Raw genomic sequence first — 112,766 nt, forward strand, 5'->3', positions numbered from 1 at the left:
CGGACACCAGCGTCCCGCCCGCCTCGGTACGCGGCTGGCGCGAGCTGACCAGCGGTCCGTTCACCTTCCGCCCGCTGCCCGGCGGCCACTTCTTCGTCGGCGAACGCGCGCCGGAGATCGCGGGGCTGTTGCGCGCGACCCTCGGCTGAGGCCGGTCCCGCGGATCCGCGCGGCTCCCCGCGCCCCCGGCGGCGGGGGCGGCGGTCGCGCTACGGCGTCGTGTGGCGTGCGAACCGGTCCAGCGCCGCGCGTACGTGGGCGCGGGTCTCCCCGCTGCCGAGGTGGCCCGCGCCCTCCACGATGGTCAACTCGGCGCCGGGCCAGGCGCGGGCGAGGTGCCAGGCCGTGTCCAGGGGGCCACCCATGTCGAGCCGGCCGTGGACGAGGACCCCGGGCAGGTGCGCCAGGCGGCCCGCGTCGCGCAGCAGGGCGCCTTCCTCCAGCCAGGCGCCGTGCGAGAAGTAGTGCGCGCAGATCCGTACCAGCGCCAGCCGGTCCTTCCCCGGACGGTCGCCGAAGGGGCGGGTGGCGTTGCCCGTCTCGGCCGAGAGCACGGCGTCCTCCCAGTCGCACCAGTCGGCCGTGGCCCGCTCCCGTACGGCCCGGTCCGGGTGCTCCGTCAACCGCGCGTAGGCGGCGAGGAGTTCCGGCGTCGGCGGGACATCCGACCCCTCCGGCCCGCCCGGCCCGCCCGCTCCGTCCCGCGGGCCGAGGACGCGGGCGCCCGCGACGAACCGTTCCCACTGTTCGGGATAGAAGTGGCCGGCGCCCCGGTAGAGCCAGTCGATCTCGGAACGGCGGGTGGTGGTGACGGCCGCGATCACCAGCGCGGCGACCCGCTCGGGATGGGTCTCCGCGTACGCCAGGATCAGCGTCGATCCCCACGACCCCCCGTACATCACCCAGCGCTCCACGCCCAGGTGCTCGCGCAGTCTCTCCATGTCGGCGACCAGGTGCCAGGTGGTGTTGTGCCGCATGCCGGTGGCCGGGTCACTGGCGTGCGGGGTGCTGCGGCCACAGCCTCGCTGGTCGAAGAGCACGATGCGGTAGCGCTCCGGGTCGAAGAACTGACGCCGGCTCGGCCCGGAGCCCGAACCGGGACCGCCGTGCACCACGAGCGCGGGCTTTCCGGCCGGATTCCCGCTGGCCTCCCAGTAGATGTGGTTGCCGTCCCCCACATCCAGCATTCCGCTCTCGTACGGCTCGATGGGCGGATACAGCTCACGGGAGACCGGTGGCTCGACTGTCGTCATCGCTCCTGCTTTCGTGCCTCGTCCGGGCGGGAGACCGCCACCGTCCTGGCCGCCCTGGCAGCCCTGGCCCTGTCCTTGTCCTCTTCTCCGCCCGTGTCCCGGGCCCACGCCGTGGTCATGGTCATGGCTCTACGTTAATCGCCAACTCCAGCCTGTGAAGGGGGCATTGAGCTGCCGGAACGCGGCAAGCGCTCTATGCTTGCCGCTCTCCATGCGATGCCCGCCGAGAGCCGCACGCGGTCCGCGCGGTCCGCGTTCACGGGGCGGGCGGTGCCGACGGCCCCGGGCCGACGGGCGGCTCCAGGTGTACGACCGTGCCGGCGGCACGGGCCGCCAGTGCGCGGTGCAGTACGTGTGCCTCGTGCGGAGGGAGGAGCGCGGCGAGGGACGCGAGCGGGACCCGGCGGACCGCTGCCCGTTCGTGCGCTGTCGCTCGCGTCTCGTACACATGGGTGAGCAGGGCCCGCCCGCGCGGGGGCGCCGCCCACTCGACCACGGCCAGCAGCCGCTCCACCACCACGTCCTCGACGCCCGCCACCTGTTCCAGCGCGCGCCCCGCCGCCGACCGCGTCCGCTCCCCGGCGCGCACCGCGCCCTGCGGCAGCCGCCACCCGCTCCCGCCGAGAGCCGCGCCGGGGCGGCAGACCGACTCCCGTTCCGCGTCCATGTCCGCATCCGGGGCCGGATCCCTTCCCGCGTCCGTGCCCGCATCCGGGTCCGGCCGCGAGCCGGTGACCGGCGCGTCCGCGGGCTCGTCCGCGTCCGCTGCCTCGTCCACCAGGCGCGCAGCCGCGTCGCGGGGCGCGGCGCGGTCCGGCACCACCAGTACCCGACCGGTCTCGTCCACCACCAGCGGAATGGCGGTGACCGCCGGTGCGGGGAGGGTGGCCCGGCGGTCGTGAGGGGACTGCGGGGCCGGGCGGCCGTCGTGCAGGTGGGCGGTGTGGGAGCCGCGTTCGGCGGCGAGCGCGGCCGCCGCGCGTCGGCGCAGCCGTTCCGGGAGGCGGGCCAGCGCCTCATCCTCCGGCACGAACTCGGCGGCGCGCAGCTCGTCCTGTTGGAGTGTCAAGTCCGCGGCGCGCACCGGGAGCGGCAGGTGGACGGCGTACACGCAGGCGGTCATCGCCCGCCCGTAGACCGCGGCGGGGACGTTGTCGACGGCCAGCAGCCTGCCGACGCGGACGGCGGCCGGGCGCAGCTCCTCGTGCAGCTCGCGCAGCAGCCCGTCCACGAGCCCTTCGTCGTCCACCATGCCGCCCGGCAGGTCCCAGCCGTCCTTGTAGACGGGATCGACCAGCAGCAGACGTCCCCGCTCATCTCTGATGAGGGCGTCCACGGCGGCAGCGGGGGAGGGGTGCGCGGCGAGGTACCGGGCCAGGTCCTCATCGAGGTCCTGCTGATCGGGTACGGGCGGGTGGGGGCCCGGCCGGACGGACGGCGCGCTCCGGCCCACGGGCGCGGGGCGGATGGACGGTGCCGCCTGGATGGACGGCGTGGGCTGGGCGGACGGCGTGGGCTGGATGGATGGTGCGGACTGGGCGGACGGTGCGGGCTTCAACGGGTCTCCTCGTGCCGGGCCTCGGGAGGCGATGCCGGGGCGGCCCGTCGGCCTCCCGTGAAGTGAAGTCGGCCTCCCGTGAAGTCAACTCGCCGGGCGTGGAATTGGGCACGCCGCTCGTCCCGGGGAGCGGCGGCACCACGCCGCGCCGCGCGCGCCGAGCCGCCCGGGGGACGGATTCCGCATACGGTCGGATGAGTGTGCAGGGTGCGGTCTGAAGCCCGGCGCGGGACCGGAGGACGAGGCGAGACGAGACAAGGGGAACGCGATGGCGAGTGAACAGGTGAGCGACGACAGTGCGGGGACGAGTGCGGGGGCGGCCCGCGCGGGCCATGCGGCCCGTGCCGCGCACGCGGCCCGTACGGCCTGGGGCAAGCGACTGCCCGGCCCGGTGGAAAGCGCCGTCCACCTCGACACCGGGGCCCCGCCCGGCGCACCGGCCCCGCTCGGTTCGGCGGGCACCGGCGGCGCTCCGGCCGGCTCACCGCATCCCGTGGTGCGGATCTTCACCGAAGCGGCGGAAGCGGTGCCGGGCTACCCGCTGGCGCCGCTGATCACCGACGAGTTCTGCGTGCTCATCGGCCCCGGCAACGCCTCCAGCATGATCGCCGTCTACTTCGACGATGTCGCCACGCTGTGGGTCGATCAGTACATGTGGCGGGGGTACCAGTGGTCCGACGAGGACACCGGTGAGCTGGGGTTCCTGGCGGAGGCCGTGTCCGCCGTGCAGCGCGGGGACGGTGCCGTGCACTTCCGGGAGGACGACGGCCGCCTGGTGCACCTTGGCGGCAGGCTGGGCAGCCACATCATCGGCCCCGGCGCGGTCAACCCTCCGCCCCTGACGCTGCCCCTGACGCCCTGGTCCGACCAGCTCGGCCCCGCCACCTGAGCAGCCGGTGGGGCGGCATCCAGGCAGCCGCCCCACGGTCCCCTCCGGCCCCCACTCCGGCCCCGCTCTCCCCGCTGTCCTCGCGAGGCCCGCCGGTCCTGCGAACCCGTGTGGCTCGGGGGACAGTGGGAACGCGGGGGCCGTGGGCATGGTCCGAGGAGCGAGGAGCGGACGTGAGTGCTGAGAGGGACGCGCTGAAGACGTACCGGGGCAAGCGGCGCTTCGACCGGACCGCCGAGCCCCAGGGCGAGGGCAGGCCGCATGCGGACGAGCCGCGCTACGTGGTGCAGATCCACGACGCGACGACCCTGCACTTCGACTTCCGGCTGGAGTGGGACGGAGTGCTCAAGTCCTGGTCGGTGCCCAAGGGTCCGTCGATGGACCCCAAGGACAAGCGGCTGGCGATGCCCACCGAGGACCACCCCCTGGAGTACCGCACGTTCGAAGGCGTCATTCCGCGCGGCGAGTACGGCGCGGGGTCCGTCATCGTCTGGGACCAGGGCACCTATGAGCCGCTGTCCAAGGACTTCGGCAAGGCCCTGCGGAAGGGACACATCTCCTTCCGGCTGCGTGGCGGCAAGCTGCCGGGGGACTGGGCACTGACCCGGTTCCGTAGCGGCGGCGACGGCGAGCGCGAAGCATGGCTGCTGGTCAAGGAGAACGACAGCCACGCCTCTTCGCGCGGCACCCCCGACCCCTGGCGCGTCCGCTCGGCGCTGAGCAACCGCTCCCTCAAACGGGTGGCTGAGCAACCCGAAGCGGAATGGCACCGTTCCTCATGAGCACTGTGAGCACTGTGAGCACCGCGAGAGCCATGAACGCCGTGAGCACCGCGAGAGCCATGAACGCCGTGAGCACCGCGAGAGCCATGAACGCCGTGAGCACCGCGAGAGCCATGAACGCCGTGAGCGGCCTGTCATGAGGGCCCGGTCATGAGTGCCCTGGGCGACCTGCTCGACGGGCTGCCGGCGCACCAGCGTGCCCTGCTCCGCGAGGCGCGGCCCGGCGCCGAACTGGCGGAACCGCCGATGCGCGCCGAGCTGAGCGACCGGCGGGTGTTCGGCCGCAACTGGATCTTCGAGCGCAAGCTGGACGGCGTACGGGCGATCGGCGTGTGCGAGAACGGCCGCCTGCGGCTGCTGTCGCGCACCGGGCGCGGCGTGAATCAGACCTACCCGGAGATCGTCGAGGCGCTCGCCGCGCAGCGCGGCACGGATTTCACCGTCGATGGCGAGATCGTCGCCTTCTCCGGCGGGCGCACCGACTTCTCCCGGCTCCAGCAGCGGATGCAGCTGAGTACCGAGCGTCAGGCGAGAGCCAGTGGCGTGGCCGTCACCTACTACCTCTTCGACCTGCTGCGGCTCGACGGCAAGGACCTCACCCGTCTTCCGCTGCGCACCCGCAAGTCGCTGCTGCGCAAGGCGCTGGACTTCCAGGCTCCGCTGCGCTTCACCCCGCACCGCAACCAGGGCGGGCAGCGGCAGCTGGAGGAGGCGTGCGCACGCGGCTGGGAGGGGCTGATCGCCAAGCGGGCCGACGGGCGCTATGTCACCCGTCGCTCTCCCGACTGGCTCAAGCTCAAGTGCGAGCGCGGCCAGGAGCTGGTCATCGGCGGCTTCACCGACCCGGCGGGCGCCCGCACGGGCTTCGGCGCGCTGCTGCTGGGCCACTACGAGAACGGTGCGCTGCGCTACGCGGGCAAAGTCGGCACCGGCTACGACCACGCCACGTTGCTCGCGCTGCGTGCCGGCCTCGACGAGCTGGAGACCCGGCGCTCACCGTTCGCCGATCCGGTGCGCGAACGCGGCGCACACTGGGTCGAGCCCCGCCTCGTCGCCCAGGTCGGCTTCACCGAGTGGACCCGTGACGGCATGCTGCGCCACCCCCGGTTCCTGGGCCTGCGCGACGACAAGAAGCCGCAGGACGTCGTCCGCGAGGTGCCCAGGGAACAGCGCTGAGCGCCGCCGCTGTAGACGGGCGGCGGTCCCGCACATGCCGTGCCCTGCCAGCCGGGCGCCGGGAGGGTGCCGGGTGCCACCGTCTGCTGTCCTGTGCCGTGCCGTGCTGTGCCGTCCCGTTCCGGACACGGTGTGTGCCAGGCGGGGCCCCGCAGGGAGAAACCTGGTTCCGATTCGCCGCCCGAGGGCACCCCGGGATCTATGGATCACGATGCCGCCCCGGTACTCGAAGCGCTGGCCCGCTACCAGCAGGCGGGCGAGCTGCCCTTCACCCCGCCGGGACACAAGCAGGCTGGCGCGTCGTGCTGGCCACCTCGGCGCACGGAGCCGAGCTGACGGCGATGCGGCAGGCGATCGGCGCGGAGGCCGTCATCGTCGGCGTGGCCAGCGCCGCCGACGTCTCCGAGGGCAAGCCCGCGCCGGGGCCCGTGGACCAGGCCAGAGAGCTGGCCGGAGCGGCGAAGGAGCAGACCGTGTTCGTCGGTGACTCGGTATGGGACATGCGGGCCGCCGCCCGCGCGGGGGTCACCCCCGTGGGGGTCCGCTCCGGCGGGATACCCCCGGAGCGCCTGAGAGAGGCCGGTGCGCAGGAGGTGTACGCCGATCCTGCCGACCTGCTCGCCCGGCTTGATGAGAGTGCTTTCGGGCGGCTGGAGGAGCCGGAGCGGCTGGCGGTGTGAGAGGGGCGGGAGGAGGTTGCCGGGTCCGGGGTGACGCGGTCCCGCGTGGGTACCCGGGGGCCGATGCGATTGGAGGCCCATCATGACGGGACATACCGGCGATCGGCTTGGCGGCGGTGCCGAGGACCAGCGCGACGCCGAGGACCAGCGCGGTGCCGGGGACGCGCGTGCTGCCGGGGACGCCGTGAGCACGGACGACGCGGCCGAGCTCGGCGAGGGCCCTGTCGAGGGTGTCGAGCCGGGTGAACGCGTCGAGCGGGGGCCGTGGACTCCGCCCGTGGAGATGGACCCGCCGCCCCTCGCTCAGGGAGCGGAGAGCGAAGGTCCCGACACCTCGTTCCTCACCTCCGTCGCGGAGGACGCGAGCGCGTGGACGGGGCCCTCCGACCCGGGCGGTGATCCCGAGGACGAGGGCATCCCCGACCTCCAGGACGGCTCTCCGGAGCAGGAGCGCGCCAGCGACCCGCAGCAGCAGCCGGTACCCGGCGACAGTCCTACGGCCCCGACGCTCGCGGCGCCCACGCCCGAGGAGTTGCGCGAAGGGGAGTCCCTGGACGAACGGCTCGCCGAGGAGGAGCCCGAGGAGACGGTGGCCGACGCGGTCTCCGGGCCGCCCGAGGAGGGAGCGGGCCGGTTGCACGAGGACGTGGAGCCCATGCCGCCTCGGCGCCAGGACGTCTACGCGCGGGAGGCCGGGGCGGGAGGCGGACTTTCCGCTGAGGAGGAGGCCATACGCGAGGTCGAGGAGGAGTAGGGGCCCGCCCGCACCCGCCCCTTCGTCCCCCAGCCCGTCACCCCCCGGCCCCCGGTGAAGGGCGGGCCGTTTGGTGTGACGGGCGGGGTGGTACCCACCGACTTCGTGCAGCCGTGCGGGGCGGGTCGTGGAGGGGAGAGCAGCCGGTGGGACGTCGGGCGCTGGCGGCCGCCGGAGAGTTGACCGCGTGGTGGGGCGCGATGGCCGTGCTGTGGCTGATGCTCGTTCAGACGATCGACCCGCTGGAATGTGCCGTCGGTGCGGGTGCCGCCGCGCTGGCCGCCTGGGCGGGGCCGGCGGCGCGCCGGGCGGTGCGCCGGTGAACGGATGGCTGGCCGCCGCTTGCGCGCTGCTCGTGCCGGGGGTAGCGCCCGCGCTGGCGGAGGTGTGCGCCGGACCGCTCGCGCGGCGGGTGCCGGCGCAGAACCTCGCGACGGTGCTGGTCGCGCTCACCTTTTTACTGTTCGCCCAGGGCTGCGCGCGTCCGGCCTACACGGACGTGGCGCTCGCCTTGGCCGTGCTGGGCCCGACCGGGACGCTGGTGTACGAGCGGCTGCTCGGTGAAGAGCTGACGTCGCGTGAGCCGCGCGCCCTGACCGTGCGGGCCGCTGACGGCGGTCAGTCTGGTCTCGGTGCCCGTGGTGGTGCTGCCGCTGTGCGTGGCGGCCCAGCCCGGGAGGACGACGGTGAAGCTGCTGTTCAACGCGGTGATCGGCGTGATGGGCGCGGCGGACCCGCAGGGGCAGACCGAGCGGGAGGCCGGGCGGGAGCGGGAGCGGGCGCGCGGGCGGGACGGCGCACGGAGCGGTCGGCGGACGGGCGCCGGTACGGGCACGGGTACGCGCACGGGCGTGGATACGGGCACGGGCATGGGCCGTGGAGGAGACGGGGATGCCGGAGCCGGGACGGCCGGGGGCGACTCCGAGACCACCGGGGCGGGCGAGGAGCCGGAGACCCGGGGGCGGCTGACCCGGGTGCCCGGCACGATGTTCGCCTCGGCCGCCGCGCTTCTCCTCGGCGGCCTCGCCGCCGGATGTGTGCCCGCACTGTCGACGGTGCTGGGCCGCGCGATGGACGCGTTCACCGACCACACCGGCTACGCCACGGTCGTCCTGCACGGCGCGTCGCCCGCTCGCCTCGCCTCCCCTCCGCCGCACTGGACGGCGACAGGGGTGCTGCTCGGACTGCTCTCCAGCGTGCTGGCCCTCACCGCTGCCGCCGCGGCCCTGCGCGCCACACCGCGCGCGGTCCGCCCCCACTGGTCCCTGCCGCTGCGGCGCCTCCACTCCGGACACGTGGGCGACTATGTGGCCTGCGCCCTCCTCGGCATCACCCTCCTCGGCGCTCTGCTGTGGTGAGGGCAGGCCCGGAGACCCGGCGGACGGTCATGCGCCGGCAGGGGTGTCCTGTGCCGCGGTGCGGTGCGTCATGCCGTCCAGGATGAGGGTGAGGCCCGCCTCGAACGCCGGCTCGTGATCGATCACCGGCACGTCATCCGGTAGCTCCGTGCCGTCGGGCCGGGCGTCCGCCTGCTCCTCCAGGACGCTGCCGACCGTGAAGCGACCGGCGGCCAGCATCGCCATCCGCGCCTCCCGCTCGGGCACGCCGGAAGCGATGAGGAAGCCCAGCTTGTGGCGGACCCGGTCGAGGTCGCCGGTGGGGGTGCTGCCGGCGTGGAGCCGTGCGCCGTCCCGGCGCAGCAGCAGGGTGCGCCGGAAGCTGCGCGTGTTCTCCAGGAACCATTCGCGCCAGTCGTCGCCGGGCGTGGGCAGGGGCGCGGTCGCATGGGGTGCCATCGCCGCCTGCGCCATGGCGGCGAGGAGGTCCTTCTTGGTGCGGAAGTACCAGTAGAGCGACGGCTGTTCGACGCCGAGGCGCTTCGCCAGCCGTCTCGTGCTGACGGTATCGAGTCCGACCTCGTCGAGCAGGTCGAGCGCTTCGGTGACGACGGTCTCGCGGTTCATCTTGGTCACATTGACAAACCTATCGCTGATAGATTCCTCTGGAAAGGAATCATTCACTGATAGATTTTGGGGGAATGGGCATGGCGAAGAGATCGGGAGCACGGTCCCTGCGGGTCCTCGTCGCCGGTGGCGGGGTCGCGGGACAGGCTCTGGCCTTCTGGCTCACGCGGGCAGGCCACCGGGTGACCGTGGTCGAACGCTTTCCGGCGCTGCGGGCCGCCGGGGCCCAGGTCGACCTCCGGGGGCAGGGCATCGAGGCCGTCGGGCGGATGGGGCTCCTCGACGCCGTCCGCGGCAAGCTCGTGGACGAGGCGGGCGTCGCCTTCATCGACGCCCGCGGCAAAGCCCGGGCGACCATCATGGCCAACACGTCCGGACGGGGACGGCAGACCCTCACGTCCGAGTACGAGATCATGCGCGGCGACCTGGTGCGCATCCTGCACGACGCGACGAAGGACGACACCGAGTACGTCTTCGGCAAGAGCGTGGACGGCTTCGAGCAGGACGAGCACAAGGTCGTCGCCCACTTCTCCGACGAGTCCTCGGGAGAATTCGACCTCCTGGCCGGCGCGGACGGGCAGGGCTCACGCATCCGGCGGGCGGTCCTCCCGAAGGGCTTCGACCCGTACTGGCGGACGGGCATCCACATGGCCTACTGGTTCGTCCCGCGCATCGCGTCCGACAGCAACATCCGGGACACCTGCATGGTCCCGGGAGGCCGCCAGATCATGCGCCGCAGCCACAACCCGGCCGAGACCCAGGTGTACTTCGTGATGCGGGAGGAGTCCGAGGAAGCATCGGCGATCCACCGCGCACCCGTCGAGCGCCTGCAGGAGTTCTGGGCCGACAGGTTCCGCGACGCCGGATGGCAGACCGAGCGTTTCATCGCGGGCATGCGGGCGAGCCCGTTCTTCTACTCCCAGGAGATCGTCCAGGTCCGCGCCGGCACCTGGTCCCAGGGCCGGGTGGTCCTGGCAGGTGACGCCGCCCACTGCGCCTCCCCCTACAGCGGCATGGGGATCTCCGGCGGTCTGGTCGGCGCCTACGTCCTGGCCGGTGAGATCAACCGGCACCCGGACGATCTGCCGACCGCGCTGGCGCACTACGACCGAGTGCTGCGGCCCTTCGTCAACGCGATCCAGGGCGGGGTGAATCCGCGCCTTCTGCGCCTGGGCATGCCGATGACCCGGCGCGCGATCGACGCCTTCCAGACCGCCACCGCGCTCGCCTGCTTCCTGCGCGTTCCAGACCTCGCCGCGCGCTTGTCGAAGGAGGACCGCGGCGGCGACTGGCGGCTCCCCGCGCAGCCGGCACCGGTCGGCGCCGGGTGGGCGCCTGGGGGGTGTGGCGGATGTCCGGCATGATGTGGCGCTTTATCGGAAGCGCGCCAGGCCGGGACGTGGCGACGATGAGCGGATGCCAACGAACCCGGCGAGCCCGGACTCGCGCCACCGGTCCCTCACGCTGCTGTCCCTCGCCCCCGGGCCGCTGCTGTACGTGTGCGTCGCGCTCACCTCGGCCGCACTGTATGTGCCCTTCTCCCCCCATGTGACCCTGGGCCAGGACTACTTGCCGCGCCGGGTGGGCACCGCGGGCGGCGTTACGCTGGGCCTGACCGTCAGCATCGGCGGCCTGGCCAGCCCGCTCATCGGCGCCCTCGCCGACGCCACGACCCTCCGGACCGCTCTCGCACCGCTGATCGTCCTGCCCGCCCTCGGCCGGCTGCTGCTGCGCGGGCTGAAGGAGCCCGCGGCGCCGGCGGCGGTCCCCGGCCGGAACCCGGGCAGCGCCTTGCCCTCGCTCGCCGACGGTGCCGTGGACAACGAGAGCTGACCGAAAGCGGAGGGAACGCGATGTCAGTACCCGAACAGCGGGAGCCGCGAGGGCGGATGGACGACCAAGATCCGGGCGGGCAGAAGAAGTTGGAGGGCCAGGCGGGCCCGGAGGGGCCCGTGGAGCCGGCGGGGCGGGGGAAGGGGGCGGACGCGGACGCGCTGTGGCGGCACGCGCGGGCGGTCAGCTCCTGCGTGACGGTGATGACCGCGCTGTACTTTCTCGTCGTCGCCTTCGACAACCTCACCAACCCCGCCAGCAACTGGGAATTCGTCAAGGGTGTGCTCAGCGGCGACGGCATGGCGGAGGGGAACGGCTTCGAATGGCGTGAGATTCACGCCACGTGGTTCGCCGCCGTGGTCTATGCCGTCGTCATAGCCGGTGAGACGGCGGCGGGCGTGCTGCTGCTCCACGGGGGAGCGTGCGGATTGCTGCGAAGGGCCCGGTCCGCCGCGTGGGAGCGGGCTCAGCGCACCGTGCTGGCCGGGGGAGTGGTGGGGCTGCTGATCTTTTTCCTCGGCTTCGTGGTGATCGGTGGCAACTGGTTCGCGATGTATCTCAACGACAAGTGGAACGGCATGGATCCGGCGTTCCAGAACACTGTGGTCGTTCTGTTCACGCTCGTCCTCAGCCTGCTCGTGTCCGCCGGGGGCCGCCTCGCCACCTCCCCTTCGGTGCCTGGTCGGACCCGCTGAAGGGCGCTTGACGCGGCGGAACGCGCCCCGGGCGTACGCGGTGTCCTTCCAGTGCTGGGGGCACGGTTCCCTAACACAGCGCATACCTCTCATGCCGATGCGTGGCCAAAACTCCCCGTCTCTTCCTCCGTTTGAGCTTATATGTATGGAGCGAGGCCAGTCATGCGTAGACATCGGGTATTTGGGGGGACTTGACGTGATCCGTGTGCTGTTGGTGCACGACGTGAGAATCATCAGATGCGCATTGGCGGCGCTGGTCGGAAAGGAGCCGGACATGGTCATCGAGGCCACGCCGTGGCGCGAGGCGGTGCGCATGACGCGTGCGCTGACCGCCGACGTCTGCGTGGCCGACGCCGACGTGGCCGAGAGATCCCCGCTGGGCGAACTGACCGGGCTCTCCGGATCGCCCGGCGGCAAGCGGGGTGCTCACCGGCTGCTGGTGCTGGTCAGCCAGGACTGCCCGGGGGCGCTGCGCCGGGCACTGGATGCCGGAGCGCAGGGGTTCGTGGGCAAGGACGCACTGCCCGAGCAGCTCGTCACCGGCATCCGGCGTGTCGCCAAGGGGGAGCGCTTCGTCGACAACGCACTGGCCGGAACGTTGCTGCAAGCCTCCGAAGTGCCGTTGAGCAGACGGGAGCTGATGGTCCTCTCGGCGGCGGCCGAGGGCGCCTCCGTCCCGGAGATAGCGCGCGGACTAGGGCTCTCGACGGGCACCGTGCGCAACTACATGTCCGCCATCACCCGCAAGACCGGAGCCCGCAACCGCGTGGACGCCATCCGGATCTCGCAGGGCGCCGGCTGGCTGTGACCCGGCCCGCGGCCCGGGGTGCTCCTGGCCTCGGGCCGCGCGCGTGCACCGGAGTGGCCCGCGAGCATCGGAGTGGGCGAGAACCGGAGTGGCCGCGGTACGCGCACCGAGCCGCCATGCGCACCGGTCACCGATACGCGCGCCGGTCACAGCAGGCGCACGCGCACCGGTGCACGCGCTGGTGCCGGCCGGCGGCTACGCGTGCTGGTACGGCGCCCAACTGGCCGTGAGGTCGCGGTAGAGGGGGGAGTGACGCAGGAGCCCGGCGTGGGTCCCGCAGCAGGTGCGGGGCCCGTCCAGCACCAGTACACGGTCGGCCCGCAGCGCCGAGCTGACCCGGTGCGCGATCACCACCAGCGTGCCCTCCCGCCGGGCGAAGGCGCGCTCCGCGAACTCCTCGGCCGCCGGGTCCAGATGGCTGGTCGCCTCATCCAGTACCACCAGCGGCGCCGGGGACAGGTACGCGCGGGCCAGCGCCAGCAGTTGGCGTTCCCCGGCGGAGAGCGCCACCGGATCCACCCTCCCCTCGGGGCCGCCGAGCCGCCGCACCAACTCCGCCGCGCCCACCGCCCCGGCAGCCCGCCACAGGGCGTCGTCGCCGGCAGCCGGGGCGGCGAAGGGCGAGCCGTGCCGCGCGCGATCGCCGCCCGGCAGCAGGCAGCTGAGGTTCTCGCGCACGCTGCCGGTGAACACATACGCTTCCTGCGGGATCAGCACCCGCTCCAGGCCCCCCGCCCCGAGGCCGTCGGCCGCCGGAGGCGGGGTCACGGGCCGGCCCTGGGCCAGGATGCCGCCGCGGGAGGGGCTCAGCAGCCCGGTGGCCAGGAGGGCCAGCGTGGACTTGCCCGCACCGCTCGGCCCCACCACCGCCAGGTGTTCCCCGGCCGGAACCACCAGGTCCAGCGCGCTGAGCACGGGTTCGGCCGCCGGACCGTACGCGAAGCTCAGCGCCCGCAACTCCAGCGCGGGCGCCGCCGTACGGGCCGGAGGGGGTGGGACGGGAGGCGGCGACGGAAGCGGCGGGCCCGCGCGCAGGCGGTCGATCACCACGGCCAGCCGGGCGCCCGCACCGCCCAGCCCGTGCACCAGGCTCTGGAGAGCGGGCAGCAGCGCCTGGGTCAGATAGGTCAGCGCGCCCGCCAGCGCACCGGCCGTCACCCCTCGCGCGAGCAGCCACGGGGTCAGTACCAGCAGGAGCACCACGGGCAGTCGGCCGCCCACCCCCAGGGCCAGCGCGCGGGTCGCGCCCCAGCGGGCGAGCGCGTCGGCGGTCCGCTGCTCGGCGGTGATGCGGGCTTCGGTCTTCTCCCGTACCGCGTCCTCGGCGCCGCACGCGGTCACATCCCGCAGCGCGGCGGCCGTGCGGCCCACCTCGTGGGCCAACTCCTCGTCCGCGACCAGGAAGTCCCGCTGTCTGCGGGCCAGCGGGCGCAGCGTGAGGCCGAAGACGGCCAGCCCGGCCGCCAGCGGGGGCAGGACGATGACCAGCAGCACGGGCGCGAGCGACAACAGCCCGGCCAGCGCTCCCGCCAGGGTGAACACGAACGAGCGCGAGACCATCACCAGCCCAGCGAAGCTGTCCCGGGCGATCTCCACCTGGTGGGTCAGCCGGGAGACGGCCCCTATGTCGCCGGGCCCGCCCGCCCCGCCCGAGGCTCCGGTATCCCCGGTGCCGTCCGTGCCCGGAGTGCCCCCCGTACCCGGTGAGCCGGTACGGGTGACGGCGTCGTACAGCGCCCGGCCGACGACGCGGCGCACCAGCTCGTCGCGGAGCGGCTCGGCCAGGGCGGCCACTTGACGGTAGACCCGGGCCGTGCCCAACGCGCCCACGAGCAGGCCGAGCCCGGCCCCCGCCAGCCACCAGAGCCCGACGCCGGGGCGGCCGTGGAGGAATCCGTCGTCCAGTGCGCGGGCCAGCGCGAACCCCAGGGCGAAGGTGTGCGCCGCCTCCAGTACGGACCAGCCCACGAGCGCGCACAGTACGCGGGGCCGCCGCAGGAGGAAGCGCACGCCCGCCCGCACCGGTCCCTTGCCGCCGCCGTGCCTACCCATCCCGGAACCCTGTCTGCCGGGGGCCCGTCTCCCGGGGCCCCGTCTGCCGGGATTCCGCATTCCCCCGGTGCCCGTGCGCCGCGTCGTGGCCGGCCGTCCCGGACGACTCGTGCCCGGACCCGAACAGGGCCCGGTAGGCGGGCAGTTGCCACAGTTCCGCGTGGGGCGCCAAGGCGCGGACACGGCCCTTCTCCAGCCATGCCGTCAGATCGGCGCGGGCCGCCGAGGAGGCGCGGTGCGCGATCACCAGCCGGGTGCGGGAGCGCGCGGTCCGGCTCCACAGCGCCTGGGACACCTTCAGCTCGGTGACCGTATCCAGGCTGGATGTCGCGTCGTCCAGAATCAGCAGCCGCCCCTCGTGCGCGAACGCCCGTGCCAGGCCCAGGCGCTGTACCTCGCCACCGGACAAGGGTGCCTCGGCGCAGGGCGTGTCGTATCCGTGCGGCAGCGTGCGGATGAACCCGTCGGCGCAGGCCGCGCGCGCCGCCTGGCGCACTCGTGGGCGCGGGTCGCCGGTATCCGGCGGGAGTCCGGCGGCGATGGCGTCGGCGACGGTCGTACCGAAGAGCACCGGCCGCTCGAAGGCGAAGCCGACCGCGCGCCGCAGCTCCGTACGCTCCAGCAGGGCCAGGTCCGTGCCGTCCAGCAGCACGCTGCCCGACTCCGGCTCGGCGAGCCGCCCGGCGAGGGCCGCCAGCAGCGACTTGCCCGCGCCCGAGCGCCCCACCACGGCGACGGTCGCTCCGGCCGGCACGGTCAGGTCCACGCCGCGCAGCACCGGGCGGCCCTCGTACGAGGCACACACGCCGCGCAGCTCCAGCCGCCCCAGAGGACTCGGCTCCCGCTGCCGCACCGGGGGCGGCGCCTCCGGCAGCGCCACATGGCCGTGCGGCATACCGGGCACCGTCAGCACTTCGGCCAGCCTGCGCGCCGCCGTCCTGCCGCGCACCAGGCCGTTGAGCTGCCCCACCAGGGTGCCGACGCCCGCGGCGAGTACGGCATAGCGGGCCGAGGCGACGAGCCCGCCCACGCTCAGCGCGCCCGAGGACAGCAGCACTCCGCCGACCGCGATGACGGCCACCTGGAGCAGCGGTACCAGCACGGCGGCCTGCGCTGTGGCGCGGCCCTGCACCCGCCAGGTCCGGTGGCCCTGCGCGCTCAGCGAGGGCAACGGGCCCAGCACGCGGGCCCGTTCACGCTCCAGGATGCCGCCCGCCGCGAGGGTGCGGGCCCCGCCGAGCGCCTCCACCAGCCGGCCCGCGATACGGGCTTGCGCCTCCTGATAGCGGGTCACACAGTCCGTCGAGGTACGGGAGAAGGCGCGCAGCAGCAGTGCGAGCAGCGGCGTGCCCGCGAGGAAGACGGCCGCCAGCCGCCAGTCGAGCAGGGCGAGCGCGACGACGCCGCCCAGCGGGGTCACCAGGGCGGCGAGCGCGGAGGCCGCCGCCGCCGGGCCGGTACCGGCGTGGGCCGCGTTTCCCGTGCAGCGGGTGACCAGGTCGCCGTGGCTGAAGCGCCCGGCGCGCGCGGGGCCGAGGGCCAGCAGATGGCCGGTCAGGCGGGAGCGCAGCCGGGCTGTGGTACGGGAGTTGAGGGTGCCGGTGAGCACCGTATCGGCGGCGTCCAGCGCCACCAGCGCGCAGGTCAATGCCGCGCACAGGACGAGCCAGCTGCCCGCCGGGTCGTCCGCCAGTAGCAGGTCCAGGGTGCGGCCGAGGGCCGCGGGCAGGGCGAGAGCGGCCCCCGAGGAGGCCGTGGCGCACAGGAAGAGGGCCGTGGTGCGCCGCCATTGGCGCCGGCCCTCGGTGGCCAGCAGCCGGTCGGCCGCCGCGCGCTGGGCCGCCGGGTCGTCCCCGCCGTTCGCCGTCCGGTGGCGTTCTCGCTCTCCTCCAGGGTGGTGCTCCTGGGCGGGGCTCACGCCTCGCCCAGGAGCACCGGGTGCCTGCGTCACTCGGTCACAGACACAGCAGCGTGCTGTGCGCGCTCTGCTTGTCGCAGAGCAGGAGGCTGGCGCTGCTCTCGTCGCCGCCGCCGGTCCGCTCCTCGGGCTCCATCGTCTGCAGGTCGAGAAGTGCCATGGTGTGTCCTTTCGTTGGTGTGTCGGTGGCAATGCGGGTTGTGCTGTTACAGGGACGGTGTGCTTTGGTACGGCCCCCGCCCCGGAGGCCGGTCTGGGTGCCGCCGTGCGGCGGCAGGGAGGGCGAACCCGCCTGCTACGACGGGGTGTTCGCCGACGGTGGTGACGTGCTCGCCAGCGGCGGCGTGCTCGCGCGCGGCGGTGGCGTGCTCGCCTGTGGCGGCGGCAGGAACGGCAGGCTCGGCAGCGGATTCCCGTCGCGGACCGCGGCGGCGGCGCCCGCGGCGAGCAGACAGCCGGCGGTACCGGTGGCGAGGTCCATGGACAGCCGCATCATCTGGTCGCCGGGGAAGGCGAGCGCCCCCCGATAGGTCATGCCGTACCAGCTGAGGCCGTCGAGTTGCGCCGCGCGGTCGGCCTCGGTGACGCCGGGCGTCGTGGTCCTGCTGAGGTGGAGCAGCAACCCGGCGCGGCCCTGGAAGAGGCCGGGCTGGGCGTAGTACCGCATCCGGGCTGCGGGCAGGATGTCGAGCCTGGCCTGGGTGAACGCCGCGTGCTCCGGGCGGTGTACGAGGAAGTCGTCGAGCACCGCCGCGATGCCGACGCTGCCAGCGCCCAGGTAGGGCATGATGCGGTTGCCCTCGTCCACCTGCAACGTCCCCGAGCTGTCGCGGACGCACAGCGCCAGATCGCGGGCCAGCGCGCTTTCGGCCAGGTCGAGCAGTGCGGGATCGCCCCGGCGTTCGTACAGCCGCAGGAAGAACAGCGCCGCGCCGCTCGCCCCGTACAGCAGGCCCGCCCGGCGGGGCGCGGGTGCGGGGCCCGTGCCGAGGGGATCGCCGATCGCGCCGGGCGAGGCGCCTTCGCCGGACGCGGGAGCCAGCCGTCGGGCGAGCAGGTGGGCCGCTTCCCAGGCGTGCGCCCGCAGACCCAACTCCCCTGTGACGTCGGCGAGTTGATCGAGGGCGAGGCCCAGCCCCGCGAGCCCTCCGTACAGCGAGGAGCCCAGGCGCTGCCACTTCTCGTCCAGCACGCGCTCGGTCAGCTCCAGCGCCCGCTTGGTGTGCCCGAAGCGGGCGAGCACACAGGAGATGCCGGGTAACCCGTCATAGAGGCCGAGCGGGGTGCCGCGTGGCGGGGAGTCGGTGTGGCGCAGCAGCCACTCCTCGCCCTCCGGGCAGGTGGCGGCGCCCGTCTCGGCGAGCGCGTGGAGCACTCCGGCGGCGCCGTGCGCGAGACCGAGGCCGCCGCCGTTGGCGAACTGCGCGATGTCGCCCGGAAAGAGCCGGTCGTCCCGGTCGGGCGTCGCCGAGGCGAGGATGGCGGCGGCCATGGACTCCCGCGCCGCGGGCCACTCGGCGGGCGACGCGGGCGGCCGGGACGCGAGCGGGGGCGCGGACACGGACGGGGGAGGGGATACGGGCGGGGACGGGGGTGCGGGCCGGGCCGCTGGGGGCGGCGTGGAGACGGACGTGGACGGGGGAGGGGGGCTCTGCGGCGTGCCCTCGATGGTGGCGACGGCCTCGCGCAGCCACTCCCCGGGCACGTCGGGGAACTGTTCGGCGGCGATCCGCGCCAGGTCCGCGGCCTTGCCCCGGTCCACGGCCAGCAGCGTCGTCATCGGTATCAGGAGCGCGAGCCGCAGACAGGCCAGCGCGTAGCGGTCGATGTCGTAGCGCTCGCGATCGTGTGGGGCGATGAAACCCGGGTGGGCGACGATCTGCCGCGGATTCTCCACGGCGGGCGCCGCCGCCTCGAAGTCGAGGAGGGCGACGGACTGTTCGTCGGGGGCGACCATGATGTTGAACATGTGCAGGTCGTTGAAGACGATGCCCCGTGCGTGCACCGCCTCGACGGCCTCCTCGACCAGCCGGTGTATCCGCAGCGCCCACGCGGCGTGGCGGGCCACGGCCTCCGGGTCCGGGTCGGAGCTGAGCAGCGGGTGGCGCTTGGCGAAGAAGGAGTTGAGCGTCTGGCCGGGCAGTTCGTCCATGACCAGAAAGCGGTGACCGTCCAGCTCGAACCAGTCCCGTACGGCGGGCACCACCCGCAATCCGGCGAGCTGGTCGAGTGCGGCCTTCTCGCGCTCCAGGCGGGTCACCGCGTCGGCGCCGTCGGCGGCGAGCCCGGCGTGCGGGCGGGCTTCCTTGAGGACGACGCGCTGTCCGTCGCGGCGGTCGGTGCCGCCGTAGACGCCGCCGCCGTTGGAGAAGTGCAGGGCCCGCTCGATGCGGTACGGCAGTTCCCCGACGCCGGTGGAGGCGCGTGCCTCGAAGTGGGGGCGGAGGAAGGCGGGCAGTTCCACACCGTCGGGCACCCGGAAGGCGGGGTCCTTACGGTCGGGCACCAGGTGCCCAGAGGCGTCCTCGACAGCCGGCACGAGCTCGCCCTTCTCATCCACACAGAAGCGTGGCGCGAAGCCGCCGTAGCGGACGTAAAGCGGCCCGTCGTGCCAGCGCAGATCGGTGAGGATGTAGGGGCCGTCCTGGCCGCGCAGTATGCCGCCCAACTCGTCGAGAATGGTTTCGAGCTGCGCGTCGTCCGACGGGTAAATGGTGGCGAATTTCCCGCTGGTGCCGCGCCCCGCGTATTTCGCATTGCGCAGGTAGAGGTGAGTGCGGGCGGGAACGAATTTGAAGGGTATTCCGCGCGGTACGCAGTAGTCCCAGACGGCGGTGCCGACGGCGTCCGCGTTGTCCAGGCAGGCCGAGGCGTGGATCTTCCAGCCCTGCACGGGGAATTCGCCCTTCACCGGCCTCAGTTCGAGCCAGTCTCCGGAGCGGGTCCGGCGCCACCCCGCCGGTACCGGACGGTGCGATACGGGAAATCCTGCGGGCTCTCCCGCACGGTCCGTCGAGTCGGACAAGCGGTCGGGTGTGTCATAGAAATATCTGTCCGCAAGGCAGAATATCTCGTACCGCTTGTCCATCTTTCCCCTTTCTCGGGAAGCACGGGACAAGAATGCAACATCCGAAGGGGACAGGGATAGTCGGATCTGTCACGAGCCGACCATGAGAAACGCACAGGTAACCCCGCCGAATTCAGCCCCCGTACAGAACGGACGGCACGGGGGAGCCCGGATCTACCCTGCTCCGAGGCCCAGTTCGCGTGCGCCCAGCGGGGCGAAGTGCCGCTCGACCTCCCGCTCCGTCACCTCGGCGAGGGCGGCCGGGGACCAGCGCGGACTGCGGTCCTTGTCGATGATCTGCGCCCGCACCCCCTCCGTGAAGTCGTGCGAGTGCAAGGTCGCCAGCGAGGTGCGGTACTCCTGGTCCAGCGCCTCTTCCAGCCGGGGCAGCCGCCGGGCCCGGCGCAGCGCGGCCAGCGTGACCTTCAGTGCGGTGGGCGACCTGGACTCGATCAACTCGGCCGCGCTGTCGGCCGCTTCGGCCGCCTCGGCCTCTGCGGCGCTCTTGGCGTACTCGGCCCCCCGACGGCCGTGGTCGCGCAGCCGGTCCAGGATTCCGGCCACATCGCCGCCCGCGTAGCAGGTGTCGATCCACCCGCGCCGCCGCGCCAGTTCGGCCTCGGGCGCCGGTGCGGCGAAGCGGGCGAGCGCCTCGGCCGGGGTGTGGTCCGCGAGCGCCTCCGCGAAGGAGTCCAGCGCGGCGGCGGGCACGTGGTGGTCGGCGAGCCCGCACAGCAGCGCGTCCCCCGCACCCACCGGGGCCGCCGTCAGCGCCAGGTGGGTGCCCAGTTCGCCGGGCGCCCGGGAGAGCAGCCACGTCCCGCCGACATCGGGGACGAAGCCGATGCCGGTCTCCGGCATGGCCACCCGCGCCCGCTCGGTCACCACGCGGACGCTGCCGTGCGCCGAGATCCCCACGCCCCCGCCCATGACCACGCCGTCCATGAGCGCCACATACGGCTTGGGGTAGCGGGCGATACGGGCGTTGAGGCGGTACTCGTCCGCCCAGAACGCCTCCGACTCCCGCCCTCCGCCGCGCCGGACATCCTCGTGGATGCCCCGGATGTCGCCGCCCGCGCACAGCCCGCGCCCGCCGGCGCCGCTGACCACGACCGCCGCCACCCGCTCGTCCCGCTCCCAGTCCTCCAGCGCCTGGGCGATGAGGCGGACCATCGCGTGGTCGAGGGCGTTGAGGGCGCGCGGCCGGTTGAGCCGGATACGGCCCACCCGCCCGTCCCTGCTCACCAGCACGGGGGCCTCACCGGACGCGTCGGCGGGGCCGCCGGGCGACGGTGCGCGCGAGGGAGCGGGCGAAGGGTGGGCGGAGTCGGCGGTGCGGGACATGCGCGATTGTGCTCCTTCCGGACGGTGCGTCCCCGCCACGGAGGTGCGGCAGCGCGGACGATCTTCCCGCCACCGTACTCGCCGCCCACCCGGCCCCGGATGTCCCCGGGCATCCCCGTGCCGCCCTCCGGTCGATCCTCCAGCAGACCTCCGCGCCGCTCTCCGTCCGCCCCCTGGCCCGGCTGTCGCCCGGCGGATAGGACCGTCTGGTACGGGGCAGGACTTGGGCGGCAGCGGCAGCGCGACACCTGCTCGCGCCACGAACGGGGGTTCCCGCTACCGCGGTCGGCGCCTCCGGCGCGGACGGCCGTACCCCACCCACCACGACCCGGCGAAAGAGGTACACCGCACCATGACCTCGCAGACCGAATGGCAGTTCCGGGACGACAGAGGCCACCGCGCGACGGCGGGCCGCCCGCCACGGCGGGTGGTCGCCTATCTCCAGGCGGCAGTCTCCTTATGGGAACACGGCCTGACACCGGTCGGCGTGTTCGGATCCGCGCACGACGGCGAGATCCCGGACCCGGCCAAGGCGGGGACGTTGCCTCTGGAGAGCGTCCCCTACCTGGGCGCGGGCCAGGGGCTGAGCGCCGGGCAGCTGCTGGCCGCCCGGCCCGACCTGCTGGTGGCCGTCACCTATGACGGCAAGGGCCTCTACGGGCTCGACCCGCAGCGGACCGAGGAACTGCAGGAGCGGGTGCCCGTCGTGGCGCTCGGCGTCGGCCCGGGGCACAGTCTCAGTGCCGTACGGGAGCGGTTCGCGCGGCTGGCCGCCGCGCTGGGTGCCGGCGACGGCGCCCCGGGGGCGCCCGAGCTGGACGCGGCCTCCCGGCGGCTGACCGCCGCCGCCTCGGCGGCGCAGGGGATCCGTGTCCTCGCGCTCTCGCCCGCCGGCGCCGACAGCGTGCACCTCGCGCGCCCCGAGGCGTGGGGCGACCTGGCGGCGCTCGCCGAGCACGGTGTGACGATGGTGCGCCCTCCGGCGGGCCTGAGCGCCAACTGGTCCACGACGGACTGGCGGGCGGCAGCCGCGCTGGAGCCGCACCTCGTGCTGAGCGACGCGCGCGGCAACGCCCAGCCCGTCGAGCGGCTGCGGGGCGTCGAGGGCTGGGAGGCGCTGAGCGCACGGGCCACGATCCTGCCGTGGAACCCGGAGCTGCCCTGCGGCCCCCTCGCCCACGCCCGCTTCCTCGACGGTGTCGCGGCGGCACTGGAGCGGGCCGCGAAGCCGTAGGCCCTGTAGCCCCGTTGGCGTTGCCGCTCGCGTCGAAGTCGTCGATGGCGCCCCGGTCGCCGGGGTTTCGCCGGCCCTCGGGTGACGGCGGGACGGGCCTAGCTGGTCAAGTCCCTGTTCACCAGCGGGTCCTCCCATTCGGCGCTGAAGGAGGGGCAGTCGGTGCCGCCGCCGTCCCAGTACATGAGGAGTGTGACTGATTCCGGCGTGCGGTCGAGGGCGAAGTCGGTCGTCACCTTGTACGTGTGCAGCCATCTCAGGGCGCCGCTCCCCACCCGTTCGCCGTCGGCGCGGATCTCCCACCGGATACGCCGGTCGGCGCAGTTGTGCGGTACGGAGAAGGTCAGCTCGCCGCCCAGCTTGCGGCCCTGGAAACCGAAGCGGTCCGGTCCGCCGGGGTGGAAGGTGCTCTCGGCGCGCCTGCGTACGTCCCAGGTGAGGTAGCGGTGTTCGGTGGCTTCCTGGCCGCCGCTCTTCTCCTTGCGGAAGACGGGGACCGATCCACGATCGGGACGGTTCAGAAGCAGGGACTGCGATGCGCTGATCAACAGCGCCAGGCCGGCGATCGCGGCCACCCCCGCGAGGACGAGCGCAACACCCCACCAAGGGGCAGGATCCTGGCCCGGCGGCGCGGACCGGCCGTCAGAAGGCATAGAACACGTCGTAGCTCTTGGACAGGCCGGGCCCTTCCCACACCAGGCCGAATGTGTCGCACCTGTCGGCGCCTCCGGTCGAAGCGACACTCACCGTGGCCGTGTCCACGGGGGACGTGTAGGGGAATTCGGTGGCGATCTTCGTGCCCGCACCCCGCTTTTCGACCGTCGCCCCTCCCTTCTTGAAGCGTTGGCCGTTGACGGCGATCTCCCACTTGACCTCGACGGGCTTCCCCGCGCACTCCTCGCCCACCTCCAGCCGGAGGCTGCCTTGGAAGTGGTCGGTCGCCGCTTCGCCGTCCGTGGTGAACTCGGTCTTGACGCCGCCCGCCACATCCCAGATGTACGTGTTTCCCGCGACGGTGGGCATACGGCCGCTGGAGGGCTTGAGGCCGACGTTGCCGAGGCTGACCAGCCAACCGATGAGCAGGTAGACCAATACCAGTGCGCAGAGCAGGGCGGTGAGACAGCCGCCGGCGGCCGGTGCGCCGGTTGCCGGAGCCTCCGCGCCTGCCCCTTCCGCCGCATCCGCCGAGGAAGGGGCCGCTGCGGAGCCGAGTGCGGTGGACGCGTCGGCTCCCTCGGCGCGATCGCCCCCCTCGGCACGCCCGTTGTCCGCGACGGCGGCCGGTACCTTCGCGCTGACGGTCGCCTCCCCGGTCGCCGACGCCCCTGCCGCCGACTCCCCGGATTCGACGGCGGATTCCGGAGCGAGCAGTCTGCGCACCTGTCGGCGCAGTACGTCCACTTCACGCCGCAGCAGACGGACGTTCTCCCGCTCCACCGCCAGCTCACTCTCGGTGTCCTTGACGTACTGCCGTGCGTGTTCGAGCTGACGCAGCAGCCCGTCGCGTTCATCGAGCAGCGTGGATCCGTCCAGCTCCTGGGCGAGGTCGTCCAGTTCGCTCCTGAGCCTGTCGGCCTCCTCGCGCCAGTACAGCAGCTGCGTGTCGCTGTCCTTGCTCGTGCGCTGCGCGGCGCGCCGGAGGGCGTGCAGACGGGTCAGTTCCTCCGCCGGGAGCGGGCCCCCACGCGAGATTCCGGCGAAGTCCGCGAGCGCGTCGAGCACTTCACCCGGAGCGATGCGCCCGCCCTTGAGGTAGCGCTTGACCTGGGCCGGGGGCAGCTCCAGCGCCCCGGCCAGTGCGGCCGCAGCGGGAAGGGCGTCCCCCTCCGGGCCGTGGCTGTGGCCGCGACCGGCGCCCGGGCCCCGGGCGGGTGCGATGAGGGCGGTGAGGGCCGACGCGTAGGTGGCCGCTTCCGGGCTGACCGCCTGGTCCCACCGGTTGTGCGCGAGAACGATGCGGTGCCCGAAATGGTCCGCGCGCTGCTGGGGTTCGGGACGGCCTTTGGCGATCAGCTCGCGGCGGATGTGCCGGAAGAGGGAGTCTGCGTCGAGCAGGTCGGGGCCGTCCGGAACGCCTTCGCCGAGAGCCTTGATGACCTCACCGGTGAACGCCGTGTACGTCTCGCCCTCGGGGGCCAGCGCACGGGCCGTCGCCGATGCCGCCGTCAGCAGGTACGTGCCTTTGATCCCGGCCAGGTCGGCCAGTTCCTCGTTCGGCGCGCCGAGGTGGTCGGCGAAGGCCCGCCCGGCGTAGCAGCAGTCCAGGACGACCAGGCGCTGGCGGGCGGCGCACACCTCTGTCAGGGCGTGCCGGATGTGGTTGAAGTCCAGCGCGTTGTAGAGGCGTTCGGCGTTGCCGCCGGGCAGGGCCAGGTGCAGGCCGAACTTGAGCGGGGAGAGCCCGTGCCCGGCGAAGTACACCAAGAAGGCGTCCTTCGCCTCGCCGGCGGCCGTGTGCAGGGTGTGCATGACCTCCTGCGCCGAGGTGGCCTGCTCGCCGGACAGCGCGATGCAGTGTTCCTCGGGCAGGTTCCACAGGTCGGTGTCCATGAGCAGTTCCTTGAGCTTGCTCACGTTGTTGTCGACCGCGGGCAGGTCCGGCAGCTTCTCGTAGCCGGCCACCCCGATCAGCACGGCGCGGGACCGGGCGGGGTCGGGGAAGGGCGCACTCATCGGCTGCCGGGCGATCCTTGCTCACCGTCCCGGCCCTCGCCCGCGTCCCGGTCCGCATCCGCGTCGTCCGCGCCGCCCACGCCGTCGAGCGCCGCCACGATGCGGCGGATCTCCTCCTCGGAGCCGTCGCGGACCGTGACGGAGCCCCGGCTGGTCGTCAGCGTCACGGTGGGCGCGGAGGGGCGGGCGTTGCGCCAGGAGGCGTACGCGAGCGCCAGGTTGAGGGCGGCGAACCCGTGCCCGAGGGCCAAGTCGATGATCTCGACCGTGCCCATCGTCTCCGACGTGCCCCGGGAGGCGGTGCGGAGGCTGATGTCCGCGTGCTCCCGGATGTCGGCCGTCTGTCTCAGCCATGAGCAGAAGTCGTGGGTGGGCCCCTCCGTGCCTTCGGCCCCGGACGCGCCGAGCTGGATGTGCACGCTCCCGCTGCCGCGTCGGGCTTCCATGCCGCTGCGTTGACCTTCCATGAAGGGCAACAGTAGCCACAAGTCACCCCGGAATCAGGCGAGTCAGAGGGTCTGGTCACCCGGGATGCCACCCGGTGCCGGGACGGCCTCGATCGCGCAGTAGCCCCCGTCCGGGCCGATCGGGGTGAAGGAGGACACCGCGAAGCCGGCTGTGCGGCACAGCTCGGTGAAGTCCTCCCGGGTGCGTTCCCTGCCGCCGACGTTCACCAGCATGTTCAGATCGCTCAGATACGGCACGCCCGCGCCCTGCGCCTCGGCGGTGGCCGGGAGCACCGGCTCGACGATCAGCAGCCGCCCCTCGTCGGGGATCGCCTCCCGGATGTGGCTCAGGATGCCCGCGCACTGCTCGTCGCTCCAGTCGTGGAGCACGCTCTTGATCAGATAGAGGTCGCCGCCCGGGGGCGCGGCGGTGAAGAAGTCGCCGACGGCGGTGGTGGCCCGGTCGGCCACCCCCTCCCGTTCGAACGTCGTCCTCGCCTGGGCGAGCCCCCCGGCAGTGTCGTACACGACGCCCCGCAGCCCCGGCGTTCCCTTCAGCACCGCGCTCAGCAGGGTGCCGTCGCCGCCTCCGATGTCGATGACCGTGGTGAAGCGCGCGAAGTCGTAGCGCGACGGCAGGGCCGCTGTGATCGCCCGGGTGCCCTGGCTCATGGCGGAGTTGAACCGGGCCGAGAGGTCCGGATGCCGGTCGAGGTAGGAGAAGAAGTCGATGCCGAAGACCGAGTCGAAGGCGGTCTGCCCGGTCCGCACGCTCTCGTCGAGCTGGTCCCAGGCCCGCAGCATCGCGGGGTCGAGGAACATCCGTACGAAGGCGCCGAAGGAGTCCTCGTCCTTCTCGCTCAGCAGCGCCCCCGCCGGGGTGACGGTGAAGCTGCCGGGCCGGGTCTCGGTGAGCAGCCCGAGCCCGGCCAGCGCGCGCAGCAGGCGGTGCGTGGGCTGGGGGAGGGTCCCGCACCGCTCGGCGATCTCCCGGGCCGTGACCTCCCCGTCGGTGCCGATGATGTCAACGACGCCGAACTCGACGGCGGCGCGTACCGTGCGCGCGGCCATGTGCCCGAACACCAGGTGGACGAGCAGTTCCCGTGCCTCCCGCGGATCGCCCGCGGCCTGCTCCGTCTCCCGCGCTGCCATTCCAGCCTCCTCGTACCGGCGTCGTCCCCCGCGGCCACGGAGAAACTCACGGCACCGTAGGCGTGGCCCCTTTAACCAACCCTGCGACCTTCTAATCCCGCCCCGGGGCCCCAGCGCACAGCGGCGCCCCTACCCGTCCGTGCGGCTTCTCCCGGGCGCGCGCGAGGGCTCCCTGCCCTGGCGCGGCGATGCGTCCCGGCGCGCGGCCTCCGCCGCGATCCCGGAAAGTGACCGCACCGCACTGGCCAGGGGGGCGGTGAGCAGGGATAGGGTTGACGGGGGCCGGACGCCGTGGTGGGCCGGTGGCCGCGCCTCACAGGGACCGTCGCCGAGATGGAGTGTCACTGACATGGGAGTGAATCCCACGCCCCCCGGTCGTAGCCCCCATGACGCCGCACGGACGGCGGGCGAGGTCATCGAGCTGCTGGAAGTGCTCTGGGAGCGCGGCAGAGAAGCCGTCGCCCCGGCCCCGGTCTCCCCGTCCCAGCTACGGGTCCTGTACTGCATCGACCGGGACGAGGGCATCAATCTGCGCGCTCTGGGTGAGGCGCTGGGCTCGGCGCCCTCCTCGGTCAGCCGGCTGTGCGACCGGCTGGAGGCCATCGGCCTGGTGGAGCGGGTGCCCAGCCCCACCAGCAGGCGGGAGCTGGAGCTGCACCTCACGGCCCGGGGCCGCGCCTACCTGCGCAGCCTCCGGGAGCAGCGGGAGCAGGCGCTGCTCGCCGTGCTCTCCGCGATGCCGCAGCGGGAACGGGACGCGCTGCTGAAGGGTCTCAGGGGCTTTGTCGAGGCCGCGGATCCGGGCTCTTCTTCTTTTCCCCTCGCGGCGGATGACCCCGCCATCAGACCTGCCTGAGAGCGGGGCAGTCCTGCCTGAGCGCGGGTCGCGGGAGGGCGCCGGATCCCGGCCCGGTCGCCCCCGCCCTGGTCCCGTCAGCGGCCGGAGGGGCCGTCATCGGCCGTCGGCCGGCGGCCGTACCAGTCCAGGCAGACGGCGAGCGCGTCATCCAGCATCGGCGCCGTGTCGCGGTATTCGGCCAGCTCGCGCAGCACCGCGCGCGGCACCTGTGAGGGCGGCAGCAGTTTGGTGGCGCCGAGCGTGCGGGCCAGCGCGCGCTCGCCATAGGGGACCCCCTCGGGCGATGAGGTCTCGTACACGCCGTCGCTGCCGATGAGCAGCCGGTCCCCGGCGCTGACGCGGAAGTGCTCGGCGGTGTAGGGCGTGTCCTCGAACATGCCCAGGGGCAGCTGCGCTTCGAAGGGGAGCCGTTCGACGGTACCGCCCTCGTGCATGCGCCAGGCCCGGGGCGAGCCGGCGTCGATCGCCTCGACCTCGCCGGTCGCCAGCTCGAAGCGCAACAGCAGCACCGACAGGTGGGCCTCGCCCCGGTACTGCGCGTAGATCGCCTGGTCGGCGAGGGTCGCCTGGCCGACCAGGTCGAGTCCGGCCCGCCGCGCGTTGCGCAGCGCGTTGACCGCCAGGTGGGTCAGCAAGGCGGCTTCTATGCCCTCGTTCATCCCGTTGAGGACGGTGAGGGTCAAGGTGTCCTCCGTCACCGACCAGTCGAAACTGTCGCCGAAGATGGCGTAGGCGGGCTCCAGGTGGGCGCCCAGCGCGAATTCGGGGCGCGCGCAGGAGCGCCCGGGGAGCAGCTGCCACTGCATCTCGGCCGCGAGGGTCAGCCGGGTGGTACGGCGGGCCAGCAGGAACAGGTCGGTATCGCGCTCGGCGACCAGGATCTCGTGGCCGAGCGCCTCGCAGACCTGGGCGAGCGAGGCCAGCAGCTCCCGGTCGCAGACGGCCCGGGGGAAGGTGGCGGAGAACACCCCCAGCCGGTCGCCCCGTACGGTCACCGGCAGGTGCGCGGTCACCGTCCCGCGCGGCTCATCGGATACGAGGACCGGCTCTTGCGCGCCGAAGGCCCGCCCCTCGGGGGTGTTGTACGCGGGGACGCGCACGGGGCCCTTGGCGGCGGTCGGGCGCACGCTCTGGAGTGTTGTCAGCCCGTAGTCGATCATGCGCAGTTCGACGTCCGACGCGTCGTACTCCCGCAGCGTCTCCGTGGTGAGGTCCAGCAGCGTATGCGGGGGTGCGGTGCGCAGAGCGCGCTCAAGTGCGATGAGTTTGTCCACGGTCCTCTGGCTCTTCCTGATGCTCCGTACGGACGAGGGGCGCGGTAGCCCCTCGGTGTTCCGCAGCTCACAGGTGTGCGTCAGCGCCGACGGGGCAGGGAGACACATGTCGTCCGACAACAATTGTCTTCCGGAGGATCTCATGGATCCACTTGCGGCGCCGACCCCGGCATGGGGCGGCGCCCTCAACAGGCACGCGCCCGGTCCGCCTAGGACGGAACCGGGGCGCTACCACGTCGGCTTCTGGACCGAACCGGCGAGGATGATCTGACGAGTGACCAGCAAGCCCGAGGTCTACACCCTCTGTGACGGAAAATCGCCCGCCGGGAATACGCGGGCGTGCCCGGACGGGTGCGACGGCGAGCCCGCGCACGCGCTGTGCGAGGAAGTGCTCCGCCTGCGCACGGAAGTCGAACAGCTGCGCAGAGCGATGACGACCCGTCCCGTGATCGACCAGGCCAGGGGCGTGCTGATGGCCGCCTGGCACTGTTCCGCCGACCTCGCCTGGGAGATCCTCGTGGACACCTCCCAGCACACCAACACCAAACTGCACGTCGTGGCCGCGATGGTCGCCGACAGCGCTCATGCCCGGCCTATGCCTCCCTGGCTGCGCTCCGCTGTCCTGGCGGCCCGTAGCAGGATCGCGGGCGCCGCGCCCACAAGTGGCTGAAATCCGACAGGCGGTGCTCAGGGGGCGCGAAGGGGGGCGTGAAATTCCGGCTCACCATGGCGTGCAACTGCACTTTGTACGAGAGTGGTTGACGCATCTGGCCGGCCCACGGGACCGGCACATCAAGCACGCCCTGGAGCGACATGAGCGACGAGACAGTGGTTCCCGAAGGACTGGGCATCCGCCCGCACACCGCCCGCCTCTACGACTACTTCCTCGGCGGCAAGACCAACTACGGCGTGGACCGCAAGCTCGCCGGCGAGTCGCTCCGCGCCTACCCCAACGCGATGGTCGCCGCCCGGCAGAACCGTGCCTTCATGCACCGGGCGGTCCGCCATCTCGCCCGGGAACTGGGGATCCGCCAGTTCCTCGACATCGGCACCGGCATCCCCACCGCGCCCAACCTCCACCAGGTCGCCCAGCAGGAGCACGCGGACGCGCGGATCGTCTACTCCGACAACGACCCCATCGTGCTCGCCCACGCCCGAGCCCTGATGACCGGGACCGTCGAGGGCGCCACGGACTACATCGAGGCCGACGTACGCGACCCGGACCTCATCCTCGAACACGCCGGCAAAACCCTCGACTTCGACCAGCCGATAGCCCTCTCCCTGATCGCGCTGCTCCACTTCCTGCCCGACTCCGACGCTCCCGGCGCCATCGTCACCCGTCTCCTGGAGGAACTGCCCGGCGGCAGCGCTCTCGCCCTCTCGCACGCCACCGCTGACCTGGACCCGGATATGCAACTGCTGGCCGACGCCTACGCGGCGCGCGGCCTTGAGGTCCGGCCCCGCACCCACGAAGAGAGCCTGCGCTTCTTCGACGGGCTCACGATGGTCGAGCCCGGCCTGGTGGCCAGCTGCGACTGGCGGCCCGAGCTGGAAGACGACGGACCCCAGCTGCCCGGCATGGTCGATCGGTCCGAGGTCGGCGTGTGGGCGGGCCTCGCCATCAAGCCGTAGGCCCACGGCGCTTCTGCGGCAGGTTCAGCGCCCCGGGCCGCCGGTGCCCCCGGTCCCGGCGGCCCGGCCGCCGTCCCCGGCCTCGTCCGCCCCGGGCCCGGGGCTCAGCGACCAGGCGCCCGCCAGCAGTTCCCCGACAAGTCCGTCCAGCTCCAGCCGCCGCTCGACGCGGCGCACATCCGGCACCCTCGCCTTCGTGCTGACCTGGCGCGGGGCCAGCAGCGAGCAGCAGTCCTCGTCAGGGAGGACGGAGACCGCGGCAGTGCCCAGCGCGCGAGCCTCATCGATGATCTCCTGTTTCTCCCAGCCCAGCAGCGGACGCAGCAGCGGCAGGGACGCCGCCTCCTCCACGGCGGCCAGATTCGCCACCGTCTGACTGGCCACCTGGCCGAGGCTGTCCCCGGTCACCAGCGCCCCGGCGCCCAGCCGCCCGGCCAGCACACTCGCCGCCCGTACCATCAGCCGCCGCTGCGCCACCACTTGCAGCCGCCCGGCGCCCGCCACCGCGAGCTGCTTTTGCGCCTTGCCCAGGGGGACGACGTGCAGGGTGCCGCCCGGCTGGAAGCGGTTCAGCTCCCTGGCGAGCGCGTACGCCTTGTAGACGGAAGCCGCGTCGGTGTACGGAGCGCCGGTGAAGTGGACGAAGTCGCAAGCCAGCCCCCGGCGCATGGCCCGGTAGGCGGCCACCGGCGAGTCGTAGCCGCCCGACAGCAGCGCCAGCGCCCGCCCGCTGGAGCCCACCGGCAGCCCGCCCTGGCCCGGCAGCCGCGACCACGACAGACAGGTGCCGTTCCGGTCCACCTCGACCGTCAGCTCCACATCCGGCGAGGACAGGTTCACCGGCAGCCCCGTCGCGCGCTGTACGCGGGTGCCGAGGGCCGCGGCGAGGACGGAGGAGGTCAGCGGGAACGACTTGTCCCTGCGCCGGGCCCGTACCGCGAAGCTCACCTCGCCCCGCTCGGCGTGCACCCGGCGCAGGATCCCGAGCGCGACGGTGCCGATGTCCTCCTCCGTACTGCGGGTGCGCAGCGCGGGCTGCACGACGTTGAAGCCGATCACCCGCCGTACGCATGCCACCAGCTCGTCCTGCGGCACCTGACCGCCGACGAGCGTGACGCTGCGGCCCCGCTCGGTCCACGTGGCGCCGGGGAGCGTGCGCAGGGCGTCCCGCAGGTTGCGGTGCAGAAGGTCCTCGAAGCGGGACCGGTTGTGCCCGCGCAGGAAGATCTCTCCGTGTTTGAGCAGGACGCACTCCCGCGCGGCGTCCGGCTGTGGCTGTGGCTGTGGCTGTGGCGGCGGCTGCGGCTGCGGCGGCTGGGTGATGGGGCGGGGCCCTTTGGTGGTCACGTGCGTCTCCTTCTGCCGGCCAGGCTATGCGAACCCCCGACGGGGCAGGATGCGGAGCCCGGACCGGAACAGCCCGGCGCCGGGGCAAGGGAACAAGAGACAAGAGCGGAAGAAGACAAGGGGAGGGGAGGACGTATGGCACAGGTCGTCGAGTTGGCCTACTACCCGGTGAAGGGGTGCGGAGCCGCCGCCGTGCGCGAGGCGGAGATGACCCGCGCGGGCCTCGCACACGACCGGGCCTTCATGGTGATCACACCCGAGGGCGTGGGCCGTACCCAGCGGCGCGACCCGGGGCTGGCCCGCGTACGGCCCGAGGTCGTCCGCCACGGCGCGGACCGGGAAGAGGCGCTGAGGCTGACCGCACCGGGCCACGGCCGGGCCGACATCCCGCTGACCCGCTCGGGGCCGCAGCGGGAGGTGGAAATGCTGGGGAGCCCGTTCTCCGGCATCGACCAGGGGGACGAGGCCGCCGAGTGGTTCTCCGACCTGCTCGCCGCGCCCAGCAGGCTGGTCCGCGTCCCTCCCGGGCACGACCGCGTGACGGACGGCAGGACGCCCGGCACCTCCGGCTACGCGGACAGCTGCGCCGTCCACCTGCTCTCCCTCGCGACCCTGCGGGAGCTGAACGCCCGGCTGGGGGCGGAGGGGGAGGCCCCGCTGCCCATCGACCGCTTCCGTCCGAACATCGTCGTGGACGGCTGGGAGGAGGAGCCACACGCCGAGGACCGGGTGCGCCGGGTGAGTATCGGCGACGCGGAACTGGGATACGCCAAGCTCGCCCTCCGCTGTGTGGTGACCACGGTCGAGCAGCGGGCGGGCACCAGATCCGGCCCCGAGCCGCTGCGGATGCTCGCCCGCTACCGGCGCGCCACCGGCGGCGGAGTCGCCTTCGGCAGCAAGTTCGCCGTACTGCGCGCCGGGACACTCGCGGTCGGCGACAAGACGGAGGTCACCGACTGGGCGGAGTCCGAGCTGTAGCGGCACGGCCGGGGGCCGGTCGGGCCGTCCCGGCGCATTCGTATGAAGAATGCTCCGTTTCCGGTACCGGCGGCGCGTCGCTGGTGATCTCTGTGGTGCGAGGAGTGTAAGAGCCCCGGGCCGACAGGAAGGACGGGCCGCCATGGCGGATCACCACCGCACGCCGACCGGCTCCGGAAGCGCGCCGATCCGGCGCAGACGTGTCCTGGGGTTCGGCGCCGCAGCCGCCGGGGCACTGGTGCCGACCGCGCTCGCCGCCGCCCCGGCTGCCGCCTCGCCCCACGGCCCCCTCGCGCGGGCGGCCACCGGGGCCGGTGCGTCCTCGGTTTCCTCAGTGTCCTCGGGAGCCCCGGCGTCCTCGGGGCTCTCCGGCCCGGAGCAGGGAAGCTGGGCCATGCCCGAGCCGCGCCGCAGCCCGCTGCTGGACCGGCGGCTGCGGCACGGTACGGCCATCCAGTCCTTCGCCTTCGACGAACGGCGGGCACGGATGTACGCGCTCCAGGTGATGGAAGGCGGCATCCAGCTCCCCGGCGAGCCCGGCCCGCTCTCGCACAGCGAGCGGCAGTGGCGCGGTGATCTGTGCATGAACGCGCTGTCCATGTCGGGCGAGCCGCTCGGCCACATGTACCTCAAGGGCTTCGGACACGGCGGCACCCTGGGCGTCGAGCCGCGCCGCCACGGCAGACCCGCGCTGTGGACCGAAGGGGACGCCAACCCCTCCTCCGGATACGGCAGGGGGCTGGCGCGCTTCCGCTTCCGTCCCGGGATGGTGCTGGAGCACCACGACCGGGAGCTGGAGACCTTCCGGCCGCGCCCCGGCAGCACGAAGAACCAGGTCGCCCTCGACCCGTACGCGCGGCGCCTGCTGCTGCGCTACCGGCACGCGGGCGCGTACCGGTTCGCGCTCTACGACCTGGCCCGCTTCCGGGCAGGGAGCTTCCAGGCGCTGACCGACTTCGTCCAGCCGATGCCCGAAGGCCACCTGTACCACCAGGGCATGGCCGTCTACGGCACCTACGCCTACCAGCTCACATGCAGCGAGCGCGGCCCCTCCGCCGAACCGCTGCTGACCTGTGTGCACCTGGGGACCGGCCGTATCGTCCAGCGGGTACGTCCCGAACCGGCAGCGGACAGCGGCCTGTTCGAGCCGGAGGGCCTGGCCGTGCTCCAGCACCCGGCGCCCCGGCTGTGTGTGGGCTTCGCCTCCGGCGAGCAGGGTGTACGGCTCTACTCCGTCTACACCACCGACCTGAGGCGCAGTCCCGAGGTACTCGGCTTCGGGTTCGAGGCCCGCTGAGGCGGCGGGTTTCGGGGCGGGATGGCGGGCAACCCGTGGCCGTATGGCTGACTCTGTGAAGAACGCAAAGGCGAACGGGGCGACCGCGGGCGCCGTCTCGAAGGCGCGGAGCGCCGTGACGGACGCCGGTGACGGTGCGAAGCGCGCCGCCAAGGCCGCCGAAGCCGTCGGCACCAAGGCCACGGCGGGGCTGGCCCTTGTGAAGGCACGCAAGAAGATCACGGCGAGTGCGGGCGGCAGCCTGTTCGCCCTGCTCGCCGGCGCCTTCGCGCTGGGCCGCAGGACCGCCGTCCGCAGGACGGGTCCCCTGACCCGGCTGACCCACGGACGCATCTGAACCGGAGGCATCCGAACCGGACGCATCTGAACCGGACGCATCTGAACCGGACGCATCTGAACTTCTACGGCGGGGAACGCCGGGGGCGGTGCGCCCCCGGCGTTCCGGCTGAGACTGTCGGCGCGCGACAACTGCCGGGCGCTCAGCGGTCCTCAGACCACCGGGGCAGCGACCAGAAGATCCCCCGCGGTGCCCGCCGCGTCGGGACTGTAGTACTCCTTGATGGCTTCGGCCCAGACCGGTACCGACGCCTGTTCTGTGCCCACCGGCTCCAAGGCGTCGAACAGCGCGTGGATGTTCGGCAGCGCGAAGCCGATGGCCGTCATGACCGCCACGAATGCCGGTCGCTCGACCAGCCCGTCACCGTCCGGGTCTGCCACGGCTGTGAGTGCCTCGGCGAACTCTCCGATCGCCGCGGTGAATTGCTCCGGATCGAGGACGACCGCCTGGAACTCCTCGAAGCTGACCTTGCCGTCGCCATTGGCGTCCAGGTTGTCGGCCAGAGCCGTCCAGAAGGTCCGGAAGGCAGTCTGCATGGTGCTGCGCTTCGCGGCGTCCGTCTCGGGTACCGCCGCGACGACTCTGCCGGCCATCAGCTCGAAGTCATCGGCCTCGATGACCCCGTTGCCGTCCGCGTCGAACAGCGTGAACACCAACCGGACCCGGTCGAGTGCTTCTGTCCTCATCAGAACCCCACCCCTTCACATCCGCACAAGTTGTACTGGCACTCTATGCAGGAGCGGCCGGCCGGCTCTTTGAACGCCCGGTGTTCATACGAAGGAGTGGCGGCGGCCGGGGACTACTCGGTCGCTTCCCCCAACTCCCGGATTAACGTGAGGCACATCCGCACCGCGCTCACCACCCGAGGAGCCTCCGTGACAGACAGCCGTTCCGCCAGCGCCGCCCGCCCCGGCCTTGACGAGATCGACCTCGACCCGGCCCGGATCGCCGAGGCCGCCACGGTCATCGATCCCGTCTTCCTCAACACCCCGCAGTTCTTCGACGAACAGCTGTGTGCACGTCTGGACAGGCGCGTCCTCACCAAGGTGGAGACGCTCAACCCGCTGCGCAGCTTCAAGGGCCGGGGCGCCTCCTTCCTGCTGCACGGCTTCGCGGCCGGCACGACCGTGGTGTGCGGCTCGACGGGCGGCAACTTCGGGCAGGCCATCGCGTATGCCGCCCGGCGCCGGGGCCTGCGTGCCGTCGTCTTCCTGCCCGCGGACGCCTCGCGGGTGAAGGTCCGGCGCACGGCGGCGTTCGGCGCGGAGATCCACGAGGTCGGGGGCTCACCGAACGAGCACGCCAGGGAGTTCGCGGCGGCGGCGCCCCGCCGGGTCTTCGTGGAGGACGGCCGCGAGACGGCCGTGGCCGAGGGCGCGGGCACCATCGGCATCGAACTGCTGCGGGACGGCCCGTTCGACACGGTCGTCCTGCCGCTCGGGGACGGCGCGCTGATCAGCGGCGTCGCACGCTGGCTGCGCGAGCACACCCCGGACGTCCGTGTCGTCGGCGCGGCGGCGGTATCGGCGCCCGCGCTGGAGCGCAGTTGGCGTACCGGCGAGGTGGTGGCGGTGGACCGGCGCAACTCCTTCGCCGCCGGCATCTCCATCCGCGAGCCCGTCCCGGTGGCCGTCGCGCGCACCCGCGCCCTCGTGGACGACATCCTGCTCGTCGAGGACGACGCGCTGCGCGCCGCCATGCGGCTGGCCGCCGAGACCCTGGGCGTGCTCCCCGAACCGGCGGGCGCTGCGGGCCTGGCGGCCCTGGCCGGGGGCGGTGTTCCCGGTGAGGTCGCGGCGACCGTCCTCACCGGGGCCAACGCGGAGCCCGACGTCCTCGCGAGGCTGTGGGACGGTGCGCGGCGCGAGTGACCAACCGGGTGGGACCCCGGGGGCGTGAACGCCCACGTCCTGATGCCGTCCACGTCACCGGTCAAGCCGGTGACGTTTTTGTGCGTGGGGTCTGAGCGGCAGCTCGCGCACGGCCCAAGATCCTCGACACGGCGGGTTTTCCCGCAGCGCTGAGGGCAACCCGCCCCCCGCTGCCGAGGCTGCCCAGGTGTCCCGGGCGTCCCGGATGTCCCTGCCGCCCCGGCATCCAGATCCCCGACGTGAAGAGGACCCGTGCCCACAGCCGAGACCGCAGAACCCGAGCAGACCGGATCCGAGACCGCGTTCCAGAGGGCGGACGTGCTGAACGTCTTCGTCCTCGGCATGGACGACGCCAACCGTGCCACCCTCGAAGCCGTGCCCGAAGCGGACCGCTACCGCTTCCACCCCCTGCTGAGCCCCGCGCAGCTCCAGGAGGACGAGGTGTCGGTGCCCGCGCTGCTGGAGCGCGCGTGTGGCGTGCTCGACGACTTCGGCGGATCCGTCGATGCGATCGTCGGCTACTGGGACTTCCCCGTCAGCACCATGATCCCGATCCTCGCCGAGCGGTACGGCACGCGGGCCACCAGCCTGGATTCGGTGGTCAAGTGCGAGCACAAATACTGGAGCCGGCTGGAGCAGGAGAAGGTCATCACGGAGCTGCCGCGCTTCGGGCGGGTGGACCTGGAGGCGGCCGAGCCGGAGCCTCCCGAGGGCGTCCGCTTCCCCATGTGGCTCAAGCCCGCGCTCTCGTACTCCTCCGAACTGGCCTACGGCGTCAAGGACTTGACGGAATTCCGCGCGGCCGTCGCCGAGATCCGCGAGGGCATCGCCCGGGTCGGCCGGCCGTTCGAGTACATCCTCGACCAGGTCGAGCTGCCGCCCGAGATGGAAGGCGTCGGCGGCATGGTGTGCCTCGCGGAGGAGTCCCTGACCGGCCTCCAGTGCGCCGTCGAGGGCTACGCCCACCAGGGCCGGGTCCACGTCTACGGGGTCCTGGACTCGATCACCTACCCGGACTCGTCCTCCTTCCTGCGCCACCAATACCCCAGCAGCCTCCCCGCCCCCGTCCAGCAGCGGCTGACCGAGGTGTCCGAGCGGGTCATCCGGCAGATCGGGATGGACGCGGCGACCTTCAGCATCGAGTTCTTCTACGACCCCGGCCGCGACGAGATCAAGCTGCTGGAGATCAACCCGCGCCACTCCCAGTCCCACGCCGAGCTGTTCGAGTTCGTGGACGGCGTGCCCAACCACCACTGCATGCTCGCCCTCGCCCTCGGCCGGGACCCCGACCTTCCGCACCGCGCCGGGCCCTACCTGTACGCGGCCAAGTGGTACCACCGCTGGTTCGCCGACGGGGTGATCCGCCAGGCGCCCACCGGGGAGGAGATCGCCGCGGTGGAGCGCGAGATACCCGGCGTGCGCATCGAGGTCGTCCCCGACGAGGGGCAGCGACTGCGGCAGCTCTCCCAGCAGGACAGCTACAGCTACGAGATCGCGCACATCATCACCGCCGGAGCGGACGACGACGAACTGCGCCACAAGTACGACCGCGCCATCGCCGCCCTCGGCCTGCACGGCACGGCGCCGGACGCCGCCGGGCCGCGGAACCAGCGACCATGAACCGGGCGCGAAGCGGAAGGACCGGATCGCGGACACCCGAGAGGAGCGGAGTCAGAGCCATGCGCAGCGTCGACAACCTGCCCTACGACATCAAGGAAGAGCAGATCACCGTGCCCCTGCCGGACGGCACCCGGCTCTCGGGCCGGCTGTGGCGCCCCACCTGCTCGGACCAGGAACCGCTGCCGGCGATCCTGGAGTACATCCCCTACCGCCAGCGCGACCTGACCTCGGTGCGCGACTCCGTCCACCACCCGTACCTGGCAGGCCACGGCTACGTATGCGCCCGCATCGACCTGCGCGGCACCGGCGATTCGGACGGCGTGCTGGAGGACGAGTACCTGGAGCAGGAACAGCGCGACGCCGAGGACGTGCTCGACTGGCTCGCCTCCAGGCCCTGGTGCGACGGCACCACCGGGATGATGGGCATCTCCTGGGGCGGCTTCGCCGCGCTCCAAGTCGCCGCGCGGCGCCCCGAGAGCCTGCGGGCGATCGCCATCTCCTCCTTCACCGACGACCGGTACGCCGACGACATGCACTACATGGGCGGCACCCTGCTCTCGGACAACCTCGCCGAGGCGGGCACCATGTTCGCCTACGCCACCTGCCCGCCCGACCCGGCCGTCGTCGGCGACCGGTGGCGGGAGATGTGGCACGAGCGGCTGGAGCACACCGAGCCATGGGTGCTGGAATGGCTGCGCCACCAGCGGCGCGACTCCTACTGGCGGCACGCCTCGGTGTGCGAGGACTACCAGGCCGTGCGCTGCCCCGTACTGGCCTCCAGCGGCTGGGCCGACGGGTATTCCAACGCCGTCATCCGGCTGCTCGCCCACCTCGATGTGCCCCGCAAGGGCCTGATCGGGCCGTGGTCCCACAAGTTCCCGCACCTGGGCGAGCCGGGCCCGGCGATCGGCTACCTCCAGGAACTCGTCCGCTGGTGGGACCACTGGCTCAAGGGCGCCGAGAACGGTGTCATGGACGGGCCGATGCTGAGCACCTGGATGCAGGACAGCGTGCCCCCGTCCACCTCGTACGAGGAGCGGCCCGGCAGGTGGGTCGTCGAACCGGAGTGGCCCTCACCGCACGTGCGGGAGGTGACACATCCGCTGGCCCAGTACCGCATCCTCCCCGCCGCCGGGGACGCCGGAGCGCGGGGCGATGGCTGCAACGGTTGCGACGGCGAGGCGCTGACGGTGCGCTCGCCGCTGTCCGTCGGCCAGTTCGGCGGCAAGTGGGCCTCCTACAACGCCCCACCCGACCTGCCCTATGACCAGCGCGAGGAGGACGGCGGCTCCCTCGTCTTCGAGACCGGGCCACTCACCGAACGCGTGGAGATCCTCGGCTCGCCCAGCGTCCAGCTCGACCTCTCGGTGAGCGAGCCCATCGCACAGGTCGCCGCCCGGCTGTCCGACGTCGCACCGGACGGCGGCGCCACCCGGGTCACCTACGGGCTGCTGAACCTCACCCACCACGCGGGCACCGACGCCCCCGAGCCCCTGGAGCCGGGGCGGCGCTACCGTGCCACCGTCCAGCTCAACGGCGTGGCCCAGGCGTTCCCGCCCGGGCACCGCATCCGCCTCTCGCTGTCCACCTCGTACTGGCCGCTGGCCTGGCCGCCGCCCAAGCCGGTGCTGCTGAGCGTGCGGGAGCACTCCAGCACGCTCACCCTGCCCCTGCGCACGGCAGGGGAGGAGGGGGAGTCACCGCACCGGCCCTTCGGGGAGGCGGAAGGGACCCCGCCGCTCGCCACCACCGCGCTCACGCCGCCCGAGGAACGCTGGGAGGTCAAGCGCGACCTGATCGGCTACAACTTCGAGCTGGAGATCGTCAAGGACCGGGGCATGGAGCGTTTCGAGGACATCGCCCTCGATGTCGGCCGCCGCGCCTACGAGCGCTACACCGCCGTCGCCGACGACTTCACCTCGCCCGGCGGCGAGTCCACCTGGACCATGACATTCCGCCGCGACGGCTGGGAGGGGCAGACGGTCACCCGCACCGTGCTGACCTGCACGGAAAGCGAGTTCCACGTACACGCGACCCTCGACGCACACGAGTCGGGACAGCGGGTCTTCTCCCGCACATGGAACGAGACGCTGCCGCGCGACTGCCTGTAGGGGCCCGGCGCAGGACCCGGCAGAGGGGCGGGGGCGTCGCCGGCCGACAACGCACCGGCGCCGCCATGGGTCGGGGGTCCCTGGCGGCGCCGGCGCTGCTCACCGTTGCCGGTGAGGGTTTTCTGGGGGGAGGAGGGGCAGGACGGACAAGAGGATCAGGGGGTCAGGGCACCACCACGATCTTGCGGCCCTTGCCGTCGGCGAAGCGGCCCAGCGCCTCGGGGTAGGCGTCCAGCGGCATGCGGTCGGAGATGAACACCTCCGGGTCCAGCACCCCGGCAGCGAACAGGTCGGCGGCCCGCTCGTAGCTGTGCAGCACGGCCATGGAGCCGGTGATGGTGATCTCCTGGTTGTAGATGCGGTACGGCTCGATGGTCGCGGTCGTCGCGTAGTCGGAGACGCCGAACTGGAGGAAGGTGCCCGCCTTGGCGACGCGGCCCAGCCCGTCCTGGATGGCCGCCGCGTTGCCGGTGGCGTCCACCACCAGGTCCCAGCCCTGGGGCCGGTCCAGCTCGTCGGCGCTCGCGGCGGCGCCGCTGCACCCCAACTTCTCGGCGGTGGCCAGCCGCTCGGGGTTGAGGTCGAGGATGTCCACGCCGGAGGCGCCCGTGCGCTTGGCCAGCTCCAGCATCATCAGGCCCATCGTCCCCGAGCCGTAGATCAGCACGCGGGAGCCGAGCTGGCTCTTGAGCACGTCGTAGCCGCGCACCGCGCAGGACAGCGGCTCGATCAGCGCGGCGTCCTGCGTCTTGATGTGGTCGGGCAGCTTGACGCAGTTGGCCACGGGCGCCACCGCGAACTCGGCGGCGCCGCCGGCCCGGGTGACGCCGATGGCCGCCCAGCGGTCGCACATGTTGTTGTGACCGTTGCGGCAGTGGCGGCACTCGTAGCAGTACAGCGACGGGTCCACGGCGACCCGGTCGCCCTCGGCGAGTTCGGTGACCTCGCTGCCGAGCGCCACCACCTCTCCGGCGAACTCATGGCCCGGCACCAGCGGCAGCGAGGGCGCGAACTCCCCCTGGAGGATGTGCAGATCCGTGCCGCACAGCCCGCTCGCCGCCACCCGCACCACCACGTCGCGGGGGCCTGGGGTGGGGTCGGGCACGGTCGTGAGGGAGACCTTGCCCACGGACTCGACGAGTGCGGCCTTCATTTGACAGCTCCTAGCGACAGGCCCTGGACCAGCTTGTCCTGGGCGGCGAACCCTGCGGCGAGTACCGGCAGGGAGATCACGAGCGACGCGGCACACACCTTGGCCAGGAACAGGCCCTGGCTGGTGATGAAACCGGTCAGGAAGACGGGCGCCGTCTGCGCGACGACCCCCGTCAGCACGCGCGCGAAGAGCATCTCGTTCCAGCTGAAGATGAAGCAGATCAGCGCGGTGGCCGCGATTCCCGGGGCCGCGACCGGCGCGACGACCCGGGTGAGGACGGTGGGCAGCTTGGCGCCGTCGATCTGGGCTGCCTCGATCAGCGCGGGAGGCACCTCGGCGAGGAAGGACTGCATCATCCACACCGCGATCGGCAGGTTCATCGAGGTGTAGAGGATGACCAGCAGCCATACGTTGTCGAGGAGCCCGGTGTTCTTGGCGAACAGGTAGATCGGCAGCAGTCCGGCGACGATGGGCAGCATCTTCGTCGACAGGAAGAAGAACAGTACGTCGCTCCACTTGCGCACCGGCCGGATCGACAGCGCGTACGCCGCCGGGAGGGCCAGGATCAGCACACACAGGGTGGAGACGACCGAAGCGGTCAGCGAGTTGGCGAGCGCCGGCCAGGGGCTCGCGCCGCCGCCCGCGCCGAAGAACTCGCGGTAGCTGTCCAGAGTCAGCGGGGCGCCCAGCGAGGGCGGGTTGGTGGCGGCGTCCGACTCCGAGTGGAAGGAGGTCAGCACCATCCATGCCATGGGCAGGACGAAGACGATGCCCAGGACCCAGGCGAGCAGCCCCAGGGCCGCGTTCTTGCGGCGGATGCTCTTGGGGGCCATGGCCCCCTCGGCCCGCGCGGCCTTCGTGGTGCGTGCGGCCCCGGCCGCCGGGGGAGCTTCGGCCGTGGCGCTCATGCGCGGGCCTCCTCACTGAAGAGGGACGAGACCACCCGCAGCGCGAAGGTGGCGATGACGAGGGAGCCGATCACGACCAGCACACCGGCCGCCGAGGCCAGTCCGTACTCGTGGCCCTGGTAGAAGGTCTGGTAGATCGTGTACGGCAGGTTGGCGGTGCCCAGGCCACCGGAGGTGATGGTGAAGACCGCGTCGAAGTTCTGCACGATGTAGATCGAGCCGAGCAGCGCACCCAGTTCCAGGTAGCGGCGCAGGTGCGGCAGCGTCAGGAAGCGGAAGATCTGCCATGCCCCGGCGCCGTCGATCCTGGCGGCCTCGATGGAGTCGGAGGGCCTGCTCTGGAGCCCGGCCAGCAGGATCAGCATCATGAACGGCGTCCACTGCCAGATCAGCGAGACCTCCACGGCGCCCAGCGGCATCTCCGCCACCCAGTCCGGCTGGGGGCCGTTGTCGCCGAAGATCCAGGTCAGCATGCCGTTGAGCAGCCCGTACTCGGGGTTGTAGAGCACGTGCTTCCACATCAGCGCGGCGGCCACCGGCACCAGCAGGAACGGGGCGATCAGCATGGTCCGCACGAATCCACGGCCCCGGAAGCTGCGGTCCAGCAGCAGTGCCAGCAGCAGTCCGAGGACGAGGCTGACGAGCACCACGACGACGGTCAGCACGATGGTCGTCAGCACCGAGTCGCGCAGTTCGGCGTCGCCCAGCACCTCGGCGTAGTTGGCGAGGCCGTCGAAGCGGCGTGCTTCCGAGTAGAGCGCGTTCCAGTTGAAGAGGGAGATCACCAGCGTGGCCACGAACGGCAGCTGGGTGACCACGATCATGAACACCAGGGCGGGCAGCAGCGGGGCACGCGTCACCCAGGCCCGCAGTTTGCCCGGCGGGCTCTTTCTCCCCGGGGCGGCGGCGCCCCCGCCGGGTGCGGCGCTCGGCTTCGGGGCTCCGGTGGGGCCGGGGGCCGAAGTGGTCGTCGGGGTACTCATTGGCCTCGCCCCTTGTAGTCCTCGGAGACTTCCTGTGCCAGTTCCTGCGACTTGCGCAGGGCGGTATCGACGGACTGGCGGCCCGCGATGGCCGCACTGATCTCCTGGGAGACCTTGGTGCCGAGGTCGGAGAACTCGGGTATGTCGACGAACTGGATGCCGATCGTCGGCCGCTTCTGCACGCCGGGATCGCGCGGCTTCGCCTCGGTGATGGCCTTGCGGGTCACCTCGTGGAAGGCGCCCGCCGCCTTCTTGTACTCGGGCAGCTCATAGGTGGAGGCCCGCTTGCCCGCCGGGACGTTGGACCAGCCGAACTCCTTGCCGGCCAGGCGCTCGTACTCCTTGCTGGAGGCCCAGGAGATGAACTTCCACGCCTTGTCGGGGTTGCGGCTGGCCTTCTGGATGCCCCAGGACCAGCTGTAGAGCCAGCCGGAACTCTTCGTCTTCTCCACGGGCGCGGGCACGTAGCCGACCTTGCCCTTGACGGGGGACTTGGCCGCTTCGAGCGAGCCGGCGCCGGCTGTGGCGTCGTACCACATCGCGGTCTTGCCCTGCGTCATGTTGTTCAGGCACTCGGCGTATCCGGCCTGGGCCGCGCCCGACTCACCGTGCTTGCGCACCAGATCGACATAGAACTTGGTCGCCTTCTTGAACGCGGGGTCATCCAGCCGCGCCTTCCAGTCCTTGTCGAACCAGGTGCCGCCGAAGGTGTTGACGACGGTGGTGAGCGGTGCGATCAGCTCGCCCCAGCCGGGCAGTCCGCGCAGGCAGATGCCCTTCATGCCGCGCTGGGAGCCGTCCGCCTTCGCCGCCAGTTCGGCCACCTGCTGCCAGGTGGGCTGCTTCGGCATGGTGAGGCCGGCCTTCTTGAAGACGTCCTTGCGGTACATCAGGAAGGAGGACTCGCCGTAGAAGGGCTGCGCGTAGACCTTGCCGTCCTCGCCGGTGAGCGACTCACGCACCGAGGGCAGGATGTCCTTCTGGTCGAACGTCTTGTCCTTGCGCGTGTAGGGGTCCATCGGACGCAGCCAGCCGTTCTTGGCGTAGATCGGCGTCTCGTAGTTGCTGATCGTCGCCGCGTCGTACTGGCCCGCCTGGTTGGCGAAGTCCTGGCCCATCTTGTCCCGGACGTCGTTCTCGGGCAGCACCGTGAACTTGACCTTGATTCCGGTCTTCTTGGTGAAGTGCTTGGCGGTGAGCTTCTGCAACTCGGTCATCTGCGGGTTGTTCACCATCAGGATGTTGATGGTGTCGCCCCCTGACCCGAGGGCTCCGGCCCCCGCGCAGGCGGGGAGCGTGAGGAGTACGCCTGCCGTGGCGGCGGCTGCGGCGGCTCGGGTCCTGCGTGTCCTCTTGCGGCTCTTACTTCGCATCGGGGCTCCTGGCAAATCGGTACATAACGCCGCCGGCCGGGGCGCGGGGCCTCACGCCTGGTGCCCGACGGCGGACGGAAGAGTGGAACGGGGGACAGGTGGAGCGGGTGGGGCAACTTGCGGTCAGAGGGCGGACGGGGGACGAGTGGGGGGACAGATGTGACGGACGTGGGGCGGGGGGAGCGAGTGCGGCCGGACGGGCGTGGCCGGAGCGGGAGCGCGCGGGTCAGACCCGGATGACCTGCGGCCCCTGGAGTGCGTAGCGGTTGGCCTCGGTGCCGGGCAGCCCGGAGGAGGTGACGATCGTCTCGAAGTCGCCCACGTCCGCGAACCGGCAGAAACTCACGGCCCCGAACTTGGTGTGCAGACCCACGAAGACCCGCCGCCTCGACGCCCGGATCGCCTGCGCCTTGACCTCGCTCACCGCGGGGTCGGGGGTGGTCAGCCCGTGGTCGCGGGAGATGCCGTTGGCGCCGATGAACGCCAGGTCGATGACGAAGCCGGCGAGCATCTTGGCCGTCCAGTGCTCGACCGTCGCGAGCGTCCCGCCGCGCACCCGTCCGCCGAGCAGCAAGATGGTGAAGTCGCCCGTCGTCGCCAGCGTGCTCGCCACCGGCAAGGAGGCCGTCACCACGGTCAGCCGGCGGTCCCCGGGCAGGGCTTCGGCGATCAGCTGAGGGGTGAAGCCCTCATCGACGAAGACGGTCTCCGCGTCCCCGATCAATTCGACGGCCGCCGCTGCTATCCGTCGCTTCTCCGGCACGTTCATGGTGGTGCGGAAGGCGAGCGTCGTCTCGAAACCCGCGCTCTCCACGGGGTAGGCGCCACCGTGGGTGCGGCGCAGCAGTCCGTGCGACTCCAGCACCCGCAGATCCCGGCGGACCGTCTCCTTGGCCACGCCGAGGTCGTCGGCGAGTGCGGTCACATCGACCGAGCCCAGCCGCCGGGCCGTGCCCACGATCTTCCGTTGCCGCTCCACCGCACTCATGACGTGTGCGCACCTCACTCCGTTCGGTCACGAGGATGCCCGTTCCTGCCCGTGTGGAAAGTTGTACCGGCCTCCGCCGCGCGCGGCCAGCCTCCCCAGGAGGCGGATCATGCCCGCTTCTGCCCGCCTCCCGCCAGGCCGCAAGACCGCACATCCTGCGGTGTCAGGGTCCAAGTCACTCCATGCGTCAGCCCGTTCTCGCGTCAGCTCGGCCCGTTTGCCGCCCGTATCGCCGCTGTGTGCCCGGCGGGAGAACGGGAAAAGACCCGCGCCCGCCCCTTGATGCGGGGGCCAACGAGCCGGTCGTCCAGGCGAAACGGTCGCGGAACGGTCATCGGCGATCTCTTCCGCCGTATCGCTGCCCGTACGGGCCACGGCCCGAACCCGGCGCGCTGCCCGAACCCGCGCACGGCCCGGATCTGCGCACGGCCCGGGGCCGTTGTGCGGCGCGGCCCCGGCACGCTGTCCGAACCCGGCGCAGGCCCCAACAGGCGCAGGGGTTCCGGATCATCCGGACGCGGCACGGGGGTCCACACAGCACGGACCGGGGTGCCCCGCGTGTGCGGGACACCCCGGTCCGTCGGCCCTGTGCCGTCGATCGGCGGCAGCCGCCGGTCAGTGGCGGAAGGCGTCCTTGGTCTTCTCCTTCGCCTGCCGCGCGTCGCCCGCCGACTGCTGGGCCCGGCCCTCGGCCGTCATTCGCTCATTGCCGACCGCACGGCCGACGGTCTCCTTGACCTTGCCCACGACCTGCTCGGACTTCGACTTGGCCTTCTCGCCGGAAGCCATGTTCCCTCCTTGCCGGCTCGACATCAGGTGCTCGTCTCCGCGTGACCGCGCACGGTCGGCTCAAACGTGCTAGCGGGCCGCCGCATCCGCCGAACCCGCCGACACGCTGCCACGACCAGGCACGACGCCCTTTCGACGCGCCGCCGGACGACCGGGAACCGCGAACTGGCGCGGTCGCGGCCCCTGCCCGGGCCTCCGCGTACCGCCGAGCGGGGTCCGCCGGTACCTCTGGACGGGTGAAAGATCGGCGAAGCTGAACGGATCTTCAGCCCGGAGAGGACCCGAGAGAGTTTGCTATCGCACTGACGGGCTTTCCTCTGACCCCAACAGAGAGTCCCCGGACTCGACGGTAAGGACCTGATTCAGATGCGTAAGACCAAGATCGCCACCTTCGGCGTCCTCGCCGCGGCCATGATCGTGGTTCCGGCCGCGCCTGCGTTCGCCTACGACGTGCAGTCCGGTGACACGCTCTCGGAAGTCGCGGAGCGGCACGGGACGACCTGGCAGGAACTGGCCGCGGCCAACGACCTGGTCGACCCCGACCGGATCTTCCCCGGCCAGCACCTTGAGATCGGCGAAGGAGGTGCGCCCCGGCCGGGTCCGATGGCGACCGCGCCACCGGCCCAGCAGCAAGCACCCCAGCAGCAAGCGCCGCAGCAGGCCCCCCAGCAGCAAGCGCCGCAGCAGGCGCCCCAGCAGGCGCCCCGGCCACAGGCGAAGCAGCAGTCGTCGCCACCCACATCGCAGGCACCGAAGCAGCCGCAGGCGTCGCAGACAAGCCCCAGGCGGCAGTCGGCGGCGAAGGTGCCAGGCTCGAACGCCGCCAAGACGGAGATCATCCGTCGTGAATCCAGCGGCAACCCCCGCGCCCAGAACGGCAGGTACCACGGCCTGTTCCAGACGGACCAGGCGTGGGGCCGGGGCACGGTCGCCCAGCAGCACGCGGGGGCCGAGCGCTACGTCCGCGAGCGCTACGGCTCCTGGGAAGCGGCCCTGCGCTTCCACAACCGGCACGGCTGGTACTGAACCGTACGGACCCGGCCTCTCCCAGCCCGCGGGCGGCCGGGATCCGCACCCCCACCACGCCTCCCACACCCACCCCGCACACCATCTCCCACGCCCACCCCGGCCGGTTCGGCCGCGGCGTCGTCGGCGCGCCTGTGAAAAGGCACGCCCCAGCACCCGGTTCACCCCTTTGCGGGTGAACACCGTCTCCCGGGTGCGCACCACCTCCCGCCCGGGGGCCCCTGCCCCTCTCCCGGGCGTGCGAACGCCGGACGCCCGAAGGCGACCTGTTCCGGCCCGCCTCGTACACCTGGCCCGTACCTGTTGGGATGCGGACCATGAGCGAGTTGCTGCCTTCCGCCTTCCGCCTTCCGCCGCCGCACCGTGGACGCCGACGGAGTGCGCATCAACGTGCGCGTCGCGGGCGAGGGGCCGCCCGTGCTGCTGCACGGATATCCGCAGACCCACCTGATCTGGCACCACGTGGCCCCGCTGCTGGTCGGCACCCACACCGTCGTCCTCGCCGACCTGCGCGGCTACGGCGACAGCGACAAGCCGCCCTCGGACGCCGAGCACGCCCCCTATGCCAAGCGCGCCATGGCGCTCGACCAACTGCGCGTCCTGCGCGAGCTGGGCTTCCCGCCCTTCGCCGTCGCGGGCCACGACCGGGGCGGCCGGGTGGCGCACCGGCTGGCCCTCGACCACCCGGCGGCCGTCTCGGCGCCGGCGGTGCTGGACATCGTGCCCACCCGCCACACCTTCCAGCACGCCGATGCCGACTTCGGCCGGGCCTACTACCACTGGTTCTTCCTCGCCGCGGGCGGCGGCATCCCCGAGCGCCTCATCGGCCAGGACCCCGAGTTCTGGATCCGCGGCCTCGTCGAAGGGGGTGCCGCCCGGCACCACGGCGGACCCCCTTCGACGAGGCCGCGCTGGCGGAGTACGTCCGCTGCTTCTCCGACCCGGCGGCCATCCACGCCTCCTGCGAGGACTACCGCTCCTGCGAGGACTACCGCGCCGCCGCCTCCCTCGACCTCACCCACGACGACGAGGACGCCGCCGCCGGCCGCCGCGTCACCGCGCCGCTGCTCGCGCTCTGGGGCCGCCACAGCTTCGTGGGGCGGCACGACGATGTCCTCGCCACGTGGCGGGAGTACGCCGATGACGTCCGGGGACAGCCGCTGCCCTGCGACCACTACCTTCCCGAGGAGGCGCCGGAGGAGACCGCCGGCCGCCTGCTGGCCTTCTTCCAGGAGCAGACCTCATGACGCGCCTGTGGACCACCCGCCCCGAGGTCCGCGGCTCCGCCGCCGACGCCGCGGCGATCCGCGAGATCAACCTGGCGGCCTTCCCGACCTCCGGGGAAGCGGACATCGTCGAGGCGCTGCGGGCCGACCCGGCGGCATGGCTGGACGGGCTGTCGCTGCTGGCCGAGACCCCGGACGGGACGCCCGCCGGGTACGCGCTGCTCTCCCGCTGCCACATCGACGGGCACCGCGCGCTGGCACTCGCCCCCTGTGCCGTGCTGCCCGCCCACCAGCGCACGGGCGCCGGTTCGGCCGCCGTCCGGGCCGCCCTGCGAGCGGCCGGAGAGCAGGGGGAGAACCTGGTGCTGGTACTCGGACACCCCGGCTACTACCCGAGGTTCGGCTTTGTCCCCGCCTCCCGCTTCGGCATCACCGCGCCCTTCGAGGTGCCTGACGAGGCGATGATGGCCCTCACCCTGGACGATTCGGCGGGCCCGGTGCCCACGGGCGTCATCCAGTACCCGCCCGCGTTCGGCATCGAGAGCCCGCCGCGCGGCGAGGCCGGGTCAACGAGCCCGTAGCCGCGGCCCGTTCGCATCGCGGCCGGGCCCTGGTGACCTCTGACTCAGAGCACTAGTGCCCCTTCCGGCAAGCTGTGCCCTGTCGCACCGCCCGGCACGCACTCCCCCGATCTACGAGCAGGGGGCGCCCCCAGCGGCGTTGGCCACAAGCCCTGGCAGCTCCTTCTCCAAGCTCTCGACTCCTCCCCCGGCCTTCGGCCGGGAGGTGCCCTCAGAGCAGGGGAGACCCCAATCCAGGACTTCCGGCCGCCTTGCGATCGCACGCTGCCCCACGCTCGGCTCCGCTCGCGCGGGCGGTGCCCCCACGACGACACTCCTTGACGGGCAAACATCGCCGGTCACGGCACCAGGGGTGTCCGTCAGTCCTCGGCCCAGCCGTGGTTCTTGCCGAACTGCACCAGATGGCGCCGGATTTCGAGGATCTGCTGGCCGGTCAGCGTGGGCGCGGCGGCGAGCAGCAGTTCGGTGACGGACCTCGTGTACTCGGCGACGCTCAGCACGTCGCACATCGGATCCTCGCCGTCCTCGGACCTCGGGCCCGGGGCGTGCCCCGCCGAGGGGTGATGGAGCGGGGGCTCGGCGCCGGGCGGCAGCCGCACGGAGGACGCCTTCAGGCCCCGGTCCCCGTCCTCGATCTCGAACTCGACGGCCACGCCGGAGTGAACATAGGACTCCGGGATCAGCAGGTCGTTCGCGTGGAGAAAGACATCCTCTCCGCCGTGGTCCGGCGCGATGAACCCGTAACCCCGCGCGCCGTCGAAACGGACAACCCGACCAGCGACCATGAAGCACCCCCACCGACGTTCTCGGGCCCCTTGCCCGAACAGCTGATCAGGATCCTAGCGCCCCCGGTCAGCCCTCCCCACAGCGCCCGGGGGATGCGCGCACGAGGCCACGGACACACGCAGGCGTCACCGGGTGGTACCTGAGAGGGAGGCGGCGGGTGCGCTCCCCGGGGGACGCCGGCGACCGGGCCCGGTCCATAGCTTCGAGGTCATGACAAGCCAGGAAAGTGGCCACGAAGCACACACCGTGCCCGGACGGAAGGACACCGCACCCGTGCGGGAACGCATCCGGCTGATCGACGACGCCACTCCCGCCGACCGGGACCGGGCCGTTGACGCGTTGCGCGCTGTGGCCATCTTCGGCGTGGTCCTCGGCCACTGGCTGGTCACCGCGCTGGTCGCCGACGGCGGCACGCTGCACGGCGCCGGCCCGCTCCAGCGCCTGGCCCAACTGGCGCCCGCCTCCTGGATCTTCCAGACCCTCGCCATCTTCTTCCTGGTCGGCGGGCAGATGGGAGACCGCCGCGGGCCTGCTCGCCGGGCATGCTCTGCCCGGGCTGCACACCGCGCCCACCGGAGCCGGCTGGGTGCTCGCGCGGCCGGCCTGGCTGCCGGTGTTCGCTCTCGTACTGCTCGGCTGCTGGGCCGTCTTCCGCACCTTCGAGCGGGGGCGTCCGGCGCGGACCGGGCGGATCGTGCGCGGCGGCTGTCTCGCGCGCACGGAGTCCATGCGGCATGTCCAGCGGTCTGACGGCCTCTCATATGACGTGCGGTGACCGGCGCCGTGCTCAACTGCCCAGTGCGCGATCGAGGTTGATGGCGGCGCTGATCAGCGCCAGGTGGGTGAACGCCTGCGGGAAGTTGCCCAGGTGCTCGCCGGTGAGAGCGATCTGTTCCGCGTACTGGCCCACGTGGTTGGCGTAGGTGAACATCTTCTCCAGCGCCAGCCGGGCCTGTTCGACCTGCCCGGTACGGGTGAGCGCCTCGACCCACCAGAAGGAGCAGATGGAGAAGGTGCCCTCGGCGCCCCACAGCCCGTCCGGGGACAGTTCGGGGTCGTAGCGGAACACCAGGGTGTCGGCGACCAGGCTGCGCTGGATGGCCGTCAGCGTCGAGTGGAACCGCGGATCGGCGGGCGAGATGAACTTCACCATCGGCATCAGCAGCAGGGCCGCGTCCACGACCCTGGCCGAGGGCCGGCCCTTCCCCTCTTCGCCTTCTTCCTCGCTGAGGCGCTGGACGAAGGTCTGGGCCTCGGTGTCCCAGCCGCGGTCCATGATCTGGTGGTAGATCCGGTCGCGCTCCCGCGTCCAGCGCTCCAGGTCGCTGGGCAGGCCCCGCTGGTGGGCCATGCGGATCATGCGCTCCACGGCGACCCAGCACATCAGCCGGGAGTAGGTGTGGTGCTGCCGTCCGGCGCGCGTCTCCCAAATGCTGGTGTCGGGGCTGTCCCAGTGCTCCAGGAGCCAGTCCAGGATCTCGCACAGATCGGTCCACGCCTGGTGTGAGATGCCCGCGCCGTACTTGTTGAACAGGTAGATGGAGTCGATGAGTTCGCCGTAGATGTCCAGCTGGAGCTGCCCGGCCGCCGCGTTGCCCGCGCGTACGGGGGAGGAGCCCCGGTAGCCCTCCCAGTGGTCGAGGACGTGCTCGGACAGCTCGGCCGCGTGCCCGTCGATGGAGTACATCACCCGCAGCGGGCCCCGTTCGCCGCACGAGACGTCCCGCAGGCACCGGGTGAGCCACTCGACGAACGCCTGGGCCTCCTGGGTGAAGCCCAGGCTGAGCAGCGCGTAGAGCGAGAAGGCCGCGTCCCGGATCCAGACGTAGCGGTAGTCCCAGTTGCGTGCGCCGCCGATCCGCTCGGGCAGTCCCAGGGTGGGGGCCGCGATGATCGCGCCGCTGGGCTCGTGGGTGAGGAGCTTGAGGGTCAGCGCCGAGCGCTGCACCGTCTCGCGCCAGCGCCCCCGGTAGGTCGAGCCGCTGAGCCACTTGCGCCAGAACCGCACCGTCGCCTGGAAGAGGGCCTCCGCCTCCTCGGGCCCCACCGGTTGCTCCGGCGGGCTGGGCGTCGCGGGGTCGATGACCTCCAGCACGAACAGCGCCGCCTGCCCCTCGGCCAGTTCGAACTCGCCCACCGCGTCCGGGCCTTCGGGCCGCAGCCCGGGGCCCGCGTGCAGATGGAGGGTGAGGGAGTCCCCGATGAAGCACAGCCCGTCGGGCATCCGCTCCAGGCGGTGGGAGTCCCGCCCGTAGTTCATCCGGGGCGCGACGCGCGTACGCATCCGCATCCGGCCCCGCACGCTCACCACGCGGCGCACCAGGCGCTGCCGGTGGTCCGGGTCGCGCTCGGCGAGGACGGGCATGAAGTCCTGGACCTCGATCATGCCTTCCACGGTCAGCATGCGGGTGATGAGGATGTTGGTGTCCGGGAAGTAGAACTGCTGCACCGAGGTGACCTCGCACAGCGGCGCGATCCGCCAGCAGCCGCCCTTGTCGGCGTCGAGCAGCCCGCCGAAGACACTGGGGGAGTCGAAGCGCGGCGCGCAGAACCAGTCGATGCGCCCGTCACTGCCCACCAGGGCCGCGGTGCGCAGGTCGCCGATGAGGCCGTGTTCGGCGATGGGCAGGTAGCCGGGGTCCGGGTCGTCGGCACCGCAGGCGTTCTGCCTGCCCGCCCGCGCCGCCGGTCCCACCGTGCCGGCGCGGACTTCCTCGCCGGCCCGTTCGCCGCCGCGCCCGCCTGGAGGAGAGTCGCCTGGAGGAGAGTGGCCCATTCCTCCTCGGTACCACGCGCCTCATGGGCGGGCCATTCGGACGAGGCCGGACGGGGAGCGCGGCCGGGTACGCCTCATGTGGGCGACCGCCGCCCGGCGCGCTGAGCGCCGCACTCAGCGGCAGGTGTCCGGGCCGTCTTCTTCCTGGCCCTCCTGCCCCAGCACGTACAGCTCCGGAAGGTTGACGACGATGGCTTCCTGGGTGCTGCGGGCGATCACCACGACGGCCTCGTCCTCCGGGCTGGGGTTCTCCTCGCGGTGGGGCACATAGGGCGGAACGAAGATGTAGTCGCCCGGCGCTGTGCGGATGCGGACCTCTTCCGGCGTGCCCGAGGAGTCGTCGAGGAAGACGAACTCGGGGTGGCCCTTGACCACATGGATCGCCGTCTCCGACTCCCCGTGGTGGTGGTCGGCCGAGGCGGTGTCGGGCGCGACGTGGGTCTGGCCCATCCAGATCCGCTCCGAGCCGGTGGTGCCGCCGCTGATCGCGGCGAGCCGCCGCATGCCGCCCGTCTGCGCTGTCCCGTCGTCGAGGTCACCGGCCCGGACGTGGTGCAGGCGCGCGCGCAGCGGGCTGGCGGCCGCCGCCTCGGGCGGACCGTCCGGCAGGTGGGGGTGGAAGGCGTCGTGTCCGGCGGCGGACGGCTGGGAGGGCGAGGTCATGGCGGTGCTGCCTCATCGTGACGGAGGGGCGGGGGAGGGTGGGGCGGGGTGCGCTCGGCGCCGACCGTAGAGAGCACCGGGAAAGGATGTCAAGATGTGTCCATTGCCGCCGGGCCGACTCCGGGGCCGGTCACCGGGCGGCTCCGACCGAACCTGATCCCCCTGGAAGACGGTGCGCATGCAGATCTCGGCGAAGGCGGATTACGCGGTGCGGTCGCTGGTGGAACTCGCCGCCGACAGTGCCAGACCCCTCACGTGTGAGTCCATCGCGTCCGCGCAGGACATCCCGTTCCGCTTTCTCAAATCGGTCTTCCGCGACCTGCGCCGGGAGGGCCTTGTGCGCAGCCAGCGCGGCTGTGAGGGCGGCTACTGGATCGCCCGCGACCCGGCCGCCATCACCGTCGCCGAGGTGCTGGCCGCCGTTGACGGCGACCTGTTCACGGTGCACGGCGAACGCCCCGCCGAGCTGCGCCACCCGGGCGCCGCGCAGGGTGTCGCCGACCTGTGGCGCCGGCTGGCCGCCGGCGCCGAAGCCCGCCTCCGGGCCACGACCATCGCGGACTTGGCCGCGGGCGCGGTCCCCGCCCGCGGGGAAGCGGTGGGCGCGGCCGCTGCCGATGAGGAGGCCGCAGGCCCGGACGTCGCTGACAGCGAGGCCGTACGCGCGGGCCCCGCGCGTACGCCGGCCGCGCCGGGGGCGGAGCCGCGCGGTGTCGGGCCGCGCGGTGGGCCCCAGGTGCACGAGCAGGCCGCCCCGGTATGACGGCCGGAGAGGACGCGCACGGCGGGGATTCGGGGAGCGGCGCGGATCCGGGGCGCGGCGGGGGCCCGGGCCACGGTCCGCGCGGGGCCGTCCCCGCCTCGCTCGCGGGCGACCCGATCACGGCTGCGGGCGGGGAGGGCGCCGGTACTCGTCCGGAATCGGCGGGCGCGGCCGGGCGATCCCCCAGCCGGTCCGTCACCGGGCACGGCACCGAGGCGGTCACCGGCTCCGCCGCCGCGTCGGACACCAGGACGGCCACCGGCCCCCGTGCCCAGTCGGTCACCGGACGGATCGCCGAACCGGTCACCGGGCCCGCCCTCCGGCCCACCCGCGGTCAGTGGGCTGAAGTCCCGCTCCGGGTAACCGAATTCACGGATGCGGCATGCCCGTGGGCGTGGGGCGCCGAGCCCGCGTTCCGGCTGTTGCGGCAGACCCTCGGCGCGAGTGCCTCATGGCGGCGGGTCTTCGGGATCCTCTTCGACGAGGACGACGATCCGGCCCCGGACCCCGATGCGGAGGCCCGCTGGTACGACGGGTTCATCCGGGAGGTGGCCGCCCACACCGGGGCGCCCCGCGCCCGGCGGCTGCACTGGCTGGCCCGCACCAGTTGGCCCGCCTCGCGCGCGGTGCGGGCCGCCGCCGCGCAGGGAGAGGAGGTCGCCTCGCGTGTGCTGCGGCGGCTGCGCGAGACGACGTTCGTGCTGGGTGCGCCCGCCGATACGCCGGAGGGCGTGCGGGAGGCGGTCCGCGGCGTGCCGGGGCTCGATGTCGCCCGGCTGGTACGGGAGATGGCGGGGCCCGCCGCGGATGCCGCCGTGCGCGCCGACCACGCCGAGGCCCGCAGGCCCCACCCGCAGGTGTGGGGCCTCACGGAGCCGGGCCCGCACCCGGGAGGGGCGAAGGAGTTGGCGGACGGACGCCGGTACGCGCTGCCGACCCTGCTCTTCGAGGGGCCCGGCGGCACGGTGTGCGTTCCGGGCCACCGCCCGCTCGGCGCCTACCTGGCGGCGGCGGGTGCCGCCGCGCGCGTGCCGGTGCCGGATCCGGTGCGGCTGCCGTCCGCCGTCGCCCTGGAGCGCTGGCGCACCCTGACGGGGCCCGAACTCGCTGTGCTCACTTCCGGCGGCCAACCATCGCCGGACGCCGTGCGGTTGGCGACCGGCAACGGCCCGCTGTGGCTCCACCCGGACGAGGCGCGCACGCACCCCGCGACCAGGAAGCGCTCAGCCGCAGGAGAAAGTGCAGGTCACGCGGGTCTCAGTCAATGAGACACCTGTAGGTGTCCATTGACAGGGCCGTGGCGCGCCGTGAGGATACTGGGCATGCATTCGACGCACCCCGGCGTGGTCTGTCGCTACGTGGACTTCCGGCACACCTCCAGCGCGCTCTGTCGCTGATCCCGAGTCCCACCCGGCGCCGCCACTGACGCCCCGACATGTCCGGCGCACCTGACGCCCTCCCGGTCGCCGCGCCGGACCGGGCCCCGCCGGCCCGCGCCGGCTCCGCATCGTCGTCGCGTACGCCGTCTTCGCTTGCGCCGGCTCCGCGTACGGGGGCGTCCGTCTCCGGCCGCCGCTCACTGCGCGGGGGCCGGAGAATCCCTCCTCGCGCACCCGAGCGGGTGACCGTACGCCGGGGCCCCGTCAAGTGGACTGGTGCCTCGGTGTGTTGACGCAACGGTGCGGTGCGCGGCGGCCCGTACGCCAGGCCCCCGCGCTCCCACTCCGCGTCGGCATCCCCCGTGTCATTGGCGCCCCCGCCGTCAGGCCGGGTGGGCTGCCCGCCTTCCCCTCTTCCACCCCCGTGACCTCTCCCCGCTCGTGACCGCAGCGTTCTCGTGGAACCGCCCCTGGGCAGCCGCCCCGGGCCCTCCGCGATGCGCCGGCGCATCCGAAAGGCCCCGCCCCATGGCCGAGAAAGACGGCACCCCTCCGAGTCGCCCGCGCCCCGCGCATGCGCCCTCATCTCCAGCTGCACCACGGCCCTCACCCCCGCCCTCACCTCCACCGGCAACCCCGCCGCGACAGTGGCGGCGCCGCTCGCTCCTCGGCGTCTCGGCCGGGGCGGGCGCGGCCCTCGCCCTGTCGGGGTGCGGTGGCCGGGCCACCACAGCGGGGGCCGGGGAGACCTCGACGCTGAAGTGGGGATGGGACCTGCCGACCTCCTGGGACCCGGTCACCTCCTCGGCGGGCTGGGACGTGCACGGTCTCTCCCTCGTCTACGCCGGGCTGACCAAGCTCGACCAGAAGGGCAACGCCGTTCCCGCGCTGGCCAGTTCGTGGTCCTACAGCCAGGGCGGCGAGGTCGTGCGGTTCCGGCTGCGGCCGGGGCTGCGCTTCAGCGACGGCTCGCGGCTGGATGCCGAGGCCGTGGCCGTGAGCCTCAAGCGGGGGCGCGATCACCCCAAGTCGCTCGTGGCGGCCCAGTTGGTGGGGGTGGAGTCGATCGACGCGCCGGACCCCCGCACCGTCGAACTGCGCCTCACCGAGCCGGACTACCAGATCCCGGCACTGCTGGCGGGCAAGACCGGCATGATCGTGAATCCCGCGGCCCTCAAGAAGGACCCCGCGGCCCTGGCCACCCGGCCGGCCGGGGCCGGGCCCTACACCCTCACCTCGTACGTCCAGAATTCCCGGGCGATTCTGCGCGGCAATCCGCGCTACTGGGACGACCGGAACATCAAGGTCCGCGACTTCGAGCTGTATCCGCTGCCGGAGGGCTCCACCGTGGTGGCCGCGCTGACCTCGGGGCAGTACAACGTCGCCCAGATCCCGGGCAGTCAGGTCAAGGCGGCGCGGGCAGCCGGGCTCCAGGTGCAGGTCATCCCGTCCATGGTGGTCGCCGTCCTCGACGTGCACACCGGACGCGCGCCGTTCGACGACCCCGATGTGGCGCTCGCGCTGAAGTACGCCGTCGATCGTGAACAACTGCTCAGAACAGCCCTGTTCGGCCACGGCGAGGTGACCCGCCAGCCCTTTCCCCAGGGGTACGCGGGCCATGACCCCACGCTCGACCGGCTCTTCCCCTACGACCCCGCCAAGGCCCGTCGGCTGCTGGCCAAGGCCGGGCACGCCAAGGGGCTGGAGATCACCCTCACCGCACAGCAGGCCGAGGGCGTACCCGAACTGCTCCAGGCGCAGCTCGCGCGCGTCGGCATCGAGGTGAAGATCGAGACCATTCCCGTGGCGCAGGCCACCCAGATCGTCTACGTCCAGCGCGCCAAGGCCCTCTACGTCGATCAGTTCGCCGGCCGCGAGTCCGCCACCCAGGCGTGCCAGGTCCTCTTCGGCAAGGAGGGGCTGATGAACCCGGGACGGCAGGTCTCGCCGGAGCTGGAGAAGGCGCTGGACGCCGTGCGCCGCACTCCGCTCGATGCGCCGCGCTATCCGAAGGTGCTGCGCGAGGCTGCCGGAGTCGCCGTGCGCGAGATGCCCAACGTCTTCCTCTACACCATTCCGCGCATCCTCGCCCGCAACGCGCAGGTCTCCGAGATCCCCGCCTACCCCGTCGTCCAGCGCTTCGAGGGGGTCACCGTCTCATGAGCGCCACCACCGCGGCACGGCCACTGGCCAGGGTGCTGGCCACCACCGCCACCGTGCTGCTCCTCGCCTCCGTGCTGACCTTCGCGCTCGGCGCGCTCTCGGGGGCCAACCCGGCAGCCGCCGTGCTGGGAGACCTCGCCACACCGGCCGACATCGCCCGCATGGAGGCGCAGTTCGGGCTCGACAAGCCGCTGCCCGAGCAGTTCCTGCACTGGCTCGGCGGCGCCGTCACCGGAGATCTGGGCACCTCCTGGTTCACCGGCGTGCCGGTCTCCGACAGCATCGCCGAAGCCCTCCCCGTGGACCTGTCGATCGCCGGACTCGCACTGCTGCTGGCCGTAGGCATCGGCGGGGGCGCCGGGATCGCCGCCGCGCTGCACAGCGGCGGCCGGCTCGACCGCGCCGTCACCCTGGTCTGCTCCGTGCTCTCCACACTGCCGCCGTTCCTCATCGGCATCGTGCTCATCATCATCTTCGCCGTGCAGTTCGGCGCCCTGCCGACCGGCGGCTACCAGCCGCTGGAGAGCGGGCCCGGACAGTGGCTGCGGTACGCGATCCTGCCCGCCTTCGCGCTCAGCCTGGACGCCGCGGCCTCGCTCGCCCGGCAACTGCGCACCTCCCTGGTGGGAGCGCTGCGCGAGAACTATGTGACCGGCGCCGAAATCCGCGGATTCTCCGCCCGGCGCGTGCTGTTCGGACATGTGCTGCGCAACGCCGCGGGGCCCGCGCTGACCGTGCTGGGCATGAGCGTCCCCCTCGTCCTCGGCGGCGCCGTCGTCACCGAGAAGATCTTCAACCTCCCCGGCATGGCCCAGCTCTCCCTCCAGGCCGCAGAGCAGCACGATGTGCCGGTGGTCCAGGGCACGTTGCTGGTCACCGTCGCGGTGGTCGTCGCCGCCAACCTCGCCGTCAACGCCGCGCTCACCGCGCTCAACCCGGCGGCGGTCCGCCCTTCCGGACGGGCCGGAGGCGCACCCCGCCTCGGACGCCGCGCACGCCTCGGACACCTCGTACGGCCCGGCGTTCCCGTACGGCCCGGCGGTCGTCCGGTAGCCGAACGTGCCACGGCTGCCCGCACCGGAACCCCGGGCGAAAGGAGCACCTCATGAGGACGCTGCGCCGCGCGCTGCGACTGCCCTCCGCGCGGGCGGCGCTCGCCGTGCTCGCACTCGTCGCGCTGCTCGCCCTCGCGGGCCGGGCCCTGGCCCCGCACGATCCGCTGGCCCAGCACCCCGGGCAGATGCTGCGCGGGCCCAGCCCCGGCAACCCGCTGGGCACCGACTACCTGGGGCGGGATGTGCTCAGCCGGCTGGTGGCGGGTACCGGACTGTCCGTGGCGGGGGCCCTGGAGGCCGTCGGCGCCGCGTTGCTGCTGGGAGTGCTGCCCGCGCTCGCCTCGGTCTGGCTCGGCAAGGCCGTCGAGTGGAGCGTGCAGCGCGTCGCCGACACGCTGATGGTCATGCCGTTCACGGTGTTCGCCATCGCCGTCGTCGCGGCGCTCGGCAATGGCATGCACCAGGCGATGCTCGCCCTCGGCGTGCTGTTCGCGCCCCTCTACTTCCGCGTCACCCGTGCCGCGGCACTCGGTCTGCGGCAGGCGCAGTACGTGGAGGCCGCCGAGCTGATGGGTGCCTCGCGGTGGTGGATCCTGCGGGTCCACATCTGGGGGAAGATCCTGCCCACCGTGGCCGTGACCACCGCACAGGCGATCGGCCAGGCGCTGCTGGTGGTCTCCTCGCTGACCTTCCTCGGCCTCGGCGTCCAGCCGCCGCAGCCGACTTGGGGCGGCATGCTCGCCTCCGACCTGGGCTACCTCGCCCAGCAGCCGTGGGCGCCGCTCTTTCCGGGGCTGGCCATCATGCTCACCGTCGGCGCCCTCAACCTGCTGGCCGACGCGATCAGGGACAGCGGACACGCCGGTGCCGGGAGCGGAGGCGGGGGCGCAGGCGTGGGCGGGAGTCCCGCCCCGGCCACCGCCGCTGCCCCGGCCGCCGCCACTTCCGCCGCCTCCGAGTCCGCCCCGGACACCGCCCCCGTCTCCGCCGGAACGCCCGCTTCCGGCGCACCCCGTACCGAGGAGGCCGACTCCCATGTCACGACTCGCTGAACCGACCGGCGCCCCGCCCGTGCTGACTGTCGAGGGGCTCGACGTCACCATCGAGGCGGCCCACCGCGCCGCGCGTGCCGTCCGCCAGGTGGACCTCACCCTGCACCGCGGCGAGGCCGTCGGCCTGGTGGGGGAGTCCGGCAGTGGCAAGAGCCTCACCTGCCGCTCCGTCCTGGGCGTGCTGCCGGACGGCATCGCGGTGACCGGCGGGCGCATCGGCCTCGCCGATCCGGACGGCGCCGGGACGACCGAGCTGACCGGGCTGGACCGCGCGCGGTGGAACACCGTACGAGGACGTCGGGTGGCGGCCGTCTTCCAGGACCCCGCCTCCTACCTCAACCCCTCGCTCACCGTGGGCCGTCAGCTCTGCGAACAACTCCGCGTCGGACGGGGACTCTCCCGCCCCGCCGCGCGCGAACGGGCGGTCGAACTGTTCGGCGCCGTCGGACTGCACCGACCGGACGAGCTGTACGACCGCTACCCCCACGAGCTGTCCGGCGGCATGCTGCAACGCGTCCTCATCGCCGTCGCCGTCTCCTGCGAGCCCGAACTGCTCATCGCGGACGAGGCGACGACCGCGCTCGATGTCGTCGTCCAGGCAGAGATCCTGGAACTGCTCCAGTCCCTGCGCACCGCGTACGGTCTCACGCTGGTGCTGGTCACCCACGATCTCGCCGTCGTGGCCGAGAGCTGTGAGCGGGTCGTGGTGATGTACGCGGGGGAGATCGTCGAGGACGGCCCCACCGAGGCGGTCCTCGCCGCACCCGCGCACCCCTACACCGAGGCCCTGCTGCGGGTCGCCTCACTGGGTGCCTGGGGGCGCCGCGAGTTGGAGGTCATCGAAGGGCAGCCGCCCGAGGCGGGGGCCGAACTGCCCGGGTGCCGCTTCGCCGACCGCTGCCCGTACGCCGGACCCCGGTGCGCCGAGGCCCCGGTGCAGCTGCGCACTCGTCAGGACGGACGCCGCTCCCGCTGCCTGCTCACTCCGGGCGCGGACGAGCCTCTCGCCGCCGCCCCCGCGCCCGCCGTCCGCACCGCCCGCACGGAAGGAGCGCGGCCATGACGGCAGGGCTCGCCGCGACCGCAGTCACCTCCGCAGCCGGATACGGGCTCACCCCCGCGTCCGTACGCCCATCCGCCGGCACGGGCGCGGCGGGGGACGTCCTGCTCGGCATCGCGGGGCTCGACGTCTCCTACGCCCGCCGCTCCGGCGGGCGTTCCGGACCAGGGCCCGGCGGGGACCAGCGGGTGCTCGCCGGAGTGGGCCTGACCGTACGGGCCGGGGAGATCGTCGGGATCATCGGCGAGACCGGCTCGGGCAAGACCACCTTGGCCCGCGCCGCCGTCGGCCTGGTGCGCCCGGACGCCGGACAGATCACCTGCGCGGGGCACGACCTGACGCGGCTGCGCCCCCGGCGGCTGCGGGAGTTCCGCCGCTCGGGCCGGGTGCAGTACATGTTCCAGGACCCGCTGCGCTCCCAGGACCCGGAGCTGACGGTACGTCGGATCGTTGCCGAACCCCTCGCGGCGGCCGGGATGCCGGATCGCCGGGTGCGGGACGAACGGGCCGACGCGGCACTCGCGTTGGCGGGCCTCGACCCGAAGCTGCTCGGCGACCGGATGCCCGCGCAGATCTCCGGCGGACAGCGGCAGCGCGTCTCGCTGGCCCGCGCGCTGGTCACCCGCCCCGCACTGCTGATCACCGATGAGCCGGTCAGCGCGCTCGACGCCTCCAACCGCAACCTGGTGCTGCGCCTCCTCGACCGGCTGCGCACAGAGCTGGGCCTCGCCGTCGTCGTCATCTCCCACGACCTCAGCTCGCTGGCCGGAATCGCGGACCGGGTGGCCGTCCTCTACCGGGGCCGACTGGTCGAACAGGGGGCCGTCAGCCAGGTCCTGGAGCGGCCCGCCCACCCCTACACCGCCTTGTTGACCGCCTCGGCGCCGCGCGTGCGCGACAGCGGGGAGCCGGCCGGACCGCGCCCGGCCGACCTGCGCCCGCCCCGGGATCGCGAACCCTGGCCCGAGGACCAGGGGTGCGTCTTCGCGCCGCGCTGCCGCTTCGCCGACGCCACGTGCCGCACGGAGCCCGCGTTGCTGCCGGTACCCGGGGCAGCGCCCGGCGCCGCGCCCGGCAGCGGCAGCGCCGAGACGGCGGTGCCGCGCGATGTCGCGTGCCACCACGCGGGGGAGTGGCGGCAGACGCTCGCCCCCGGCCCTGCCCCCGATACCGCCGCGGCACCCGGCACCGGCACCGGCACCGGGGCGGACACCGGCACAGACACAGGCACCGGCACAGACACCGGGGCAGGCCCCGACACGAACACCGACGACCGGCCGGAGACCTCATGACCCCGACCACGGGCCACACCCGCACCGCTCCCAACAGCCCGGCAGCGGACGCCGGTTGGGCACTGCCGTCGCTGGACCTGGCGCGCCTCCCCGACGTCCGCGCGGCGCTCGCCGAGCGGGCCGCCGAGCACGACCGTGACGCGAGCTTCCCGACCGAGGGCTTCGCCCTGGCACACGAGGCCGGGCTGTTGACCGCCACCGTCGGTACCCGATGGGGCGGGCCCGGCGCCGGGCTCGCGGACACCGCGCGCATCCTGCGCGAACTGGGCGCCGGAGACCCCGCCGTCGCCCTCGTCACCGCGATGACGCTGTTCGCCCACGCCGAGGAGGCTCGCGGTCCCCGCTGGCCCGCCGCCTCCTATGCCCGGCTGCTGGCCGCGTCCGGGCCCGCGCCCGCGCTGGTCAACGCGCTGCGCGTCGAGCCCGAACTCGGCAGCCCGGTGCGCGGCGGGCTGCCCGCCACCACTGCCCGCCGCCACGGCGGACACTGGACGCTGACCGGACGCAAGATCTACTCCACCGGCGCCGTCGGGCTGAGCCGTCTGCTGGTGTTCGCGCGCACCGACGAAGACCCCGTGCGCGTGGGCACGTTCATCGTCCACGCGGACAGCGCCGGGCTGCGCGTCGAGGAGACCTGGGACCACGTCGGGCTCCGCGCCAGCCGCAGCGACGACGTGGTACTCGACGGGGTCCGCGTCGCGGCGGACGAGGTCATCGGCCTCGACGTACCAGGGGAGACCCCCGGTGCGCGGCCGGATCCGACGACCGGCGCCTGGAACGCGCTCGGCCTGACCGCCCTCTATCTGGGCGTCGCCTCCGCCGCCCGGGACTGGCTGACCCGATTCCTGCACGAGCGCGTCCCCACCGCGCTCGGCGCCCCGCTGGCGACCCTGCCGCGCTTCCAGGCCGCCGTCGGGGAGATCGAGACCCGGCTGACCGGCGCCCAGGTCCTCGTGGAGGCTCTCGCGGCCCGCATCGACGCGGGCGGCGCCGCGGCCGAGGAGGCCGCCGCGCAGGCCGGCACCGCCAAGGTCCTGGGCACCCGGGCCGCCGTCTCGGCCGTGGAGCAGGCCCTCGCGCTCACCGGCAACCACGGGCTGACCCGCGCCAATCCGCTGCAACGCCACTACCGCGACGTGCTCTGCGCCCGCGTCCACACCCCGCAGGACGACACGGTCCTCGCGGACACCGGCCGCCGCGTCCTCGACCGCGCCGTACTGGGGGCGGCATCCGCCTGATCCGCCCCACCCACCGTGCCGGCCAGCCACCAGACCGCCCCACCCACCCGTCAACAACCGCTCACCGCCCGTCAGTTCAGGCCGAGGCCGGACAGTCGGCAGACAGCCAACAGAGAGAGGCACGCACTGATGACCCCGCCCGACATCGAGTTCATCGGCATGATCGGCACCCAGGACTCCTCGGAGACCCGCCCCGCCCGAGGGCCGCTGATCGACCCCGCCTACACCGTCCGCTTCGCCCGCGCGCACGAGGACGCCGGCTTCGACCGGATCCTCATCGGATACAGCTCGGGCCGCCCCGACGGCACCCAGGTCGCCGCCCACGTGGCCGCCCGCACCGAACGGCTCGGGCTGCTCATCGCCCACCGTCCCGGCTTCATCGCCCCCACCCTGGCCGCGCGGACCTTCGCCACCCTCGACCAGTTCACCGAGGGCCGCGTCGCCGTCCACACCATCAGCGGTGGCAACGACACCGAACAGCGCCGCGACGGCGACTACCTGAGCAAGGACGAGCGCTACGAGCGCACCGGCGAATACCTGGGCATCCTGCGCCGCGCCTGGAGCGGCACCGAGCCCTTCAGCCACTCCGGCACGCACTACCGCTTCGAGGACTACGCCCCCGCCGTGCTGCCCCACCAGGAGAGCGGGATACCGCTGTACTTCGGCGGCTCCTCCGAGGCCGCCTACCGGGTGGGCGGCGCGCACGCCGACGTCTTCGCGCTGTGGGGCGAGCCGCTGGCCGAGACCGCCGAACAGATCGCCGCCGTACGGGCAGCCGCCGAGGCGGCCGGACGCGCGGCACCCCCGCGTATCAGCGTCTCCTTCCGGCCCATCCTCGGTCCGACGCAGGAGGCCGCGTGGGAGCGGGCGCACCGCATCCTGGAGACCATCGAGTCCGGTGCCGGGCGCCCCTTTTTCGACCAGGCACGCCACCACCGGCCCGGGACCTTCGCGGACGGCCCGCAGAACGCCGGGTCCCAGCGCCTGCTGGCCGCCGCCGCCCGTAAGGACCTGCACGACCGTGCCCTGTGGACCCCCACGGCGACCGCCAGCGGTGCGGGCGGCAACACCACCGCGCTGGTGGGCACCCCGGAGACCGTCGCCCGCGCCCTGCTCGACTACGTCGATATCGGCGTCACCACCTTGCTGATCCGTGGCTACGACCCGCTGGACGACGCCATCGACTACGGCAGGCACCTGCTGCCGCTGGTACGGCAGGAACTCGCCCACCGGGCCTCGGCCTCCGCCTCCGCCCCTGCCCCGACATCCGCCGCGCCCCTCACCGCGGGGAGCACCCGATGACCGGGACCGCACACGTGACCGCGTCCAGGGCCGCGCCCGTACCCGCGCCCGCGGCCGGGCAGGATGCGACCGCCTGGCATCCGCCACCCGCCGTCGCCCCGCGCGGCACGCTGCTCGTGCTGCCCGGCCGGGGCGAACACCCCGGCGTCTACGAGCGCTTCGGGCGACGGCTGGCCGCCGACGGATATGTGGTGCACGCGCTGGAACTACCGCCCGACGCGGGGACCGCAGAGGTGCGGGCCGCCATCCGGTCGGCGGCCGGTGACGAACCGGCCGCGCCGCTGGTCCTCGTCGGGGCCGATACGGGCGCCCTCCAGGCCCTGCACACGGCGGAATCCCTGTCCCCGGCGGCACCAGGACCGCCCCTCGCGGGTGTGGTCGCCGCCGCACCGGCCCCGGTGGACACCTCGGTTCCGGCCGCTGCGCCCGCAAGCGGCCCGGACACCGAGGCCGGTGGGACCGGCGGGGCCGAGGCACCCCGGAAAGGCGGAGCCGACACCGCCTGGGAGAGCGAACTCGACGCCCGCACCGTGTGCCCCGTCCACCGGGCCCGGCTGACGGCCGACGCCTCCTTCGAACGGGGCGCCCTCTCCGGTCCCGTCCCCGACCGGCTGCGCGGCAGGGCCTACACCGCGCTGCCCGTTCTGGTGCTGCACGGCGCGGCCGATCCGGTCACCCCCCTCGCCCAGGCCCGCGACCTGGCCGCACGACTCCCGCTGGCCACACTGGGCGTACTGCGCGAGGGACGGCACGACGTCCTCAACGACGCCTCGCACCGCAGCGCGGCGGCGGCCCTCGTGCTGTGGCTCGAACGCCTGCGGGGCGGGCCGTTGTCGCCTCCGGTGCTGACCCTCGAAGCAGCGCCGGCCGAGTCCACGGGGCCGGCCGACACGGCCGCCCCTCCGACCAGCCCGATCAGCCCGGCCGGGCCTGCCGCACCGACCGGTCCGGGCGGACCACGAGAGGGGATCGCATGAGCGTCTACACCCATCCCACGGCGGCCCACCCCTCGGAGGCCCACCCCATGGCGCGGCACACCGCGGAAGCGCAACGGTCCGCCGCCCCTGACAGCGACCGAGCCGAGGGCCTCGCGGGTGACCGCACGGACGGCCCGGTGGCCGAACCCACCGCCCCCTCCGCCGGCCCGGCGGCGACGCTGCGCCGCGCCCTGCGGCAGCACGCGGCCGGGGTCACCGTCATCACCGTCCCCGGTCCGGCCGGTTTCACGGCGACCTCCTTCACGTCCGTATCGCTCGAACCGGCCCTGGTCTCTTTCTACTTGGGCCTCACCGCCTCCACCGTGCGGGCCGTACGCGCGGCCGAGCGCTTCGCCGTCCACGTGCTGGGCCCGGGGAACGAGTCGGTGGCGGAAGGGTTCGCGCGCAGCGGCGTGGACCGCTTCGCTGACGTGCCGTGGACGCCGGGCCCCGGCGGACTGCCGGTCCTCGACGCCGCTCCGCTGTGGCTCACCGCGCGCACCACGCTGCTGCGCGAGATCGGCGACCATCTGCTCGTCGTCGGCGAGGTGGAGGACAGTGGCGGGGAGGGCGGCCCGACCGGGCTGGTCCACCACCAGGGCGCCTTCTGCGAGGCCGCTCCGCTGGGTCACGTACGGGGAGAGTGACGAGGCGGCGGCCACACCCGGCGGCACCGGTCGCCCAGGGCCCGGTCTTCCCGCCCCCTGTGCGGGGAGGCCGGGTTCGCCTAGCGTAGGGCCGCTCCGCCCGCTCACGCCCGAGGACTCGAAACGGACATGACCGCAGACCCCAGCAGGCCGCCGCTGGCCGTCGTCACCGGCGCGAGCGCGGGCATCGGCGCCGCCGTCGCGCGCGCCCTCTCCGAGGCGGGGCACCCGCTGCTGCTCCTGGCCCGGCGTGCGGCGGAGATGACGGCGCTCGGCCTGCCGGACACGCTGTGCCGCTCCGTCGATGTCAGCGACGCCGAGGCCGTCACCGCCGCCGTCCGGCAGGCCGAGGGGCGTTACGGGCCGACGGACCTGATCGTCAACAACGCGGGCCAGATGTTCCTCGGGTTCCTGGCCGACCAGCCGACCGAGCAGTGGCAGCGGATGTTCGACGTCAACGTCCACGGGCTCCTCAACGGCGTGCGCGCCGTGCTGCCCGGCATGATCGAGCGCCGCCACGGCACCATCGTCAACGTCAGCTCCGTGGCGGGCCGTAACGTCTACCCCAACCACACCGTCTACAGCGGCACCAAGTTCGCCGTTCAGGGCATGTCCGAGAGTCTCCGTGCCGAGGTCTCGGGGCAGGGCGTACGCGTGATCGTCATCGCCCCCGGCTCCGTGGAGACCGACATCCTCGCGCAGACCACCCACGAGGGTGTCAAAGCGGGCTACCAGGCGTTCAAGGACTCCATCGAACTCCTCGTCCCCGAGGACGTGGCCGCCGCCGTCCTCTTCGCCTACCAGCAGCCGCAGCGCGTCACGGTGCGCGAGGTCATCCTCGCCTCGACCGAGCAGTTGGGCTGAGGGCTTTCGCGACTCCCGGCCGAATGGGGCGGGTTCGCCCCCGGTGGTGAGCAGCGCTTCAGCCGGCCTGGGGAAACGGACGGCCGAGTCGGGGCAGTGGCCGGACGGAAAAGGTCATTTCCCGGGGAGGGGGGAGGTGGCGGTCCGTGGGTGGACACGTTCCAGCACGACGACGGGGATCTGCCTGCCCGCGGCTGCCTCGAACTCGGCGAACTTCGGGACGAGCGCTATCTCTTTCGCCCAGAGCCGCTCCCGCTCCGCGCCTTCCGCGAGTCGGGCCACGACCGGCACTCTCTCCGTCCCCGCCTCCACTGTGACCTGCGGATTCGCCATCAGGTTGTGGTACCAGACCGGATGGCGCGGACTGCCGCCGTGCGTTCCGAAGACAGCCCAGTTCTCGCCGACCGGCTGGTAGAACAGCGGGTTGATCCGCTCGCGGCCGCTCTTGGCTCCGATGTGGTGCACCAGGATCAGCGGCATGCCCCGTTCGTCGAACCCGGGAATCCGGGGCGGAACAGGGCGCCCCGCGGCGAAATCTTCTTCGCTGCTCCAGGACACGTATCCGGCGTTCGCCCGGAACTCGGCGATGATCTCGTCGTTCCAGCTGCCGGCGGCAGGAGCATCGGCGTCGTTTGTGGCGATCGTGGTCGTGGTCCTGGTCGGGATCGTGCTCGGGTCGGACATGCCATCCCCTCCGTTATCCGGAGCGCGTGCTCCAGAAAAGTAGCACAAGAGGAGCGCGTGCTCCGTGTAAGGAGGTAGGCTCGGAGGCATGGCAGCGCAGGAACCGGAAGACACCGCCCGACGCCGCGCTCCGCGCGTGGATGCGATCCGCAACCGGGAAGCGATCGTCGAAGCGGCCTCAGCGGTGCTGGCCGAGCAGGGCACGGCGGTGGACGTACGCGAGATCGCCCGCCGCAGTGGGGTGGGCATGGGCACCCTCTACCGCCACTTCCCGAAGAAGGAAGATCTGGTCCACACGGTCCTGCGCAAGGACTTCTCGGAATGGGCGGAGTCCGCGCGTCAGGCGGCAGTCGATGCCGAGGACCCCTGGGCGGCGCTGACCGCCTTCTACGAGCAGGCCCTGACCGGCTACGCACGCCATCGCGCGATCATGGAGAACTTCTCGCTGACCTGGACGGTTCCCGATCTGGAGGGCCTCCAGCAGCTTCGCCGCGTCATCGAGCGACTGTGTGCCGGAGCCGCGGGCCTGCTGCGCCCCGGCGTGACCGTCGACGACCTCCTGCTCCTCCTGGTCTCGCTGGGCCATGCCGTCCAGATCACCGACGACTGCCGCCCGCAGATGTGGAACAGGCTGCTGCGCATCTCCCTCGACGGCCTGCGTGCCGAACACCACGAACCGCTCCCCGCCGACACCGCACCGGGCACCCGACCGCCGGGCCCGGACCGGGAAGTCCGGCCGAGCGGGCCTTCCCACCCCGCGGCGGGCTCCTGATCCGGAGAGGATCCTCCAGGCCGGCACCCGGCGATCCGCTCCGGCGGAACACCGCGCTGCACGGGTATTGACCGGTCAATTGAGCGACTACTACGTTCAATCCATGACAGCGCCGCTGTACCTCCGGATCCGGAACGAGTTCGAGGGCCGTATCCGCTCCGGAGAACTGCCGCCCGGCTCCCGGTTGCCCACCGAGGCCGAGTTGCAGGAGCGGTACGGGGTCGGCCGCGCCACCGCGCAGCGGGTCCTGCACGAGCTGGCACAGGCCGGTCTCGTCGAACGGCACCGGCGACGAGGCACGTTCGTGGCGGACAGCGTGCGCCAGGAGAACCTGCTCAGATTCGTCAATCCACAGCTGTCCGGACCGGAGATCCCGGGACGGCACGAGGTGTACAGCGCCTCGGTCGTCCGCGCCGCCGAGGTCACACCCCCGGTGCCGGGCCTCCCCGAGGACACTCCCGTCATCCACCTGGTGCGCCGCAAATTCGACGTGACGGAAACCCCTGTCGCGCTCGAATACGCCACGGTGCCCTTCGCGCTCGCCCCTCATCTCCTCGAAGAGGACCTGGCGCACCTCACCATGATCCCCTATTTCCGCGGGCACGGCGTGCCGCTCGCCACCTCGCGGATGTACCTCGACCCCATCCTCCTCGACGAGCCGACCGGTGAACTGCTCGCCTGCGAGCCCGGAACCCCGCTGCTGCGACAGCGCAGACTCACCTGGCTGGAGAACGGCGAACTGGCCGAATCGGCGGCGTATCTGATGCGTCCCGGGCTGATGGAGTTCTACATCGAGCAGTCCGTACGCGCCGACTGAGTACGCGTGAACAGCGCGCTCATACGGGCCGCGCGCGAATACGGGCCGCAAGCGGAGAAGCGCCGCGCGCAGACGGCCCGCGCGCGTACATGGACCGAACAACCACGCGCGTACATGGACCGAACAACCAACGGACCTCAGCCGTCCCGGCATTCATGTCAGACGTGTGACCTCACGAGCGCCGGGTGAGGCCGCGCCCTTTTCCGAAGGAGCATTCATGACGGCTTCACCGCCCCGTGTCGCGATCGTCGGCACCGGCGTCATCGGCGCCATGGCCGCGTGGCAACTCGCCGCGCGCGGCGCGGAAGTCCTCGCTTTCGACCGCTACGGAAGAGGCCACGACCGTGGCGCCTCAGCCGGTGAATCCCGCATTTTCCGAACCGTCTACAAGGAAGGCGGCTCCTATGTGCCGCTGCTGCGCCGGGCCGGTGAACTCTGGCGGGAACTGGAGAGAGCCGCCGGCCGGGCACTGCTGACCATGTGCGGCGGGCTGACCATCGGGGCGCCGGACGAGCCCGACCTGCGCGCGGTGCGCCGCTGCGCGGAGGAAGCCGGGCTCCCGCACCAGATTCTCGACCGCACCGGCGCGGCCGAGCGCTTTCCACAGCACCGGCTGGACCCCGGCGAAATCGCCTTCCTCGATCCGAATGCCGGGGTGCTGCGACCCGAGCCCTCCGTCCAGGGCGCGCTCGCCGTGGCGGAAGCCGCGGGCGCGAGAATCCTCTCCTACACCGGGGTCGAGGATCTCGAAGAGACCTCGGCGGGCTGGCGGTTGCGGGCCGGCGGGCAGACCCACGCGGTCGATCACCTCGTGCTCACCCCCGGCCCGTGGGCCGCGACGCTGGGCCCGCTGGCCGCGATCCCGGTGGAGGCCCGGCTGATCACCGCGTGCTGGTTCGCCGCGCGCGAGGTGGCCGCGCACCGGCCCGACCGGCTGCCGATCGCGATCCGGCGCCACCCCGAGGCGGGCTTCTCCTGCTTCCCCGCCCTCGACGGGGTCGCCGTGAAGATCGTGCCCCACCATCTCGGCTGGCCCGTCATCGACAGCCCGGCCGACCTCCCGCGCAGCGCCACCCCCGAATTCGCCCAGGCCGCCTCGGCGGCGGTCGCGCGACTCCTCCCCGGGCTGATACCGCAGCCTGTGCGCATCGGCACCTACGCCGAGGGGTTCACCCCCGACGAACACGCCGCCGTCGGCCCGGTGCCCGGCGCCGCGAACGCCACCGTCCTCACCGGATTCTCCGGACACGGCTTCAAACTCGCCCCCGTATTCGGGGAAATCGCGGCCGATCTGGTGCTGCGCGGAAAGACGGAGCACGACATCGCTGCGCTGGACCCCCGTCGCCTCTCGCGGAACTCTCAGCGGTCCACGCGGAGTTCATAGCGCTTCCCGCGCGGAATTCATCGTGGTTCCCGCGGGGCGCACAACAGCACAAGTCCCACATCCTCCAACACGCGCGCGGCAACCCGCGACCGCGCGTGCTGGTCCCGTCATGCCCACGGAGGCAGGCCATGCCCAGAAACCCGACCGGCCAGATCATCGCCATTGTCATCGCGAGCCTGCTGATCATCGCATTGGGCGCACTGCTGTCGATGTACTTCGGCAAGCGTGCGAAGAGTTCCGAGGACTGGCTCGCCGCCCCCGAATCGCTGCCGCTCGGCGTCGTCGTCATCACGCAGTTCGCCACCGCTGTCGGCGGCGGAGTGCTGATCGCCCATGTGGGCATCGCCTATGCGGCGGGCTGGTCCGTCTTCGCCTACGAGGGCTGCGTCCTGCTGGGCTTTCTCGGACTCGCACTGATCGCCCGCTGGCTGCGCGAGCAGAAGTTCACCACCGTTCCGGACATCGTCAGCAGACTCTTCGGCACCAGCAAAGCGGTCACCGGTGTGGCGGGACTCGCGGCGCTCATCGTGCCGTTCGGCTGGCTCGCCACCCAATTCGTCGCCTTCGCCAAGCTCTTCGGCGAACTCACCGGAATCCACGCCGACATCCTCATTCTGACGATCATGGTGGGCTCGCTGATATTCGTCCTGCCCGGCGGACTCACCTCGGTGGTGTGGACCGACTTCGTCTTCGGCATCTTCAAGATAGCCATGTCCCTCTTCGTGGCCGGCTACGCGATTCACCTGGCGGGCGGCTGGGGCGGCCTCACCGGCAAGGTGCCCGACCACCTGTGGCGGCCCAGCGGCATCACCGCCGCCGGGGGAGAGCAGATCTGGCTGTGGGTGGCGGCCATCGTCCCCGGCACCCTCACCAACCAGCTCTACTTCCAGCGGGTCTTCGCCACGAAGAAGGTCTCCGACGCCCGCCGCGGCCTCGTCCTCTCCGGGCTGACGATCCTCGTCGGCGGCCTGTACGCGGGCTGCATCGGACTCGCCGTCCGCGCGATGAAGCCCGGACTCGGCAACCCCGAGGACGCGGCCGGCTGGCTGATCACCCGCCTCCCGGCCACCTTGCTCGTCGTCTACGGCGCGTTCCTCGTCGCCACCATCGTCTCCACGACCGGCGCCGCCTTGCAGTCCGTCGTCGCGAACATCATCCGCGACCTGCACCAGAACGTGTTCGGCCGCACCCGCGGGGACCGCGAAACCGTGTCGCTCTCCCGCGTGTTCACCGTCGTGGTGGCCCTTCTCGCCGCCGCGCTCGCCATCCTCTTCCCGAGCGCGCTGGACTGGCTCGTCGCCAGCTACGCCTACTCGGCCGCCACCCTGGCGGCCCCGATCTTCGTCGGCTACCTGCTCCGCGAGCGCTGCACACTGCGGCCCGCCGCCGCACTCGGCAGCATGATCGCCGGTATCGCGGGCTGCGCCCTCGCCCAGCTCGCCGATACCACCGTCCCCTACGCGGTCTACGGCATCGCCGCCTCCGTCGCGGCGCTGCTGATCCTGCTCCTGCCCGGCCTCCGCACCAAACCCGAGACCGCCGCCAACAGCCTGTCCACCGTGGAAAAGTGAGGAACACGCCCATGCGAGTCGCGATCGTCGGACTGGGAATCATCGGCGCGAGCACCGCCAGAGCGCTGACGCTCGCCGACGCCCACGTCACGGTGTTCGAGCGCACGGCACCCGGCGCCGGCACCACCGGAACCTCGTTCGCCTGGATCAACTCCCACAAGAAGAACCCTCTCGCCTACCACGAACTCAACGTCGCGGGCGTCCGCGAACACGAGGCACTGGGGGAGGAGGGCGGCGACTGGTTCTTCCCCGCCGGAAACCTGGAGTGGGCACACGGACCCGACATGGCGAGCCTCACCGCGGATGTCGAGGGACTCCTGGGCCGCGGCTACCCGGTGGAGTGGATCTCCCCCCGGCGCGCCGGGGAACTCGTCCCCGACCTGCGCATGCCGCCCGGCGTGCGGGACGTCGCCTGGTACCCGAAGGAGGGCTACGTCCTGCCTGCCGCGCTGCTGGCCCGGCTGTGGGGCGAGGCCAGGGACCTCGGCGCCGAACTGCGCTGCCCCGCACAGGTCACCGGGGTCACCGACGAGGGCGGCGGCGCGAGCGTGACGCTGTCCAGCGGCGCCACCGAGCACTTCGACACGGTCGTGCTCGCGGCGGGCCGCTGGAGCGAAGCACTGGCGGCCTCCTGCGGGCTGCCGCTGCCCATGGCCGACCCGGAGGCCGCCGGTTCGGCCACCGTCGGCCTCCTCGGCTACACCGTGCCGCTGCCCGCCCGCGTCGGCCGCGTCCTGACGACGCCCGAGCTGAACGTACGGCCCGACGGCGGCGGGCGGCTCGTGATCCAGGGGCTGGACCTCGACGCCGACGCGGACCCCGCCAACGTCCCGTCCCCCGAGGGCGAGCACGCCCGGGAACTGTGCGCCCGGCTGCGCACCCTGGTGGCCGGCACCGAGGCCGCGCGCCTGGAATCCCTGCGCGTCGGCCAGCGCGCCATGCCGGCCGACGGCCGGACCGTCGCTGGATACGGCGCGGCCGGAGGCGTCTACGCGCTCGCCACCCACAGCGGCATCACCCTCGGCCCCCTGCTCGGCAGGCTCGCGGCGCAGGAGATCGTCTCCCAGCGGACGAGCCCCCTGCTGGCCGGGTTCCGGCCCGGCCGGTTCGCGGGCGTCGCCAAGGAATCCCTGGCCCCGCTCGCCCCGGCCCGCTTCGCCGGACAGCAGTAGGGGACGCGAGCCCCGGCCGCCCGGCCCCTCCACCCGGGGGCCCCGGCCTCACGGGCAGGGCGGCGGGGCGTTCCCACAGCCGGCTCACACCGGCGGTCGCTCCGCCGTCTCGAGGGAGGTGCCCCACGTCGAGGGCAGCACCTCCGGGGTGGCCGAGCGCGCCGGCAGCCCCGTGAAGGACTCCACATCGGCCAGGGGGTACGGGGTCGGCCCGTGCCACTCGATCAGCATCACGCTGGCATCGTCGCGCAACTGGCCCCGGTGGTAGCGCAGATGGTGCCGCACCAGACGGCGCAGGGTCTCGGGCGCCGGCAGCGAGTCGCTGTGATGCCGGGTGAGAAAGTCGGTGAAGTGTGTCAGCCCGAACTCCTCGCCGTCCGGATTGCGGGCCTCGGTGAACCCGTCGGTGTACACCAACAACCGGTCCTCGGGCTCCAGTTGTTCCACACACACCGTGTCCGCCAAGCCCAGATCGGTCCCCATCGGCGGGGTGGCCTCGCCGGACAGGGGGACTACGGTGCGCCCGCCCCGGATGACGACCGGCGTCGGGTGCCCGCGGTTCACCCAGCGCAGCTCCCCGGTGTTCGAATTCAGCTCGCCCAGGAATCCGGTGGCGTAGCGCTCTCCGCCGAACTGCTCCACCAACGCCTTTTCCACGGCCCGCGGCGCCTCTTCGAGGGGGCCGCCCTGGCGCCGGTGGTTGCGGCAGGCGGCCACGGCCAGGTTCGCGGTCAGCCCGGCGGCCGTGTCGTGCCCCATCGCGTCGAAGAGGTCCAGATGCACCGTGTCGGCGGCCATCGCGTAGTCGAACGCGTCCCCGCTGACCTCGTAGGCGGGCTCCATCAGCGCGCTGATCAGCACCCGGTCGGTGGCCATCGTGCGCGGCGGCGTCAAACGCCACTCCATCTCGGCGGCCACGTTCATACGGCGGCGCCGCACCAGCCGGGAGTAGGAGTCGCTCGCCGCGCGCTTGCTGACGAGGAGCAGCGCCACCAGACCCGCCAGGTTCCGCAGTGACTCCTCCCCGCCCTCCCGCCCCTCGCCGCCCCCGCCCGCCTCCTCCGTCATGCGGAGCACGCCCATGCGCTCGGTTCCGTCGACCAGCGGCACCCACCACTCGGCCGTCGGCCCGGAGGAGGCGGCGAGGACCTGCCCCAGCTGGAAGGCCCGGCCGGCCACCGTCCCTTCGACGGCCAGCTCCTCCGGGCCCTCCTGCGCCAGCCGCCCCGCGTCCGGTCCCTGTCCGGTCAGCAGGAACAGCGCGTCCTCCTGGAGATCGGCCAGATAGATGAGGACCTGCGACCAGCCGGCCCGCGCCGCGTGCTCGGCGACCACCGAGGGCACCTGCTCCAGCAGCACCACATGGCTCGCCGCGATGAGATCGCCCAGCACCCGTCGCCGGGCTTCGGCGCTGCTCATACAGGCCCCTCTCACGTACCGGACGGTGCGACCGCGTGCGGCGCCACCACGCTCTGGCACCCCGAACGTCTCACACGGCCCGGCCGAAACCCCCGCACCGGCCCACGCGTCGGCCGAATACCCCTCGCAACGCCCGCCGGGCGGCCGAGCGACGGTCCGGGCCCCTCTCCGCCGGGGTGTGGCCGGCGCTCCACCGTTCAAGACGGGCGGGATACGAACCGTCAGAGTCGGGCCATGCCAAGGCAGAAGGGCGTACACAGCCCCTACTTTTCGCTGTCCGTCACCATGGTGCTGTGGGGGAGTGCCTTCTCCAGTTCCAAGTCCGTGGTGGAGCAGGTTCCGCACTCGGTGGCCGCCCTGCTGCGGTTCGGAGGCGCGGCCCTCGCGCTGCTCGTCGCCCTCGCGCTCTTCGGCGGCGGCATCGGCGCTACGGGCGGGGCCCGCACCGGGCGGGGCGGCGGCCGCCCGAAGACCTCGCCCCGGGTGGCCGGCCGCGCCGCCCTGGCCGGGGTCTTGGGGGTCTTCGCGTACAACGGCTTCTTCTTCTGGGGTCTCTCGCTCGCGCCCTCCCTGGATGCCGGCATCCTCATTCCCGTCATGAGCCCCGTCCTCACCAGCCTCCTGCTGCTGGTCACCGGGAGGGAGCGGGCCTCGGGGATACGCGTGGCCGGGCTCGGGCTGGGGCTGGCCGGGGCCGCGCTCTTCTTCGCCGGGGCGGGCGGCAGCACACACGGCGACGTGTCGCGGCTGGCCGGGGATGCCCTCTTCCTGCTCAGCGCGGTGTGCTGGGCCGCCTATACGCTCGCCGGGCGGCGGGTACTGTCCGGCATCGACCCGCTTCGGGCCACCACGTATGCCACCTGCGCGGGAGCGGTACTGCTGGCCGCACTGGCGGCGCCCGACCTCCCGCGCGTGGAGTGGGGCGAGCTGCCGCCGGGCCTGTGGCTGAACGCGGCCTACCTGGCCCTGGGTGCCGCGGCCGTCGCCAACCTTCTGTACTTCCGGGGAGTGGGGGCAGTGGGCCCGGCTTCGGCCTCCTTGATGATGTTCACCGTTCCCGTGGTCAACACCGTGTGCGGCACCCTGTTCCTGGGCGAGACCTTCGGGGCCGTGCAGGCGGCGGGGGCGCTGGTGCTGCTGGCGGGGGCCGTGCTCGCCGCGCTCCAGGGCCGCCTCACCCGCCGCGCCGCCGCACCGCGGCTACCCGTACGGGAACACCCCGCACGCGAGCGCCCCGCAGGGGAACGAGCGCGCCCCGGACAGCGGGAGCAGTCCGGGGCGCGGCCGTTGTCCGGGGAGCGGGAGGGCGCGGAGGGCACCGCGCGGCAGTGACGCGGTGTCAGGTCAGTTCGCCGGCCACCAGCGCGGCTGCCTTGGCCACCAGCGGGTTGTCCGTCGGGCCCTTCGGGTCGAACTTCGTCGAGAGGACCGACAGCACCAGCGGGGCGCGCCCGGGAGGCTGGACGACACCCACGTCGTTGGCGACACCGTACTGCTCGCCGCCGCCGGTCTTGTCCGCCAGGACCCAGTCGTCGGGCAGCCCCGCGCGGAAGCGCTCGCCGTTGGTGGTGTTCGCCACCAGCCAGCCCGTCAGCCGCTTGCGGTCCCCGGCCCGCAGCGCGCTCCCGACGATGAGGCGTCCGAACGTCCTGCCGATGGCGCCGGGGCTGGTGGTGTCCGTGACGCGGTCGGGCTCGGCCGAGTTCAAGGCCGGCTCCCAGCGGTCGAGCCGCGTGGTCGTGTCGCCCAGCGAGCGGCAGAAGCGGGTGATCCCCGTCGGCCCGTCCAGCTCGCGCAGCAGGAGGTTGCCCGCGCCGTTGTCGCTCTCGCTGACGGCGGCGGCGCACAGCTCGGCGCCGGTCATGCCGCCTGCGATGTTCTCCGGCTTGCCGGTGACCGGGATGTAGCCGGCGTCCTTGACGAACTTCTCGGTGTAGTGGATGCGCTTGGTGAGGAATTCCCCGTCGCGATCGACGTCCCGCAGGACGGCCGCCGCGGCGAGCGCCTTGAACACCGAGCACATCGGGAAGCGCTCCCCGGCGCGGTACGCGACGGTCGCGCCCGTGCCGGTGTCCAGGGCGAAGACGCCCAGCCGGGCGGCGTACTGCTTCTCAAGTGCCCGCAGCCGCCCGGAGATCCCCTCCGCCGCCGGGGCTTTCGCCGTGGAGGTCGAGGCGTAGGCGGCGCCCCCCGCCGGCAGCAGGGCGGCCATTGTCGCACCGGCGCCGAGGGTCATGAGGGTCCGGCGGGAGGGAGGAGCTTGGGTCAGACGCACGGTCGGCCTCATCTCTGGTCTCTCTTGTCACGCTGATCGCACTGGTTGCTGTTGTCACGTTTGGCGCAGGTGTGCCGCGTTCTCCGGCCGCTTCCGGTCCCCGGCGCGCCAAGCCGCGCCGGGGACCGGACCCTCCCACGGCATAGCTCTCCCCACGGTGTGGCGGGGTGCGGCAGGCGGGAGGGGAGGGGCCCGGCGGGGTGCGGCGCTTGCGTGTGCCTACTTGCCGAGGTTCTTCAGGAACTTCGCCGCCACCGGCCCCGCGTCCGAGCCGCCGGAGCCGCCGTCCTCCAGGAGCACCGACCAGGCGAGCTGGGAGTCTTCCTGATAGCCGATCATCCAGGCGTGGGTGCGCGGGGGCTTGTCCGTGCCGAACTCGGCGGTGCCCGTCTTGGCGTGCGGTCCGCCCGGCAGGTTCTTCAACGCCTTCCCGGAACCCTTGGTCACCACCGAGCGCATCATGGTGCGCAGGTCGGCCACGGTCTGCGGCTCCAGCTTCTTGGGGGCGCTGTACTTCTTGCGCACCTGGTCCGGCACCAGGACGGGCTGCTGGAACGAGCCGTTCTTGACGGTGCCCGCCACGGACGCCATCACCAGCGGGGACGCCTCCACCCGGCCCTGGCCGATGACGGAGACGGCCTTGTCGCCGTCGCTGGTGTTGTCCGGGACGCTGCCGTCGAAGGTGCTGGCGCCCACGTCCCACTTGCCGCCGATGCCGAACGCCTGCGCGGTCGTCCGCAGCGTGGAGTCCGACAGCTTCTTCCTGGACCCGATGAAGAAGGTGTTGCAGGACTGCGCGAAGTCGTCCTCGAACTTCGTGCCCTGGGGCAGGCTGAACTGGCCCTGGTTCTCCAGGCGGCGTCCTTCGACGTTCACGAACTTCGGGCAGGCGCCCGGGTCGGCGGGGCGCATGCCCTTCTCCAGGAGCGCCGCCGAGGTGACGACCTTGAAGGTGGAGCCGGGCGGGTAGCGGCCCTCCAGCGCCCGGTTCATACCGCCGGGCTGGTTGGCGGCGGCGAGGATGTGCCCGGTGCGCGGATCGACGGCGACGAGCGCCGCGTTCTTCTTGACCCCCGACAGCGCGTCGGCGGCGGCCTTCTGGACTCGGGGGTCGATGGTCGTACGCACCGGCTTGCCCTTGGCGCGCTTCGCGGCCGTCAGCTTCTTCACGGCCTTCCCGCTGTTGCGGTCCGCGACCACCACGGACTTGCGGGCGCCCTTGCCGCCGGAGAGGCGGTCGTCGTAGCGGGCCTGGAGGCCCGAGGTGCCCTTGCCGCTCGACGGGTCCACCGAGCCGGTCACCGAGGCGGCCTGGAGTTCGTGGCCCTTGCTGTCGAGGATCTTCCCCCGGGCGCCCTTGCCGGAGAGGGCCAGGGTCTGGCCCGGCCGCAGCTTCGGGTGGACCATCGGGGAGGAGAACATCACGGTCCACTTGCCCGCGCGCTCGCGCAGCCGGGCCTCCGAGTCCCAGTCATAGGTGCCGACGCCGGGAATGCGCATGTTCACCGTGAAGGGCACCCGCACCTCATCGCCCTTGCGCTCGCCGTCCCCAGCGGTGATCTCTGTCTTGGCGGGGTCGAGGTTCGTCATCACCGAGTCGAGAAGTGACTCGGCGTCACCCGGGCTGTCGGTGTACGAAGCGGCCCGCCGCGCCTTGCCCGTCTCCCAGGCCCCCAGGAACGGCTCAAGACGCTCCTTCGCCGCGCTCACCTCCGGGTCCGTGCCACCGCCGAGAAACCGGAAGGCGGCGTAGCCGCCGCCCGCGACGAGCAGAACGAGGACGAGGACGCCCCATATCCACCGCCGGCCGCGTCCGGAGCGGGCGAGTACGGACCGTATTTGGTCGTCCATGAGCGACAAGGCGTCCTCCTTCGATGTGCCGGGAGCCGATCACAGTCAAAGCGGCGATACACCCGCATGTCGAATACACTCTCGACGTCGGAGCGATTCGAACTGCATATTCACGCACGTCAGGGGAGCGTTTTGCTCACCGAAAGGCACCTGGAAATCTTTGTCGCGCTCGCGGAGGAGGAGCACTTCGGCGCCGCCGCGCAGCGCGTGGGCATCACACAGCCACCACTGTCCCAGGGGTTGCGCCGGCTGGAAACCCTGCTGGGCGTCCGCCTCTTCGACCGTTCCCGGGGCGTCACCCTCACCGACGAGGGCCTGTTGCTGCTGCCGCACGCGCGCCGCGCACTGGCCGCGCTCACCGAACTGCGGGAGACCGGGGCCCGCGAGCGGGCCGACGGCCGACGGCTGCGGCTCGGGCTCGCGCCCGAAGTGCCCGCCTGGGTCGCGGCGGCCGTCGCGGCGGCCCCGGCCCGCGCCGGGGAGCGCACCCGGCTCTCCGTCACCACGGCGCCGACCGCCACGCTGCTGTCGGAGACCGCGGCCGGGCGGCTCGATCTCGCCGTCATCCGGCACCCCGCCGTACTGCCCGGACTGGCCGCCGGCCCGGTGGAGCTGTTCCCCACCTGGCTTCTCACCCCCGCGGACTCCCAGGCCGGGCCCGGGCCCAGGGGGAGCGGCAGCGGCCTGCCCGTCGCCGTACGCCCGCGCGAAGAGGCGCCCGCAGCGCACGACCTGTTCGTGGACACGCTGGCCAGCCGGGGGCGCCGGGTGGAGACCGTCGTCGTCTCCGACGAACGCGCGGGGCTCGCCCTGGTGGCGGCGGGCCAGGCGGCGCTGGTGACCGCCGACACCACGCTGACCGCCGAGGGCATCGAGCGCGCCCCGGCCACCGACCCGCCGCTGCCCCTGCGGCTGCGGGTGGTGTGGGACGGCCGGCGGCAGAACGACGAGGAGACGCAGCGGACGGCACAGCTGTTGGTGGACGCCCTGGCCGCGCAGGTGGCCGAGTGAGCGGGGCCGGACGGGAGAGCGGCGCCCAGCGGGCGATCCGCGGCATGTTCGCCGACGCCGGGGTCCGCGGCTGGCTGCACGTGGCCGAACTGTCCCGCCCGGAGGCGTGTGTGACGGTCGATCCCGACGAGGCCGTGCCCGTGGGCTCCATCTACAAGGTGCCGCTGATGGTCACCTTCTGCCGGCTGGCGGACGCCGGGGAGATCGACCCGGTCGAGCGGGTCACGCTCGGCCCGGCCGACCGGATGCCGGGGCCGACCGGCATCTCCGTCCTGCGGGACCCGGTCACCCTCTCGCTGCGCGACCTGGTCGTCCTCATGATGACCATCTCCGACAACACCGCCGCCGATGCCGTGCTGCGCCGGGTCGGCACCGCGGCGGTCGATGCGGTGTGCCAGGACCTGGGCATGCCGGACACCCGCGTACTGGGCGGGGCTGCCACCACGTTCGAGCAGTTGGTGACGGAGACCGGGGCCGAGTCGCTGAGCGCCGCGATGCGGCGCATGGCGGACAACGACGCCACGGTCCCCGCCGTCGTCTACCAGCCCTGGTCCAAGGCGTCCACCACGCCCGCCGACATGTCCCGGCTGCTGCGGGCGATCTGGACCGGTGCGGCGGCCTCCGAGCGGAGCTGCGTGTTCATGCGCGAGACCCTGGGCAGACAGGCGTGGTCGCACCGGCTCGCCTCCGGGTTCCCCTACGACGATGTGACCGTCTTCGGGAAGACCGGCACGTTCGGGTCGATGCGTCACGAGGCCGGGGTGGTCGAGCTGGCCGACGGCAGTGGCTATACCGCCGTGGTCTTCACGCAGGCGGCGCGCGCGGACAGCAAACTGCCGCGTGCGGACGCCGTCATCGGCGCGGCGGCGCGCGCTGCCGTGGAGGAGCTGCGCGGAACCGAGGGCACCTGACCCGGCGGGGGTGGCGGGTGGCGGGTGCCTCCCCGCTCACTCGCCGGCGGGGCTCCCGGCGGGCACGGTGCCCGCGACGGGCTCGAAGCGGTAGCCGCTGCCCTCGGGGACGACCAGCCCGGCGGTCGGCGGTGGGAAGTGGCTGCCCAGGAGCAGGACCTCGGTACCGGCGACCCGGGCGAGCAGCTCCCGCCGGCTGCGCTCGGCGAGCGCCGGGTCGATGTCCACGCAGCTGGTGATGCCGGGGTGCGGCAGCTGTACGGGGTGGTGGACGCAGTCCCCGGTGATGACGGCCGACCGGCCCGCGCTGCCGAGTTCGACGGCGATCTGGCCCGGGGTGTGTCCCGGCGTCGGCAACAGGCGTACGCCGGGTGCCACTTCGGTACCGTCCTCCGGCACATCGACCACATCCAGCAGGCCCGCGTCGCGCACCGGGTGGACCGAGTCGCGGAACATCTGCTGCCGGGGCTCTTCCAGGTCCGCGGACGCCCAGTGGTCCCACTCGGCACGCGAGGTCAGATAGCGGGCGTTGGGGAAGGTGGGCACCCAGGCGGTTTCCCCGTCGCCGGAGTCCTCGGCGCGGGTGTTCCAGCCGACGTGGTCGGTGTGCAGATGGGTCAGGACGACCAGATCGACGGACTCGGGCGGGAAGCCGGCCTCGGTGAGCCGCTGGAGATAGTCGGTGTCGAGGTCGTGCCAGGCGGGGTTGGCGCGGCTCTTGCCGTTGCCGATGCCGGTGTCCACGAGGATGCGCCGCCCGTTCACGGTGAAGGCGAAGCTGTGGCTGGCGAGGCGGAGTACGCCGTCGGGCTCGGCGAAGTGCGGCTGGAGCCAGGGCAGGCGGTCCACCAGGTCGGGGGTGGCTTCGGGCAGTAGCCAGGGGCCGGTCTGCGGAGGGAGCGCGACTTCGTCGATGCGGTGGACGAGCAGGTCGCCCACGGTCCAGGTCTGGGTCATGCCCGGGATCCCTTCTAAAGCGATTCTTTTGCGTTAACGGCACCGTAGGCCGTACGGTGCCGTTAACGCAAACATTCCGCTTTAAGGAAGTGCACCATGACGACCCCGGACCTCTCCCCGGCCGAGAGCGCCCGCTGGGCGCTGCGCGCCGGCGTACCCCTCGACGCCGGACGCCACGAGGCGGTCGCCGCCACGGCCAACCACATCCACGGCGTCCTCGCGGCCCTGCGGAACCTGGACCTGGGCGAGACCGTCCCGGCCGCCGCCTACCACGCCGTCCCCGCCACGGCCGCGACCGCGCACACCGGGAACGAGACCGGCACCGGGACGAAGGAGGCCGGCCATGCAGCCGTATGAGCTGACGCTCGCCGAGGCCGCCAGGGCGATCCACGGCGGAGAACTCTCCCCGGTGGAGCTGACCGACTCCGTCCTCGGCCGCATCGACGAGGTGGAACCGCGCCTGGGGGCCTACGTCGCGGTGACCGCGGACGCCGCGCGCCGCGCCGCCGCCGGGGCCGAGCGCGACATCGCGGCGGGCGGCCACCGGGGCCCGCTGCACGGCATCCCGATGGGACTCAAGGACCTCATCGATGTCGCGGGCCTGCCGACCACCGCCGGCTCCCAGGTGCGCGAGGGCCACATGGCCGTCGAGGCCAGCGCCGTCGCCACCCGGCTCCAGGACGCGGGCGCGATCTTGCTGGGCAAGACCCACACCCACGAGTTCGCCTTCGGGCTGACGACACCGCAGACCCGCAACGCGTGGGCCCCCGACCGCGTCGCCGGCGGCTCCAGCGGTGGCTCGGCGGTCGCCGTCGCCGCCGGCGAGGCCACCTTCGCGCTGGGCACCGACACCGGCGGCTCCATCCGGGTCCCCGCGGCGCTCAACGGCGTGGTGGGCCTCAAGCCGACCTACGGCCTGGTCCCCCGGCACGGGGTGACCTCCCTGTCCTGGTCCCTGGACCACGTCGGCCCCCTCACCCGCACCGTCGAGGACGCCGGGCTCGTCCTCGGCGCCATCGCCGGGTACGACCCCCGCGACCCCGCCTCGCTGAGCGGCCCCCCGGCACTCGGCGCGCGCCGCGCGGGGCAGGGGCTGGCCGGGGTCCGGGTCGGCGTCCCGCGCAACTACTACTTCGAGCGGATCGCGCCCGAGGTGGAGAAGGCGGTCCGCGACGCCATCGAGCGCCTGCGCGAGCTGGGTGCCGAATTGGTCGGCATCGACATCCCGATGACCGAGTACATCCAGGCCGCCCACTGGGGCCTCATGGTGCCCGAGGCCACCGCCTACCACGAGGACACCCTGCGCACCTCCCCCGAGCGGTACGCCCCCGACGTCCGCGTCCTGCTCGAAGCCGGTGCGCTCATCCCGGCGGGCGACTACCTGCGCGCGCAGCGCGCCAGGACACTCATGCGGGAGGCGTGGAGCGGCCTGTTCGACGAGGTGGACGTCATCGCCGCACCCACGGTCACCTCGACCGCGGCGCGCAGCGACCAGCCGAGCGTGAGCTGGCCGGACGGCTCCGAGGAGAGCGTGAGCGACACCTATGTCCGGCTCTCCGCCCCCGCGAACGTGACCGGCGTCCCCGCGCTCACCCTTCCCGTCGGCCTCGACGGCGCCGGGCTGCCTGTCGGCATGCAGCTGATCGGCAGACCGCTCGGCGAGGCCACGCTCCTGGACGTCGGCGGGGCCTACGAGGCGACCCGGGGAGAGGCGGCAGTACGGGGAGGAATGTCCGCGCTCGCCCCGGCCGAGGGGTGAGCGGCCCGACCGTATGAGGGGGCGGTGGGGAGGGCGCGCGGGCGGTGGGGCCGGCGAGGGTGCAGCCCGACAGCGGGATCTGTTCTTCCGGCAATAATTTTGCATTAAGGTGAGGCTATGAGCCCCAGACCGGCAGTCCGTCCCGGAGGGCGCAGCGCGCGTGTCCAGGAGTCCGTGCACGCGGCGGTGCGCGAACTCGAGGCCGAAGCAGGCCGCGACGCCCTCACCGTCCCCCTTGTCGCCGCCCGCGCGGGCGTCACCCCCTCGACGATCTACCGCCGCTGGGGAGACCTCCAGGAATTGCTGGGTGACGTCGCCGTGGAGCGGCTGCGGCCCGAGTCGGACCCCGCCGACCTCGGCAGCGTGCGGGAGGACATCGAACACTGGGCCGTCGACTTCCTGGAGGAGATGTCCTCCCCGGCCGGCCGCTCCTACATCCGCGACGCCCTCGCTGGCGATCCGGACGGCAGCAACGCCGGGCGCTGCTCGGCCTACGCCGTGGAACAGATCGAGATCATTCTCGGCCGGGCCGAGCGGCGGAAGGAGATCGCCCCGGCCCTCGACGTCCTGGTGGACCATGTCGTGGCGCCGATGATGTACCGCATCCTCTTCCGCCCCGGGCTCATGGAGGCGCAGTACGCGCGCGACCTGGTCACCGCCGTCTTCTACCGCTTCTTGCCGCTGCCCTGAACCCCGGCCCGAAGGCGCGGATTCCGGTCCGGGCCGCCGTCCGGGCCGGCCTTTTCCCGGGCGGCCCCTTCCCGGCCCCGGCTCCGCGTCCGATCGCGGTCCCGGTCGCGGAAGAGCCAGTCCATGCGGGGCTCGACCACGAAGTGCAAGGCGGCGCGGACCGCCGGGGTGCACAAGAGGGTGACCACGGCCACCGCGATCGCCGTGACGGCCACCATGCCCAGCGGGGTGCGGACCCACTCCGGGTCGTACCAGCCCCACCAGCGGCTGCCCTTGACCAGGAACCCGTGGAGGAGGAAACCGTAGAGCGTGCCGGTACCCAGCGCCGTACACCACAGGCGCCGCCCCGGTACCCAGGCCAGGAAACAGGCGCTCAGCACCAGGGCGCAGGCCGCCATCGCCAGCGACATCATCACGCCCGTGGACGCCGAGGCGTCGAGGTCCTGCGCCGGGTCGCGGAGGTAGAGCCACTGGTGGTTCATCCGCGGCGCCAGCCAGTACGCGAACACCAGGGCGCCCAGCAGCACCGGCAGTGCCCACAGCCGGGCTGAGCGCCGCCGCACCAGCGCGAAGTGCTCCGGGCGCAGCTTCAGCCCCAGCACGAAGAACGGCATGAACCGCAGCACCCGCTGCAACTCCAGATCATCGCCCACCATCGGCGACACCGAGACGATGACGGCGATCACCATCGACACCGTCACCGGCCACCGCAGGCGCTCCCACACCGGCGTGAGCAGCCGCCAGATGCACAGCGCCAGCAGGAACCACGTCAGGAACCAGGGCTCGAAGTAGTTCAGTTCGAAGTCCGGGTCATCCGCCCAGCGCCGGAAGAGCACATAGGCGGTCTGGAAGACCACATACGGCACCGCCACCCCGGCCACCAGCCGCTGGACCCTGCGCGGCGTCAGCGTGAAGCCGCGCGAGAAGTAGCCGGAGATCATGATGAACGCCGGCATGTGGAAGGCGTACACGAACAGGTACAGCGCGGTGGCGGCCCGGCTGTCGTCCCAGAACGGCTCCCAGGAGTGGGCTGCGGCCACCAGCACGATCGCCAGGTACTTCGCGTTGTCGAAGTACGGCTCCCGCAGCGTGCCGCCCGCGCCCCGCCCGGCCGGACGCCCCGCAGGGCGCCCCGCCGGACTCCGCTCGCCCGCCCCGCCGGACGCGGTGGCCGGGTCCGCACCGGTCCGCTCCCGCTCCGCGGCCCGGTCCCGGACCACCGCGGGAGGCAGCGGTACCCTCACTGCCGCCCCAGGGGGGTGTCTGACACATGCGCGCGGCGTCGCGGTGTCTGGCACACACTCCCCCGAGCTCTCCGAGCAGGGAGGGGTCGCCAGCGGCGTTGCCGCAACGCCCAAGTGGCTCCGCCACGAGGACGCTCCGGCGCCTTGCGATCGCACGCACCGGACGCCGCTCCTTCTCCCACGCCCATGAGTCAGACGCCTCCCAGCTCCAGCATGCGGTCCACGACCCGGGCGGTGGCGAGCCCGTCGGAGGGCTCACAGAAGTCCCGGACGAAGTCCGCATACCGGTCCTTGTGGGCGTCGGCCACGGTGTCGATGTCGCGGATGGAGGCGATGAGTTCCCCGCTCGTCTTGATCAGGGGGCCCGGGGCCCGCTCGGTGAAGTCGAAGTAGAACCCGCGCAGGGTGTCGCGGTAGTGCTCCAGGTCGTAGGTGAAGAAGAGCATCGGACGGCCCGAGTGCGCGAAGTCGAACAGTACGGAGGAGTAGTCGGTGATCAGGACATCGGCCAGCAGATACAGCTCGGCGATGTCCGGGTAGCCCGATACGTCGTAGACGAACCCCTCACCCGCGCCCGGAATGGCGTCCAGGATCTTCGGATGCTTGCGGAAGAGGAAGACGTGGTCCTCTCCCAGCTCCCGCTCGGCGGCGGCCAGATCGATCTGGAGGTCGAGCTTGAAGCGCTGCCCGCCGTGCCGCTGGTCATCCCGCCAGGTCGGCGCGTACAGCACCACCTTCTTGCCCTCGGGAATGCCGAGCGTCTCGCGCACCTTGGCCGCCACGGCGACCCGCTCCGGCGAGTGGAACATGTCGTTGCGCGGGTAGCCCGACTCCAGCACCTCGCCCTCGGCGCAGAAGGCACGCTTCATGATCGGTGTGGAGAAGGCGTTGGGGGAGACCGTGATGTCGAACTGCCGGAAGCGGTGCGGCAGGGACGCGATGTAGGCCGGGTTGGCCTTGGGCGTGCCCAGCAGGTCGGCGCCGATCTTCTTCAGCGGGGTGCCGTGCCAGGTCTGCACGACCGTCTGCCCCTCCCGCTTGGTGTACCAGTCGCCCAGCCCCACGTTCGTGACCACGTACCGGCTGCGGGCCAGCGCCTCGTACCACTCCTTCGAGTGCCACTCCAGCGCGGTGACCCCCTCCGGCAGCCGCACCTGGCCGTCCGAGACGGACCACAGGTGCTCCACCTCCACGCCCCGGCGCACCAGTTCCTCGTAGACGGCGCGCGGGGAGTCGGAGAACTGCTTGCCGCCGAAGCTGTTGTAGAAGACGGCCTCGCGCAGCGGCAGCTCCTTCTGCCGGGGGGTGAACTCGGTCCGCAGCACATGCTGTCGGTAGGCGCCTCGCTCGTCCTCGCCCAGCGGGGAGAGGGCTTCGAGGTAGATGCGGTCGAAGTAGCGCCGCTGGATCCGGTAGCCGCGAGGCCCCTCGTAGTGCTCCAGCGGGAGCCGCCCCACCAGGTCGGCGCGCAGCTTGACCGGCACGTCCCGCCGGTGCGTGGTGACACCCTCGGCGCGGAAGGAGAAGTACCAGCGGCCCTTGCGCAGCGGCAGCGTCACACCAGGCTCGTAGGTCGCCATCTCCAGCGGCCGGACCTCGGCGGAAAAGCGCCGCGTCTGCGGGTCGAAGCTCAGCGGGAGGTGCTTCTCCTCGTGCTGGCCGCCGTGCCGCAGCACCAGCTTCGCCCCTTCGCCGGGGCCCGTGTAGACGCCCTCCAGCAGCAGCGTGCCCTCCGGCGTCCAGGACAGGGAGTCCACCACCGGCTGGCGGGCCCGGTCGTGCATCTTCAGCAGGCCGGGGCCGTCCGTGGTGAGCGCCACCTCCCGGCCGCCGGGCAGCTCGTAGGCGCCGGCGGCGAAGTCCCGGGAGACGTTGGCGCGCCGCTTGCTGCCGTCGGGCAGCAGCACATGGCAGTGCCAGTCGTGGGTCTTGCCGTGCGGGCTCTCCACCTCCTGCAGCCGCGCCATCGGCACCCGGACCGTGCCGTCCTCGGCCACGGTGTAGTGGTGCTCGCCGATCTGGAGCTTGGTGACGTTCGCCGCGTGCCGGCGCACCGTCAGCTCCAGTACGGAGCCGTCCTGCCGGTGACCGGTGATCTCCGCGGGCAGCGCGTCGAAGGTGATCTGGAGCCGCCCCTTGGAGTCGAACCCGGCCACCAGACGCCTGCCCTCGGTGGTGTGCTGCACCTGGGTGTGGCCGCCGGAGCCGACGACGTTCTTCACCAGCTGCGCCCCGTGCGGCCCGCCCGGGCCCGGCAGGACGAGACCGATATGGCAGACGCCGGGCTTGCCGCCGCCCGGCAGCTTCGCGGGGTCGAGGAGGAACTCGAACCCGGACCAGTCGTAGCAGTGCAGCGCCTGCTTGGACGCCGCGGTCGCCTCCGGCATCCGCACCGAGCGGACGGTGAAGGGCACCCGGCGCCGGCTGCCCTTGCGCCAGGCCAGGCCGATCCTCGGCAGCCGGGGCCGCTCGGCCACCGGCACATTGGCCAGGTAGGCCCAGCCGCGCACCAGCAGCCGCCCGTCCTCCTGCCACTCCAGCTCCGTCAGCTTCGTACGCACCGGCAGGTCCTCGGCGCCGCGCAGCGGCACCTGCCCCACGCCGGGGAAGATGGCGCGGGCCCGGCGCAGTCCGCGCACCTGGAAGCCGCCGGGGTGCTCGCGCTGGTAGCGCAGCAGCGTCACCACCTCATCCAGCCGGCCCTCACGCACCAGCGTCCAGGCGAGCCGCTCGGGCGGCGCGAGCCGCTCGGGGCCGCCCGCCGCGCTCCAGTGGGCGCGCGCCGAGGTGAGGAAGGCGGCGCGCTCCTCCTCGTTCGCCTCGGGCAAGTAGCGCAGGCCGCGGGCGAGTTCTTCGGGGATCGTGTCAGTCATGCGTCACGGACTCCAGGTTGCGCAGGCCCGCCTTCGTGGCCAGCTCCTTGACGGCCAGCTCGAAGCGGGCCAGGGGGTCGCTGCCGGTGGGGCCCAGCAGGTAGGTCTTCAACTCGGTGCGTGCGGCGGCCAGCGGGTCGGCGGCGGGATCGCGCAGGGCGGCCAGGAGTTGGCTGATGCCGTTGGCCTGGTTGTCCAGGATGACGGCGGCCCGCACCGCCGTGTTCTGCCGCCGGAACTCCTCCGCGCCCAGCTCGGCGGAGTCGGTGACCGCGTAGGGGCGTCCGCTGGCGATCCAGTCCGAGACGACGGATGAGATGTCGGAGATGAGCGCGTCCGACATGTTGAAGCAGTCGTACAGCTTCGGTTCGGGACCGGTGATCACCTGGTGGTCGCCGCCGGCCGCGTGGATCAGCGCGGTGACCTGCTCGTGCGCCTCGCGGGCACGCGGCGAGCGGGTGCCGGTGAAGGGATGCGGTTTGTACATCACGCGCACCGGGTCGGGCGACTGGAGCAGGGCGCGCACGATGTGCTCCCCGGCCAGGATCAGCGAGGTGTTGCCCGGATCGTCGGTCCACCCCTCCCAGGTCGGCGCGTACAGCACGGTGGGGGCGGTCGGGGCGGAGCCCTGGCGCGGCAGCGGTCCGCTGGCCACGGGGGCGAGCTGGGGGCGGCCCACCTCGACGATGTCCTCGTCGCGGACCCCGACGTTGGCCATCGCGTACCGGTCCCGGCCGGCCCGCCCGGCGGTCCACACCTCGTCGTAGACCTTGCTGTACGGGTTGACGCTGGCGATCTTGTCGCTGTCGCCGTGACCGACGAAGACGTGCTTCATGGTCGGCTCGCGCAGCAGGTGGATGTTCTTGCCGACATTCGCCGGATACAGCGCCACCCGCAGCATGGACAGGTCGAAATTCATCAGGTGCACGGCGGAGGGCACACAGGCGACCGGCACGGTCGTCGGGGCCAGGGTCTCCAGCGTGTGGCGCTCGCGCAGCAGCACCAGCGGGCGCAGCCCCCGGCGCGCCAGGTCCTCCATGGTCTCCAGCCACATCGAGACCTGGTAGGTGGACTCGGGCGAACCGGAGAAGTACAGCACCGTGTCCGGCTGGTGCTCGGCCAGCCAGCCGTCGAACCACTCCAGCACCTTCTCGCGGCGCGGCGGCAGCTTGCCCCGGCGCAGATACGCCGCGAGCGCCAGCACATACAAGGCGGCCAGCCCGAGAGTGACACCGATACCGGCGTACGCGACCCCCGCGGGCGCGCCCGCCGCCGCGGCCAGCACCCCGGCCACCGCGAACAGATCCAGGTGCTGCATCTTCTCCGCGCCCCTGTTCAGCAGCAGTTGGGGCGGGGGAGCGGGCACACCGAGCCGGGTCAGGTCGATGTTGAGGGTGGCCACCGGCAGCCGGTGCCGGTTGCGCAGCAGCGTGGAGAGCGCGCTGTGCGGCACCTGGAGCCCGTGGAAGGCGACGAAGCAGCTGATCGCGGCCAGGGCGGTGCTGTCGGACAAGTTGAGCCGGGTCAGCAGCAGCACCAGCATCAGGTGCCGCAGCAGGAACCGGACACCCAGGCCCGCGCGCGCCTTCGCCATTCTGCTCAGCAGGTAGCTGGAGCGGCGGTGCAGGAAGTGGTCGGCCAGGTAGGTCGCGGCGCTCACCGCGGCGAAGAGTTCCAGCTGCGCCAGCAGCGCGGCGGCCAGCAGCAGCGGGAAGCCGCACACCAGCACCGCGCCGGCGACCAGCTCCCCGGCGGAGCCGACGCGGGCCGCGCGCAGCAGCCGTTCGCGCCGTTCTTCGGTCATGCGGATCATGCGACGACCTCGTTCTCGCTGTGCTCGGTGTGCTCGGTGTGCTCGCCGTTCTCGCTCAGCTCTGCGTGCGCGCTCAGCCCCGCGTCGATGCCCCGGCCGCCGGTGCCCCGCCCGGACGCGTCCTGCCCGGCCGCGTCATGACTGTCCTGCCCGTCGATGCCCTCGCTCAGGCTCTCGTCGAGCTGGGCGGCGAGCGCCTTTTCGAACGCGGAGGCCGCGGCGGGGGAGCGGGTGGGGTCCTGCTGGCGGACGTCGATGACGTGGCCCGTCATGGCGGACAGCAGCACATCGAGGGAAGCGTGCGCGACGGCCTCGGAACTCAGCAGCGAGCCGGGAGGCTCCTGTCCGAAGGCGCGGGTGCGCATCGGGGTGGCGGTGCGCTCCGGATTGACACAGTTCACCCGCACCCCGTCCACCGCCCACTCGTCCGCCAGCGCCTGGGTCAGGTTGACCAGGGCCGCCTTGGAGGAGGAGTAGAGGCTGTAGCCGGCCCGGCCCCGGGTGTAGCTGCTGGAGGTGTAGAGCAGCAGGTGGCCGCCGGTCTCGGCGAGGTACTTGTGCGAGGCGCGCGCGATGTGCAGGGGCGCGAGGTAGTTGACCCGCAGGGCCTCCTCCACGGTGGCCAGGTCGGTCTCCGCGAGCTGCCCGACGCGCAGCACCCCGGCGGTGTTGACCACGAAGTCGATGCGGCCGGTCGCGGCGTAGGCCCGCTCCAGTGCTTCGGCCACCTGCTCCGCGTCCTCCACGTGGGTACCGGTGGTGGAGCGGCCGTAGGCGAACACCTGGGCGCCGAATCCCTCGGCGAGCGCGGCGACATCGGCGCCGATGCCGTAGGAGCCGCCGAAGACCACCATCGTCCGCCCCCGCAACGCCTCCGCGTACCCCTCGGCGTCCGACCGCTCGGGTGCCGCGGCCGACGCCAGCTGGAAGAGCTTGTCGGCGAGGAAGACATCGACGGGCTGGGTGACCTTCATGTTGTACTCGTCGCCCGCCACCACGTGGATGGGCACGTCCGGCAGGTAGCGCAGTACCACCGAGCAGTCGTCGGTGGCCTGGAAGTTGGGGTCCAGGGCCGCTATCTCATAGGCGCGGCGGATCGTGGACAGCCGGAACGCCTGCGGGGTCTGGCCCCGGCGCAGCCGCGAGCGGTCCGGCACGTCCGTGATGAACTCCCCGTCCGCACCGTGCCGCCGCGTCACGATGATGGTGTCGGCGGACGGAATGGCCACGTCCACCGCCTGGTAGCGGTCCAGCGCGGCCACGCACTCGCGGATGACGCGCTGGGAGAGCAGGGGGCGCACGGCGTCGTGGAACAGCACGTAGCGCTCTTCCCCCTCGGTCAGCCCCTCGCTCAGTGCGGCGATGGCGTTCTGCGTGGTGGCGTTGCGGTCGGCGCCGCCCTCCAGCACCTGCCGCACCTTGGTCAGTCCGGCTTTCTCGACCAGCTTCTCGACCTCGGGCACGAAGCCGGGCGTCATCAGGACGAGCACGTCATCGACGTCCTCGGCGTGCTCGAACACGGTCAACGTGTGCTCGATCACAGACTTGCCCGCGATTTTCAACAGCTGCTTCGGTATGGACAGACCGACCCGCTGCCCTGTGCCGCCCGCGAGGACGACAGCGGTCGTACGTATCTGAGAAGCCACGAGGAAACCTGCCTTGCGCTATGAGGTCGAGCTTGGGGAGTGAGAAGAAGGCGGCACACAGGGGGTCAACCTGAACCACACGCGTCTTTGATCGGTCGGAAAGGTAAACGGTTGTGGGCAGTTACGTGATTATGACGTTTGAAATATGCAGGTGACCACACCACGTGTGACCGCTTCCTCACATCTCCCCGGTACAGGAGGATTTCGCCACCTTCCCGGCCCCCACAACGGCCGGGCCGCCCCGGCGGCGGAGACAGCGACAGCGGCCGAGGCAGAGCCGACGGCGAAGACGGACCCGGCAGCGGCGACGGAGACGGAGAGCAACGATGTACGCCATACCCCTGGATGACGAGGGCACGGGCCTGCTGCGCCCCCTGGAGCCGTGGCAGGCCGAGGAGTTCCTGGACCACATGGATCGTGGACGGGAGTTCATCGCGCGGTACATCGGACTGCCGGACGTCGTCACGGACCTGGAGTCGAGCCGCGCCTACCTGCGGGAGTACGCGGAGAAGGCGGCCACCGACAGCGGCCGGATCCACGGCATCCGGAGTCGCGGCCTGCTGGTCGGGGGAGCCCTTTTCCGGACGATGGATGTCGGGACCGGCACCGCGGAGGCGGGCTGCTGGCTGGAGCCGTCCGCCTCCGGCCGGGGCCTGGCCACCAGAGCCGTACGCGTGATCATCGACTGGATCGCCGAGGAGCGGGGCTTCCACCGCGTGGAGTGGTACGTCGCGGCGGCCAACGAAGCCAGCATCGCCGTGGCCCGCCGGCTCGGCATGACCAAGGACGGCGTCCTGCGGGAGAGCTACCCGCGCCGGGGGATGCGGCACGACATCGAGATCTGGTCGGTGCTCGCACCTGAATGGCGCGCGGGCAAGCGCGGCTCTTAGCACTGTTGAGCTGACTCCCGTTGATCGAGTCCGGGTGGGAGCGCGGCGGCCGGGCGTCCACTGGATTCCTCGCCGGTGCGGGGGCGTCCGTCGGACGCGGTACGGGGTTGCCGGCCGCGCTTCCGTCCCGGCCCGCGGTGTCCTGTCGGTCCGGGTGGCTCCCGTGCGACCGGGCCGACAAGTGGCGCGGGGTGCGGCAAGGGCCGGTGAGGGCCTTGCCGGTCTGGGTGGCGGATGAGGTGATGAGGTGCGTTGCCCGGCGGCCGGCCGGGCCCCCGCGGCGGGGTCGGGGTGGTGGTCAGGCGCCGGTGCCGCCGGCGGGGGTCAGGGCGCTGATCGTCGGCACGGAGGCTTCGCCGGTGGCGGGGACCGGTCCGCTTCGCCGGGCGACGCGTGTGGGCAGTGCCCTGCCGCCGGCTTGCCCACCGGGCTGGTCCGCCATGCCCTCATGCCCCGTCATCACTTGCCCCTCGACTCCCTGCTCGCGCTCCCCGTTACCGGGCCGTCCATCAGCTTCGATGACCGGCGCAGCGGAAAAGTTCACCGCGATGTCAGAAAACTTCCCCGTATCCGTGAAGCCGCCCAGCCGCACGAACATCACCGGACAGACCGGTGAAGAACACGTTACATGCCCCCGGCAACGACAGCGTCGGCCGGGCCCCGGTCATCAGCGCCGGGGCCCGGCTCGGCGGCGTCGGGCCAGGCTCACCCCATGGGGGCGAATTCGGGCAGAGTGAGGGCCGAATGGGCCGGTCGTGGCTCCGTGGTCGGCAGGGCGCTGAGATGGCGCAGCATGTCGTTGCGCTTCTCCAGGGCGCGAGCGGTGGTCGGGAAGAGCGTGGCGTCGCCCTCGCCGACCTGGTCCTGGTTCATGGTCACGAACGCGCGGGTGCGGTCTTCGTAGCCGGCGAAGCCGGTGGCGTGGTCCTGGCCGGCCAGGGAAGCGGCGAGCATGTACGCGCCCACCAGCGCGAGGCTGGAGCCTTGTCCGGTGAGGAACGAGGGCGCGTACGCGGCATCGCCCACCAGCGCGACCCTGCCGCTGGACCAGCGGGGCATGCGGATCTGGCTGACCCCGTCGAAGAACACGTCGTCTGCTTCGCGCAGGGCGGCGAGCATGCCGGGGACCTCCCATCCGGCCCCGGCGAAGACCGTGGCGAGCAGTTCCCGTTGGGCTTCCGGATTCCGGAACGCGCCGAACGGCGGTTCCGGGTGCGCGAAGTTCAAGAAGGCGTGCACCTCGTCGCCGTCCCCCACGGCGTAGAGGGCTGCCGCTCTGCCCGGGGCGTTCCACATCACGGTCTCGCGGGAGAGCCCGAAGGTGTTGCGCATGGTGAACACGGCGAAGCAGTAGCCGAGGTACCGGTGGAACTGCTCCTCGGGGCCGAAGAGGGACTCGCGGGTGCGTGAGTGCAGGCCGTCCGCACCGACCACCATGTCGAACGTGCGCCTGCCGCCCCCGTGGAAGGCGACGTCCACCCCGTGGCCGGACTGGTCGAGGGTGGCGATGGAGTCGTTGAACAGGAACTCCACGTCGTCACGGACCGCCGCGTAGAGAGCGTCGGTCAGATCCCCCCGCCGCACCTCCAGGTCCTCTCCCGCGACACCGCCGGTGACGGCGTGCGGGCTGAGCGAGGCCACCTCGCCACCGTCCCCGTCGAGGAAGGTCAGCCGGCGCAGGTCGATGTGCGCCTCCCGCAGCCGCGGCAGGATACCCATCCGCCGGACGACCTCAAGTGCGGTGCCGCGTACGTCGATGGGGTAGCCACCGTTTCGGAGCGTGCCGGCCTTCTCGACCACCGTGACCGCGAATCCCTGGCGGTTCAGCCAGAACGCGAGCGCGGGCCCCGCGATGCTCGCCCCGGATATCAGGACCCGGCGCGCGGGCCTGTCAGGGGCATCGCTCAACAGACCGGTGCTGGTCATTCCTTGACTCCTTTGCTCATGGTGCGGGCGACAAGCAGGGCCGCCGCCGTCACGGCACCGGCTGTGAGGAAGCCGGTGACGAAGGCCGATTCGGCCGGGACATGCGACCCGGAAGGGGTGGCGGCGGTGAGGATCGCACCGCTGGCCTGCGAACCCACGGCGAAGCCGACCACCCGGGTCACCAGGACCAGACTGGTGGCGATGCCGGTGTCGCCCTGATCGACGGATGTGGCGGTGCGGGTCACCATCGCCGTCACGCACAGCCCGTTGGCGAGCGCGATCAACATCTTGCCGACGACGAGGTGCCAGATCTCGGAGTGCAGGGCGGCCAGGGCGACCAGGCCGACGGCCATGAGGACGATCCCGGCGGTGACCACGGCACGCGAGCCGGAGCGCCGTGACCAGACCCCGCTGAGCGGCCCGGCCAAGGTGGCGACCACGGTGCCGGGCAGCAGATAGAAGCCGATCTCGGTGGCGCTGGCCCCGAAGCCGTACTCATCGGTCGGCACATCGAACAGCTGCGGAATGAGATACAGCGCCGCCGAGGTGCCGACGCAGATCACGAACGTCAGCACACACGACTTCCAGACCGAGGGCCGTGCCAGCATGCGCAGATCGACCATCGGTGAGGCCGCCCGGCGTTCAACTGCGATCCATCCGGTCACCAAGGCGCCCAGCAACAGGAGGAGGGCGCCGAGCACGAGTGGCTGCGAGCCGGCCTCGGGCGCCGTCGCGAGCACGAGCATGAGCGTGACCAGCGTCCCGCTCAAGAGAGCCAGGCCGGGCCAGTCGATCCTGGCCTCGTCCGAGCGGCCCGGCTCGTCACGCGGCAGCAGCCTGTTCACCAGCAGGGTGGCCCCGATGACCGCGAACGTCGGCAGCGCGAACATCCAGTGCCGGGAGAGCCCTTCCGCCACGGGTCCGGCGGACAGTGTGCCCGCCATCCCGCCGCCCACGAACAGCCCGCTGACCGTCCCGATGGCCACCTTGGACTCTCCCGGCGGGAGGTGTTTGCGCACCAGGATGAACGACAGGGGCAGCGCGCCCACCATCGCGCCCTGTAACACCTGGCCGAGCAGCAGTACGGGCAGGTTCGGCGCCAGTGCCGAGACCAGGCCGCCGGTCGAGACCACCGCCATCAGCCGGACCAGGACCCGCTTTCCGCCGTAACGGTCACCGAACTTGCCCGCGACTGGCGTGACGAGCGCCCCGGTGATCAGGAGCATGATGCTGAGCAGCGCCCCTTCGGCCCGGCTCATGTCCAGCTCGCGTTGCAGGAGCGGCAGCGTCGGTGTCACCACCGACTCCAGGGCCCCCGTGGCGACCGCCAGCAGGCCGAGGGCTCCGACAGCGGCCTTTCCGATGCGGACCGGTGGAGCCAGAGTCACGGTCATGGTCGTCCTTTCGTCGTTGCCCGGCGGATAACGGGCGGATTACGGGCGAACAAGGGGTCGGTCGGTCCTACGCGTGGCGCTGCGCCGCGATGCGCTGTGCCGGGCCCGGCGCGGACACAGCGGCCCTTCATGCGGGGGCGGTGTGGGCGGTGCTGTGTGGACGGGCCCGGGGCCGTCGGGCGGGGTGAAGCCCGGGGGGCGGTGCCCGAGTTGGTGCGGGCACGGCTTCGCCGGGTGGAACGGTGCAGGAGTGCGGCAGGCGCCGAACCGAGAACTACACTACACCGTGCAGTGTGGATCCGTTAAGGTAGGCCCATGCCGACCACGAAGACACTGCGCGAGGGGTCCACCCGGAAGCGGGCCGCCATCCTCTCGGCGGCCCGGGAACTGTTCCTCGCCGACGGCTTCGACCGCTCCAGCGTCGATGCGATCGCCGCTCGGGCCGAGGTGTCCAAGCGGACGGTCTACGACTACTTCGGCGACAAGCAGACGCTGCTGCGGGCAGTCGTCGATGCCGTGGGCGAGTCGATGATCTCCACGGTCCGGCGCACCCTGGATGAGACCCTCACCGGCCTCACCGACCGCACCGAGGCCGCCGGCCTTGAGGACGCCCTGGTCACGTTCTCGATGCGCATCGCGACCGACATGCTCGGCTCGGCGGAGTACGCGACGCTGCAACGACTGGTCCGGGCGGAATCCCGCAACCTGCCGCACCGGGGCTACAACACCATGGCCGACACCCCCGACGAGGCACTCGCCGAGCGGCTCGCAGCCCTAGCCGCGGCCGGGCTGCTCCACGTCCCCGATCCCCGGCTCGCGGCCGACCAGTTCATCGCGCTGACCTTCGGCGTCGCGCTGGACAGGCTCGGTTCCGCGAACGCCGTGGAGGACGCCCGTGTGCGGCCACTCGTCGTCGAGGGAGTGCGGACCTTCCTCCGGGCGTACCGGACCGCGTAGGGCCGGCCGGGACAGCGCGAAAGGACTCGGAAGTCCGTACTGCCGGTACCCGTACACACGGCAGCGCGCCCGGCCCCTCCCGGCGCTGAGTGCCAGAAGGTGCCGGGCGCGGCGATCGGGCCCGAGTCCCGGTCAGTTGCGGGCGTAGTCGGTCATGGCCTCCAGACTCGCCTCGACCCTCGCGAACGGGCTGTCCCGCTCCAGGACCTCCACGGCTCCTTCTTGTCCTCGAAGGTGCCGTCACCCACCTGGCCGTGGCGTTGTCGCTCCCGCTGCCCGCTGCCCGCTGCCCCGAACCGGTCGAGTGCCGCCGTGCCGGGGCGCTGGTCCGGGCGGCGGGCCGTTCGGCGGGGCGCGGACGTAGGGTGTCGGGAAGAGCGCGGCGTATCCCCTGGCACCGTGGCCGGTTCGCCGGTGTACGGCCGGGGGCGATCAATTGGGGCTGTGATGAAGGAGACGGGACACCCGCAGGAGCGGATCAACACGGGCGTGGCGCACTCGGCGCGCGTCTACGACTACATCCTGGGCGGCAAGAACCACTACGAGGCCGACGTGGCCGCCGGCGACGCGATGGTCCAGGTATGGCCCGCACTGCCGGTCCACATGCGTGCGAACCGCGCGTTCATGCACCGAGTGAGCCGTCATCTGGCGCGCGAGCGCGGAATCCGGCAGTTCCTCGACATCGGCACCGGCCTCCCCACCCCGCCCAACCTCCACGAGGTCGTCCAGGAGGTGGAGCCGAGGGCGCGAGTCGTGTACGTCGACAACGACCCGATCGTCCTGAACTACGCGCAGGCGCTGCTCGACAGCACCCCGCAGGGCATGACCGCCTACGTTCAGGCGGACATGCGAGACCCTGACGCCATCCTCGAATCCGCCAGGTTCCGGGAAGTCCTGAGCCTGGACGAGCCGATCGCGCTCACGATCATCGGCATCCTGCACTTCATTCACCCGGGCGATGACGACCACGGCCTGGTCGAACGGCTGCTGGCCCCGCTGCCGCCCGGCAGCTACCTCGCCGCGACGATCGGCACCGCCGACTTCGCCCCCGAGGAGGTGGGCAGGGTCGCCGAGCGGTACGCGGCAGAGGGCATGCCGATGGTGCTGCGCACGCACGCCGAGGCCGCCTCCTTCTTCGACGGTCTCGAACTCGAAGAGCCCGGCGTGGTCCAGGTCCACAAGTGGCGCCCGGACCCGGACGACGAGAAGATCCGCGACGTGGACATCGCCATGTACGGAGCCGTGGCCCGCAAGCCCTTCTGAGGTGGGCCGCTCCGCCGCTCCCTCTGACCGCTGCGCGTGGCCGCTCCCTTTGACGGCTCCGCGTGGAGAGGGCTGCTGTGCCACGGCCTGGGGCCGCGATGTCGCTCGCGGGTGTGCTGTGCTGCCCCGTCACCGGTCTGGCAGGTGACGTCGTTCGCCGTGTGTCCCGAAAAGTTTTCCGGGACTGCCGTGAACTTTCCTGCCGCGCGGGCCATCGAAGGTGGTGTACGGCCCGGTGACCACCGGGCACCACGACTCATCCGCCACCCAGACCGGCAAGGCCCTCACGGGCCTTCGCCACACCCCGCACCACCAGCCGGCCCGGTCAGACGGGAGCCTTCCGGGCCGACAGGACACCGCGGGGCCGGGACGGGAGCGCGGCCGGCAACCCCGTACCGCGTCCAATGGGCACCTCCACCCCCTTACGAGGAATCCAGCGGACGCCCGCCGGCCGCGCTCCCGCCCGGATTCATCACGCGCTTCGGAGACGGAAACGGACCAGGTCATGAAGGCGCCCCTTGATGTGGGCGGTCGCGGCGAGTTCGACGCCGTGGTCGTCAGGACGGACTACGAGGACGAGCAGGCGTGGCAGGCCGTCAAGGTAGCCCTGGCGGAGCGGCTGGGGGAGCCCCACGGGACGCCGACGCCGTGCCTCGTCGACGACCCGGCCTGGGCCGGCGCGAGCGTATGCGACGTCCAGGCCGCCATCGAAGCGGACGCACAGCTTCATGAGGAACTGAGCGTGGTCTTCCTCGCCGACCGTACGACGATGCGAGGCGGCCACCACGCGCTGCTGGCCGTCCCGGCCTTCACCCGCGAGGCGCTGAAGGACGACGGGGCGTACGAGGAGATGGTCGAGTTCGGCCACGAATTCCGTACCGTCTCCACGGGGGTCCAGGAGATCCATACGAATCTCGCGCTCGCGCACATGGACTTCCAGGATTTCGCCGCGGCGGCCCAGGCCGACCCCTCCGGCGTGTTCCGCTCGTGGTGGAGGAGACAGGGCTGACGCCTCGTCGGCAAGGCGCGTCCCCGGAACAGGCGAGCGCCCGCCCTCCGGAATTCGCCAAGCGGAGGGCGGGCGCTCGCCTGTTCCAGGCCGGCACAACGGCAGGCCGGCGCGGCACGGACCCGGGGGTCAGCTCTTTCCGGAGGTCATCCGCGTCGTCTCCGGCGCCGTGGGCCGCTGACCGGCCTTGTCGGCGACGCCGTGTGCCAGCTCGGCGCTGCTGCTCATCAGCGTTCCGGACTTCCCGTACGGGCGGTCTTTGATCAGGTAGCTGCGGGAGCCCAGGAACGAGTAGTCCTGCTTGTCGAAGACCCACTCGGTCCGGTAGCCGTTGCGCGTGTCGTTCCTGGCGATGCCCAGGCCCGTGCGGCCGAGTGCGTCGTGGGCCTTCGGGGCCCTGGTGACGCCCTCGATCTTGGCCGCGGCCTGGTAGAGCGCGGCACTGGTACGAGGTGGCATCAGACCGCCGAGGAGGGAGCCGATCTGTTCGAACACCGCCTGGTCCTGTTCCCTGGCTTCCACCTTGCGCGTCTTGGCGTACAGGTACTTCAGCAGCTTGTCCGGATCGGTCGGCAAGGAACTGAGCCAGCGGTAGGTGGGCCGGTAGAGGCCGGGCGGCGTGCCCTTCGTGTCGCCGGCTTGGGCGTTTATCGGCCAGGTCTCACCGTCGGACTTGACGAGGCCCAGCTTCAGCTGGGGCCCCGGCTTCTGCGATGTCCAGGACTCGCTCTCCTTGAGCGGTTCCATGACGGCCTTCCCGCTGGCCAGCTCGGCGCCCTGGGACTTCGTCCTGGTGTAGACGAACTGGTCGTCGCTCACGTGGGGCGGGTCCTGCTTCCCCGCGGCGTCGGAGATCTGGTGCAGGAGGGCCGCGGCGGGCCGGGCGTCCGCCGCTGTCTGCTGCCCCCCGGCGCCGGCCTTCCCGTTGTCGCCGGTGAGGGCTACGCCCGCGGTGAGGGCGCCCGCCAGGGCCAGCGCGGTGGCCGGTGCCAGGACGGCGGGCCGCAGCAGCCGCCTGCTCCGCCGCGGGGAGGTGGCCTGTTCGCGGTCTATGTGCTGCATCAGCAGTTCCTTGTGACGAAGGTGCTGCTCGCGTGGGAGTTCCCATTCGGCCGGGGCCGGCAGCAGGCGCGCGATCTCTTCCCGGTCGTCGCCGTGCCGCTCCTGGGAAGCGGAAGTGCTCTTGTCGCTCATGTGGTCTCCTCCCGCACGGGCAGGGCCGCGATCGCGGCCACACTCTTCACCTCTCCGCGGGTGGCGGGGAGTTCCAGATCCTCTTCAGCGAGCCGGGCGAGCCTGCTGCGGGCGCGCGAGAGGCGCGACCGTACGGTGCCGACGGCGATCCCCAGCGCGTCGGCGGTCTGCTGGTAGTCCAGGCCGGACCACACGCACAGGGAGAGCACTTCCCGCTCCTGGCGCCGCAGGCGGCCCAGGGCCGACTGCACGGCACGCAGCCGCCGCGCGTCGTCGATGCGGCCGGCGGTCTGTGGCGCGAAGTCCTCCTCGGCCCGCGGCTGCGGCTGACGCGCGAGGAACCGCAGCCGTCTGCGCTGCCCCCGGCGGGCGTTGTCCGCCTTGTGGGTGGCGATGCCCAGCAACCAGGGCCGGAGCGAGCCACCCTCCTCCCGCACACCCGCGCGGGTCTGCCACGCGGTCAAGAACGTATCGGACATGATCTCCTCGGCCGTCGCCCAGTCGCCGGTCAACCGCAGTGCGTGGTTGTAGACGGCGCGTGCGCAGTCCTCGTAGAGCTGGGCGAACGCCTCGCGGTCCCCCTCGCGTACGCGGCGGCGTACCTCGTCTTCTGAGTCCCTCACACCCGTTTCCTCTCCGCGGCACGGGAGGAGTTCCTGTGTCCTGCGTCACCTCTGGGACTCCGGTGGCCGGACGGGACCGGCCCGGCCGACGGCGGAGACGGTCAGCGCCGACAGCGTCCGCCGCCGGGCGGGGAGACGGGGAGATGCCTTACCAGTGTCCGATGTCCCGAGGGGACTCCGGGACGCGGGCCCCGGGACGGCCCGGGAGAGTCCCGGGGCGGGCCTTCAGGCGTCGCCGGGCCCGGTGCGGTCCTGGCACCGGCGGACGCTCAGGCGGGGGCGGGCAGCTCCCAGATCTGCCGCAGCATGCCTTCGGTCAGCACCGCCTCGGGCGTGCCCCGCGCCACGAGGTGCCCGTCGCGCAGCAGCAGGCAGTGGTCCGCCTGCCGGGCCGCCGCCAGGTCGTGCGTCGCCTGCACCACGGTCACGCCCTGGGCCACCACCTCGTCGAGCACGGTCAGGATGCTCTCCTTCGCGTGCGCGTCGAGCCCGGTGGCCGGCTCGTCGAGGAGGAACAGATCGGACTCCTGGGCCAACCCCTGGGCGACCAGGGCGCGTTGGCGCTGCCCACCCGACAGCTCGGCGAGCTGCCGCCCCGCCAACTCGCTGATGCCCAGCCTCTCCATGCAGTGCGCCACCACGGACCGGTCCTCGGCGTTGAGGCGCCGCCAGGGGCCGCGGTGCGCCCAGCGCCCCATGGTGACCGTGTCCCGCACGGTGAGGGGGAGCGCGTCAGGTACGGCGCTGCGCTGAAGGACGAGGGCGGGGCGTGCGGAGTGGGCTCGTACGACGCTGCCAGCCGCGAGCGGGAGCACGCCCGCGAGCACGCTCAGCAGGGTCGATTTGCCCGAGCCGTTCGGGCCGACGACGGCGGTGAGCGCCGACTGCGGTACGGCCGCGTCGAGTTGACGCAGCACGGGCCGCCTCGGGTAACCGGCGGCGGCGTCACGCAGCTCGACCGCGGGCTGTCCGGTGGGAGAGGGCGCCGAACGCGAGGGCGCGGGGTGAGGGCGGGTGGGGCGAGGGGGCACGAGACTCCTTTGTTGTTATGACAATCATTTTCATTGTAGTGTCCGGCGCATGGAATGGCTGACCGGCCCGTTCGAAGTTGCCTTCGTCCAGCGGGCGCTCTGGAGCGGGATCCTGGTGTCCCTGATCTGTGCGGTGACCGGAACGTGGGTGGTGCTGCGCGGCATGACGTTCCTCGGCGACGCGATGTCGCACGGAATGCTGCCGGGCGTCGCGATCGCCTCGCTCTACGGCGGAAACCCGTTGCTCGGCGCCGCGGTCAGTGCGGGAGTGATGGCCTGCGGAGTCACGGTGCTGGGGCGCTCGCCCCGGCTCTCCCAGGACGCCGGGATCGGGCTGTTGTTCGTCGGGATGCTGTCGCTCGGGGTGATCATCGTCTCGCGCTCCCAGTCCTTCGCCGTCGATCTCACCGGATTCCTCTTCGGCGACGTGCTGGCGGTGCGGGAGGGGGATCTGGTCAACCTGGCGGTGGCGCTCGTGGTCACCCTGGCGGTGGCCGCGCTCGGTCACCGTTCCTTCGTCGCGCTCGTCTTCGACGAGCGCAAGGCGCACACGCTCGGGCTGCGCCCCCGCCTCGCACACGCCGCGCTACTGGGGCTGGTCACCCTCGCCATGGTCACCTCGTTCCACGTGGTCGGCACGCTGCTGGTCTTCGGCCTGCTCATCGCGCCGCCCGCCGCCGCCCTGCCGTGGGCCGGGCGCACTCCGGCGGTGATGTGCGCGGCGGCGGCGTGCGGGGTGAGCGCGACCTTCGCGGGGCTGTCGCTGTCCTGGCACCTCGGCACAGCGGCCGGGGCGACCATCGCCGCCGTCGCCGTGCTGCTGTTCTTCCTCTCCGTCTGCGCCGCCGGGATACGGAACCGACTGGGCGCAGCCGCCCGAATGCCGCGCGGCGCCCGAATTCCCCGCAGTGTCCGCAACCGGCGCACTGATACGCCCTCATCCGGCGCACCGGACGGCACCTCTGCCGAAAACCGAAGGGAATGCGAGCACAAAGCATGATCCGCAACCGAAAAATGTCCGCCCCGGCGCTCGCCGCCGCTCTCCTGCTGGGCTCCGTCCTCGCGGGGTGCGGCGAAGATGCCGGAAGCCGTGACGGCCGCGGCACAGAAAAGAGCACGGCGAACGGGAAACCCTCCGCCAAGCCGCATGGATATGTCGAAGGGGCGGAGGAGACCGCGGAACAGCAGTCCCGGCTGGTGGTGTCCGACGGGGAAAGCGGCGCGGTCGGGCTGCTGGACCTCATCAAAGGCGGGACCACCCGACTCGGCCGGGCGGAGAAGGCCGTCGGCTGGAGCACGGACGGACGTTTCGCCTACGCCAACGGACCAGGCGGCTCCGAAGTCTTCGACAGCGGGGCGTGGATGGTGGACCACGGCGACCACACCCACTACTACCGTGCGAAGGCCCGCGCGGTGGGAGACGTTTCGGGGAAGCGGGCCGAGCATGTCCACAGCAGTCCTTCGCTGACCGCCGTCACCTTCGCCGACGGCACCGCGAAACTCCTGGACCGCGCGCGGATGGAGAAGGGAAGGCCGCACGAGACGGCCACCCTCCACGACGCGCGCCGAGGACCCGTCGTCCCGTACGAGGAGTACGCGTTCGTACCCGTTTCCGGGCCCGGCGGGAGCACGGTCGTCGCGGCCCGCGATGCCGGGGGCAGGACCAGGGCCATGCTGAAAGAGGACTGCCCCCAATTGCGCGGCGCCGCAGTGACGCGCCGCGGGGCGGTATTCGGGTGCGCGGACGGGGCGCTGTTCGTGACCTCGGGGAAATCGGGGAAGCCGGTGGCGGAAAAGATCCCCTTCGGCCGGAAAGTGGATTCCGGGGAGCGGCCCCGCTCCTTTCAGCACCGATCCCTCGGCACCACGCTGACGGCAAAGGCGGGCGACCGCGGAGTCTGGGTGCTGGATGTGACGGAGCGCCACTGGAAGCTGGTGAAGACCGGGCCCGTGATCGCCGCGAACGCGGCGGGCGAAGGGGCTCCACTGGTGGCACTCGACCCTTCCGGAACGCTGAAGTCCTATGACATCTCCGACGGAGAACAGATCGCGCGCAAGGAGATGGTGAAGAAGCCGTCCCGCGAGAACGCCGCCCGGACGGTTGTCGAGATCGACGCGAACCGCGCGTACGTCAACGACATCCGGGACCGGAAGATCTACGAGATCGACTACAACGACGATCTCCGTAAGGCACGTTCCTTCTCGCTCGACTTCGCACCCACCCACATGGTCGAGACGGGCAGGTGACGGAAGCGTGCGGAGGAAGGCGGGAACGAGAACGCGGGCCGGAACGCCCCCGAAGCCGCGGGCGGAGACCCGAGCGCGGAGGCGAGTGGGTTCCGGGCGAGGTGCCGGTGCGGTGGCCGCCGCTCTCGCGTGCGCCTTGCTCATCGGGCTCACCGGCTGCGCGGAGAAGACGGACGACCGCCCCACCGTCGTCGTCACGACGAACATCCTCGGCGACCTCACACGCCATGTCGTCGGCGCCGAAGCCGAGGTGAAGGTGCTGATGAAGCCGAACGCGGATCCGCACTCCTTCGGAGTCTCGGCCGCCGAGGCCGCCGAGATCGAAAACGCGGACCTCGTGGTCTACAACGGCCTCGGGCTGGAAGAGAACGTGCTGCGCCATGTGGAGGCCGCCAAGGAAGCCGGCGTTCCGGCACTCGGTGTGGGCGAGTCCGTCTCGCCTCTCCCGTACCGGAGCGACAAGACGGCGGGGCAACCGGACCCGCACTTCTGGACCGACCCCCATCGCGTGGAGAAGGCCGTCCGGGTCATCGGTGAAAGGGTGCGCGAGGACGTCGGGGGCGTCGACAAGGAAGCTGTCGGAAAACAGGCCGAGTCCTACGCGCGGAAAATCGACCGGCTCGACACGTGGATGCGCGGGAGGCTCGATACGGTTCCTCCGGAGCGGCGCAAACTGGTGACCAACCACCACGTCTTCGGGTACATGGCCCACTGTTTCGGCTTCCGCATCGTCGGCGCGGTGATACCCAGCGGTACGACTCTCGCCTCGCCCAGCGCCGCCGACCTCACATCCCTGGCGGCCACTGTCGAAAAGGCCGGCGTCAAGGCGATCTTCGCCGACTCCTCGCAGCCCGACCGCCTCGCCCGCGTGCTGAAACTGGAGAGCGAGGTCGATGTGGAGGTGATCCCGCTCTTCTCGGAATCGCTCACCGAAAAAGGTCAGGGCGCTGCCACCTACCTTCAGATGATGCGCTCGAACACGAATTCCGTCGTACGAGGGCTCTCGAAGTCCTGACGATTTACCCAGATACGCGAAAGGAAGCTCTCAGATGACATACGGATTCCACAGGAGAAGGGCAACGGCCCTCTCGGCCCTCCTGTTCTCCGCGTTCGCGGTCTCCGCGTGCGGCGCGGAGGGCGAGGAGTCCGGCGCCGCGAGAAGCAAGGGCGAGCAGGGGGGCTCCAGCGTCACCAAGCCCCTTGCCGTCACCTACGACGGCGGCATATACGTCCTCGACGGCGAGTCCCTCAAGGTCGTCGGCGATGTGCCGCTGAAGGGGTACAACCGCGTCAATCCGGCCGGCGACGATCAGCACATCATGGTCTCCACCCCCGCCGGATTCCGGGTGCTGGACGCGGCCCGGCAGAAGTTGACCGGGATCACGTTCGCCGGTGCCGAGCCCGGACACGTCGTGCTGCACGGCGGGAAGACGGTGCTGTTCACCGACGGGACCGGAGAGACCCGGATCTTCGATCCCGCCGATCTCCGGAAGGGCGAGCCGGGAACGGAAACGTACACTTCCCCCTCGCCGCACCACGGCGTCTCGGTGCGGCTGACGAACGGCGAACTGGTCACCACCCTCGGAACCGCCAAGAAGCGCAAGGGAATTGCCGTCCTCGACAAGGACCGTAAAGAGGTGACGCGGAACGAGAAATGCCCGGAGGTGCACGGTGAGGCCACGGCGAAGGGCGAGGCCGTCGTCATCGGGTGCGAGGACGGGGTGCTCGTCTACCAGGACGGAAAGATCCGCAAGGTGGACAGCCCGGATGACTACGGCCGGATCGGCAATCAGAAGGGCACCGGGAAATCTGCTGTGGTTCTGGGCGATTACAAGAAGGACCCGGAGGCGGAACTGGAGCGCCCCGAACAGGTCTCGCTCATCGACACCAGAACGGGCCGGATGAAGCTCGTCGATCTCGGTACGAGCTACAGCTTCAAATCCCTCGCCCGGGGTCCGGAGGGCGAGGCGCTGGTGCTGGGCACCGACGGGAAGATCCACGTCCTCGATCCCGAGAGCGGCAAGGAGACCGACACCTTCCCCGTCGTCGGCAAGTGGCGGGAGCCGATGGACTGGCAGCAGCCCCGGCCCGAACTGTGGGTGCGGGGGGAGACGGCCTACGTCACCGACCCGGGGCAGAAGAAGATCCACGCGCTCGATCTCGGCTCGGGCGAGAAGAAGACGACCGGCACTTTCGAGCGGAAGCCGAACGAACTGAGCGGCGTGACCTCGGACTGACCAGCCCGCCCGGACCGCCAGCGGCCCCGGGCGGACGCCACCTGTACGAGTCACTTGTACGCGTGCCACCTGTACGAGTCACCTGCACGCGTGCCACCCGTACGCGTGTCACCGGCCGGAAGATCGCGTCACGGTCTTCCGGCCGGTGCGGTCTCAGGATCCGGGCCGGTCGGTGGTGAGTTCGGCCCCGGGCCGGCCGTCCCGGGCGTTCCCCGTGCCCGGGGCACCCGACGCACCCGGGGTGTCCGAGGCACCCGAGGCGTCACGGGGCTTCGAAGCACCCGAAGCGTGCGGGACGTCGGGGGTTTCGCCGGCCGGGAGGGTGGCGCCGGCCGCCTGGCCGCCGGGGGAGCGGTGCCATAGCGGCGGGAGCCCGCGGGTGAGCAGGTAGACCAGGGCGCCGACGGCGAAGCCGATGTAGTAGGAGACCTCGCCCCACTCGGGGTGGGCCCTGGCGATGAAGCCGGTGTAGAGGGAGGAGTTCCAGAACGGCACCGAGCTGAGCGTGCCCACCACCCAGGCGACGGCGCCCCATTCGAGTACGCGCCCGCGGTCGTACAGCTCCGGGAGGCGGGAGCGGTCCCGGCGCGGGCCCGCGTAGTAGTCCATGAGCAGGACGGCGACGTAGGGGGCGATGAAGTAGGCGGTGAGGTTGAGGAACACTTCGAAGGAGGTGTAGATGCCGTCCGCCGCCCACAGGCTGACGCCGAGCGCGGCTACGCAGATCAGGGTGACGCAGGTGCTGCGGCGCAGGGGGAGACCCAGGGTCTGGAGGGAGATGGCGCCGCCGTAGACGTTGAGGAAGTTCTGCGAGAAGGACGACAGCAAGATGGCGAGCATCGCCGGTACGGCCCAGGGCCCGGTGAGGTCCTTCAAAGCGGTGATCGGGTCGCTGGAGTCGGTCGTCCCGGCGAGAACCGCCCCCGTGATGCCCAGCCAGGACAGGGTGAGGAAGTTGCCGGCCGCGGTGAAGAGCCCGGCGTCGCGGCTCACGCGGGGGGTGCCGGGCAGGTAGCGCGAGTAGTCGGAGGCGAACGGGAGCCAGGCGATGAGGAAGGCGAGGAAGTGACCGCCGAGCGTGACCCAGCCTCCGGCGCCGCCGGTGTAGCCCGAGGCCGCGGGGTTGGCTTCGAGGACCGAACTGCCGCGCTGCAAGGCCACAATGGTGACCAGCAGGAACAGGCCGAAGAGGACGAAGGTCAGGATCCGCTGGAGGTAGTGGATCATGTTGTAGCCGAAGACGGCCACGGTCAGCTGGAGCGCGGCGAGGACCACCGCGCAGACCCAGAAGGGGACGCCGATCAGTGCGCCGAGAGCCTTCCCGCCGAGGATGATGGTGACGGCGGCCCAGCCCACCCCGGCGAAGACGTTGATGTAGGCGACCGGGAGCAGGTTCCCGACGAAGCCGAGCGGGCCGCGCGCCTGCATCTGCTGCGGCACTCCGAGATGGACGCCCATGCGCGACATGACGCCCATGGCGACGGAGCCGATGAGCGCACCGGCGATGATGGCCCAGATCGCCGCGCTCAGGGACAGGCCCAGGGAGGCGGCGCTGAACCCGAGCAGCATGATCGGGAAGTTGAGTCCGGCGGCGAACCAGATGAAGAACTGGGAGCTGGCCTTGCCGTGGCGTTCCGCGTCGGGGATGTGGTCGATACCGTACGGCTCGATCTGGGCGATGTTGTCCCGGTAGCCGCGGTCGGGTTGCTGTGCTGCTCCGGCGTCGCCGGTGGGCGCGGTGTCCATGGGTGGAACTCCTTCGGTCCGGATGTCGCGCTTGTTGCATACCAGTTATGAGGAAGGGTGCCGGGGCACCCTGCGTGCGTACTGCCGGGCTGTCGGTTCCCAACGCGGGATCGATGCTGGCCCGTTCGGGATTCCTCGGCGGGCTGCGCTCAGCCGTCTTGACGTACAGGTGGAGGAATCTCTAGCTTTTGTGCCATGCCAGATACAAGAGATGCGGGACAGGCGTTCCGCAAGCAGCCGCTGCGGGGCACCAGCGTCCGCAGCCGGGTGATCAGCGAGCTGCGCGGGCGGATCATCTCCGGTGAACTGGCCCCGGGGACGAGCCTGTCGGAGATCGTGCTGTCGGAGGCGTTCGGTGTGAGCCGCACGCCGGTGCGCGAGGCGCTCAAGCAACTCCAGACCGAGGGCCTCGTCAACATCCGGCCCCGGGTGGGGACCTTCGTCTCGGCGCCCTCGCGGCGGGAGATCACCGAGCTGTTCCAGATGAAGGAACTGCTGGAGGGGGCGGCGGCCCGGCTGCTGGCCCAGCGCGGCAGGGTGCCCGAGCTGGAGGAACTGGCCGACAACCTCGCCCGCGCCGACGCGGCCGTCGCCGACGGTGACCAGGAGCGGTACGCGGAGCTTGTCCACGAGTTCCACGACCTGGTGATGCGCGGCGCGGACAACGCGAAGCTCGCCGACCACTACCGGACGCTGATGAACCAGCTCGCCTACCACCGGCTGGTGCACACCTCCCTGTCCCAGCCGGGCCGCCCGACCCGCTCGGAATCCGAGCACCACCACGTGCTGGAGCTGGTCCGGGCGAAGGACGGCGACGGCGCGGAGCGGGTGATGCGCGAGCATGTGCGAGCCAGCCACCGTGCCTTGATGGACAGCCTGGATCCGCAGGCTTCCCCCACGGCACCGCGGGCGGCCGACTGAGGAGGGGCCCCGGGACGCGGGCGCGGGCCGCACTCCCCCGGGTGCCGGCCCGCGAGGCGTACCGCCCCGCGGCTCACACAGCGGCTCACACATCCGGGCGGGTCCGTCCGGCTCCGGCCACATCCGGGCGGCTCCGCCCGGCGCACCGGCTCATGAGCGCAGGACGAACGGGTCGTCGGCCGGGCCTTCGTCGGTGTTGATCCAGACGCTCTTCAGCCGCGTGTACTCGTCCATGGCCTCGGTGCCGTGTTCGACGCCCATGCCACTGGACTTGAAGCCCGAGCGCGGCGACATGGGGGACATGGAGCGGTAGGTGTTCACCCACACGGTGCCCGCGTCCAGACCGGCGGCGACCCGGTGGGCGCGGGCGAGGTCGCGGGTCCACACCCCGGCGGCGAGCCCGTAGTCGGTGTCGTTCGCCAGCCCGATCAGCTCCTCCTCGGTGTCGAAGGGCATCAGAGCCACCACGGGGCCGAAGATCTCCTCCTGGCACAGCCGCATGCTGTTGACGGCGTCGGTGAAGACGGTCGGACGGAAGAAGAAGCCCCCGGACAGCGGAGTGCCGAGGTCGGGCCGCCTTCCGCCCTCCGCGACCCGGGCCCCGTCGGACCGGCCGAGCCGGACGTACTCCTCGACCCGGTCGCGCTGGCTTTCGATGGCGAGCGGCCCCAGCTGCGTGTCCGCCTCCAGCGGGTCGCCCAGCCGGATGGCGGCGGCGCGGGCCGAGACCCGTTCGACCACTTCGTCGTAGACGGCGCGCTGCGCGAAGACGCGGCTGCCGGCCACGCAGGTCTGGCCCGCCGCGGCGAACACCCCCGCGACGATGCCCGTGGCGGCGTTGGAGACATCGGCGTCCTCGAAGACGATGTTCGGGGACTTGCCGCCCAGCTCCAAGGTGGTGGGCACGAACCGCGCCGCGCAGCTCGCCGCGATCCGCGACCCGGTGGCGGTACTGCCCGTGAAGGAGACCTTGGCCACGCGCGGGTGCTCCACCAGCGGGGTGCCGACCTCGTCGCCGTAGCCGGTGACGACGTTGACGACACCGGGCGGGAATCCGGCCTTCTCGAACAGCGGGGCCAGTTGGAGGAGCGATGCCGAGGTGTGCTCGGACGGCTTGATCACGACCGTGTTGCCCGCCGCGAGCGCGGGGGCGATCTTCGTCGCCGTCAGCAGCAGCGGTGAGTTCCACGGTGTGATGGCGACGACCACTCCGAGTGGCTCGCGCACGGTGTAGTTGAGGATCTCCTTGCGGGCGGCGGGGATGGTCCGGCCGTGCGGTTTGTCGGCCAGGCCCGCGTAGTAGTGGAAGTACTCCGGCAGGCTGGCGAGTTGGGCGCGCATCTCGGTCAGGAGCTTGCCGTTGTCGAGGGTCTCGGTACGGGCCAGTTCCTCGCCGTGCTCGCCGATCAGCTCGGCCAGCCGGCGCAGCAGAGCGGCGCGGCGGGGCTGGGGCATGTCCCGCCAGGCCGGGTCCTCGAACGCCGCCGAGGCGGCCTCGACGGCGCGCTCCGCGTCGCCGCGGTCGCCGCGCGCGGTCTCATACCACGTGGCGCCGGTGGTGGGGTTGGTACTGGGCAGGTACGCGCCGCCGACGGGCGCCGCCCAGGCGCCGCCGATGTAGTGGTCATGGCGCGGTAGCCGTGCTGCGGTCACGGTCCACCTCCGTGGTGTGTCGGATGATCTCGGTCGTCAGGGAGCCGGGGGCCTCAAGGGGGAGGAGATGGCGGGCGCCGGGGACGACGACGCCGCGTGCGCCCGGGATCGCGTGGGCCAGCCGCCGCGTCATCTCCGGGGTCGAGCCGGGGTCGGCCTCGCCGGTCACCGCCAGGGTGGGGACGGCGATCCCGGGCAGCCGGGCCCACAGTTCGCGGTCGGCGCGGGCGAACACCTCGTAACAGGCGAGGTAGGAGGGCCGGTCCTGGGCGAGCAGCGTGGCGCGCACGGCGGCGGCCAGCTCCGGCTCCGCCGCCTGCCACTCGGCGCTGAACCAGCGGTCCGTGGCCGCTGCCACGGAGGCCGGAAAATCGTGGCGGGCCCGCTCCAGCCGGAGTCGGACCTCGCGGCTCTCCTGCTCGCTGCGCCCGGCCACCGAGCTGACCAGGGTCAGCGAGGCCACCGCCGCCGGACGCAGCAAGGCGGTCTGTGCGGCGACCAGCGCGCCGAGCGAGAAGCCCACCAGGTGAGCCGGGCCCCTCGGCAGGCCGCCCCCGTCCGGACCGTCCCGGCCGCCCCGCCCCCCTGGACCAGCTGAGCCACCCGCGTCAACGGGTCTGTCCAGCACGTCCAGCACGTCCAGCACGTCCTGGGCCAGCTCTGTCAGCGTGACCCCCGGGGGCGCGGGCGGCGAGCTTCCATGGCCGCGCAGGTCCACGGCCAGGGTGCGGTGGCGGGCGGCGAGCGCGCGGCGGCAGCGGTCCCACATGTGCCGGTCCAGGCCGACGCCGTGCAGCAGCACCAGGTTGCTGCCCTCGCCCGCGTCGTCGTAGGAGAGGCCCGGGTGGCCACGGCCGGGGCCCTGGCCGTGGCCGCGCCCCGATCCGTCGTCCCGCCCGCCGGGGCCCCGGGCGATGCCCGTGCTTCCCCTCCCGTCACTCACTGTTCGCTCTTCAGCGGCGCGAGGCGGGCCTGCGGGCGGCCCTGGGCCGCGGCGGCCAGGGCGATCACGATCTCGTCGGCGCGGGGCGCGTCGGGGATGCGCACCTCCACGCTCTGGTGGTGGGAGCGGACGGTGGCGTCGGTGATGTGCTTCAGCGGGATGTCGAAGACGGTGCCCGCAGCCGCCCGCTTCTCCACGGCGGGCAGCAGCGTGGTGGCCGAGGCGGCCTCGCGGAAGTGGTCGCCGAACTTGAGGGTGTGGATGAGCGCCGAGCCGTGCTCGACCTCGCCGTCCAGGCCGACGACGGCGCCCTTGCCGTACGCCTCGACGGGGGAGCCCAGCGCCTTGACGACCAACGGGGCCAGCAGCGCGCCCAGTTGCGGGGCGATCGCGTCGATACCGGGGGCGAGGTCCGCCACGAAGCCCTGGCCTGCCCACGGGTTGTCGATGACGGCGGCGACGACGGCGGTGCGCGCGACGGGCGAGACGGCCTGCCCGCCCTCGGTGTGGATCTCGTCCACCAGGGTGACGGTCTTGCGGAGGTTCATCGTGGTCATCGGGTTCCTTCCCGGGCTTCCGTGGCTTCCGGCGCTGCCTGCGCCGCTGTGGATTGGAGGTCGCGCAGGGTGACGACGGGATCCGTACGGCGGTCGCCGATGCGGGCGTTGGGGCGCGGGCCGGTGGCCGCCGCCGCGGTGATCAGCAGTTCGTCGGGCCGTGGGCCGTCGGGCACCCGGATCTGTGTGGCGGCGTAGTGCGACCGGGTCGCCGCTTCCGTCTTGTGCCAGACGGGCACGGTGACGGTGGTGCCCGCGGCGGCCCGCTCCTCGCTGAAGGCGATGATCGAGGTGCCGTGCAGGAGTTCGCGAAGCACGTTCCCGAAGTAGGGGGTGTGGATGAGCGCGTCGCCGTGCTCGGCCTCCCCGTCCAGGCCCACGAGTGCGGCCTTGCCGAAGGCGGTGATGGACTCGGGGCCGCCGAGCATGGCGGTCAGCCGGTCGGCGATCTCCCGGGCCAGCAGCGGCGCCAGCTCTTCCACTTCGGGTTGCAGGTCGGCCACGATGCCGCGCCGGGCCCAGGGGTTGCGTACCGCGACGGCCACCGCGCCCCGGCGGACGGGGGTGCGCACGGGAGTGCCCAGTTCGCCGGCCAGTTCCTCGCAGGAGGTCACGATCCGCCGTATCGGATTCCCGGAGGGGGGCGCCGAGGGACCTGCGGACGGACCCCCGGACGGG

Annotated in this window: 100 protein-coding genes and 6 pseudogenes (1 of these 106 only partly in view); 61 read left to right on the forward strand and 45 right to left on the reverse strand. The window is 72.3% G+C overall.

Going from position 1 to position 112,766, the window contains the following annotated elements; all coding sequences use genetic code 11:
* Window positions 1–149, forward strand: partial view of a thioesterase II family protein gene (locus ABD339_RS13755; protein WP_344565757.1) — the 3' portion only. Its footprint begins 625 nt before the window's first position; only the last 149 of its 774 coding nucleotides appear in the window; the start codon falls outside the window, past its left edge; the stop codon is at window positions 147–149.
* 60 nt (window positions 150–209) lie between these two features.
* On the opposite strand, the gene pip is transcribed toward ABD339_RS13755, so the two are convergent.
* The 3 genes from pip to ABD339_RS13770 form a co-directional block, all read right to left on the reverse strand.
* The gene (gene pip / locus ABD339_RS13760) at window positions 210–1,253 is read right to left on the reverse strand and encodes a prolyl aminopeptidase (RefSeq protein ID WP_344565759.1); all 1,044 of its coding nucleotides are present in this window, start codon (window positions 1,251–1,253) and stop codon (window positions 210–212) included.
* Window positions 1,250–1,378, reverse strand: coding sequence for a hypothetical protein (locus ABD339_RS13765; RefSeq protein WP_344565761.1), 129 nt, complete (start codon window positions 1,376–1,378; stop codon window positions 1,250–1,252). Before ABD339_RS13765 ends, pip begins: the two co-directional genes overlap by 4 nt.
* A 131-nt stretch (window positions 1,379–1,509) precedes the next feature.
* Window positions 1,510–2,811, reverse strand: coding sequence for an NUDIX domain-containing protein (locus ABD339_RS13770; protein ID WP_344565763.1), 1,302 nt, complete (start codon window positions 2,809–2,811; stop codon window positions 1,510–1,512).
* A 268-nt stretch (window positions 2,812–3,079) separates the two neighbouring features.
* Between ABD339_RS13770 and ABD339_RS13775 the strand changes: the two genes are divergently transcribed.
* The 9 genes and pseudogenes from ABD339_RS13775 to ABD339_RS13810 all read left to right on the forward strand — a co-directional run bounded on the left by ABD339_RS13775 (window position 3,080) and on the right by ABD339_RS13810 (window position 8,450).
* Entirely contained in the window at window positions 3,080–3,700 is a 621-nt protein-coding gene (locus ABD339_RS13775) for a hypothetical protein (protein WP_344565765.1), read from the forward strand.
* 173 nt (window positions 3,701–3,873) lie between these two features.
* On the forward strand, window positions 3,874–4,482 hold the full coding sequence (locus ABD339_RS13780; RefSeq protein WP_344565766.1) for a DNA polymerase ligase N-terminal domain-containing protein: 609 nt from the start codon (window positions 3,874–3,876) through the stop codon (window positions 4,480–4,482).
* Between the two features lie 159 nt (window positions 4,483–4,641).
* Window positions 4,642–5,658, forward strand: coding sequence for a non-homologous end-joining DNA ligase (gene ligD / locus ABD339_RS13785; RefSeq protein WP_344566120.1), 1,017 nt, complete (start codon window positions 4,642–4,644; stop codon window positions 5,656–5,658).
* A gap of 201 nt (window positions 5,659–5,859) precedes the next feature.
* Window positions 5,860–5,952 (forward strand): annotated as a pseudogene (locus tag ABD339_RS33780) (aminotransferase class I/II-fold pyridoxal phosphate-dependent enzyme); the annotation flags it as partial.
* Window positions 5,953–5,960: 8 nt separating this feature from the next.
* Window positions 5,961–6,338: an HAD family hydrolase gene (locus ABD339_RS13790; protein ID WP_425575977.1), complete on the forward strand. Its 378-nt coding sequence runs from the start codon at window positions 5,961–5,963 to the stop codon at window positions 6,336–6,338.
* Window positions 6,339–6,420: 82 nt separating this feature from the next.
* The gene (locus ABD339_RS13795) at window positions 6,421–7,092 is read left to right on the forward strand and encodes a DUF5709 domain-containing protein (protein ID WP_344565767.1); all 672 of its coding nucleotides are present in this window, start codon (window positions 6,421–6,423) and stop codon (window positions 7,090–7,092) included.
* A 146-nt stretch (window positions 7,093–7,238) separates the two neighbouring features.
* Window positions 7,239–7,415 (forward strand): hypothetical protein, encoded by a 177-nt coding sequence (locus ABD339_RS13800; RefSeq protein WP_344565768.1) that lies wholly within the window; start codon window positions 7,239–7,241, stop codon window positions 7,413–7,415.
* A pseudogene (locus tag ABD339_RS13805) lies at window positions 7,340–7,588 on the forward strand (hypothetical protein); the annotation flags it as partial. The gene ABD339_RS13800 and the pseudogene ABD339_RS13805, both read left to right, overlap by 76 nt.
* A 136-nt stretch (window positions 7,589–7,724) precedes the next feature.
* On the forward strand, window positions 7,725–8,450 hold the full coding sequence (locus tag ABD339_RS13810; protein ID WP_344565770.1) for a hypothetical protein: 726 nt from the start codon (window positions 7,725–7,727) through the stop codon (window positions 8,448–8,450).
* A gap of 27 nt (window positions 8,451–8,477) precedes the next feature.
* On the opposite strand, the gene ABD339_RS13815 is transcribed toward ABD339_RS13810, so the two are convergent.
* Window positions 8,478–9,056: a TetR/AcrR family transcriptional regulator C-terminal domain-containing protein gene (locus tag ABD339_RS13815; RefSeq protein WP_344566121.1), complete on the reverse strand. Its 579-nt coding sequence runs from the start codon at window positions 9,054–9,056 to the stop codon at window positions 8,478–8,480.
* A gap of 80 nt (window positions 9,057–9,136) precedes the next feature.
* Between ABD339_RS13815 and ABD339_RS13820 the strand changes: the two genes are divergently transcribed.
* The 4 genes and pseudogenes from ABD339_RS13820 (at window position 9,137) to ABD339_RS13835 (ending at window position 12,392) form a co-directional block, all read left to right on the forward strand.
* A complete protein-coding gene (locus ABD339_RS13820; RefSeq protein ID WP_344565772.1) occupies window positions 9,137–10,420 on the forward strand; it encodes an FAD-dependent monooxygenase in 1,284 nt (427 codons plus the stop codon).
* 115 nt (window positions 10,421–10,535) lie between these two features.
* Window positions 10,536–10,889, forward strand: a pseudogene (locus ABD339_RS13825) (MFS transporter); the annotation flags it as partial.
* A gap of 20 nt (window positions 10,890–10,909) precedes the next feature.
* Entirely contained in the window at window positions 10,910–11,584 is a 675-nt protein-coding gene (locus tag ABD339_RS13830; RefSeq protein ID WP_344565774.1) for a DUF2165 family protein, read from the forward strand.
* A gap of 196 nt (window positions 11,585–11,780) precedes the next feature.
* Window positions 11,781–12,392, forward strand: a complete 612-nt coding sequence (locus tag ABD339_RS13835; protein WP_344565777.1) for a LuxR C-terminal-related transcriptional regulator — start codon at window positions 11,781–11,783, stop codon at window positions 12,390–12,392.
* Window positions 12,393–12,587: 195 nt separating this feature from the next.
* Here the strand turns inward: ABD339_RS13835 and ABD339_RS13840 are convergent, their stop codons facing one another.
* The 5 genes from ABD339_RS13840 to ABD339_RS13860 all read right to left on the reverse strand — a co-directional run bounded on the left by ABD339_RS13840 (window position 12,588) and on the right by ABD339_RS13860 (window position 20,773).
* Window positions 12,588–14,444 (reverse strand): ATP-binding cassette domain-containing protein, encoded by a 1,857-nt coding sequence (locus tag ABD339_RS13840; RefSeq protein WP_344565778.1) that lies wholly within the window; start codon window positions 14,442–14,444, stop codon window positions 12,588–12,590.
* On the reverse strand, window positions 14,437–16,362 hold the full coding sequence (locus tag ABD339_RS13845) for an ABC transporter ATP-binding protein (protein WP_344565780.1): 1,926 nt from the start codon (window positions 16,360–16,362) through the stop codon (window positions 14,437–14,439). The genes ABD339_RS13840 and ABD339_RS13845 overlap by 8 nt, the downstream gene beginning before the upstream one ends.
* 37 nt (window positions 16,363–16,399) lie before the next feature.
* Window positions 16,400–16,522 (reverse strand): SapB/AmfS family lanthipeptide, encoded by a 123-nt coding sequence (locus tag ABD339_RS13850; RefSeq protein ID WP_344565782.1) that lies wholly within the window; start codon window positions 16,520–16,522, stop codon window positions 16,400–16,402.
* A 135-nt stretch (window positions 16,523–16,657) separates the two neighbouring features.
* Window positions 16,658–19,450 carry a class III lanthionine synthetase LanKC gene (gene lanKC / locus ABD339_RS13855; protein ID WP_344565783.1) on the reverse strand — a complete coding sequence of 931 codons (2,793 nt, stop codon included), beginning with the start codon at window positions 19,448–19,450 and terminating at the stop codon, window positions 16,658–16,660.
* A gap of 153 nt (window positions 19,451–19,603) precedes the next feature.
* Window positions 19,604–20,773, reverse strand: a complete 1,170-nt coding sequence (locus tag ABD339_RS13860; RefSeq protein ID WP_344565785.1) for an enoyl-CoA hydratase/isomerase family protein — start codon at window positions 20,771–20,773, stop codon at window positions 19,604–19,606.
* 352 nt (window positions 20,774–21,125) lie between these two features.
* Between ABD339_RS13860 and ABD339_RS13865 the strand changes: the two genes are divergently transcribed.
* Window positions 21,126–22,007 (forward strand): substrate-binding domain-containing protein, encoded by an 882-nt coding sequence (locus tag ABD339_RS13865; protein WP_344565787.1) that lies wholly within the window; start codon window positions 21,126–21,128, stop codon window positions 22,005–22,007.
* Window positions 22,008–22,105: 98 nt separating this feature from the next.
* Here ABD339_RS13865 and ABD339_RS13870 read toward each other — a convergent pair whose 3' ends face one another.
* From ABD339_RS13870 to ABD339_RS13885, 4 genes are all read right to left on the reverse strand, one after another.
* Entirely contained in the window at window positions 22,106–22,660 is a 555-nt protein-coding gene (locus ABD339_RS13870; RefSeq protein ID WP_344565789.1) for a hypothetical protein, read from the reverse strand.
* Window positions 22,650–24,680 (reverse strand): caspase, EACC1-associated type, encoded by a 2,031-nt coding sequence (locus ABD339_RS13875; protein ID WP_344565791.1) that lies wholly within the window; start codon window positions 24,678–24,680, stop codon window positions 22,650–22,652. The genes ABD339_RS13870 and ABD339_RS13875 overlap by 11 nt, the downstream gene beginning before the upstream one ends.
* Complete coding sequence (locus ABD339_RS13880; protein WP_344565793.1) at window positions 24,677–25,126, reverse strand: effector-associated constant component EACC1; 450 nt, start codon at window positions 25,124–25,126, stop codon at window positions 24,677–24,679. Before ABD339_RS13880 ends, ABD339_RS13875 begins: the two co-directional genes overlap by 4 nt.
* Window positions 25,127–25,189: 63 nt before the next feature.
* Window positions 25,190–26,278 carry a methyltransferase gene (locus tag ABD339_RS13885; RefSeq protein WP_344565795.1) on the reverse strand — a complete coding sequence of 363 codons (1,089 nt, stop codon included), beginning with the start codon at window positions 26,276–26,278 and terminating at the stop codon, window positions 25,190–25,192.
* 349 nt (window positions 26,279–26,627) lie between these two features.
* Here ABD339_RS13885 and ABD339_RS13890 point away from each other — a divergent pair, with 349 nt between their 5' ends.
* Window positions 26,628–27,134: a MarR family winged helix-turn-helix transcriptional regulator gene (locus ABD339_RS13890; protein ID WP_344565797.1), complete on the forward strand. Its 507-nt coding sequence runs from the start codon at window positions 26,628–26,630 to the stop codon at window positions 27,132–27,134.
* A 77-nt stretch (window positions 27,135–27,211) separates the two neighbouring features.
* On the opposite strand, the gene ABD339_RS13895 is transcribed toward ABD339_RS13890, so the two are convergent.
* Window positions 27,212–28,411, reverse strand: a complete 1,200-nt coding sequence (locus ABD339_RS13895) for a PP2C family protein-serine/threonine phosphatase (protein ID WP_344565799.1) — start codon at window positions 28,409–28,411, stop codon at window positions 27,212–27,214.
* A 274-nt stretch (window positions 28,412–28,685) separates the two neighbouring features.
* On the opposite strand from ABD339_RS13895, the gene ABD339_RS13900 reads away from it, so the two are divergent.
* A complete protein-coding gene (locus ABD339_RS13900) occupies window positions 28,686–29,081 on the forward strand; it encodes an ANTAR domain-containing protein (protein WP_344565801.1) in 396 nt (131 codons plus the stop codon).
* Window positions 29,082–29,224: 143 nt separating this feature from the next.
* Window positions 29,225–30,043 carry an SAM-dependent methyltransferase gene (locus ABD339_RS13905; RefSeq protein WP_344565803.1) on the forward strand — a complete coding sequence of 273 codons (819 nt, stop codon included), beginning with the start codon at window positions 29,225–29,227 and terminating at the stop codon, window positions 30,041–30,043.
* A gap of 24 nt (window positions 30,044–30,067) precedes the next feature.
* Here the strand turns inward: ABD339_RS13905 and thiI are convergent, their stop codons facing one another.
* A complete protein-coding gene (gene thiI, locus ABD339_RS13910) occupies window positions 30,068–31,390 on the reverse strand; it encodes a tRNA uracil 4-sulfurtransferase ThiI (protein WP_486388543.1) in 1,323 nt (440 codons plus the stop codon).
* Between the two features lie 135 nt (window positions 31,391–31,525).
* Here thiI and ABD339_RS13915 point away from each other — a divergent pair, with 135 nt between their 5' ends.
* From ABD339_RS13915 to ABD339_RS13925, 3 genes are all read left to right on the forward strand, one after another.
* Window positions 31,526–32,368, forward strand: coding sequence for an MOSC domain-containing protein (locus ABD339_RS13915; protein WP_344565805.1), 843 nt, complete (start codon window positions 31,526–31,528; stop codon window positions 32,366–32,368).
* A 142-nt stretch (window positions 32,369–32,510) separates the two neighbouring features.
* Window positions 32,511–33,665 (forward strand): phage baseplate protein, encoded by a 1,155-nt coding sequence (locus ABD339_RS13920; RefSeq protein WP_344565807.1) that lies wholly within the window; start codon window positions 32,511–32,513, stop codon window positions 33,663–33,665.
* A 43-nt stretch (window positions 33,666–33,708) separates the two neighbouring features.
* The gene (locus ABD339_RS13925; protein ID WP_344565809.1) at window positions 33,709–34,002 is read left to right on the forward strand and encodes a hypothetical protein; all 294 of its coding nucleotides are present in this window, start codon (window positions 33,709–33,711) and stop codon (window positions 34,000–34,002) included.
* A 152-nt stretch (window positions 34,003–34,154) separates the two neighbouring features.
* Here the strand turns inward: ABD339_RS13925 and ABD339_RS13930 are convergent, their stop codons facing one another.
* On the reverse strand, window positions 34,155–34,688 hold the full coding sequence (locus ABD339_RS13930) for an EF-hand domain-containing protein (protein WP_344565811.1): 534 nt from the start codon (window positions 34,686–34,688) through the stop codon (window positions 34,155–34,157).
* A 189-nt stretch (window positions 34,689–34,877) separates the two neighbouring features.
* Between ABD339_RS13930 and ABD339_RS13935 the strand changes: the two genes are divergently transcribed.
* The 3 genes from ABD339_RS13935 to ABD339_RS13945 all read left to right on the forward strand — a co-directional run bounded on the left by ABD339_RS13935 (window position 34,878) and on the right by ABD339_RS13945 (window position 39,604).
* Window positions 34,878–35,873 carry a threonine ammonia-lyase gene (locus tag ABD339_RS13935; protein ID WP_344565813.1) on the forward strand — a complete coding sequence of 332 codons (996 nt, stop codon included), beginning with the start codon at window positions 34,878–34,880 and terminating at the stop codon, window positions 35,871–35,873.
* A gap of 342 nt (window positions 35,874–36,215) precedes the next feature.
* Window positions 36,216–37,493, forward strand: coding sequence for an ATP-grasp domain-containing protein (locus ABD339_RS13940; RefSeq protein ID WP_344566125.1), 1,278 nt, complete (start codon window positions 36,216–36,218; stop codon window positions 37,491–37,493).
* A 59-nt stretch (window positions 37,494–37,552) separates the two neighbouring features.
* Complete coding sequence (locus ABD339_RS13945) at window positions 37,553–39,604, forward strand: CocE/NonD family hydrolase (protein WP_344565815.1); 2,052 nt, start codon at window positions 37,553–37,555, stop codon at window positions 39,602–39,604.
* A 163-nt stretch (window positions 39,605–39,767) separates the two neighbouring features.
* On the opposite strand, the gene ABD339_RS13950 is transcribed toward ABD339_RS13945, so the two are convergent.
* The 6 genes from ABD339_RS13950 to ABD339_RS13975 form a co-directional block, all read right to left on the reverse strand.
* Window positions 39,768–40,757, reverse strand: a complete 990-nt coding sequence (locus tag ABD339_RS13950) for a zinc-dependent alcohol dehydrogenase family protein (protein WP_344565817.1) — start codon at window positions 40,755–40,757, stop codon at window positions 39,768–39,770.
* Complete coding sequence (locus ABD339_RS13955) at window positions 40,754–41,665, reverse strand: carbohydrate ABC transporter permease (protein ID WP_425575978.1); 912 nt, start codon at window positions 41,663–41,665, stop codon at window positions 40,754–40,756. Before ABD339_RS13955 ends, ABD339_RS13950 begins: the two co-directional genes overlap by 4 nt.
* Window positions 41,662–42,648 (reverse strand): carbohydrate ABC transporter permease, encoded by a 987-nt coding sequence (locus ABD339_RS13960; protein WP_344565819.1) that lies wholly within the window; start codon window positions 42,646–42,648, stop codon window positions 41,662–41,664. The genes ABD339_RS13955 and ABD339_RS13960 overlap by 4 nt, the downstream gene beginning before the upstream one ends.
* Window positions 42,645–44,021: an ABC transporter substrate-binding protein gene (locus tag ABD339_RS13965; RefSeq protein ID WP_344565821.1), complete on the reverse strand. Its 1,377-nt coding sequence runs from the start codon at window positions 44,019–44,021 to the stop codon at window positions 42,645–42,647. The genes ABD339_RS13960 and ABD339_RS13965 overlap by 4 nt, the downstream gene beginning before the upstream one ends.
* A 226-nt stretch (window positions 44,022–44,247) precedes the next feature.
* Window positions 44,248–45,009 (reverse strand): DeoR/GlpR family DNA-binding transcription regulator, encoded by a 762-nt coding sequence (locus tag ABD339_RS13970; RefSeq protein WP_344565823.1) that lies wholly within the window; start codon window positions 45,007–45,009, stop codon window positions 44,248–44,250.
* A gap of 615 nt (window positions 45,010–45,624) precedes the next feature.
* Window positions 45,625–45,798, reverse strand: coding sequence for a CsbD family protein (locus tag ABD339_RS13975; protein WP_344565825.1), 174 nt, complete (start codon window positions 45,796–45,798; stop codon window positions 45,625–45,627).
* A gap of 366 nt (window positions 45,799–46,164) precedes the next feature.
* Here ABD339_RS13975 and ABD339_RS13980 point away from each other — a divergent pair, with 366 nt between their 5' ends.
* The 4 genes and pseudogenes from ABD339_RS13980 (at window position 46,165) to ABD339_RS13995 (ending at window position 48,631) form a co-directional block, all read left to right on the forward strand.
* A complete protein-coding gene (locus ABD339_RS13980; protein ID WP_344565827.1) occupies window positions 46,165–46,824 on the forward strand; it encodes a LysM peptidoglycan-binding domain-containing protein in 660 nt (219 codons plus the stop codon).
* A gap of 462 nt (window positions 46,825–47,286) precedes the next feature.
* Window positions 47,287–47,553 (forward strand): annotated as a pseudogene (locus ABD339_RS13985) (alpha/beta fold hydrolase); the annotation flags it as partial.
* A gap of 365 nt (window positions 47,554–47,918) precedes the next feature.
* Complete coding sequence (locus tag ABD339_RS13990) at window positions 47,919–48,071, forward strand: alpha/beta fold hydrolase family protein (protein ID WP_344565829.1); 153 nt, start codon at window positions 47,919–47,921, stop codon at window positions 48,069–48,071.
* Window positions 48,068–48,631: a GNAT family N-acetyltransferase gene (locus ABD339_RS13995; RefSeq protein ID WP_344565831.1), complete on the forward strand. Its 564-nt coding sequence runs from the start codon at window positions 48,068–48,070 to the stop codon at window positions 48,629–48,631. Before ABD339_RS13990 ends, ABD339_RS13995 begins: the two co-directional genes overlap by 4 nt.
* 359 nt (window positions 48,632–48,990) lie before the next feature.
* Here the strand turns inward: ABD339_RS13995 and ABD339_RS14000 are convergent, their stop codons facing one another.
* On the reverse strand, window positions 48,991–49,416 hold the full coding sequence (locus ABD339_RS14000; RefSeq protein WP_344565833.1) for a cold-shock protein: 426 nt from the start codon (window positions 49,414–49,416) through the stop codon (window positions 48,991–48,993).
* Window positions 49,417–49,690: 274 nt separating this feature from the next.
* Between ABD339_RS14000 and ABD339_RS14005 the strand changes: the two are divergent.
* A pseudogene (locus tag ABD339_RS14005) lies at window positions 49,691–50,023 on the forward strand (acyltransferase family protein); the annotation flags it as partial.
* Window positions 50,024–50,204: 181 nt separating this feature from the next.
* Here ABD339_RS14005 and ABD339_RS14010 read toward each other — a convergent pair.
* Together ABD339_RS14010 and ABD339_RS14015 are read right to left on the reverse strand one after the other, a co-directional pair.
* Window positions 50,205–52,193, reverse strand: a complete 1,989-nt coding sequence (locus ABD339_RS14010) for a glycoside hydrolase family 15 protein (RefSeq protein WP_344565836.1) — start codon at window positions 52,191–52,193, stop codon at window positions 50,205–50,207.
* Window positions 52,194–52,307: 114 nt separating this feature from the next.
* On the reverse strand, window positions 52,308–52,856 hold the full coding sequence (locus ABD339_RS14015; RefSeq protein WP_344565837.1) for a cupin domain-containing protein: 549 nt from the start codon (window positions 52,854–52,856) through the stop codon (window positions 52,308–52,310).
* 178 nt (window positions 52,857–53,034) lie between these two features.
* On the opposite strand from ABD339_RS14015, the pseudogene ABD339_RS14020 reads away from it, so the two are divergent.
* The 12 genes and pseudogenes from ABD339_RS14020 to ABD339_RS14075 all read left to right on the forward strand — a co-directional run.
* Window positions 53,035–53,487 (forward strand): annotated as a pseudogene (locus tag ABD339_RS14020) (RrF2 family transcriptional regulator); the annotation flags it as partial.
* A gap of 128 nt (window positions 53,488–53,615) precedes the next feature.
* Entirely contained in the window at window positions 53,616–54,887 is a 1,272-nt protein-coding gene (locus ABD339_RS14025) for a DsbA family oxidoreductase (protein WP_344565838.1), read from the forward strand.
* 639 nt (window positions 54,888–55,526) lie between these two features.
* Window positions 55,527–57,161 carry an ABC transporter substrate-binding protein gene (locus ABD339_RS14030; RefSeq protein WP_344565840.1) on the forward strand — a complete coding sequence of 545 codons (1,635 nt, stop codon included), beginning with the start codon at window positions 55,527–55,529 and terminating at the stop codon, window positions 57,159–57,161.
* On the forward strand, window positions 57,158–58,270 hold the full coding sequence (locus tag ABD339_RS14035) for an ABC transporter permease (RefSeq protein ID WP_344565842.1): 1,113 nt from the start codon (window positions 57,158–57,160) through the stop codon (window positions 58,268–58,270). The genes ABD339_RS14030 and ABD339_RS14035 overlap by 4 nt, the downstream gene beginning before the upstream one ends.
* Entirely contained in the window at window positions 58,267–59,268 is a 1,002-nt protein-coding gene (locus tag ABD339_RS14040; protein ID WP_344565844.1) for an ABC transporter permease, read from the forward strand. Before ABD339_RS14035 ends, ABD339_RS14040 begins: the two co-directional genes overlap by 4 nt.
* On the forward strand, window positions 59,252–60,331 hold the full coding sequence (locus ABD339_RS14045; protein WP_344565846.1) for an ABC transporter ATP-binding protein: 1,080 nt from the start codon (window positions 59,252–59,254) through the stop codon (window positions 60,329–60,331). The genes ABD339_RS14040 and ABD339_RS14045 overlap by 17 nt, the downstream gene beginning before the upstream one ends.
* A complete protein-coding gene (locus ABD339_RS14050) occupies window positions 60,328–61,620 on the forward strand; it encodes an oligopeptide/dipeptide ABC transporter ATP-binding protein (RefSeq protein ID WP_344565848.1) in 1,293 nt (430 codons plus the stop codon). Before ABD339_RS14045 ends, ABD339_RS14050 begins: the two co-directional genes overlap by 4 nt.
* On the forward strand, window positions 61,617–62,858 hold the full coding sequence (locus ABD339_RS14055; RefSeq protein ID WP_344565850.1) for an acyl-CoA dehydrogenase family protein: 1,242 nt from the start codon (window positions 61,617–61,619) through the stop codon (window positions 62,856–62,858). The genes ABD339_RS14050 and ABD339_RS14055 overlap by 4 nt, the downstream gene beginning before the upstream one ends.
* Before the next feature lie 129 nt (window positions 62,859–62,987).
* On the forward strand, window positions 62,988–64,160 hold the full coding sequence (locus tag ABD339_RS14060; protein ID WP_344565852.1) for an LLM class flavin-dependent oxidoreductase: 1,173 nt from the start codon (window positions 62,988–62,990) through the stop codon (window positions 64,158–64,160).
* A complete protein-coding gene (locus tag ABD339_RS14065) occupies window positions 64,157–65,137 on the forward strand; it encodes an alpha/beta hydrolase (protein WP_344565856.1) in 981 nt (326 codons plus the stop codon). Before ABD339_RS14060 ends, ABD339_RS14065 begins: the two co-directional genes overlap by 4 nt.
* A complete protein-coding gene (locus tag ABD339_RS14070) occupies window positions 65,134–65,784 on the forward strand; it encodes a flavin reductase family protein (protein ID WP_344565858.1) in 651 nt (216 codons plus the stop codon). The genes ABD339_RS14065 and ABD339_RS14070 overlap by 4 nt, the downstream gene beginning before the upstream one ends.
* A 129-nt stretch (window positions 65,785–65,913) precedes the next feature.
* On the forward strand, window positions 65,914–66,648 hold the full coding sequence (locus ABD339_RS14075) for an SDR family oxidoreductase (protein ID WP_344565860.1): 735 nt from the start codon (window positions 65,914–65,916) through the stop codon (window positions 66,646–66,648).
* Between the two features lie 114 nt (window positions 66,649–66,762).
* On the opposite strand, the gene ABD339_RS14080 is transcribed toward ABD339_RS14075, so the two are convergent.
* Window positions 66,763–67,332, reverse strand: a complete 570-nt coding sequence (locus ABD339_RS14080) for a nitroreductase/quinone reductase family protein (RefSeq protein ID WP_344565861.1) — start codon at window positions 67,330–67,332, stop codon at window positions 66,763–66,765.
* Between the two features lie 88 nt (window positions 67,333–67,420).
* On the opposite strand from ABD339_RS14080, the gene ABD339_RS14085 reads away from it, so the two are divergent.
* The 5 genes from ABD339_RS14085 (at window position 67,421) to ABD339_RS14105 (ending at window position 73,048) form a co-directional block, all read left to right on the forward strand.
* Window positions 67,421–68,104, forward strand: coding sequence for a TetR/AcrR family transcriptional regulator (locus ABD339_RS14085; RefSeq protein WP_344565863.1), 684 nt, complete (start codon window positions 67,421–67,423; stop codon window positions 68,102–68,104).
* Window positions 68,105–68,207: 103 nt separating this feature from the next.
* Window positions 68,208–68,921 (forward strand): GntR family transcriptional regulator, encoded by a 714-nt coding sequence (locus ABD339_RS14090; protein WP_344565864.1) that lies wholly within the window; start codon window positions 68,208–68,210, stop codon window positions 68,919–68,921.
* 217 nt (window positions 68,922–69,138) lie between these two features.
* Entirely contained in the window at window positions 69,139–70,305 is a 1,167-nt protein-coding gene (gene solA / locus ABD339_RS14095; protein ID WP_344565866.1) for an N-methyl-L-tryptophan oxidase, read from the forward strand.
* 128 nt (window positions 70,306–70,433) lie between these two features.
* Window positions 70,434–71,876 (forward strand): sodium:solute symporter family protein, encoded by a 1,443-nt coding sequence (locus tag ABD339_RS14100; protein WP_344565868.1) that lies wholly within the window; start codon window positions 70,434–70,436, stop codon window positions 71,874–71,876.
* An 11-nt stretch (window positions 71,877–71,887) separates the two neighbouring features.
* A complete protein-coding gene (locus tag ABD339_RS14105; protein ID WP_344565870.1) occupies window positions 71,888–73,048 on the forward strand; it encodes an NAD(P)/FAD-dependent oxidoreductase in 1,161 nt (386 codons plus the stop codon).
* 84 nt (window positions 73,049–73,132) lie between these two features.
* On the opposite strand, the gene ABD339_RS14110 is transcribed toward ABD339_RS14105, so the two are convergent.
* Window positions 73,133–74,467 (reverse strand): PP2C family protein-serine/threonine phosphatase, encoded by a 1,335-nt coding sequence (locus ABD339_RS14110; RefSeq protein ID WP_344565872.1) that lies wholly within the window; start codon window positions 74,465–74,467, stop codon window positions 73,133–73,135.
* A 234-nt stretch (window positions 74,468–74,701) separates the two neighbouring features.
* Between ABD339_RS14110 and ABD339_RS14115 the strand changes: the two genes are divergently transcribed.
* On the forward strand, window positions 74,702–75,799 hold the full coding sequence (locus ABD339_RS14115; protein ID WP_344565874.1) for a DMT family transporter: 1,098 nt from the start codon (window positions 74,702–74,704) through the stop codon (window positions 75,797–75,799).
* Between the two features lie 7 nt (window positions 75,800–75,806).
* Here ABD339_RS14115 and bla read toward each other — a convergent pair whose 3' ends face one another.
* Both bla and ABD339_RS14125 read right to left on the reverse strand, forming a co-directional pair.
* On the reverse strand, window positions 75,807–76,754 hold the full coding sequence (gene bla / locus ABD339_RS14120) for a class A beta-lactamase (protein ID WP_344565876.1): 948 nt from the start codon (window positions 76,752–76,754) through the stop codon (window positions 75,807–75,809).
* A gap of 207 nt (window positions 76,755–76,961) precedes the next feature.
* The gene (locus ABD339_RS14125) at window positions 76,962–78,593 is read right to left on the reverse strand and encodes a penicillin-binding transpeptidase domain-containing protein (RefSeq protein ID WP_344566129.1); all 1,632 of its coding nucleotides are present in this window, start codon (window positions 78,591–78,593) and stop codon (window positions 76,962–76,964) included.
* Between the two features lie 132 nt (window positions 78,594–78,725).
* On the opposite strand from ABD339_RS14125, the gene ABD339_RS14130 reads away from it, so the two are divergent.
* Together ABD339_RS14130 and ABD339_RS14135 are read left to right on the forward strand one after the other, a co-directional pair.
* Entirely contained in the window at window positions 78,726–79,604 is an 879-nt protein-coding gene (locus ABD339_RS14130; protein WP_344565878.1) for a LysR family transcriptional regulator, read from the forward strand.
* Window positions 79,601–80,515, forward strand: a complete 915-nt coding sequence (locus tag ABD339_RS14135; RefSeq protein WP_344565880.1) for a serine hydrolase — start codon at window positions 79,601–79,603, stop codon at window positions 80,513–80,515. The genes ABD339_RS14130 and ABD339_RS14135 overlap by 4 nt, the downstream gene beginning before the upstream one ends.
* A 36-nt stretch (window positions 80,516–80,551) precedes the next feature.
* Here the strand turns inward: ABD339_RS14135 and ABD339_RS14140 are convergent, their stop codons facing one another.
* The gene (locus tag ABD339_RS14140; RefSeq protein ID WP_344565882.1) at window positions 80,552–81,472 is read right to left on the reverse strand and encodes an MBL fold metallo-hydrolase; all 921 of its coding nucleotides are present in this window, start codon (window positions 81,470–81,472) and stop codon (window positions 80,552–80,554) included.
* 96 nt (window positions 81,473–81,568) lie between these two features.
* On the opposite strand from ABD339_RS14140, the gene ABD339_RS14145 reads away from it, so the two are divergent.
* From ABD339_RS14145 to ABD339_RS14155, 3 genes are all read left to right on the forward strand, one after another.
* On the forward strand, window positions 81,569–81,829 hold the full coding sequence (locus tag ABD339_RS14145; protein WP_344565885.1) for a hypothetical protein: 261 nt from the start codon (window positions 81,569–81,571) through the stop codon (window positions 81,827–81,829).
* On the forward strand, window positions 81,816–83,231 hold the full coding sequence (locus ABD339_RS14150) for an amidase (RefSeq protein WP_344565887.1): 1,416 nt from the start codon (window positions 81,816–81,818) through the stop codon (window positions 83,229–83,231). The genes ABD339_RS14145 and ABD339_RS14150 overlap by 14 nt, the downstream gene beginning before the upstream one ends.
* A 117-nt stretch (window positions 83,232–83,348) precedes the next feature.
* Window positions 83,349–83,921 (forward strand): TetR/AcrR family transcriptional regulator, encoded by a 573-nt coding sequence (locus ABD339_RS14155; RefSeq protein ID WP_344565889.1) that lies wholly within the window; start codon window positions 83,349–83,351, stop codon window positions 83,919–83,921.
* Here ABD339_RS14155 and ABD339_RS14160 read toward each other — a convergent pair.
* The 4 genes from ABD339_RS14160 to ABD339_RS14175 form a co-directional block, all read right to left on the reverse strand.
* Complete coding sequence (locus ABD339_RS14160; RefSeq protein WP_425575979.1) at window positions 83,897–85,165, reverse strand: acyltransferase family protein; 1,269 nt, start codon at window positions 85,163–85,165, stop codon at window positions 83,897–83,899. The two genes, ABD339_RS14155 and ABD339_RS14160, sit on opposite strands and share 25 nt — an antisense overlap.
* 191 nt (window positions 85,166–85,356) lie before the next feature.
* The gene (locus ABD339_RS14165; protein WP_344565891.1) at window positions 85,357–88,038 is read right to left on the reverse strand and encodes a CDP-glycerol glycerophosphotransferase family protein; all 2,682 of its coding nucleotides are present in this window, start codon (window positions 88,036–88,038) and stop codon (window positions 85,357–85,359) included.
* On the reverse strand, window positions 88,031–89,851 hold the full coding sequence (locus tag ABD339_RS14170) for a CDP-glycerol glycerophosphotransferase family protein (protein ID WP_344565893.1): 1,821 nt from the start codon (window positions 89,849–89,851) through the stop codon (window positions 88,031–88,033). Before ABD339_RS14170 ends, ABD339_RS14165 begins: the two co-directional genes overlap by 8 nt.
* A complete protein-coding gene (locus tag ABD339_RS14175; protein WP_344565895.1) occupies window positions 89,848–91,497 on the reverse strand; it encodes an SDR family NAD(P)-dependent oxidoreductase in 1,650 nt (549 codons plus the stop codon). Before ABD339_RS14175 ends, ABD339_RS14170 begins: the two co-directional genes overlap by 4 nt.
* Window positions 91,498–91,823: 326 nt before the next feature.
* On the opposite strand from ABD339_RS14175, the gene ABD339_RS14180 reads away from it, so the two are divergent.
* Window positions 91,824–92,387, forward strand: a complete 564-nt coding sequence (locus ABD339_RS14180) for a GNAT family N-acetyltransferase (protein WP_344565897.1) — start codon at window positions 91,824–91,826, stop codon at window positions 92,385–92,387.
* Window positions 92,388–92,685: 298 nt separating this feature from the next.
* Here the strand turns inward: ABD339_RS14180 and ABD339_RS14185 are convergent, their stop codons facing one another.
* From ABD339_RS14185 to ABD339_RS14195, 3 genes are all read right to left on the reverse strand, one after another.
* Window positions 92,686–92,847 (reverse strand): hypothetical protein, encoded by a 162-nt coding sequence (locus ABD339_RS14185; RefSeq protein ID WP_344565899.1) that lies wholly within the window; start codon window positions 92,845–92,847, stop codon window positions 92,686–92,688.
* A 245-nt stretch (window positions 92,848–93,092) separates the two neighbouring features.
* Window positions 93,093–94,313 (reverse strand): FAD-dependent monooxygenase, encoded by a 1,221-nt coding sequence (locus ABD339_RS14190; RefSeq protein ID WP_344565901.1) that lies wholly within the window; start codon window positions 94,311–94,313, stop codon window positions 93,093–93,095.
* Complete coding sequence (locus ABD339_RS14195; protein WP_344565903.1) at window positions 94,310–95,707, reverse strand: MFS transporter; 1,398 nt, start codon at window positions 95,705–95,707, stop codon at window positions 94,310–94,312. Before ABD339_RS14195 ends, ABD339_RS14190 begins: the two co-directional genes overlap by 4 nt.
* 315 nt (window positions 95,708–96,022) lie before the next feature.
* Here ABD339_RS14195 and ABD339_RS14200 point away from each other — a divergent pair, with 315 nt between their 5' ends.
* The 3 genes from ABD339_RS14200 (at window position 96,023) to ABD339_RS14210 (ending at window position 98,936) form a co-directional block, all read left to right on the forward strand.
* Window positions 96,023–96,664, forward strand: coding sequence for a TetR/AcrR family transcriptional regulator (locus ABD339_RS14200; protein ID WP_344565905.1), 642 nt, complete (start codon window positions 96,023–96,025; stop codon window positions 96,662–96,664).
* A 447-nt stretch (window positions 96,665–97,111) separates the two neighbouring features.
* Window positions 97,112–97,927 carry an SAM-dependent methyltransferase gene (locus ABD339_RS14205; RefSeq protein WP_344566133.1) on the forward strand — a complete coding sequence of 272 codons (816 nt, stop codon included), beginning with the start codon at window positions 97,112–97,114 and terminating at the stop codon, window positions 97,925–97,927.
* A gap of 505 nt (window positions 97,928–98,432) precedes the next feature.
* Window positions 98,433–98,936, forward strand: coding sequence for a DUF6924 domain-containing protein (locus tag ABD339_RS14210; protein WP_344565907.1), 504 nt, complete (start codon window positions 98,433–98,435; stop codon window positions 98,934–98,936).
* Between the two features lie 129 nt (window positions 98,937–99,065).
* Here the strand turns inward: ABD339_RS14210 and ABD339_RS14215 are convergent, their stop codons facing one another.
* The 3 genes from ABD339_RS14215 to aztA form a co-directional block, all read right to left on the reverse strand.
* On the reverse strand, window positions 99,066–100,130 hold the full coding sequence (locus ABD339_RS14215; protein WP_344565909.1) for a CU044_5270 family protein: 1,065 nt from the start codon (window positions 100,128–100,130) through the stop codon (window positions 99,066–99,068).
* Window positions 100,127–100,753 carry an RNA polymerase sigma factor gene (locus tag ABD339_RS14220; RefSeq protein WP_344565911.1) on the reverse strand — a complete coding sequence of 209 codons (627 nt, stop codon included), beginning with the start codon at window positions 100,751–100,753 and terminating at the stop codon, window positions 100,127–100,129. Before ABD339_RS14220 ends, ABD339_RS14215 begins: the two co-directional genes overlap by 4 nt.
* A gap of 269 nt (window positions 100,754–101,022) precedes the next feature.
* Window positions 101,023–101,706 carry a zinc ABC transporter ATP-binding protein AztA gene (gene aztA, locus ABD339_RS14225; protein ID WP_344566135.1) on the reverse strand — a complete coding sequence of 228 codons (684 nt, stop codon included), beginning with the start codon at window positions 101,704–101,706 and terminating at the stop codon, window positions 101,023–101,025.
* Between the two features lie 127 nt (window positions 101,707–101,833).
* Here aztA and aztB point away from each other — a divergent pair, with 127 nt between their 5' ends.
* The 4 genes from aztB (at window position 101,834) to aztD (ending at window position 106,268) form a co-directional block, all read left to right on the forward strand.
* Window positions 101,834–102,784, forward strand: coding sequence for a zinc ABC transporter permease AztB (gene aztB / locus ABD339_RS14230; protein WP_344565913.1), 951 nt, complete (start codon window positions 101,834–101,836; stop codon window positions 102,782–102,784).
* Entirely contained in the window at window positions 102,781–104,031 is a 1,251-nt protein-coding gene (locus tag ABD339_RS14235; protein WP_344565915.1) for a hypothetical protein, read from the forward strand. Before aztB ends, ABD339_RS14235 begins: the two co-directional genes overlap by 4 nt.
* Before the next feature lie 85 nt (window positions 104,032–104,116).
* Window positions 104,117–105,046: a zinc ABC transporter substrate-binding protein AztC gene (gene aztC / locus ABD339_RS14240; protein WP_425575980.1), complete on the forward strand. Its 930-nt coding sequence runs from the start codon at window positions 104,117–104,119 to the stop codon at window positions 105,044–105,046.
* A 34-nt stretch (window positions 105,047–105,080) separates the two neighbouring features.
* Complete coding sequence (aztD, locus tag ABD339_RS14245; RefSeq protein WP_344565920.1) at window positions 105,081–106,268, forward strand: zinc metallochaperone AztD; 1,188 nt, start codon at window positions 105,081–105,083, stop codon at window positions 106,266–106,268.
* A 153-nt stretch (window positions 106,269–106,421) separates the two neighbouring features.
* On the opposite strand, the gene ABD339_RS14250 is transcribed toward aztD, so the two are convergent.
* A complete protein-coding gene (locus ABD339_RS14250) occupies window positions 106,422–108,014 on the reverse strand; it encodes a purine-cytosine permease family protein (RefSeq protein ID WP_344565922.1) in 1,593 nt (530 codons plus the stop codon).
* Window positions 108,015–108,209: 195 nt separating this feature from the next.
* On the opposite strand from ABD339_RS14250, the gene ABD339_RS14255 reads away from it, so the two are divergent.
* Window positions 108,210–108,935: a GntR family transcriptional regulator gene (locus ABD339_RS14255; RefSeq protein WP_344565924.1), complete on the forward strand. Its 726-nt coding sequence runs from the start codon at window positions 108,210–108,212 to the stop codon at window positions 108,933–108,935.
* Between the two features lie 150 nt (window positions 108,936–109,085).
* Here the strand turns inward: ABD339_RS14255 and ABD339_RS14260 are convergent, their stop codons facing one another.
* The 4 genes from ABD339_RS14260 to ABD339_RS14275 are packed head-to-tail and all read right to left on the reverse strand — an operon-like array spanning window position 109,086 to window position 112,702.
* A complete protein-coding gene (locus ABD339_RS14260) occupies window positions 109,086–110,588 on the reverse strand; it encodes an aldehyde dehydrogenase (RefSeq protein WP_344565926.1) in 1,503 nt (500 codons plus the stop codon).
* Window positions 110,560–111,531 carry an alpha/beta fold hydrolase gene (locus ABD339_RS14265; RefSeq protein WP_344565928.1) on the reverse strand — a complete coding sequence of 324 codons (972 nt, stop codon included), beginning with the start codon at window positions 111,529–111,531 and terminating at the stop codon, window positions 110,560–110,562. The genes ABD339_RS14260 and ABD339_RS14265 overlap by 29 nt, the downstream gene beginning before the upstream one ends.
* Entirely contained in the window at window positions 111,528–112,088 is a 561-nt protein-coding gene (locus ABD339_RS14270) for an amino acid synthesis family protein (protein ID WP_344565930.1), read from the reverse strand. The genes ABD339_RS14265 and ABD339_RS14270 overlap by 4 nt, the downstream gene beginning before the upstream one ends.
* On the reverse strand, window positions 112,085–112,702 hold the full coding sequence (locus ABD339_RS14275; protein ID WP_344565932.1) for an amino acid synthesis family protein: 618 nt from the start codon (window positions 112,700–112,702) through the stop codon (window positions 112,085–112,087). The genes ABD339_RS14270 and ABD339_RS14275 overlap by 4 nt, the downstream gene beginning before the upstream one ends.
* Window positions 112,703–112,766: the final 64 nt, after the last annotated feature.

The sequence above is a fragment of the Streptomyces axinellae genome (assembly GCF_039532135.1).
In the GTDB taxonomy this organism is placed as follows: Bacteria; Actinomycetota; Actinomycetes; order Streptomycetales; family Streptomycetaceae; genus Streptomyces; species Streptomyces axinellae.

Coding starts and splice junctions, on each gene's coding strand:
- ABD339_RS14080 (WP_344565861.1), bottom strand. CDS start 67,332: ATGTCCGACCCGAGCACGATCCCGACCAGGACCACGACCACGATCGCC.
- ABD339_RS13850 (WP_344565782.1), bottom strand. CDS start 16,522: ATGGCACTTCTCGACCTGCAGACGATGGAGCCCGAGGAGCGGACCGGC.
- ABD339_RS14215 (WP_344565909.1), bottom strand. CDS start 100,130: ATGAGCGACAAGAGCACTTCCGCTTCCCAGGAGCGGCACGGCGACGAC.
- ABD339_RS14055 (WP_344565850.1), top strand. CDS start 61,617: ATGACCCCGACCACGGGCCACACCCGCACCGCTCCCAACAGCCCGGCA.
- ABD339_RS13820 (WP_344565772.1), top strand. CDS start 9,137: ATGGCGAAGAGATCGGGAGCACGGTCCCTGCGGGTCCTCGTCGCCGGT.
- ABD339_RS13875 (WP_344565791.1), bottom strand. CDS start 24,680: ATGAGTGCGCCCTTCCCCGACCCCGCCCGGTCCCGCGCCGTGCTGATC.
- ABD339_RS13940 (WP_344566125.1), top strand. CDS start 36,216: ATGGACGACGCCAACCGTGCCACCCTCGAAGCCGTGCCCGAAGCGGAC.
- ABD339_RS14140 (WP_344565882.1), bottom strand. CDS start 81,472: ATGACCCAGACCTGGACCGTGGGCGACCTGCTCGTCCACCGCATCGAC.
- ABD339_RS14075 (WP_344565860.1), top strand. CDS start 65,914: ATGACCGCAGACCCCAGCAGGCCGCCGCTGGCCGTCGTCACCGGCGCG.
- ABD339_RS14155 (WP_344565889.1), top strand. CDS start 83,349: ATGAGCCCCAGACCGGCAGTCCGTCCCGGAGGGCGCAGCGCGCGTGTC.
- ABD339_RS13890 (WP_344565797.1), top strand. CDS start 26,628: ATGGGAGTGAATCCCACGCCCCCCGGTCGTAGCCCCCATGACGCCGCA.
- ABD339_RS14170 (WP_344565893.1), bottom strand. CDS start 89,851: ATGATCCGCATGACCGAAGAACGGCGCGAACGGCTGCTGCGCGCGGCC.
- ABD339_RS14185 (WP_344565899.1), bottom strand. CDS start 92,847: ATGACGGGGCATGAGGGCATGGCGGACCAGCCCGGTGGGCAAGCCGGC.
- ABD339_RS14115 (WP_344565874.1), top strand. CDS start 74,702: ATGCCAAGGCAGAAGGGCGTACACAGCCCCTACTTTTCGCTGTCCGTC.
- ABD339_RS14105 (WP_344565870.1), top strand. CDS start 71,888: ATGCGAGTCGCGATCGTCGGACTGGGAATCATCGGCGCGAGCACCGCC.
- ABD339_RS13885 (WP_344565795.1), bottom strand. CDS start 26,278: ATGGCAGCGCGGGAGACGGAGCAGGCCGCGGGCGATCCGCGGGAGGCA.
- ABD339_RS13955 (WP_425575978.1), bottom strand. CDS start 41,665: ATGAGCGCCACGGCCGAAGCTCCCCCGGCGGCCGGGGCCGCACGCACC.
- ABD339_RS14035 (WP_344565842.1), top strand. CDS start 57,158: ATGAGCGCCACCACCGCGGCACGGCCACTGGCCAGGGTGCTGGCCACC.
- ABD339_RS13980 (WP_344565827.1), top strand. CDS start 46,165: ATGCGTAAGACCAAGATCGCCACCTTCGGCGTCCTCGCCGCGGCCATG.
- ABD339_RS14195 (WP_344565903.1), bottom strand. CDS start 95,707: ATGACCGTGACTCTGGCTCCACCGGTCCGCATCGGAAAGGCCGCTGTC.
- ABD339_RS14045 (WP_344565846.1), top strand. CDS start 59,252: ATGTCACGACTCGCTGAACCGACCGGCGCCCCGCCCGTGCTGACTGTC.
- ABD339_RS13915 (WP_344565805.1), top strand. CDS start 31,526: ATGGCACAGGTCGTCGAGTTGGCCTACTACCCGGTGAAGGGGTGCGGA.
- ABD339_RS13860 (WP_344565785.1), bottom strand. CDS start 20,773: ATGTCCCGCACCGCCGACTCCGCCCACCCTTCGCCCGCTCCCTCGCGC.
- ABD339_RS13925 (WP_344565809.1), top strand. CDS start 33,709: ATGGCTGACTCTGTGAAGAACGCAAAGGCGAACGGGGCGACCGCGGGC.
- aztD (WP_344565920.1), top strand. CDS start 105,081: ATGACATACGGATTCCACAGGAGAAGGGCAACGGCCCTCTCGGCCCTC.
- ABD339_RS13995 (WP_344565831.1), top strand. CDS start 48,068: ATGACGCGCCTGTGGACCACCCGCCCCGAGGTCCGCGGCTCCGCCGCC.
- ABD339_RS14255 (WP_344565924.1), top strand. CDS start 108,210: ATGCCAGATACAAGAGATGCGGGACAGGCGTTCCGCAAGCAGCCGCTG.
- ABD339_RS14180 (WP_344565897.1), top strand. CDS start 91,824: ATGTACGCCATACCCCTGGATGACGAGGGCACGGGCCTGCTGCGCCCC.
- ABD339_RS13815 (WP_344566121.1), bottom strand. CDS start 9,056: ATGAACCGCGAGACCGTCGTCACCGAAGCGCTCGACCTGCTCGACGAG.
- ABD339_RS14000 (WP_344565833.1), bottom strand. CDS start 49,416: ATGGTCGCTGGTCGGGTTGTCCGTTTCGACGGCGCGCGGGGTTACGGG.
- ABD339_RS14040 (WP_344565844.1), top strand. CDS start 58,267: ATGAGGACGCTGCGCCGCGCGCTGCGACTGCCCTCCGCGCGGGCGGCG.
- ABD339_RS14145 (WP_344565885.1), top strand. CDS start 81,569: ATGACGACCCCGGACCTCTCCCCGGCCGAGAGCGCCCGCTGGGCGCTG.
- ABD339_RS14090 (WP_344565864.1), top strand. CDS start 68,208: ATGACAGCGCCGCTGTACCTCCGGATCCGGAACGAGTTCGAGGGCCGT.
- ABD339_RS14210 (WP_344565907.1), top strand. CDS start 98,433: ATGAAGGCGCCCCTTGATGTGGGCGGTCGCGGCGAGTTCGACGCCGTG.
- ABD339_RS13880 (WP_344565793.1), bottom strand. CDS start 25,126: ATGGAAGCCCGACGCGGCAGCGGGAGCGTGCACATCCAGCTCGGCGCG.
- ABD339_RS14205 (WP_344566133.1), top strand. CDS start 97,112: ATGAAGGAGACGGGACACCCGCAGGAGCGGATCAACACGGGCGTGGCG.
- ABD339_RS14025 (WP_344565838.1), top strand. CDS start 53,616: ATGACGGCCGGAGAGGACGCGCACGGCGGGGATTCGGGGAGCGGCGCG.
- ABD339_RS14015 (WP_344565837.1), bottom strand. CDS start 52,856: ATGACCTCGCCCTCCCAGCCGTCCGCCGCCGGACACGACGCCTTCCAC.
- ABD339_RS13930 (WP_344565811.1), bottom strand. CDS start 34,688: ATGAGGACAGAAGCACTCGACCGGGTCCGGTTGGTGTTCACGCTGTTC.
- ABD339_RS13795 (WP_344565767.1), top strand. CDS start 6,421: ATGACGGGACATACCGGCGATCGGCTTGGCGGCGGTGCCGAGGACCAG.
- bla (WP_344565876.1), bottom strand. CDS start 76,754: ATGAGGCCGACCGTGCGTCTGACCCAAGCTCCTCCCTCCCGCCGGACC.
- ABD339_RS14060 (WP_344565852.1), top strand. CDS start 62,988: ATGACCCCGCCCGACATCGAGTTCATCGGCATGATCGGCACCCAGGAC.
- ABD339_RS13960 (WP_344565819.1), bottom strand. CDS start 42,648: ATGAGTACCCCGACGACCACTTCGGCCCCCGGCCCCACCGGAGCCCCG.
- ABD339_RS14190 (WP_344565901.1), bottom strand. CDS start 94,313: ATGACCAGCACCGGTCTGTTGAGCGATGCCCCTGACAGGCCCGCGCGC.
- ABD339_RS14110 (WP_344565872.1), bottom strand. CDS start 74,467: ATGAGCAGCGCCGAAGCCCGGCGACGGGTGCTGGGCGATCTCATCGCG.
- solA (WP_344565866.1), top strand. CDS start 69,139: ATGACGGCTTCACCGCCCCGTGTCGCGATCGTCGGCACCGGCGTCATC.
- ABD339_RS13830 (WP_344565774.1), top strand. CDS start 10,910: ATGTCAGTACCCGAACAGCGGGAGCCGCGAGGGCGGATGGACGACCAA.
- aztB (WP_344565913.1), top strand. CDS start 101,834: ATGGAATGGCTGACCGGCCCGTTCGAAGTTGCCTTCGTCCAGCGGGCG.
- ABD339_RS13975 (WP_344565825.1), bottom strand. CDS start 45,798: ATGGCTTCCGGCGAGAAGGCCAAGTCGAAGTCCGAGCAGGTCGTGGGC.
- ABD339_RS14070 (WP_344565858.1), top strand. CDS start 65,134: ATGAGCGTCTACACCCATCCCACGGCGGCCCACCCCTCGGAGGCCCAC.
- ABD339_RS14085 (WP_344565863.1), top strand. CDS start 67,421: ATGGCAGCGCAGGAACCGGAAGACACCGCCCGACGCCGCGCTCCGCGC.
- ABD339_RS13865 (WP_344565787.1), top strand. CDS start 21,126: ATGACCTCGCAGACCGAATGGCAGTTCCGGGACGACAGAGGCCACCGC.
- pip (WP_344565759.1), bottom strand. CDS start 1,253: ATGACGACAGTCGAGCCACCGGTCTCCCGTGAGCTGTATCCGCCCATC.
- ABD339_RS14050 (WP_344565848.1), top strand. CDS start 60,328: ATGACGGCAGGGCTCGCCGCGACCGCAGTCACCTCCGCAGCCGGATAC.
- ABD339_RS14010 (WP_344565836.1), bottom strand. CDS start 52,193: ATGGGCCACTCTCCTCCAGGCGACTCTCCTCCAGGCGGGCGCGGCGGC.
- ABD339_RS14250 (WP_344565922.1), bottom strand. CDS start 108,014: ATGGACACCGCGCCCACCGGCGACGCCGGAGCAGCACAGCAACCCGAC.
- ABD339_RS13905 (WP_344565803.1), top strand. CDS start 29,225: ATGAGCGACGAGACAGTGGTTCCCGAAGGACTGGGCATCCGCCCGCAC.
- ABD339_RS14165 (WP_344565891.1), bottom strand. CDS start 88,038: ATGACTGACACGATCCCCGAAGAACTCGCCCGCGGCCTGCGCTACTTG.
- ABD339_RS14065 (WP_344565856.1), top strand. CDS start 64,157: ATGACCGGGACCGCACACGTGACCGCGTCCAGGGCCGCGCCCGTACCC.
- ABD339_RS13945 (WP_344565815.1), top strand. CDS start 37,553: ATGCGCAGCGTCGACAACCTGCCCTACGACATCAAGGAAGAGCAGATC.
- ABD339_RS14270 (WP_344565930.1), bottom strand. CDS start 112,088: ATGACCACGATGAACCTCCGCAAGACCGTCACCCTGGTGGACGAGATC.
- ABD339_RS14200 (WP_344565905.1), top strand. CDS start 96,023: ATGCCGACCACGAAGACACTGCGCGAGGGGTCCACCCGGAAGCGGGCC.
- ABD339_RS13920 (WP_344565807.1), top strand. CDS start 32,511: ATGGCGGATCACCACCGCACGCCGACCGGCTCCGGAAGCGCGCCGATC.
- ABD339_RS14235 (WP_344565915.1), top strand. CDS start 102,781: ATGATCCGCAACCGAAAAATGTCCGCCCCGGCGCTCGCCGCCGCTCTC.
- ABD339_RS13775 (WP_344565765.1), top strand. CDS start 3,080: ATGGCGAGTGAACAGGTGAGCGACGACAGTGCGGGGACGAGTGCGGGG.
- ABD339_RS13840 (WP_344565778.1), bottom strand. CDS start 14,444: ATGGGTAGGCACGGCGGCGGCAAGGGACCGGTGCGGGCGGGCGTGCGC.
- ABD339_RS14100 (WP_344565868.1), top strand. CDS start 70,434: ATGCCCAGAAACCCGACCGGCCAGATCATCGCCATTGTCATCGCGAGC.
- ABD339_RS13870 (WP_344565789.1), bottom strand. CDS start 22,660: ATGCCTTCTGACGGCCGGTCCGCGCCGCCGGGCCAGGATCCTGCCCCT.
- ABD339_RS13765 (WP_344565761.1), bottom strand. CDS start 1,378: ATGACCATGACCACGGCGTGGGCCCGGGACACGGGCGGAGAAGAGGAC.
- ABD339_RS14030 (WP_344565840.1), top strand. CDS start 55,527: ATGGCCGAGAAAGACGGCACCCCTCCGAGTCGCCCGCGCCCCGCGCAT.
- lanKC (WP_344565783.1), bottom strand. CDS start 19,450: ATGGACAAGCGGTACGAGATATTCTGCCTTGCGGACAGATATTTCTAT.
- ABD339_RS13970 (WP_344565823.1), bottom strand. CDS start 45,009: ATGAGTGCGGTGGAGCGGCAACGGAAGATCGTGGGCACGGCCCGGCGG.
- ABD339_RS13965 (WP_344565821.1), bottom strand. CDS start 44,021: ATGCGAAGTAAGAGCCGCAAGAGGACACGCAGGACCCGAGCCGCCGCA.
- ABD339_RS13950 (WP_344565817.1), bottom strand. CDS start 40,757: ATGAAGGCCGCACTCGTCGAGTCCGTGGGCAAGGTCTCCCTCACGACC.
- ABD339_RS14150 (WP_344565887.1), top strand. CDS start 81,816: ATGCAGCCGTATGAGCTGACGCTCGCCGAGGCCGCCAGGGCGATCCAC.
- ABD339_RS14125 (WP_344566129.1), bottom strand. CDS start 78,593: ATGGACGACCAAATACGGTCCGTACTCGCCCGCTCCGGACGCGGCCGG.